Origin of the sequence: Streptomyces griseoruber (assembly GCF_001514205.1) — a bacterium.
GTDB classification, from domain to species: domain Bacteria; phylum Actinomycetota; class Actinomycetes; order Streptomycetales; family Streptomycetaceae; genus Streptomyces; species Streptomyces griseoruber.
The window spans coordinates 171,130-286,472 of sequence record NZ_KQ948763.1; the positions used below are offsets into that span (position 1 = coordinate 171,130).

Consider the following 115,343-nt stretch of genomic DNA (forward strand, 5'->3'; position numbering starts at 1 on the left):
CGGTTCCACCTTTGGCATGGTCATCATCCCGACGACCCGGCGTTCGCGGACGTCGGTGTTCATAGGGAGTCCGCCCGACCAGAGGCGTCGGCGAAAGGGGGAGGACGGTGCGAGACCACGAGTCGAAGGCGCAGTCTGACGCCCTACAGCGAACGGCCCGTCGCGCGCGCTCGACAGGCGAAGGCGCGGAAGTTGATCGAGCGGCTGGCTATCGAGGGGCGTGTCCGCCTTGCCGACCCCGATGACGACGAGGTTGCGGAGTGGCGGCGCGTGGTCAATTACGCGAAGCGACACGGTTTGGAGCCGCAGGGCAAGCGCATCGAGAAGGCGGGCTTCGGCGCACGGGGGTTGGAGATGCGCCTTGTCGAGGGCCCGCACCCCAATTCACGGAGCCAGCGGCCGAGAGACGACGCGTCGGTGGTCCCGGTCTCCGCGCGACTGAGTGGCCTGCATCCTGTTGTGGTTGCGCTCAGGGACGACGAGGGGCAGTTGGTGATTCCGTCTGTGCTCCGTCGCCGGTCGCTCCTGATGCTGCAGGCGCTGGCTGCCGAGGCGGTGCGGCGGGGCTACGAGGTCAGGCGCGGCCGGTTGTCCTACTCGCGGCGTGAAGGCGGGGTGGACGTGGTCGTCGACGGCTTCGCGCACGCGGTCACCGTCAGGCAGGAGTTCCCGCAGTCCACGAATCCCGAGCGCTCCGCGCGTCTCGTTGTCGAGCTTGACCACGGACGTTCCGGTCAGTCGGGCCGACCGGGCCGATGGCGGGATCGGAAGGACCGGGTGCTTGAGGACGCCCTGGGCTTGATTCTCGGGGAGATCGAGGCGCGAGTGCTGGAGGACGCACAGCGCAGAGAAGTCGAGGAGCGGGCCAAAGCGGAGCGTGCAGTTCGCTGGCGAGTGGCCGTGGAGGAGGCGAAGGAGCGAGCTATTCAGGATCAGCTCGCCAAGGTGCTTCGTGAAGAGGCCGAACGCTGGCGGGAGGCCGCTTTGCTCGGTGCGTACTGCACGGCACTGGAACGTCGTCTCGGCGAGCTGGGCGGTGCCATGGACGAGTCGGTTCTGGACTCGGCCCGGCGCTGGTTGGAGTGGGTGTACGGCTACGCGCGGGCGATCGACCCCTTGACCCGGCTTCCGGGAATGCCGAACACGCGTGAACCGACGCCGGAGGAGCTCGAACCGCATCTGAAGGGGTGGAGCCCCTACAAGCCGGAATGACGAGATGGACGGTGAGTTGGGAGCGAGCGGCCCGTTGAACGACCCCTGGGGGACGAAGGGTTCCAGATCACCTCGACCATTGCCTCAGGCTTCCCCGAAGGTGCCGTACTTCGAACGCGCGAGTGCCCGGAGCCCGCTCCAGGGTGTCAAGTGAGCTGACGGGCACGGCGGTTGGGCGCGGCAGACGGGTAGGCTGCCCGAATGTCAGGCCACTTCGCAGGTGAGAGCGAGTCCCGTCCCGTCATCGTCCTGTCGGGGGTGAGCATTCGCCGACGTACGACGGGCCAGGAGATCGTCCTGGACTCGGTCGACTGGACCGTCCAGGGGGGACAGCACTGGGCGCTGCTCGGGCCGAACGGGGCCGGCAAGACCACCATGCTGCGTCTTGCCGGAGCCCTGATCCATCCCACCACGGGAACCGTGGATGTGCTCGGGCACCGTCTCGGCCGGGTGGACGTGCGGGAGTTGCGAGCCCGCGTCGGTTTTGTCAACGCCGCGCAGAAGGTACCGCTGGACGCCGCCGCCCATACTGTGGTTCTTACCGGCGCGACGGGTACGGTGCAGCCGTTGTGGCGGATGTACGACGCCGCTGCCCGGGAGCGGGCACACCTGCTGCTGGCCGAGCTCGACTGCAAGGAATTCACCCAACGTGCCTTCGGTGACTGCTCGGGTGGGCAGCGCGCGAGGATTCTCATCGCCCGCGCCCTGATGTCCGACCCGTCCCTGCTGCTGCTCGACGAGCCGTTCAACGCGCTCGACCTTCCCTCCCGGGAGGACTTGGTGGACGCGTTGCACCGCCTCGCGGCCGGCCGACCGGGGTTGTCCACGGTGACCGTCACCCATCATCCGGAGGAACTGCCGCCCTCCACCTCGCATGCCTACCTGTTGCGGGAAGGCCGTGAGTTGGTCTCCGGTCCCGTGGAATCAGTGCTCACCTCCGAGAACTTCACCGCGTGCTACGGGCGGCCCATCCGCGTCGAGTCGCATGACGGCCGTTGGTACGCCCGGTCTACGGCCGTGCCGTCAGCGCGTCGCCGACGCGAGCCTCCGCCCTTTCCGGGCTCCCGCCCATGAACTGAACGAGACCGGCCAGGCCGCGGAGGAATCCTTCGCCGAGGTCGGCTGCCGGGTGGTCCTCCCGGTACTTCAGCCCCAGCCGCATGCGGGTGCGCCCCTCCACGGCCAGAAGCATCAGGTCGGGTCCGCGTCTGAGCCGGGCGTCCGGGGCGAACGCGTCGAGGGGCACCCAGTCGCCGACCAGCCCCGAGCCGGGCAGCCGTCCCGAGGACGGCACGGCTTCCAGGGCGGTCTCGTCCACGTAGTTGAAGAAGGCGCCCGCGAGTTCCGGTGCGATGCCGGGCGGCAACGCGGCCGACCACAGGGCGTCGGCCCTGTCCTTTCTGATGTGTGACAGCGTGCTCGTGCACATGAGCTGGAACGCGCAGTCCGCGACGAGGCGGCTGAGGACGGTGTTGTCGTCGGCGTGGACCACTACCGGGCCCTGCATGAACCTCTTGTCGGCCGAGAGACGGGCCTCCTTGGTCCGCCGGTTGGCAGACAGAGCCAGCGGGCTGCTGACGGGGCAGCCGCTCGCCCGGCTCAGTGCGAGTCCGAAGGCCGTGAGCAGCACGGCGGGGAGCGGGGCTCGTAGGGTCGCGGATGCCCGTGAGGCGCTGTCGAGGAGGTCGGGGGTGGAGAGCCACACGGTGCGGTAGGTGCTGCCGGTTCCGTGCAGGCCGCTGTCCGTGGCGGTGTCGGCTCCCGACCGTTCCAGCAGGTCGGTCAGCCGCTGTGACTGTCCCCGCCAGAAGCCCTCGGCCCGCTCCCGGTATCGAGTGGCTTCGGGCAGTTCCTCCCAGTCCACTACGTCGAGGGGCTGTTCGGGCACACCGGACAGCGCGGCCTTCGGGCTGGTCAGTAGCGCGTGGAGGTCCTGCCGGAGGACGTTCATACCCCCCACGTCCAGCGCCGCGTGGTCGGCCACCACACCGATGTCGCGCACCTTGCCGCCGTGGTGCGCGACGAGGAAGCCGATGGGCCACTCGCGGGCAAGGTCGAAACAGGTCCCGCGGAGTTCCCCGAAGGCGTCGGGCGCGGACGCGGCCTCCGCCGTGCGGACGATCGTGTGCAGTTCGGCCTGTGTCCGCGGCGCGGCGCAGACCCGTTGCCGTCCGTGGGGGCCGGTCGCGGGATCAATGAGGCTGCGCAGAGCCTCGTGACGGGTCAGCAAGACGCCGATCGCGTCCATGACCTCGGCAAGGGGCACGTCGTCGACGCTCACCGCCGCGACCGAGTTGTTGTCGCAGCTGGTGTCGGGCTGCTCGGGCTGCCCGGCAAACCAGTCCTCCTGGGCGTGATTCAGCCGGCCCTCCCGCTCGCTGCGTGAAGATGTGCCGCTCACGGTTCCTCCCTCAGGTTCTTGTCGGTCGCGAGTTCTCGGCGGCGGTAGTGGGCGAAGCCGGGCCAGACGACGGCGGTGATCACGACACCGGTGAGACAGAGAAGGCCGCCGCTGACGATGGAAAGCCTCAGGCCCCAATGGGCCACGGCACCTGCTTCGATGTCGCCCAGGCGCGGCCCGCCCACCACGAAGAGCAGGAACAGGGCGTTCACCCGCGAGCGGAGCAGGACGGGTGTGTGCCGTTGCATCATCGTCACCCGCAGGACCGCACTCACGGCATCGGCCGCGCCCGCGACCAGCAGGAGCAGCAGGACCGCCCAGAGGCTGTTCAGGACCAGCCCGGTGGCGGCGATTGCCAGCCCCCATACGCCGACGGAGACCATCACCCCGAGTCCTTGACGCCGCACCCGCCCGATCCAGCCGCCGGTGGCTCCCGCCAGGAGGGCGCCGAGGGCCGGAGCGGTGAACAGCAGGCCCAGTGAGCCGGACGGCCACGTGTCGTGGTCTGTGACCAGCTGCGGGAACAGGGCCCGGGGCATCCCGAAGACCATCGCGAACAGGTCGATGACGGCGATGGCCTGGATGAGCGGATGGCGCAGGAAGAACCGTACGCCGGACCACAGGCCCCGCAGTGCCGGCCCCGACGGGCCCGCGCCGGCGGGGTTTTTCTCCCGCCCGGTTCGGATCAGGTAGTAGCCGACCGCGGCCACGGCGAAGGTCAGCGCGTCGACGATGTACACGGCGCGTACGTTCCACAGCGAAAGCACCACACCGCCGACCAGGGGACCGGCCAGGGAAGTGATCTGGAAAAGGGTCTGGTTGAGTACCTGTCCCGCTTCCAGGTCCCGGTCTCGCAGCAGTGAGGGCACCAGGGCGTCGCGTACGGGCTCGTCCATGGCTGTGCACAGGGCCAGGGCCGTCGAGAGTCCGACCAGGAACGCCAGCCCCGTCGTCCCGCTCAGCCCGACTCCGAGGGCGAGGGCGACCATGCACAGCCCCTGCGCGATCTGAAGAGTGACCAGCATCGTCCGGCGGTTGACCCGGTCGCCGAGGTGGCCGCCGGCGAACGCGCCGAAGACGAGAGACACGAGTTGTGCCGCGCTGACGATGCCCACGTCCAGTGAGTTGTGCCGCAGCAGGAATGCCTGGGCGGCCAGCGCGACCACCGTCATCTGGCTCCCGGTGAGGGAGGCAACCTGGGCGATCCAGAAGACCCGGTAGTCCCGGCTGCTGCGGATCGGCGTCAGATCGAGTGTGACCTTGGACAGCAACCGGGCCGCCCGCCGGGCGGGCAGCGTGTCCGGCTGCCCGCCCGGCTGTGTCCGGTCGTCGGGTTCCGTCTCCTGACGGATGCTCATGGGTGGGCACCCGTCGGAAGGAGGCGGTCGCTCAGTGCGGAGACGGTCAACAGGTGGACCCCGATACCGCCGATCTCGGACAGCGCGTCGTCACTCACCCGGGAGACCGCGTCACTGAGCAGAGCGACCCGGTAGTCGCGTTCCGACGCCTCGAAAATGCTCGCCCTCGGGCAGTTGGGCAGGTTGCAGCCCGCGAACACCACGGTGTTCACGCCCAGTTCGCCCAGCAGTTCCTGCAACGGCGTGCGGTAGAAGGCTCCCCAGCGAGGCTTGAAGATCGCGTACTCGTCGGTGCCGAGTCGCTGCGGCCGGCCCGAGAGCAGCAGGTCGGCATCCAGGTCTGGCGCGTCGTCGGGGGCCAGCCCCGGCGCGAGGCCGCTTCCCTTACTGCCCGGCGCGACGATGCTCACCCCGGTGCTGATCAGTCCGCGCCGCACGAGGTCCACGTCACCGCTCGCGGCGTCGTAGAGGCGTACGACATGGATCACGGGGCGGCCGGCGGAGCGGAAGGCGGACACGGCGGCTTTGAGAGCCGGCAGGACCTCCGTCGTGCCGGGGATGCCGTAGGGGGAGTCGGACAGGAAGTCGTTCTGGACGTCGATGGTCACGAGGGCGGAGGACGCGAAGTCCGGTGCCGTGTGGGGGTCGTTGATTCCGGGCGCACTCATCGGGCCGCCTCCGCGCTCTGACCGGCCGGGGCCAGGAAGCGGGTCTCGATGGCGGCGAGACTGCGGAAGTTCTCGGCGGTGATGGTGCTGAGGTCGATGCTCGTCTCGGTGACCTCCTCCAGAAGGTAGACGAACTCCAGGAAGGCCAGGGAGTCGATGAGCCTGCCCTCGATGAGGTCGTCGTCCCTGGTCGGCGGCTGTGTGAGATGCGGATTTTTCTCCATGATCCACGAGACGATCCGGTCGTTCATGCTTCTCCTCCGTTGTGGCGATCTCTGTCTGTGCCCGGCGCGCCGGTGGCGCCTGCGGCGATGGCTACGGCCCAGGGGCCCTCATGGCTGATGCTGATCTCGATGGCATGCAGATGACGCTCGGACGCGAGCTGCGCGGCCCGGCCCGACAGGTGCGCACGCGGAGCCCGGCCCGCCGGGCCGAGAATCTCCACCTCTGCCCAGCGGATGATCTCGCCTTCGGGCGCGAGCACCTTGATCACAGCTTCCTTGGCGGCGATCCGGCCGCTCAGCGTCTCCAGCCTGCCGTTGGAGACCCGATCGAGTTCCTCCCGTTCCCGGTTGGTGAAATGGTCTGCCAGCAGTCGGCCCGACGAGGAGTCCAGCAGCCGCGAAATCCGCGCGACGCTCACCAGGTCGACGCCGACCCGTACCGGACTAGGCCCGCTCATGGCTCCCGTCCGCGCCGGGCGGGTTGCCGACGGTGCCTACGAGGAGCTTCGCGGACGCCTCCGGTGCCTGCACCACCTCGACGTCGGTCAGCCCGGCCCGCCGCATCAGCTCCGCCATCTCGGTCACCGTGTAGCTGCGCCCTCCGTCCCACAGAGCCAGAGCGGAGAGATTGTGCAGCGTGGTGAAGAGGGGAGCGGTGCGCGTCTCGTCGAGGAAGTGACCGTGCACCAGGACCCGCCCGGCCTCCGACAGCGCCTCGCGGGCCCTGCACAGGATGTCGAGAGCCGCCTCAGGGCTCTCCTGGTGCAGGACGTTGGAGAGCAGGACGACGTCGACGGCGGAGCCAAAGCGATCGGTGTAGTAGTCACCCGCCCGGACCCGGATCCGGTCGTCGAGGCCGGCCCGTGCGACCGTGCGTTCCGTCAGCGGGAGCACGGCCGGCAGGTCGAGAACCTCGCCGGTGAGGCCCGGCCACTGCCTGCAGAAGGCGATGCTGTACGTCCCCGCGCCACCGCCGACGTCGACCAACGTGCCGGCCCCCTGCTGGGGGACCAGCTGCGCCAGCGCCTCGGCGGTACGGGAGTTGTACTCGTGCATGCCGAGGATGAAGTCCGCGGCGTACTCCTCGTCGTCACCGAGCCGCAGTCGCCGTTCCTCCACCGGCTGCCCGTCCTGAAGGGCCTGCGTGATGCCGCCCCACGGTTCGTACCAGCGGGCCATCACCTTCACCCAACGCGTGACGGATTCCGCCGACTCCTCGACGAGGAGCCGCTGGGCATGAGGTGTGTTGGCGTACTCACCGTCACCGGAACGCGTGAGCAGACGAAGCGCCACGCAGGCGTCGAGCAGTCGCAGTGCCGAATCCTCGGGCAGGGCGCAGGCAGCGGCGGCCTTCTCCACGGTGAGGGAACCTTCGGCGAGCGCGTCGAACACTCCGGTGCGCACCGCTGCGAAGAGTGCCTGAGCCTGCCAGTATCCGAACGCCATCTGGCTGATCTGGGCCATTCCCAGGTCAAGTGCCATGAATTACCGACTCCTTCGGGGGGAGACTCGCCGCGAGGGCGTGGTCGTGGCTTTCACGGAGCGCAGCAACGATGTCGGCCGCGGGGAGCACCGCCCGCACAGCGCCGCAGCCATGCCCCGCGTACCTGGCCATCTCGTCGATCTGGCCGGTCGTCTCTGTCGTCGGTGCTGCTGCCGAGCCGCGCGGAACGGGGTAACGGCCGCCTGACACCGAGGTCCAGGCGATGAACTGCGAGGGAAGGGCGGAGGGGCTGTCGGTCACCGCGCTGCGCAGGACACGGTGCGGGCGGTGCGGCCAGCCGATCTCGAAGCGGTCGGTGACCACGGTGTCTCCTTCTCCCTGGGCATCGATCAGTGCGCTCTTGTACAGCTCGTGCGCACCGGATTCGCGGGCGGCGACGAAGGCGGTGCCCAACAGCCAGCCCTCGGCACCGAGTTCGCACAGCTCACGCATGCGCCTCCCATCCGCGATGCCGCCTGCCGCCAGCAGGTGCACCGGCGCGTTGAAGGCCACGGTGCGGGTGATCAACTGGTCGAGGGGCAGCTGACCCAGGAGATGCCCACCCGCCTCCGTCCCTTGGAGAACGACGGTTCGGGCGCCCAGGTCGGCGGCCCGGGCCGCGTCGTCCGGGGTGCCCACCTGCACCATCAGGGTGAAGCGGGAACCCTCCAGTTCGGACGAGAGCCACGCGGGCGGCAGACCGTAGCTGTTGAGCACCATCGGCCGGTCGTCGGTCATCGCCGACACCGCCGCGGTGACCTGCGCTCGGAGCAGTGTCTCGCCTGCGACCTCCGGGATCACGTTGACCCCGAAGGACCGTGCCGTGAGACCCGCCGTGTCCTCTACGGTCGCCCGGCAGCCGTCCGCCGCCAGCTTGTACAGAGCGATGGTGCCCAGGGCGCCGGCTTCGCTCACCGCGGCGGCCAGCCGCGGAGTCGCGATGCCACCCATACCGGCCTGGACGAGAGGGAAGGAGACCGGCAGCCCGGCGGGCAGAAGCCTGTCGGCCGGGTCAGAGCCGGTCATCGCCCAGCCTCTCCAGGGCCTTCTCCGCGGAGCCGTACTGAAGCTCCATTGCGTGGATCCACCGTTCCACCCCGAAGGCGGTGCAACTGGTGTAGGCCGATGTGTTGTTTAAGGTGATGTCGAGCCGGTCCCCGAAGAAGTTCCGGTGGCGGTTGATCGAGGCGATGGCCGTACCGTCAGGTATGACGAACTCGTGCTTGACCGGATCCAGGGCGGTGAGCTTCGCTCGGGAGCCGTCACGGTCGTAGAACGGGTCGTTGGCCGTGACGACCTTCAGCTCCAGGCCGAGTCCCTCAGCGAGCCGCTCGACGAACTCCCGGGAGAGCGCGAGGTGTTGCTCGGCACCGTCTCGGTGGCCGAGGTAGATCACTTCGCGCATGTGGAAGCCTCGGAGCCGACGCAGCCCGTCGAAGTAGTCCTCGTTCCGGAAGCAGCGGCCGACGGCTGTCAGTCGTACCTCGTCCGAGAGTTGCTGGCCGCGCAGCGACAGCAGCATTCCGTAGCAGGTGGCGGAGGGCAGGACGTACCCGGTGGGCTCGTGCGACTCGGAGGAGAGCGTGGTGACCGGTGTTCCCGCCGCCAGCAGTTCGGCGCCCTGATCGGAGAAGCGTCCTGTGGTGAGGCACAGGTGCGGGAAGTTCTTGAAGTAGTCCAGGTCGGCCAGCCACTCGGCGGGCAGGAGGGCCGGAGGGACGAGGGGTTGCGCGCCGACCTCGTCCGCGAGCTGCCGGAACCTCTCGTCGAGCTTGTCCAGCAGGAGCGCGCGAGGCGGGTCCAGCGTGACCACACCTGCGCCTGGATCGATCGTGGTCAGGGCGGGAGGGTTCGCACTCATGACGCCACCTCCGTGTCCAGGACGCCGATACGGCGGTAGAAGCTGCGTGTGCGCGCCGTGATGCGGTCGTGGGCCGGCTGCCGTGCGGGGTCGGCGAGGAGCCGGCGGCGCAGCCCGTAGGGGTCAGGCAGGCCCGCGTCCTTGTAGACGTCCACGCTGTAGAGCTGGGCCACCGACGCGTCGATGTACCGGCTGACGTATTCCCGGGCAGAAGCGATTTCCTCGGCTGTAGATTTCTCCAGTACGGCCTGATACAAGGTGCGCACCAACTGGCCACCGAATGCAATGTGACGGGATTCGTCCTGGTGGTGGATACGGTTGATTGCGCGGATGGTTTCCGGCAGGGACTCATCTGCGGCCATCGTGCTGTTGAAATAGTCAACAATCTGCTCGAAGATGAGGATCCTGCTGAAAACCAAGAAGTTGGCGACGAGCGGAGACGTGTCTTCCTGAGGGAACTGGAGCGAGCGGTCTTCATACAGCTTTTTGCCGTACCTCAGGCAGAATTCGGCGAAGAACCACATGTGCTCGTTCTCCTCGCCCAGGAAGTGATGGAAGAACGGCGTCGGTACCTCGAAGCCCGGCGTGTGGATGCGTTGCACCACTTCGAGAAGAAGTTCCCTGATGCCATGCACGTTCAGGCTGTAGAAGTGGATGCTCTCCCAACGGGACAACTCCCTGAGCTGCTCAGATGTCAGACCGTCGGCCTCGGTGGTCCCATGGACGGTGAGCAGGTGGGGGCTCATCCACATGGCGTCCTGTGGAATGGCATCAGGCCATTCGAATTTCTGGTACGGGTTGTAGTAGTCGTCGACCGAGGCGCGGGCGAGACGCTCGACCGCTGACGTCATTTCACTGTCCCAGATGGTGCTTACGGACATGACTGAAGTCCTTCGCGCTATAGGGCGGGGTGAACGGGTTAGAAAGCGCTCTCATGGTTAAGCGATGTGAGCACCCGGGGAAGCGTAAGGATCATTACTTGCTTCGTACAAGGGTTGTCTGAAGCATTGGCTGAAGTGGGTCGAGTATCCGGAAAATTTCTTAAAGATCTTCCGACGTTGGTTTTGGTGGAAGCGTGAAATTCCGGATAAAAGGGGTGGATCGTTTCAGTATGTGAGCACCCTGTGGCTGATTTTGCGCCAGCGGGGGCGTCTTTACTGGGTTGATCTCGGATGCCGAGACGTCGCGGCGGATTTCGTGCCTGGATCCGCCTGAGCGGATGGTCGCAGGAGCTTCCGGCCGTGATGTAGGGCCGTCGGAGGGGTCGCTCGGGGTGGTGCCGGCGGCGAGCGACGCCGTCCTGAGGTGTGGACGGCGGCTGTACTTGTCTGACGGGCGTCCGACTTTGGTGGCCCTCTTGTGTGGTCTCCCGGGAGTCGACCTTGCGTGCGCCTCGGCCGGAACGGGCCGGCTAGGCAAAGAAGAACTTATTACCTGCTATTGCGTGGCAGATACTGGATGGAAAGCTCGATGTATATGGTATCTGCGCACGTTGCTTCCGGTGAGGGGGAGGTGTCTTGCGGTGCCAGAAATGCGTATTGGGGCGAGTTGACTTTTCGTGCTTTCCTTGTGGCGTCGGCCCGCAGGGCGGCAAGGGTGGACTTCCGTTGCCTTGGCCGGGGTGGTGAGGGAGGAGCCCGCTGGCAGGTCACGTCGGTGGCCGTGCCTTTGGCGATCGCGGCCGTCAGTTCGCCTCTCGCGATCGAACCTTGACTGACGCCAGCGCGCCGCCTGTCGTGACCTCGCGCACTGTGGCGGACAGTTGACTGTGGGCTGACAAGTCCTCTGTGGATGGAGTGGCCAGCGCGACTTCTGCGGACTTCACCAGAGGGAGTAGGGCCGAGCCCGCAGTTAGGCCGTCACCCTTGGCTGCGTCGAGGGTGACGGCAATTGTGATGTCCCGGCCGACGTTGAGGCAGGTCCTTCCAGTGGAAGGGTGCGAAGCAGTCGCCCGGACGCACCCAGTTGGTGACCACGACCGGGAGTACGGGACGCCCGCGGCGGGAGGCGACCTCCAGGCGGTCCCCCTCGGCGACGCCCAGAGCCGCGGCGTCCGCGGGGTGAACCTCCATGAACGGGCCGGGGTTGAGCTTGGCGACCTTGCCGGTCTCGGTCAGTGTGCGCCACTGGTGCTGCAGGCGGCCCGTGTTGAGGGCGAACGGGTAGTCGTCGTCGGGGAGTTCGGCTGCGGGCAGCTGCGGGCGGCCGAAGAACGGCGCGCGCCCGCTCGCGGTGGGGAAAGCCAGTCGGAGGCGGGTGCCGTCCTTGCGTTCCAGGAGGGTCTGGCTGACGCCGTCGTTGAGGTAGCGGATCGGGTTGCGGTCCGAGCCGTCGGCGGCCGGTAGCGGCCACTGGGCGGGCGTGGTGCGCAGCCGCTCGTAGGTCCCGCCGCGCAGGTCCCAGCCGGTCTTCGACTACATCGGACTCCTCCGCCTCCTCCGCCTCGGCGGCCAAGCTGTCCGGGACGGTGACGGTCTTCGCCGCGGCCTTCCTCAAGGAGAGCTTCACGGCGCTGGGCGAGGAGTTCGAGCAGGCCCGCCCGAGGACGAAGGTGACCTTCAGCTTCGCCGGCCGATGTGTTCGCCTCGGCCAGCCCCAAGACGATGAGTTCGTCACCGACGCGGGGGACGCCACCGGCACGCCCGCGACCTTCGTCCGCAAATCAGCTGGAGATCGCCACGCTGCCCGGCAACCCGGACAAGATCGCCTCGCTCAAGGACCTCACCGACTCGGACCTGAAGGTCGTGCTGTGCGACCAGACGGTGCCGTGCGGCGCCGCCGCCCAGAAGGCCCTGGACGCCAGCAAGCTGAAGCTCACTCCCGTCTCCTATGAGGAGGACGTCAAGTCCGCCCTCAACAAGGTGGTGCTGAAGGAGGCCGACGCTGCCCTCGTCTACAAGACCGATGTGAAGGCCGCCGGTGACAAGGTCGAGGGCGTCGAGTTCCCCGAGTCCGCCGACGCCATCAACGGCTACCCGATCACCCTGCTCAAGGAGTCGAAGAACACCGAGGCCGCCAAGGCGTTCATCGCGCTCGTGCAGTCCGCCGAGGGATAGAAGGTCCTGACCGAGGCCGGATTCCTGAAGCCCTGACGGCCGGCCCGGCGCACGAAAGCGCCGGTGTCAGCGGCGCAGCCCCAGTGCTTCCCGGCCCGCGTAGCGGGCCGCAGTTCCCAGTTCCTCCTCGATGCGCAAGAGCTGGTTGTACTTGGCGGTGCGGTCGGCGCGGGAGAGGGAGCCGGTCTTGATCTGGCCGCAGCCGGTGGCGACGGCGAGGTCGGCGATGGTGGTGTCCTCGGTCTCGCCGGAGCGGTGGGACATGACGACGGTGTAGCCGGCGCGGTGGGCGGTGGCGACGGTGGCCAGGGTCTCGGTGAGGGTGCCGATCTGGTTGACCTTCACCAGGATCGAGTTGGCGATGCCGTCGCGGATGCCGGCGCTCAGCAGGGTCTCGTTCGTGCAGAAGACGTCGTCGCCGGTGAGCTGGCAGCGCTCGCCGAGCCGGGCGGTCAGGTCCCGCCAGCCGTCGTGGTCGTCCTCGGCCATCGGGTCCTCGATGGACGCGACGGGATAGCGGTCGACGAGCGTGGAGAGGTAGTCGGCGTGTTCGGCGGGGGTACGGCGGATGCCCTCGCCGGTGTAGTCGTAGACGCCGTCGCGGAAGAACTCCGAGGTGGCCGGGTCCATGACGAGGGTGATGTCGGTGCCGAGCTTGTAGAGACCGAGGGCCTGTTCGGCGACGAGCTGATCGCGAAGATGAAGCGCGGCGCTTATCTCATCAACACGGCCCGCGCGAAGATCGCCGACCGGGACGCCGTCGACCGGGCCCTGCGCAGCGGCCAGTTGGCCGGCTACGCCGGCGACGTCTGGTACCCGCAGCCGGCCCCCGCCGACCACCCCTGGCGCACCATGCCCCACCATGGCATGACCCCGCACATCTCCGGCTCCTCCCTCTCCGCCCAGGCCCGCTACGCGGCCGGCACCCGCGAGATCCTGGAATCCTGGCTCGCGGGACGCCCGATCCGCGACGAGTACCTGATCGTTGACGGCGGCGCCTTGGCGGGAACGGGCGCGCATTCGTACTCGGTCAACAAGTGATCCTGGGAGACCACCCTTTGTGAAGTGATGGCCTCACGCCATGTGTGACGGACAGTCTCTGGGATCTGCCGATCCCAGGGACCATGCCGCAGCCCACAGCAGAGGGAGCGGCGGCACCCGTCTCCCGGCTCTGAAATCCAGGGAAGCACGGGGCGGCGAGCACCATAATTGATCTATGGGGACTGTGACAGCGCTATACCGGTATCCGGTGAAGTCGATGCTGGGTGAGGCCGTGCTCGCCGTGGCGGTCACGGAGCGCGGGCTTTTCGGGGACCGCGTGTACGCCGTGCTCGATGAGACAGGCGCGGTGGGCAGCGCCAAGCACCCGCGGAAGTGGGGCGCGTTGCTGCGCTGCCGAAGTCGGCTGGACGACTCCGGCGTGGTGCGGGTGGTGCTGCCGGACGGGACCGCCCTGGCGGTTGAAAACTCCGATCTGGACGTGAAGTTGGCGAAGCTGCTGGGCCGTCAGGTGTTCGTCTCGGCCATCGTGCCGGAGCGCAGCAGGCTGGAGCGCGCCGTACCGGAGTACGAGGGCGGTGTTCCGGACGCTGTGCGGGAGTCGGCATCCGTCGATGCCACTGGGGAGAACATCACGTCGGGCAGCGTCGCTGCGGGGACGTTCTTCGACTTCGGGCAGGTCCATCTCATCACCACGGCGTCCCTGGCCCGAATGCGGACCGTTTATCCCGCCGGGGACTTCGACGCGCGCCGCTTCCGGCCGAACATGGTCGTGGACACTGACGGAGGGCCGGGGTTCCCGGAAGACGCCTGGCTGGGGTCACTCCTGCGGGTGGGGGAGGCCCTGTTCCGCGTTGTGGTGCCCACACCTCGCTGCGTGATACCCACCCTCGGCCATGACGAGCTGCCACCAGATCCCGGCATCATGCGTGCCGTTGCCCGGGAACACCGCATCCCGGTGTTCGACCTGGGCCGGCTTTCCTGCCTCGGCGTATACCTGGACGTTCTCGAAGCGGGGATGGTCCGAGTGGGCGACTTGATCACGTTGCAGGAGGCTGCGTGACCATACGAAGGAGCGGGCCCGTCAGCTCGCGATGAGGGGGCAAGGTGTCTGGTGTGCGATGGCCAGCCCTTACTCAGTTCGGGTTTCCTCGCCACCCCAGAAGGGATCTTCGTCTTCGACGGAGAGGGCGTTTGTGGCGCAGTCCTAGGATGTGGGCAGTGCGCGAATTCCACCGCATCGATGATTTGGCGAATTAGCCCTATAAAACCTCGAGATACTGACGAGCCCAGTGATTTGCTTCTTCCATCGCCCAGGATCAGCAACGCTTTGGTCGTCGCGACCTTGAACTGTCGTGATTTTTCCTGGGTAATGGATTCACTGACCGAGTCGAATATGAGATCTCATGGGTGTCGACGTGTTGTCGGGGAGCCATTGAGAGGTCACGGCGATCGTGACCAGAGGCCCCGACTGCGGGGATGTGAATCCTTCGATGAACTGGCTCGATGGACGCACAATAGAGCGGGTGCTTAGAAGACACCTGCTCTGGTCCTCGATCACGGAACCCAAATAGGCGCGCTTGCAGCGGTGCTCCTACCTGTTGCTGCGCTCGGGCTGATTCGCCGACAGCAGACACATTGGGTGCGCAACGGACTGGAACAATGCGGCGAAGCAAGCAAACCTAGAGCGGTCCGGAGAAGTGCGGTTGCGCCTTGCTGCTCCTGTGTGCAGTTGGATGCCGAGGTGCGGAGGCGGGGGCAACATAGCCGACGATCGCCGGTTAGCCAAACCGGCGGTTCCGCAGACCATTGAACCTGTCGCGCTGATCTCCGTGTGGCGCCTTCAAGTCGTTTTCCCTGAGGAGTTCGAAGCCGTGTATGTCGAAGTCGTGAACGAAGAGTGGCTGCTTTCCGAGGAGCAGGTTCGATCGCTGCTCAAGTCGATTCATGGGCACGTGGGTGCCAATCGCTCGGTGTACCCCTTCATGCGCACCGTGGCCGAGCAGGCTCTGCTTCCGCGTGAGGCTCAAGCCCTGTGTGTGAGCGATGTGGTGCTCTCAGGGGATGACGGCGCTAAGTTGACGGTCCGTCGAAATGGGAAGGCCAGGGAAATACCTCTCCACCCGCAGTTCGCCGAGTTCGTCCGTACGTGGATCAACGGCGCTGGTCTGCAGGAGGGCGACCTGCTCTTCCCTGGTACGCGAGGCAGGCCGCTCTCGGCGTCCGACTACAAGCAGATCTGGGAGCAGGCCCAAGAGGCCGTCCTGCCACGGGACGAGCTGTACTCGTGGCGCCTGGGGGAGCCCATCTCCATCCTCCGCGATTCCTGCCTGGTGAAGTGGTTGAGGGCGGGGATCTCACCCGTCACGGTTGCCGAGTGGGCGGACGTGACTCCGAGGTGGCTTGTGCTGCGTTACCCGCACTGCTTCCGCACCGAGGACGTTGAAATCGACTGGGACCACCTGGCCGAGGCCATGGCCCTTCCGGACTCGCTCAAGCCGTAATTCTCTGCCCCTCGTTCTGGATCACACTCTGGGTGCGGGCTCCATCAGCTCAATCGCCCCCGCCGGTGGTCCTCATCCCAACGCCACCCCGGGTGATCAGAGTCCCTCTCCTCGGAGCGCTTGCGGCACGTGGTCCCACGCGCTTGACGGGGCTGGTTGGCCCTGGCCCGCCCGGTGGTCCGCCAAGTGCCTCAGGAGCTCCCTCACGTTCACCGTCAAGGACACCCCCATGCCTGCACGCACGTCATCCGTTCGCTCCACGACACCGGACTCAGTCGGCACTACCCGTAGAGCGTTCCTGAACGTGAGCGATGCGGCCGAGTACCTCGGCCTCTCGCCCCACACCCTCTATGTCTGGCGCCATCGCCGTCAGGGACCGCCGAGCTTCCGCATGGGCCCCCGCGGTCGCGTCATGTACCGAGTGGAAGCCCTCGACGCCTGGGTCCGTGACCAAGAGCAGGCCGACTCTCGCTCCAACCTGCTCCTCAACCCTCTCGGTGCCAGTCCACAGGAGCGTTCCGCCCGTTTCACCACTGTCTGACGCCTAGCAGGCGCCGTATGACGCTGCCATTGCCCCGTTGCAAAGGAGTTCCACCTGGCCGGCTACATAGAAGACCGATGGCTGAAGAAGCGCCCGAACCCGAAAACCGGCAAATGCGACCGCACTGCCATGTACGGCAAGTGCACCCGCTACCGCGTCAAGGGCATCCCCGGCGTCAAGGACCGTTCCTTCGACGCCCTCCAGGACGCCAAGACCTGGCTAGCCCAGGCCCAGACCGACGCGCGCCGAGGCGAGTTCGTCGATCCGCGTGATGGGGCCATCTCCCTCAAGGACTACATCGCGACCCACTGGTGGCCCACCCAGAGCGGTGACCCATCCACGATCGAGCGGATCGAGCAGAGGGTACGGCGGCACATCGTTCCCCACCTGGGTGCTCAGCCGCTCAACGCCATCGGTACGGAAGTCCTGCGGCACTGGAAGAAGCGGCTGGAGAAGGACCTCGGTCCGACCTCCATCCGTCTGGTCTGGGCGACGCTCTCCAGCATCCTCCAGGCTGCCGTCGAGGATCGCCGCCTCGGACGTAACCCATGCCGGTCCAGCACGGTCGGCCCTCCGGCCGCCGGACCCGGCAGGGTCGAAGCGTGGCCGCCCGAACGGGTCCTGGCGGTACGGGAGGTCCTGCCGGACCGCTACCGGCTCCTCCTCGTGATCGGAGCGGGTCTCGGGCTCCGCCAAGGGGAGGCGCTCGGTCTCTCGACGGCCGACATCGACTTCGAGAAGGAAGTCGTGCACGTCCGGCGGCAGGTCAAGATGGTGCGGGCGAAACTGTGCTTCGCCCTTCCCAAGGGCCGCAAGGTCCGCGACGTGCCGCTGCCGGCCAGCGTCGCCCGGGCCATCCGGCAGCACATGGCGCAGTTCGCGCCGGTACCGGTCACGCTGCCGTGGGACGACCCGACTCCGGCCAAGACGCCGGTGGAAGCCAAACACCGGCGGCCGAGGACCTACAACCTCCTGGTGACAGGACGCGAGCGGAAGGCCATCAACCGGAACTACCTCAACTCCTACGTGTGGAAGCCCGCTCTGGCCACGGCGGGCGTGATCGCACCGCTGGACGAGGGCAGGGACGGTGCTCGCGTGTGGGAGCCGTCCCGGGAGCACGGCTTCCACGCCCTGCGCCACTTCTACGCCTCCGAGGAACTGGAGGCTGGCGAATCGGTCGTCTCCCTGGCACGCTGGCTGGGGCACTCCGACCCCGGGTTCACGCTGCGGAAGTACTCCCACTTCCTGCCCCGCGCTGGCGCACGAGGCAGCGCCGCCATCGACGCGATCTTCGCGTAGCTGCGGCCGTAGCCGGTAGCTAGAGCCCGTGCAGCGTGGCTCGTAGCCCGCCGCAGGCTCAAAGTCCCAGAGAAGTCCCAGAGATGCCGCCGCACCCCTCCCTGACCCGCTAAATAGCAGGTCAGAGGGGATGCGGCGGCATCGGCGTATCAAATGTCCCGGAAGATCTCGATCTGCGCGCCGATGGAGTTCAGGCGTTCGGCCAGGTCCTCGTACCCCCGGTTGATGACGTACACGTTCCGCAGGACGGACGTGCCCTCCGCCGCCATCATCGCCAGCAGGACGACCACGGCCGGGCGCAGGGCCGGTGGGCACATCATCTCGGCGGCGCGCCAGCGGGTGGGGCCCTCCACCAGGACCCGGTGCGGGTCGAGGAGCTGGAGGCGGCCGCCGAGGCGGTTGAGGTCGGTGAGGTAGATCGCGCGGTTGTCGTAGACCCAGTCGTGGATGAGGGTCTTGCCCGAGGCGACGGCCGCGATGGCCGCGAAGAACGGCACGTTGTCGATGTTCAGGCCGGGGAACGGCATCGGGTGGATCTTGTCGATCGGCGCCTCCAGCTTGGAGGGCCGCACGGTGAGGTCCACCAGCCGGGTGCGGCCGTTGTCGGCGACGTACTCGGGCGTGCGGTCGTGGTCGAGGCCCATCTCCTCCAGGACCGCCAGCTCGATCTCCAGGAACTCGATGGGGACCCGGCGCACCGTCAGCTCCGACTCGGTGACGACGGCGGCGGCCAGCAGGCTCATCGCCTCCACCGGGTCCTCGGAGGGCGAGTAGTCGACGTCGGTGTCGATGTCCGGCACACCGTGCACGGTGAGCGTGGTGGTGCCGATGCCCTCGACCCGTACGCCCAGCGCCTCCAGGAAGAAGCAGAGGTCCTGGACCATGTAGTTGGAGGAGGCGTTGCGGATGACGGTGACGCCGTTGTGCCGGGCGGCGGCCAGCAGCGCGTTCTCGGTGACCGTGTCCCCGCGCTCGGTCAGCACGATCGGCCGGTCGGGGCGTACGGCGCGGTCGACGACGGCGTGGTACTGCCCCTCCGTCGCCGCGATGTCCAGTCCGAACCGGCGCAGCGCGATCATGTGCGGCTCGATGGTCCGCGTGCCCAGGTCGCAGCCGCCGGCGTAGGGCAGCTTGAAGGAGTCCATGCGGTGCAGCAGCGGGCCGAAGAACATGATGATCGACCGGGTGCGTACGGCGGCGTCGGCGTCGATCGCCGCCATGTCCAGGTCGGCCGGCGGCACGATCTCCAGGTCGACGCCGCCGTTGATCCAGCGGGTGCGCACACCGATGGAGTTCAGCACCTCGAGCAGACGGTAGACCTCCTCGATCCGGGCCACCCGGCGCAGCACCGTGCGCCCCCGGTTGAGCAGGGAGGCGCAGAGCAGGGCGACGCAGGCGTTCTTGCTCGTCTTGACGTCGATGGCGCCGGACAGCCGGCGGCCGCCCACGACTCGCAGATGCATCGGGCCCGCGTAACCCAGCGAGACGATCTCACTGTCCAGCGCCTCACCGATTCGAGCGATCATCTCAAGGCTGATGTTCTGGTTGCCGCGCTCGATCCGATTGACGGCGCTCTGGCTGGTGTTGAGCGCCTCGGCCAGCTGTGCCTGTGTCCAGCCACGGTGCTGCCGGGCATCACGGATGAGCTTGCCGATGCGTACGAGGTAGTCGTCTGCCATGAGGCTGAGGTTATCTCAGATATGAGATGGCGCCTCTTGGGGGGTCCGTTCGGGTGACGTCCCATCAACGCCACCGTCAGCGCGCGGCCCGCGCCCTCCGCCACATCATGATCTCGGTCGGCGGGAGATGCTCGGCGAAGCGGCCGTCGGCCGCCTCCCCGAGCAGGGCGGCGCGCAGGTCCCGCTCGAAGTCCGGCAGCCGGTCGCCGAAGAGATGGGGGGCCGCGTAGGACCGGGAGAACGTCCAGGCCACGAGGTCGTCCGCGGTGCGGATCGCGACCTGTCCGGCCGGTACGACCTGGCGGCCGGCGTGCTCGAAGCCGGCCCCGGCGAAGACGAGGTCCTCCCGGCCCGGGGTGCCGTCGACGAGCAGCCCCTGCCCCGCGCGGCGGACCGGGCCCAGATACCGCCGCACCAGTTCGCCGATCAGCGCGTACGGGGGAGCGGGCAGCGGCAGCGGTTCCGTGGCCGGGGGCGGGTCGAGCTCGCTGATGTGGACGAGTGTGCCGTCCGGCTCCAGCATCCCCAGCACGGTCGCCGCGACCCGTTCGCGCTCCGTCCAGTGGAAGGACTGGGCGAACGCCACGACCCGGAACCCGCCCAGCCCGGCCGGCAGGTCCTCGGCCCGGGCGGTCACCCAGCGCGCGTTGTCCACCCCGTCCCGGGCGGCCCGGCGCGCGGCCTCGGCCAGCATGTCCTCGTCCGGGTCGAGTCCGACCGCCTCGGTGAAGAACCGCGCCAGGGGAAGGGTCACGATGCCGGGCCCGCACCCCACGTCGAGGAGCCGCCCCCGCCCGTCCAGGCCGAGGGTCGCGGCCAGCGCCTCCCCGAAGCCCGGCGCGTACGGCAGTCGCCCCCGTTCGTAGTGGACCGCGCTCCCCTGGAACAGCGTCCTGTCCCACTGCCACCCCTCGGGCATGCCGATTCCCCTCTCCGGTCTCCAGGGGGGAGCCTAGGGGTGTGACGAGCCCAGGGCATGACCATCCAGCCCCCATGTACTAGAGTTATCTCGACATCGAGATATCTGCCGAGGCGCACCGCAGCCGCATGCACCATCGGTCCGGTAGTAAGGGTTGCCTAACTTAGCCTGACCTCAGCGGATCGGCCAAGCCCGCGTGGCGGCAGGATGCGGTGGTACGCGCACATCAATGAAGGAGACCGTCGTGTCGGCGAACAGCTTCGACGCCCGCAGCACGCTGCAGGTGGGCGACGAGTCGTACGAGATCTTCCGCCTGGACAAGGTGGAGGGCTCGGCCCGACTCCCCTACAGCCTCAAGGTCCTGCTGGAGAACCTGCTCCGCACGGAGGACGGCGCGAACATCACCGCCGACCACATCCGCGCCCTCGGCGCCTGGGACTCGCAGGCCCAGCCCAGCCAGGAGATCCAGTTCACGCCGGCCCGCGTCATCATGCAGGACTTCACCGGTGTGCCCTGTGTCGTCGACCTCGCCACCATGCGTGAGGCCGTCGCGGCGCTCGGTGGCGACCCGGCGAAGATCAACCCGCTCTCCCCGGCCGAGATGGTCATCGACCACTCCGTCATCGCCGACAAGTTCGGCACCAACGACGCCTTCCAGCAGAACGTCGAGCTGGAGTACGGCCGCAACAAGGAGCGCTACCAGTTCCTGCGCTGGGGCCAGACCGCGTTCGACGACTTCAAGGTCGTCCCGCCGGGCACCGGCATCGTCCACCAGGTGAACATCGAGCACCTCGCGCGCACCGTCATGGTCCGCAACGGGCAGGCGTACCCCGACACCCTGGTCGGCACCGACTCGCACACCACCATGGTCAACGGCCTCGGTGTGCTGGGCTGGGGCGTCGGCGGCATCGAGGCCGAGGCCGCGATGCTCGGCCAGCCGGTCTCCATGCTCATCCCGCGCGTCGTCGGCTTCAAGCTCACCGGTGAGCTGCCCACCGGCACCACCGCCACCGACCTGGTGCTCACCATCACCGAGATGCTGCGCAAGCACGGCGTCGTCGGCAAGTTCGTCGAGTTCTACGGCGAGGGTGTGGCGGCCACGAGCCTCGCCAACCGCGCCACCATCGGCAACATGTCGCCCGAGTTCGGCTCCACCGCCGCGATCTTCCCGATCGACGACGAGACCCTGAACTACCTCAAGCTCACCGGCCGCTCCGCGCAGCAGGTCGCGCTCGTCGAGGCGTACGCCAAGGAGCAGGGCCTCTGGCTGGACCCGAAGGCCGAGCCGGACTTCTCCGAGAAGCTCGAGCTGGACCTGTCCACCGTCGTCCCCTCGATCGCCGGCCCGAAGCGCCCGCAGGACCGTATCGTCCTCGCGAACGCCGCCGAGCAGTTCAAGAGCGACGTCCGCAACTACGTCGCCGACGACGACGAGGCGGGCAAGGAGTCCTTCCCGGCCTCCGACTCCCCGGCCACCACCAACGGCGTCCCGACCAACCCGGTCACCGTCACCGCCCCCGACGGCTCGACGTACGAGATCGACCACGGTGCGGTGACGGTCGCGGCCATCACCTCCTGCACCAACACCTCCAACCCGTACGTCATGGTCGCCGCCGCGCTGGTGGCCAAGAAGGCCGTGGAGAAGGGCCTGACCCGCAAGCCGTGGGTCAAGACCACCCTCGCCCCGGGCTCGAAGGTCGTCACCGACTACTTCGACAAGGCCGGGCTGACCCCGTACCTCGACAAGGTCGGCTTCAACCTCGTCGGCTACGGCTGCACCACCTGCATCGGCAACTCCGGCCCGCTGCCGGAGGAGGTCTCCAAGGCCGTCAACGACCACGACCTCGCGGTCACCTCGGTCCTCTCCGGCAACCGCAACTTCGAGGGCCGGATCAACCCCGACGTCAAGATGAACTACCTGGCCTCCCCGCCGCTGGTCGTCGCGTACGCCCTCGCCGGCTCCATGAAGGTGGACATCACCCAGGACGCCCTGGGCACCGACCAGGACGGCAACCCGGTCTTCCTGAAGGACATCTGGCCCTCCGAGGCCGAGGTCAACGACGTCGTGGCCAACGCCATCGGCGAGGACATGTTCAGCAAGTCCTACTCCGACGTCTTCGCGGGCGACCTCCAGTGGCAGTCGCTGTCCGTCCCGACCGGCAACACCTTCGAGTGGGACCCCGAGTCGACGTACGTCCGCAAGCCCCCGTACTTCGAGGGCATGGGCATGGACCCGGAGCCGGTCTCCGACATCTCCGGCGCCCGCGTCCTCGCCAAGCTGGGCGACTCGGTCACCACCGACCACATCTCCCCGGCCGGCGCCATCAAGGCCGACACCCCGGCCGGCAAGTACCTCACCGAGCACGGTGTGGAGCGTCGTGACTTCAACTCCTACGGCTCGCGCCGAGGCAACCACGAGGTCATGATCCGCGGCACCTTCGCCAACATCCGCCTGCGCAACCAGATCGCGCCGGGCACCGAGGGCGGCTACACCCGCGACTTCACCCAGGCCGACGCGCCGGTCTCCTTCATCTACGACGCGTCGCAGAACTACCAGGCCGCCGGCACCCCGCTGGTCATCCTGGGCGGCAAGGAGTACGGCTCCGGCTCCTCCCGCGACTGGGCCGCCAAGGGCACCGCGCTGCTCGGCGTCAAGGCCGTCATCACCGAGTCGTACGAGCGCATCCACCGCTCGAACCTCATCGGCATGGGCGTCCTGCCGCTCCAGTTCCCGGCGGGCCAGTCCGCCGACTCGCTCGGCCTGACCGGCGAGGAGACCTTCTCCATCACCGGCGTGACCGAGCTGAACGACGGCACCACCCCGCGCACGGTGAAGGTCACCACCGACACCGGCGTCGAGTTCGACGCGGTCGTCCGCATCGACACCCCCGGCGAGGCGGACTACTACCGCAACGGCGGCATCATGCAGTACGTACTTCGCCAACTCGTCGGTTCTTGAGCTGATCGGCTCGGATACCAGAGGATCTGGTCGCTGACACGCTGCTACCGGCGGTCACACTAGAGTCTCGCACAAGCGCCCAGTCAGGCTTCGGCCTGGCGGGGCGCTTGCTGTTTCATGCTGATCGAGTAGTGGCCGGTACGTGTCCCGCCGACGCTGATCCGCCCTTTGCCCCGAGCTGCCTGGGGCAGGGCTCACCGTCACACCAGGGGCCGGAAGTTGACTGACTCCCACGGAGCGCAGAAGCTCTTGTAGTCGTCAAAGACCGAGCCTGGGCTCATCGCGTAGGTGCAGAACGGGTGGATCGTCTTCTTCGGCGAAGGTCGTCGCCCGGCGCTCTTTTCGTACGGCCCGTTGGTTTAGGGCGTATGTCAGGAAGGCGCCGAAGAGAGCGACGAACGGGACGATCAGTGCGGTCGTCTCGGCCCAGGTCCAGTCACTGTTCGCCGTTTGTGCCGCCGCGACGACCGCCACGCACCACTCTCCGGCATGCCGTGAGGAGTGTCCGCCATCAGCCACTGGCCGTCGGGCTCACCGCCGGTGAGCCGCCAGTGGTGTTCGAGGAACAAGTGTGTACGGACAATCTCGATGAGGTCCGGAAGCCCTCTGGAACTTGTCCAGCAATGCTCCTCCGGGTCCAGCGGATACCAGAGGCAGAGGGCGTCGTCGAACGAGTGGCGGTGCTTCGACGGGGCTCCGGGTTGGGCGTGGACGCGCGGAAAGTCCTCCGGCTCCTGGCCGTAGGCGGAGTAAGGCGGGTTCGCGCAGAAGCGGATATGAACGTCGATGGGGTCGGGTTCGCCTACGACGTCGAGCCCGGTGAGTTCGTACGTCAGTGAGCCGCGGTGGTACGTGTGACGGAGTGCGTCACCGAAGTGCCGTCGGGCGTCTCGTGCGAGTGGGGCCCACCAGGCGGGCTGTGCCCCGTACCAGGCCGGCATGGGGTCAGTCCCTCCAAGCCCGGGTCCGGGTCGGCGGGAACGCAGGTGCGCTTGCCTCGTTCGTCGAGTCCACGCCTGGGTGGGACTGGGTGCCCCCGGTCGGTGGGACCTGCGCCTACCCGTGGCTGACGGCGACGGAGGCGCGGGCGTTCTCCGAGTGGCTGGTCGACCAGCACGGTGTGCTGCTGGCTCCTGACGTGATGTTCGAGCACACCGGACAGCACCTGCGGTTCGGCATGGGCAGGACGCTGTTCCCCGAGGGGATGGCCACGCTCGCCCAAGCCTGGCCGGAGTGGCTGCGCGTAACCTCCTGAACGTGGTGCGCCTTGGGGCGTCTCAAGGCCCGGGCGGCCAGCCATTGAGCGGCGGACTGGCCAGCCATAAATCGCTACGACCGCCCATCCGCCCGCCGACCGGCGCCCCCGCGCCGGGTGGCGTCAGCGCGGCGGGATCAGCCGTCGCTGTGGTTCGGTGAGCGGCTGGGGCTGATGCCGGGAGACCTTGGCGAGCAGGCGCGCGAGGATGATCTCCTCGTCGGGGGTCAGGTGCTCCAGCCAGTTCTTCTCGCGGTTCGTGGTCCACCAGTGCAGAAACTCGTCGATGACGGTCTCGCCCTGCTCGGTGAGGGCGACGACGAGCATGCGTCCGTCGTCGGGCTGGGGGGTTCGGGTGAGGAGGCCGGCCCGTTCCAGGGTGTGCAGTGCCGACGTGACACTCGCGGTGGAGATGCTCAGCAGGTCGGCGAGTCTGCGCGGGGACATCGGACCGTCGTACTTGAGCGTGGTCATCAGCCGGAAGCCGGCGAAGGTCAGCCCGGCCGGGCGGGCGAAGTTTGTTTCGATGTCGCGTTCGATCTTCTTGGCGACCCGGACCAGGTTGTAGCCCACCGACGCGGACGCCAGGTGCGGGTCGGCGTCGGGCAGGTCGAAGCCGGAGGCGGCGGTCAGGCGTTCGTCATGGCGCCGCGCGGCCGGATCTTGTGTCACGAACACCACTCTGCCTTCGTCTCCGGCTCCTCACAAGTGACCCAGGATTCATCTCCTGCCCCCCACTGTCTTGACATATCGGTTTCGGGAGCCTTCTACTGCACCCAAGTCGCTAGAATTCTAGCTATCTCTGCGGAGGGTATCCATGACAACGCCGTCCACGTCCTCCCCGAGCCGCGAGGGTATGCGGTTCCCGGACCAGCTGATGTACTCGGGCTGGGAGACCCCCTCGCGCGTCGAGGCCGACCTGTTCGAGATCGAGGCCGACGGGGAGATCCCCCGCGACCTGCGCGGCCGCTACTACCAGATCGCTCCCGACCCCGCCTTTCCCAACCGCACCGGCAACGACATCCCCTTCAACGGCGACGGCATGCTGCGCATGTTCACCTTCGCCGACGGCCACGTCGACTACCGCAGCCGCTACGTGCAGACCGAGAAGCTGAAGCTGGAACGCGCCGCCCGCCGCTCGCTGTTCGGCGCCTACCGCAACCCCTACACCGACCACTACACCGTGGCCGGCTCCAGCCGCGGGGCGGCGAACACCAACGTCGTCTTCCATGCCGGGAAGCTCCTGGTCCTGAAGGAGGACGCCCGCGCCGTGCGGGTCGACACCGACTCCCTGGAGACCTACGGGGAATGGGACTTCGACGGGGCGGTCACCAGCCCGACCTTCACCGCCCATCCCCGCGTCGACCCCGCGACCGGTGAGATGTTCGCCTTCGGGTATGAGGCGAAGGGCCTGGCCAGCCGGGACATCGCGTACTACGTCCTCGACGCCCACGGCAGGGTCCTGCACGAGGTGTGGTTCCAGGCCCCGTACACCAGCCTGATCCACGACTTCGTGGTCACCCAGGACTACGTGGTCTTCCCGGTCCAGCCCACCACCACCGACCTCGACCGGCTCAAGGCGGGCGGACCGCACTGGCTGTGGGACCCGGCCAAGGAGACCTGCCTCGGCGTGATGCCCCGCTACGGCACCGCTGACCAGATCCGCTGGTACCGCGGCCCGGCCCGGTTCGCCTACCACTACTTCAACGCCTACAACGAAGGCACCACGATCCATGTCGACGGCTGTGTCGCAGAGGCTCAGCCGGCCCCGTTCCTGTACCCCGACACGCTCGGCAAACCCCAGGACATCACCAAGTCCGTGCCGAGGATCACCCGCTGGACGCTCGACTACGCGGCCGGCGACGGCAAGGGCTTCGAAGAACGCGTACTGCAGCCGGAACTCGCCGAATTCCCCCTCATCGACGACCGGGTCGAGACCGGCCGGCACCGCGTCGGGTTCACCGCCGCCCGCGTTCTCGGCACCGAGCACGACGGCGGCGACCCCATCCTGCGGGGGCTGAACTCGATTCTCCGTTACGACTTCGACAAGCAGCAGGCCACCGGACAGTACGTCCTGCCCGCCCACTTCACCTTCCAGGAGCCGGTGTTCGTGCCCCGCGGCGACGACGCCCCGGAGGGCGACGGCTATCTCCTGGCCCTGGCCAACAACTGGACCACGATGCTGAACGACCTGCTCATCCTCGACACCGCCGATCTGGCCGCCGGTCCTCTCGCCACCCTCCACCTCCCCCTCCGCCTGCGCAGCGGCATCCACGGGACCTGGGTCCCCGAGCACCTCGTCCAGGCCGGCTGACATCCAGGAAGGCACCACCATGAGCTGGTTGAACGAACCCGTCTGGCAGTCCCGGATCCACATCGGCGGCTGGACATCCGGCACCGGCGGCGACTACGCCGTCACCGAACCCGCCACCGGCAAGGAACTCACCCGCCTCGGACAGGCCACCCCCGCCGATGTGGCCGCCGCGACCACCCGGGCGACCAAGGCGCAGAAGGAATGGGCGGCCCTGCCCTACGACCAGCGCGCAGCCGTCCTGCGCAGGGCCGGAGACCTGTGGCAGGAACGCGCGGCGGAGATCCAGGACTGGATCATCCGCGAATCCGGCTCCATCCGGGCCAAGGCCGCCCTGGAGACCGCCACCGCGGCCCAGGAGTGCTACGAGGCCGCGGCCCTGGCCTCACACCCGCCCGGCGAGGTGCTGCGCAGCTCCCAGCCGCGCGTCAGCCTGACCCGCCGTGTCCCGGCCGGGATCGTGGGCGTGATCTCTCCCTTCAACTTCCCCCTCATCCTCTCGATCCGGTCGGTCGCCCCGGCGCTGGCCCTGGGCAACGCCGTCGTCCTCAAGCCGGACCCGAGGACAGCCGTGTGCGGGGGAGTGACACTGGCCCGCGTCTTCGAAGAGGCCGGGCTGCCCGAAGGGGTGCTGTCCGTGCTGCCGGGCGGCGCCGACGTCGGCGAGGCACTGGTGACGGACCCGCTGGTACGGGTGATCTCCTTCACGGGTTCCACCCGCGCCGGGCGCGTCGTCGGCCGGCTCGCCGGCGAGCACCTCAAGCGCGCCCACCTGGAGCTCGGCGGCAACTCGGCGCTCATCGTCACCGCCGACGTCGACCTGGACAGGGCCGTCTCCGCCGGGGCCTTCGGATCCTTCATGCACCAGGGCCAGATCTGTATGACCACCGGCCGTCACCTCGTCGACGCGGCCATCGCCGCCGACTACACCGCGGCCCTCGCCGAGCACGCCGCCCGTCTGCCCGTCGGCGACCCCGCCGGCGCCGAGGTCGCCCTCGGCCCGGTCATCGACGCCCGGCAGCGGGACGGCATCCATCGCATGGTCACCGAGTCCGTCAGCGCCGGTGCGCGGCTGGCCGCGGGCGGCACGTACGAGGAACTGTTCTACCGCCCCACCGTCCTCGCCGACACACCGCCGACCGCACCCGCCTACGCCGAGGAGGTCTTCGGCCCGGTCGCCCCCGTCACCGCGTACGAGGACTTCGACCAAGCCGTAGCCCTCGCGAGCGCCACCCCTTACGGACTCAAGCTCGGCATCCTCACCGGCGACGGGCTGAGGGCCCTGGAACTCGCCGAGAAACTCCCGGTCGGCGCCGTCCACATCAACGATCAGACCGTCTCCGACGAAGCCGTAGCACCCTTCGGCGGCCTGGGCGCCTCCGGAACCGGAGCCCGCTTCGGCGGCATCCAGGGCAACCTGGAGGCGTTCACCGAAGTCCAGTGGGTCACCGCCCAGAGCGAGATCCCTGCCTACCCCTTCTGATCCCCGCCTGGCGTGCTGCCTCCGGACAGGCGTTCCACTGCCACACGGTAGTGGCGGTCGGGCACTGGGTTCACCGTGGCATTGCAGACCCGCCATCTTGAAGGAGCTGGTCACGGGGCTGGCGTGAGTCGTTGATCGTGTGCTCGTGCGGGTCGCGGCAGTTGTCAAAGTTCAAGATCGTCTGCCAACTCGGTTGTCACTGAGCAACGTCCTTCTGATGAAGACAACGGTCATGTCCACGATCCGGCGCGCTCCGACTACGTCCTGACCAAGCGGTCGCGACCGGGCCCGGCATTGAGCAGTTGACAGCAGGCCGGTGCTGAAGCGGGCCGTCGTCATGGCCGACAGGCCGCCGAAGGGGGCCACGGTCTCGTCGGAGACGGTGGTCCTCGACCGGGATGTGGTTTTCCGCCGTGCTGGGCTTCGGGGCGGTCGGGGAGCACGCGCCCAGGCAGGGAGCGCGACAGAACGGGGCCGACGATGAGCTCACCGATCAGAGCAGGGTCCACGTCCGGGCGGATCTCGCCACGACGCTGGGCCGCGGCGGAATCCTGGAGCAGTTCTTGAGGGAACCCGTGCGCCGGTGAGGGACTGGTGGCCGTCCAGATGCCGGACGGGAGCGTGAACAGCGGCCTTGTCGATGCCACGCCGTTCGGAGTGCTCGCTGCCGTGCTGTGAGGAGGGAGGACGCCGTCTGCCGTCCTCCCTGCCATGGACAGTCCGGTGTTGGCTGTCAGTTGCCGAACAGCTGCAGGGCGCTGAGCCAGATTGCCCACGGGTTCACACGCTCGGGGTAGCGCTGCTTCATCGCGTTGAAGAATTCCGCGGGGTTCGTGGACTGCTCCAGGACGACGGCGCCGGCGTCGAGATAGCGCCGCGTTTCGTCGATGTCCGATGCGGGATTTCCGCGTTGGGTGTCCTTGTGACCGGCGACCACGAACCGTGGCTGCAGGGCGGCGACCTTGTCGAGGGCCTGGTGCCACGCGTCCAGGCCGCCGTCTCGGCCTTCTCCGAGGTACTGGTGGAAGTTGTTGTAGACGACATCACCGGCTATGACCAGGTCCAGTGAGGGCACGTGCAGCACGCTGGTGTCGTCGGTGTCGGAGTGGCCGACCTCGTGCGCGACGAGCTCGTGCCCGTCGAGGAGCAGCCCGCCGGCGGGGAACACGGAACCCTGGACGGTCAACGGAGGCTCCGGAAGGGCGTCGCCGAAGATGTCCCTGTACACGCCGGCCAGCACTCCGCCAGGTGTCTGGCGGGCGATGCCCGTGAGCACCGCGTCGCTCGCGACAACCGTGACGTCGGGGAACCGGCGGAGCAGGTAATTCGTGGTCGCGAAGTGGTCGAAGTGCGCGTGGGTCACATAGATGTAGCGCAGAGCCACATCGTGGCTCTCCACCCATTTGATGAGCCTGTCGGCCTGCCCGCGTGTGACCGGCGGGTCGGTCAGCAGCGCCTCGGTCTTCCCGTAGATGAGCGTGTGGGACATCGATGACCACAGCGACGGCCCGTCGTCCGGCCGTGGCGGAGCCGCGACCGTGACCGGCTCCATGTCCGAGACGAAGACCTCATAGTGAAGATCGGTGCTGCTCATCGGATTTCCGCCCGTCCGCCGGCCGCCGCGAGGCTCTCCCGCCGCGGGAAACGCTTGCCGAAATGCTTGCCGTACTCGGTGCCGGCGAAGTGCATCGCGGCCCAGTCCTCGACCACACCGCTCGCTGCGGATGCGGGCGCATCGACCGTCCGCCGTAGGCCGGGGTTCTCTCTGTCCGGATAGGTGATCACAATCGGTCCTTTCCAACGTCGTGACATAAGCGTATGGCTGACACTTATGTCAGCGCAAGGCTGGGATCACCCTGTCTCCGCAAAGACGGCGCCGGGGTGGCGCATGCAAAACGTGTACACTTCTGTCATGGAGAAGCGTGGACAGGGTGACCCTGACATCGGTGCCGCGCCGGTGGGCAGCGACGGCAACGACCGGTTCGGCGTCGCGGTGGCGCCTGGTGAGCTGCGGATCGTTCAGGATCTGCTGAACACGGCTTCCATCGGGAGGGCCGGTGGCGATGTTCCGGACCTCCTGGACGCGCCGGATAGCGCGGCGCGGTGGCTGGGCGCCTACGGGATCACGGGCGACAGCCCGGGCGTGAGCGATCTCCGGACGCTGCGTGACGCGATACGGCGGTCGTTGGTCGAGCGCGACCACGGACCGGATCGCGACGCCGGCGCCAGGCCGGCAGCCGTCGAATCAGTCGCCCGCGTTCGACTCGAAGCCGACGGGACCGTGAGATTCGTGCCGGGCTCGGTAGGTATTCCCGCGCTCGGCCAACGGGTACTCCTGGCGATCTACGACGCCCAGCTCGCTGGAACGTGGCGCCGCTTGAAGCTGTGCCGTAATCCGCTGTGCGCGGTGGCCTTCTGGGACAGCTCCCGCAACACCAGCGGTGTGTGGCACGACGTGCGCACCTGCGGCAACGTCGCCAACCTGCGGAAATCGCGTGCGCGGCGGGGGCGACCGGGCCAGAACCTCCCGACAAGTTGACCGGACCAAAGCGGGTGGGTGGGACAGGTTCCGGGCGGCGGGCGAGGGGATCGGGGTGCGTGGTCAGCCGGTTGTGCTCGGCGGGGGCCTCCGTACCGTGCCGCCGTCATCGCGGCGGTGACGTCCAGCGGGGGACGTCGGTGGGGGAGAGGTCGGGGCGGGCGTGCGCGGTGGAGCCACCGGCCCGAGGCATCGGCTGGTAGGACACCGGCGCCAACAGCACGTCGGCAGCGCCGGCGTTCCGCGCGTCCTCAGCCGCCTGGAACACCTGGCGGGAACGCAGCGCCCCGATACCGACGATGACGGGCACCCCGTCGGCGTGCTCGACTGCGATGCGGGCGACACGGGCGCTCGCAACGCGTACGCAGCCCCGGTGCATGAGCCGCCGGAGCGGGTCCGCCGTTGCTGTCGTGGCGGACCCGCTCGCGGGACTCGTATGTCGAGTGGGTCAGAAGGCGCCGGGGTAGCGGCCGAGGGTGCCCTGCGGGTCGCCGGGGTCCGCGCCCTTGACCTGGCCGACGTAGAGCTCGACCTGGGATCGGAAGCGTTCGACGGCGTCGCGGTCCGCCATGAACCTCGCAAAAGCCTTCGGATTGGTGTTCTTGTACGACGCCAGCGGCTCGAGTCCGGCCGGGGGCGCGACGTCCTTGCGGACGGACCAGGTCCACGTTGCGATGGCGTGCTCCTGGGTGGACTCGGAGTTCAGCCAGCTCAGGAACAACTTGGCGCCGGCCTTGTGCGGGGCGTTCTTGAAGATGGCGCCGCGCTGGACCCAGGAGTTGAAGCGCTCGGAGTCCGAGAAGACCTGGGTACCGTTCGGGCGGGCGTCGCCGCCGACGGCGATGGAGGCGAGGTAGTCGCCGCTCGCCACGCCGGCCGCGGAGCCGGGAACACCGCGTATCAGCTTGGGGTTCTGCTCGACCAGCTTGGCCAGGTAGTCCCAGCCGTACTCGTCGATGATCTGCTTGTAGCCGAACAGTACGGCGTCGTCGTCGTTCGGGTAGGTCAGGATCAGCTTGTTCTTGTATGCGGGCTTGAGCAGGTCGGTGCCCTTGAAGTTACCAGGCTTCGCCGGGAGTTGCCTGGTGTTGACGATGTAGGAGAAGGCGCCGTAGAAGACGCCGGTGTAATAGCCGTCCTTGTCCTTGGCGTTGGGGAAGACCTTGTCCCACCCGACCGGCTTGTACTTCAGCAGGTCGCCCTGCTTCTTCCAGCGGTCGAAGTCCTGGGTGGTCTGGAGGATGGCCGCGTCGGCGACGAGGTGGCCGGTGGCGAGCTGGTTGTCGATGCGGGCGTCGTGGTACTTGCTCAGGTCGGTGACCAGGTTGAGCTTCATGTCCGGGAACCGCTGCTGGAACGTGGCGGCCAGCGCATCCCACTGGCCGGGCATGTCGCCGCCCATGTAGACGGTGACCTTGCCGCCCTCAGCCTTGGCCTGCCGGTAGAGGGCGTTCAGCTGGTCTTGTTCACTCGTGAACGGGTGCCGGTGGGCGGCGGTGTCGGCCATGGCGGTCGTGGAAACGGTGGTGAGGGTCAGGGCGGTGGCGAGGGCCGCGCCGATCAGCTTGGTTTTTTGCTTCATGGCGATGTGGTGTCTCTCAAGAGGGAGCAACGTTTGAGATTTCAAACGTTGCGTTGCGACGCACGTTACGCCGGATCGTTTGAACATTCAAACGATGTCGGCCTGGAGTGTGACCATGCCCACGACGCCCCGCTGGCTCGCCCCCGAGGAACGACGAGCCTGGCTCGCCTATATCGATTTCTCCACCCTGCTGTCCGACCATCTGAACCGCCAACTACGCAGGGAAGCGGGCGTGACGCATGCCGACTACACCCTGCTCGCCCACTTGTCCTCCGTCCCGGACCAGACCCTGACCATGTCCGAACTGGCCGAGCGGGTGAGGATCACTCGCAGCCGGCTCACCCACGCCGTGACCCGCCTCCAGCAATCCGGTTACGTGGACCGTCGCGACGACCACATCAACCGACGCAACCAGCTCGCCCTGCTCACCCCACAGGGGCGCGAGCTACTGGAGCGTGCGGCTCCCGGCCATGTCGAGGCCGTACGCCGCGCCGTCTTCGATGCGCTGACCCCGGAGCAGGTACGCCAGTTCGCGGAGATCGGCGAGGTGATCAACACCGCACTGCAGGGTGCGGACGCCACCGAGGACGACCAGGAGCCGCCGCCCTGGCGCCGGCGGTAGGGCCGGCGCGAACGCCGCCTCCTCGTGAGGTGATCCGCCGTCCCGTGAAAACGAAGCCGAGCGGCAGGGCGGGGTTTCGCAGCGTGCCCAGGGCGTCTGCCGATGGTGAGAGCCAGGGCCAAGGTCTCCGACGGGTTCGGCCGCACGATCCGACAGGTGATCACGGACATCCCGTCCGGAATGCAGGCCGAACCCGAACAAGGCCGCGCCGAACAGCACCACGGGCCGCACTGCCCATGGCGGGAGCCGCCGCAGGCTGGTGGCGGGGCTGTTCGTCCGGGTAGTCCAGTCAGGCGTCGACGGCCTCGAGGAGCACGGACGACGACGACAACTGCCGTGCGCCCCCCCACGAGCGAAGGCGACGTTCGTACGGTCGTCCTGTTCGGGTGCGCCGAAGATCAGTCCGCCTCCGTGAATCCAGCGCAGCGCCGGAGCCGCTGGCATCTCAGCTGTGCCGTTCGGTATCCATCAGCGCGAGGGCGTTGCGGATGCCCTGTTCGAGGAGGTCGTCGGCGAGTTGCCGGTCGGTCAGGGCGCGGGAGAGTTGCAGGGTGCCGGCCATGATGCCGAGGAGGCTGAGTGCCTTCAGGCGTGCCGAGGGCGGGTCGTGGGGTGCCAGGCGGGCGGCGAAGCCGTCGATGAGGACCAGTGCGCCGTCGGTGTAGGCCTGCCTGGTGGTATCCGTGGAGCGTGCGATCTCTTCGAGCAGGGCGGCGTTGGGGCAGCCGGCCTCGATGTCGTCACGCTGCTCGGTCGAGAAGTACCAGCGAATGATCTGCTCGAGGCCGGCGCGGCCGGGTGCCGCCTGCGCGATGATGTTCTCGTGCTGGGCGCGCATCTGGTCGGCGACCGCGGTGGCGACCGTCCTTGGACATGAAGTAGGCGTAGAAGGCGCCGTTGGTCAGACCCACGTCCTTCATGAGGGTCGCGATGCCGGAGCCGTCAATGCCGTCCTGCTTGAGCCGGCGTCCCGCCGTCGTGATGATCCGCCGCCGTGTGTGGTGTTTGTGTTCTTTCGGGTACCGCACTGTGTTCCTCTGTTGCAGCCGGGGCGGGTGCCGCGGCTGCCATCCTGGTCGGGTCAGTGGGGCGCGTCGGCAAGGAGCGTGGGGTGTTGATCCTGGCGGTCTGCGGTAAGAACTGGCCGACCGGATCCCTGCTCGCGCCTATCAGCTGGGAGGGGAACTTCCTCTCGGGCACCTTGCACTTGCCCGCGCAGGTGGCCTTGCCTTTGACACCGCTGCCCCTGGCCGTGCCCGAGTGGACAGCTTCAGCAGCTTCACCTGGTACGCCCACGTCTTGATGTCGCGATTGCTGTAGGCGTAGGCGACGTGAGGCCAGACGGCTCACGACCGCCCCCGTGCGGGGATTGGTCACCGTCACATCAGCGGGGAAGACCCTGCAGGCCTTGAACCGGTTGACGTGTCACTTGCCGTCCGCGCCGTGGTCGTCGCACCAACTCGGGGTCGGCCAGGCGCTACCGGAGTCGGCACGTCTGAGTCGGGAGGCGTGCGTCGGTCGCTGCGGCGTGCGGTGGCGGGTCCCTGCCAGCGCACGGCGCGTTCGCTGTCCAGGCCGAGCTGGTCCATGACCCGGGCGACCAGGTGGTCCACGATGTCGTCCACGGACGCGGGCTTGTTGTAGAAGGCCGGCATGGGCGGCAGGATCGTCACCCCCATCCGGGAGAGAGCCAGCATGTTCTCCAGGTGGATGGTCGACAGCGGGGTCTCCCGTACGCCGAGCACCAAGGGACGCCGTTCTTTGAGGATGACGTCCGCGGCCCGCGAGACAAGGTCGCTGCCGTAGCCGGCCCGTATGGCGGCGAGCGTCTTGGCGCTGCACGGCAAGATCACCATGCCGTCGGTGCGGAACGAGCCGCTGGATATGGAGGCCGCCTGGTCATCCGGGCCGTGGACGACATCGGCCAGGTCGGCGACCTGCCGCGCCGACCAGCCGGTCTCCAGCTCAATGGTCGCCCGCGCCCAGCGGCTCGTCACCAGGTGTGTCTCCACGTCCGGTTGGCCGGCGAGCTCCTCCAGCAACCGAATGCCCAGGATGGCCCCCGTGGCACCCGTCATTCCCACGATCAATCGCATCGCAACTGCCCTTTCGTATGCGCAAGCCGGGCCGCGTCCTGTGCGGCCGGCACCGCCCGTTCAGGACGTGGCCCGGCGGATCCGGCGGTCTCAGTGCTGGTGCCTGGCCAGAACCTTGGCGCGCACCGTGGAGGGGTAGGCGTGCGCGAAGTCGCTCAGTGCCTCGCGTTCGTCCGGGGCGGGGAGCAGGGCATCGTGTACGACCTTGGTGGCGCGGCCTGCGCGGCGCTCTTCCTTGGTGTAGCAGGTGAGCAGCGAAAGAATGGGGCCGTCCTCGAAGCGCACCGTGCGGTCAACGGGGTGGACCCGGGTGCCCAGCGCCCACATCAGCTCGGCATCGTTCGCGGGATCGACGTCGTCGTCGAGCAGGAACACCTGCGGCAGGGCTGCCCCGTACTTGGTGGAGTGGATCGCCTCGCCGACCCGGCGGGCGAACTCCTCGGAGGTGACGCCGGGCAGGTGGTCGCGCCAGTCGCCGGGGACGGACACGACCAGCCAGTGGCTGGCGCTGCTCAGGGAGGACCAGGCGGTGGTGACGGGCAGTCCGGCCGCGCGGATCACGTCCAGGGTGCCGGCGGCCACGCCGAGCCCGGTGACGGTGTGGAAATCGTCGGTCGGCTTTCCTTCCGCGACCAGCGGCCAGATGGGGTCGTCGCGGTAGGTGATCGCCTCGACGCTGTAGACCGGCTGGAGGCTCGTCCCGGACGGGATATAGCCCGCGAACTCGCCGAAGGGTCCCTCGACGCCGGTGCGTTCGACGGAGAGGTGGCCCTCGATGACGATCTCGGCGCTCGCGGGGACCAGCAGGTCCGACAACTCGGCCTTGACGACGGCGAGCGGCTCGCCGATCAGCGCGCCGATGTAGTCCGCCTCGGCGACGCCGTCGCCGATCGGGATGCCGCCGACGTACGGGATGGCCGGGTCACCGCCCTGGACCAGCGCATACGGCATGGGCTGGCCGAGGTCGGCCCACTGCTGCCAGATCTGGGCGATGTGCTGCGGGTGAATCACCAGCCCGGTCATGTGCTTGCCGTCGACCATCATGATCCGGGCGATGGACCAGTTGGTCCAGGACCCGTCCGGAGTCTGGGCGATGATCACGCCGTACGTGTTGACGTAGCGATCGCCGTCGCCCTCGTGCACGAACGGCACCGGGAAGCGGTTGAGGTCCGCGTCATCGCCGAGCAGGACGTTCTGCTTGACCGCGGCGTCGCCTCGGCTGACCGTCTTCGGCGGGATGCCGGGGCGGTGCTGGGTGGCGGCCAGGTGGTCGATGATCTGCGGGCCGGTGGCCTCGGGCGGCAGTCCGATGCTCAGCGCGACGCGGGCGAAGGGCTTGCCGGGGGCGGCACTGAGCGCGGCGGGTGCGCCCAGGAGGCGGAAGCCGTCGGCAACGCCGGTCACCTTCTCGAACAGCGGGGCGGGCAGGCGGTGCTCGGTGCTGTAACGGGTGTGCGCGGCCGCCTCCAGATTCCAGTCGACCTCGGTTTCGATCCGGTCGAGGTCCCCCAGGGCTTCCAGTGCCTTGATGTGTTCACGCAGGTCCGAGGGATGGCTCATCCCGTCCTCCTCGAGAGAATGTCAGCACACGGAATATCTGTGTACTGATAATCCTCCCACAAGGCTCACCCGACGCTGGTGGCGGGGAGGTGTGAGCTGTGTGACAGGATCTTCATCCCGCGACCGAAGGGAGTCCGCAGGCCATGCGACCCGAACAGCTCATCGACCAGCCGATGCACCTGCTGCGTCGCGCGCTTCAGCGGGTCAACGCGGTCTGGCAGGCGGAGGTGCCCGAGCTGACCGCCCCCCAGTACGCGACTCTCGCCACGCTCGCGGAGCGTCCCGGGATCGACCAGTCCGCCCTCTGTCTGGCCACTGCCATCGACCGGTCCACCATGACCACCCTGCTGGACCGGCTCTCCTCGCGAGGCTGGGTCAACCGCGAACCCGACCCACTCAACCGCAGGCGTCACATCGTCCACATCACGGAGGAAGGGCACGCGCTGCTGCGCGAGGTGGAACCGGCAGTCGCGCGCGTGAACCAATGGACCGTCGATCAACTCGGCGAAGAGCGGACCGGCACGCTACTCCCGCTGCTGAGCGATCTGGCCGGCGTCGAGCTGGACGGTTGAGCGGTCTGACGGTGCGCGCTCCGGATCAACCCTCAGCCCGCTCTCGGCCCGCGCTGCCGTCGCCAGCGGCCTCAACCCTGTTCATCACCACAACGGCCGCACCGAGGGCGTCAACACGCGAACCAAGCGGATCATGAGGCAGATGCCCGGCCGAGCCGGGTTCCCACTGCTCCGCCACCGCCTCTGCTCCGGTGGGACCTGAATCCCGCCGGAATCCGCCAAGAGCCGCTGCTCGCAACCCAACGGCGGGACGCAGGACCGAAGAACTCCCCGAGACCGAGCGGCGGCCGCCCGCGTACTCCGGCCACCCGACGAGGCGCCGGAGCGAGCCGGCCGGGCTCAGCCGCCCGTCGACTCCCGGATCACCGCGGAGAAGTGGCTGATGAACTCCTGGTGGTAAGCCCCGGGCTCGGTCTGCTCGATCCGCCCGGCCGGCAGGTCGACCGCTCACCGCGCCACATGCCGTAGTCCGAATCGATGGCGGACAGCGAGGGGATGCGGACCTCGACGTTGTCGAAGCCGATCACTTCGACCTGCTCCGGCACCCGTACCCCGACGTCGGCCAGACCGGACCCCCTTCGCCATTACACCTCAGCCCTGCGTCAGCCCTGCCTCGCGGGTGCGAGGCTGTAGCGGGCCGCGCCGTGGCCGGGGAGGTCGGCCGGCACGCATTGGCCGTCGTGAGTCGTGTCGTTGCGGCTCCACAGTTCCCGGACGCGGCCGTCGCTCCGGGCACCGATGCCCCCTCGCCACCTGCAGAACCAGACAAAGTATCTCCAGCCTCCCCGTTTCACTCGGGGATGGCTGACTCTGGGGCGGAAATATGGACGCTGGTGATCATGCGGGAGCTGACGATGGGCAACCGCCGCTTCGACACGTTGCAGGTCCAGACCCTGGCTTCGCCGCAGATGCTGACCAACCGCCTCAAGCGGCTGGAGGCCGACGGCATGATCGAGCGCCGTGCCTACAGCGTGAAACCCCGCCGCTACGAGTACCACCTGGCCGCCAAGGGCGAGGCCTTCGCCTCGGTGCTGCTCGCCCTGCGAGCATGGGGCGAGACGTGGTGCAAGGAGCCCGGGGAAGGGATTGCCGTCCATCAGATCCACACAGCATGCGGTCGCGAGGTGGGCCTGAGCGGGACCGTGTGTGAAGGGTGCGGCGAGCCCTTCACCGTGGACGAAGTGAGAGGTGAACTCAGCGCGGCCTTCGCACGGGAACGCGAGGACAGGAGCACCGCCGCCAGACAGGATGCCGAGACCCGCCGAACCTAACCAGCATGTTTCACTTGCTGCCGTGTCCGGATCCTGATCGAAAACACGAAAGTGCCTTCTGAGCTGGGATTCGGTTCCTACGAGTTCTGCACCCGCCTCCTCGGGGAGACCGGCGTCATGTTCACCCCCGGCGCCGCCTTCGACATCGAGCACACCATCCGCATCGGCTTCGCCGACGACACCGAGACCCTGTGCACCGGCCTGGACCTGGTCGGCCAGTTTCTCCGACCGCTTCGCCCAGGACTGACTCACCGGCAAGAGCGCTGGGGGAACCCAGGTGCCCCGCCTTATGTGGGGTCGGAGCGGAGAGTGACCGTGCGAAGGAGAGCGTTCCGGCAGGCCTGGATGGCAGGGTGCTGGCTGCGGCCGCGGCGTACCACGGCGAAGATGCGGCGTGTGCGTTGCCCGCGGGGGAGCTGGCGCAGGGTGACGGTCGGGGGCTGTCCGCTCCAGACGAGGCCGGGCAGGAAAGCCGCGGCGTGTTTCTGCTCGACGAGGCGCTGATGGAGCAGGAGGTCGGTGGTCTCGAACCGTACGTCGGGTTCGAAGCCGGCGTTGCGGCACAGAGTCATGGCCCAGTGCCGGGCGGCTGTGCCTTCGGGTTCCATCACCCAGGGGTGGTCGGCGAGTGAGCGGAGCGCCGCCGTCGGGCCGTCGGCGTCCCTTGCGTCGGCCGGCTGCGGCATGGCGAGGTGCAGGGGGTCGTCGAGCAGGACTTGCTGTTCGAGTTCGGCGGGCCGCGAGTGGGGATTGCCCGGGTATTCCTCGGCGAGGACGAGGTCGAAGTCGCGTGCTTGCAGGGCAGGCAGGGACTGCTCCGGCTCCATGTGCGTGACGTGGACGCGCAGACGGGGGTGCTGGTCACGCAGCAGGCCGAGCGCGGTCGGGACGAGGGCCAGGGCGGCCGTCTGGAACGAGGCGACGCGCAGGGTGCCGGTCACGTCGGTCAGGGAGGCGGCGATGTCCGCTTCCGCGCGCTCCAGGCGTTCGAGGACCGCTTCGGTATGGGAGACGAGGATCTCGGCCTGCGCGGTCAGCCGCACCCGCCGTCCGACCGGCTCGAGGAGCGGGACGCCGACTTCGGCCTCTAGTTGGGAGAGCTGCTGAGAGACGGAGGAGGGGGCGTAGGAGAGGGCGGTGGCCACGGCTGCCAGGGTGCCGCGGTGCTTGAGTTCTCGGAGCAGACGCAGCCGATGCAGATCGAACATGGGCGGCTCGCTCTCCTCGCCCTCGTGGGCCGATGGCTGAATGGTCGGCCTGGCCGATGAGTATAGGTCGTAAACATTCGCTGGACCGATAGCAAGGGAGCGTCGGACCCTGATCGTATGTCCGACGACGCTTCCTCCTTCCATACGCTGCCGTGGTTCGTGCGTCCCGATGCCCGTGCCTGGCGGTGTGAACCCGCGCCCGCAGAAGTACGGGTCTTCCACTCTTCGCTACCCGACTACGCGCCCACCCCACTGACCGAACTCCCTTCGACTGCAACGGAATGGGGCGTCGGCCGGGTCTTCGTCAAGGACGAGTCGTGGCGTCTGGGGCTGCCCGCGTTCAAGGCGCTCGGTGCGTCCTGGGCGGTCCACCGCACCCTTGCCGAGCGGACCGCGAACGGCGCGGAACATGGCCCGATCACCCTGGTGACCGCCACCGACGGCAACCACGGCCGCGCGGTGGCCCGCATGGCAACCCGACTCGGTCAGAACGCCCACGTCTTCGTCCCCCAGGGCGTGCATCCGCAGGCCGTTGCGGCCATCGTCGCCGAACAGGCGAAGGTCACCGAGGTCTCAGGGCCGTACGACGAGGCCGTGCGCCTGGCGGCCGAGGCGGCTGCCGCGCCGGGCGCGGTCCTGGTCCAGGACACCGCCTGGCCGGGCTATGAGCAGATCCCGGGGTGGATCGTCGAGGGTTACTCCACCCTCTGCGCCGAGATCGACGAGCAGTTGGCGGCGAAGGGGGTCCCCGAGGGGCCCGACCTCGTCTCCGTACCGGTGGGCGTGGGGTCGCTCGCCCAGGCCGTCGTCACCCATTACCGCAGCCGCCCCTTTGGGCATGCCCCGGCTCTGCTGTCGGTGGAGCCGGAGGCCGCGCCCTGCGTCCTGGAAAGCCTCACCTGCGGCGCACCCGTCAGCGTCACCACGACGGAGACCACCATGGCCGGGCTGAACTGTGGCACCCCGTCCACCATCGCCTGGCCCCACCTGCGCGGCGGGCTGGACGCCGCGGTTGCCGTCTCGGACGCCGACAGTGCCCGCGCGGCCGGTGATCTGGCCGCTGCCGGTGTCTCTTCCGGTCCCTGCGGGGCCGCGGCGCTCGCCGGTCTGCGTGCGGCGCTCACCGGCGTGGGAGCCGAGGAACGCCGTGCGGCTCTGGGGCTGGGTCCGACCTCGGTGGTCGTGCTGCTGAGCACCGAGGGCACGGCCGCAAACCCGCACTCCAGCCACTGAACATGGGACCCACTTCGTGGCCGCCAACGTCGAGATCGGTGTGGTCACCGACGTGCAGGGCATGTCCTGGCGGGAGATCACCATCCACGGCCGTGCCACCCACGCCGGCACCCCCCACCCACCTGCGCGCCACCGTCGGCCACTGGATCGTCCACCCGGACCTCACCGACATCGTCTCGGCCCGCGCCGAGGAGGCCCTGACCGCGTTCCCATACGAACTGGAGGGGAGTCAGCCGGGCCTGTCACCGACCACCGGGCGGAAGGCCAGGACGGCCCACGTTCCCTTTGACGAGGGTCGCCGCGCTCTGCCCCACCGCCATGATCTTCCTACGAGGCGAGTACGACGGCATCAGCCACAACCCGCGAGTACTCCACCCTCCTACGCCTGGCAGACCAGCACTAACCCCTCACGCCCCGAACACCGCCACTTCCCCAGTGCCGTACTCCGAAAGGCCCCCATGCTTCCCGAGACTCCCGTCACCCCTGGATCCCCTGCCTCCGATCCCGCCCGTCTGCTGGCCCGGCTGATCTCCATCGACTCCGTCAACCCCGACCTCGTACCCGGCGGGGCCGGCGAGAGCGTCATCGCAGACTTCTGCGGCGCATGGCTGGCCGCTCGCGGCTTCGAAATTCACCGCCTCGAAAAGCGGCCCGGCCGGCCCTCGCTCGTCGCGATCGCCCGCGGCACCGGCGGCGGCCAGTCCCTCATGCTCAACGGTCACCTCGACACCGTCGGCCTCACCGACTACGACGGCGACCCGCTCGACCCACAGATCCGCGACGGCAGGATGTACGGCCGCGGCACCTTCGACATGAAAGCCGGCATCGCCGCCATGATGGTCGCCGCCGCCCGCACCACCGCCCACGGCCCCCTGCGCGGCGACGTCATCCTCGCCTGCGTCGCAGACGAGGAGTACAGCAGCTCGGGCACCGAGGAGGTGCTGGAGGCCTTCACGGCCGACGCGGCAATCGTCACCGAGCCGAGCCACCTCGATGTCACCCTCGCCCACAAGGGCTTCGCCTGGTTCGACGTGGACATCGAAGGCCGTGCCGCGCACGGTTCACGCCCCGACCTCGGCGTCGACGCCATCGCCAAAACCGGACACCTCCTCGTCGCCCTGGAGAACCTGGGCGCCCGCCTCGCTCAGGGCCCCGCACATCCCCTCCTGGGCACCGGCACCGTGCACGCCTCCGTCATCCACGGCGGCGAGGAACCCTCCACCTACCCGGCGCACTGCCGCACCACCCTGGAACGCCGCACCGTCCCCGGCGAGGACGCCGACAGCGTCGAGCGCGAACTGGCCGCCATGCTCGACCACCTCACCGCCACGGTCCCCGACTTCCGCTACCGGCTGACCCGCGGCCTGCACCGCGAACCCTTCGAAGCCGACCCCGACGCCGCGATCGTCCGCACCCTCACCCGCCACGCCGAGCAGGCCCTCGGCCACCCACCCGTGGTGCGCGCCGAGCCCTACTGGACCGACTGCGCCCTCCTGGACCGTGCCGGCATCCCCTGCCTGCTCTTCGGCGTCGACGGGGAAGGCGCCCACGCGGCAACCGAGTACGTCGACCTCGCCTCGCTGGACCGCCTCACCGACATCCTCACCGCCACCATCGCCGACTTCTGTTCCTGACCTGGACTCTGATGCTGAACGGAGAATCGATCTTCGGGAGGGCCGGCCACCGGTTCAAGCAGGACGGGACAGACGGATCCGGGATCTCCACGCTGATGTCGGACGCCGGACTCACCAACGGAGCCTTCTACGCCCACTTCGACTCCAAGGACGACCTCGTCGCCAACGTCGTCGCCGACCAGTTGCGCACGCAGATGAAGAAGTGCGGCACGCTGCGGCCCGGCCGCGAGGGACTCGAGGACTTCCTTCGCGACCATCTGTCGCCCGAGCACCGGGACAACCCCGGCGGCGGATGCCCGTCCGTTGCCCTGCTCGACGAGGTCGGCCGCTGCGGCGGCGGGACCAAGGACGCCTACACCGACGGTGCCAGGGCCATCGTGGAGGAACCGGCCGTCCGGCTGGCACCCGAGGATCCGCAATCCGCCCGCGGTAAGGCCATCGGGCTCCCTTGCAGTGGTCCCGCGCTCTCTCCGATTCTTCGTCGGGACCATCCTGTCGTCGTCACCGTTGGCGACGAGCACGGGCTGCTGGATGACGGAGAGATCCCGCGGCCGTGCCAGCCCCTCGGTTCTCGCTGTCGAAGTCGGTGGCCCCCTGTTCGCAACAGCAGGAAAGTCGGACCCGCGGCGTTTCGCGTGAAACCGGTTCATCAGCTAGTGCGGAGGCGTGGGAAGGGGGCGCATTTCGACGACCTTTTTCATCACGATGGTGGAGGTGATGCGCTGGAGGCCCGGCAACTTCGTGAGTCTGGATTCGTAGAGACGTTGATAGGCGTCGAGGTCGGCGGTCACCACCCGCAGTAGGTAGTCGGGGTCGCCGAACAGGCGCTGCGCCTGCACGACGTTGGGGATAGCGGCGACGGCCTCGTCGAAGGCGGCGAGTGTGTCCTGTGCCCCCTGCCGCAGGGTGACGAAACCCAGGACCTCGAAGCCGAAGCCCACCGCGGCGGCGTCCACCTCGGCGTAGTAGCCGCGGATGACACCAGTGCGCTCCAGTTCACGCAGGCGCCGCTGACAGCGGGAGATGCTCAGCTGCACCCGGTCGGCCAACTCGGTCAGGGTCAGCCGCCCGTCATGTTGCAGCTCAGCAAGAATCTTGCGGTCCACGATGTCCATGCGCGTAATCTTCCCAGAGAACGGCCACTGAGAGCAAAAGAGACAAAAATTTCGCAGGGCTTCTCATATAGCCTTTGCGCGTCTATGGCGATCTGTCGAGAGGGTCCCGGCAGGACGCCCGGAGGAAGAGCTGAGCGAGGAATCCTGTGAGTTTTTCCGGCATCCATTCTTCGTCTCTGCACGCCATCGGAGGAACACCGCTGGTGCGCCTGCGTCGCGTCGTTCCCGATGGTGCGGCGGAAGTCCTGGTCAAGGTGGAGGGAGGCAATCCCACCGGTAGCTACAAGGATCGGATGGCCCTGGCCGTCATCGAGGGCGCGGAGCGACGGGGTGCGTTGGCTCCTGGACAACGCGTCGTGGAGTTCACCGGGGGCAGTACGGGGTCCTCACTGGCCTTCGTCTGTGCGGTGAAGGGGTATCCCCTGTCGATCGTGACCTCGGACGCGTTCGCACAGGAGAAGCTGCGCACCATGCGCGCGTTCGGTGCCGATGTGACCGTGGTGCCCAGCGAGGGCGGCCGGATCACTCCCGAACTCTTCGTGCGGATGCGCTGGGAAGTCGACCGGATCGTCGAGCGCGAAGGTGCCTTCTGGACCGATCAGTTCCACAACACCGATGCGCTCACCGGCTATGCGGACCTCGGCCGTGAAATCGTCCAGCAGACCCAGGGCAGCGGTGTGACAGTGGACGTCTTCTGTGCGGCCGTCGGCACCGCCGGCATGTTCGCCGGCGTTTCTGCGGCGCTGGCGCAGGCCGGCCGGATACGCGCAGTCGCTCTCGAGCCGAACTCCTCGCCGATGATGACCGCGGGCACACCCGGCCCGCACCGCGTCGAGGGAATCGCCACCGGCATCGTTCCGCCTCTGCTCGCAGAAGGCCCGTTCGACGAAGCCCGCACCGTGGACGAAGAAGAGGCTCGCGAGATGGCATCTCCGCTGGCTCGGCAGGAGGGTGTCTTCACCGGTACCGCCGGCGCCCTCAATGTCGTCGGCGCGATTGACCTGGCTCGCGAAATGGGGAGGGGGCACACCGTTGTGACGGTCGCCCCGGACACAGGACTCAAGTACCTCACGGGCAATCTATTCGACTCCTGACGGGGCATCCCACCCCGGCAGCCGTCACCCCGGATGCGCCGACCGGGCCGCGTCCCGGAACGACTTCAACACATGCCGCACCATCTGCCCCGAAGTGTTGGCGCGGAGGAATCCCGGAATACCACCGCAGGTGAGTTCGAGCGCGATCCCGCCCTTGTCCAGTGGACCGCGCAGGTCACGACCGCCCGCACACGCTGGAGGTATGCCACGGCCGGTGCCGGCGGCCTGCAGCCGGGCGGTCTCCCGGGCGGTGGGGGTGGAGACGACCGGGCCGAACACCTCGTGCTGGTCGCGCAGAAGGGCCAGGTCGGTGATGCCGGCGCAGCAGGTACTCGCGCATCCGCCAGCCGGGGTGTCGTCCCCGCGTTCCTCGTCGACTGCCTTGGCTCCGGGCCAGGCCATCCCGACGACGATGTCTCCCAGCTGGTGAGGTCCTCGGCAGCTCACCTGCGGCGCTCGATCTCCGTGGGATCGGCCACTCCGGTGCGCTGCATGGAGGCGGGTGGTAGGCCAGGGGCCGGCGCGGACGGCGACCGGGGCGCCCAGGATGAAGCCCCGGGCCTCCAGGCCGACGGCCTTGGCTGCGTAGCCTCCTCGGAGCCGTCCAGGCCATCGGCGCCGACCGGCTGCTGTTCGCCGTCGACTCCGTTCGTCGGTTTCGTTTCCGTCATCGTCGAACCCGATGCGCAACCGGTCGTTCGGTGCCCTCGACCTGGCGCAGGATGCTCGGTCTGTCCGAGCTCCGTGGCACGGATTCCGACCGCCGCCTCCCCCCCGCCGGAAGTAGCACAGGTTGCAATCGGGAGCAGGCGGCCTTCGCCGGAGCGGCAGCCTGAGGGCTGGTCGGCCGCTGTTCCGGCAGCGCCGTCCATGTCCGGCGTCCGCTGCGGATGCCCCCGGCTGCGCCTCCCCGACCGGTCACTGGCTCGCCGGTCGTACTGGTGTCCGACTCGCCGCCACGCGCGCCAGACCGGCAGCCGCGCCGTGCAATCGGCCTGGCCCGCGAGGGGACGCACGGTTGTTTCTTCCTGCCTGCGACCTGCTCCCGCCCAGCAGGCATACGCGCCTTCTGGCTGCTGATAGTAAACTCAGCTATACGGTCAGGCTGCGGGGTGCACGTGGCCACCGGAGCGAGTACCCGGCGTCGATGTGGAGGTGAGTTCTGTGCGCTCAGGAAGGCACGTGTCCGGCCCTATGGATGACGAGCCGGCCTGCTCCATGGAGCGGAGCCTGCAAATACTCGGCGAGCGGTGGACCCTGCTGGTGCTGCGTGAGGTCCTCTACGGCAGGCACCGGTTCGCTGAAATTCAGTCGTCTCTCGGCATCGCGTCGAACCTGCTCAGTGACCGGCTCAAGGTTCTCGTCGACGCCGGAGTGCTGCGGACACTGGCCTACCAGGAGGCCGGCAGCAGGCCCCGGCAGAGCTACCACCTGACGCCGGCCGGGCTCGAACTGCAGCCCGTCCTGGGTGCGCTGCAGCAGTGGGGCGACCGTCACCGTCCGCGGCCCGCAGGTCCCTCCGCTTGCCAGCGGACCCGCTCCACGGGTCGGGCCGTCCATGTGGGGTTCCTCGATGAGGATGGCCGCGAGGTCCCCATGGAGGATGTGTCACTGATGGCATCACCTGAGCCTCAGAGCTCACCCCTCGGCCAGTCCGGCTGAACGCAGTCCCCGCCGGCCGCCCCGAGCGTCCTCCCGTCCTGTCACCGCACCCACGGCGTCAGGTACTTCCACGGCTGCTACTCGATCGGCGACGACACCTCGCCGCCCAGAGGACGGAGCGCGCTCGCATCCGCAGCGAGAAAGGCATCCGCTGGGGCGGACGATCAGCCCTCATCGCGTGATCGGATCGAGCCTTCGCTCGTTAGCGCCGCCCCGTGGCGGGTCCGAATCCTGCGTCGCCAGGCTGACCCCCGCCCGTCGTCTCAAGGCGCGCTGCAACTCTCGCACCTGGTCCTCGGTGCGCGCCCGACCTCGCACAGCCTGCTCCAACGCGCGCTCCGACTGTTCGAGGAAACGCCGGCGCCTTGCGGCTTCCTCCCGAATGCCAGCACTCCAGTCATTGCTGGGACCGCTGAATCTGACGAAGTCGGCTAGTGCCGCGGCAGGCAACGTTCGCCCCGTCGCGACGCCCGGCACGCACTCTCGCCGCACCGGCCGAAAGCCCAAGTACGTCCAGTACGAGGACTTCCGGCCGGCACGCCGAGAGCACGCACCGGACGCCGCTCCTTGACAGGCAAACGTTGCCTGCCGCGGCACTAGCCCACTCCGCTCCCGACAGACCGACAGCTGAAGACCCACGAGAGCATCCGGCACCTGCATCCCAACATCGTGGCAGTGAGGCACACCGGCAGACATGCCGTGACGTGCCTGCTCGGCACCGCTGCGGTGACACTCCGGCGCCCCCTGACTCGCCGCTTCTCTCGAAGTGGGGGCACGGTCACATCCAGACTGGATTGCATTTTTAAAGCCAGACCCTCTAGGGTCACTCCTATGAGCAATCCCTCGCAGTTTCAAGTACATGTGGTGTCGCCGTCCTACTGGAAGGTGACCTTCGAGAACGGCCCGATCAACCTCTACGATCCGGACACCATCGATCAGCTTGGCGATCTGGTGACCCGCATGGAGCAGGACCCCGATCTGACCGTCGTGGTGTTCCAGAGCGCCAACCCCGACTTCTTCATGGCGCACTTCGACCTCCTGTCCGACATCCAGCGCGTGTACACCACGGCGCCGGGCCCCACTGGGCTCCTCCCGCACTCGGACAGCCTTCTGCGCCTCAGCAAGGTCCCGGCCCTCACGATCTCGGCCATCAAGGGCCGCGTCCGAGGAGCGGGAAGTGAGTTCGTCCTGAACACGGACATCCGCTTCGCCGGCAGCAACGCCATCCTGGGACAGCCCGAGGTGGGCTTCGGCGCCGTACCCGGTGGCAACCCGATGGGGCGACTGGCCGAGCTGGTGGGCCGGGGCCGCGCGATGGAGATCGTGGTGGGAGGAGACGACTTCCCGGCCCAGCTCGCCGCCGAATACGGCTACGTCAACCGCGTTCTTCCCGAGGACGAGCTGGACGACTTCGTCGACACCTTCGCCCGCCGCGTCGCCGGCTTCAGCAAGGCCGGGGTCTCCGGCACGAAGGAGTTCGTCGACGCGGCCACCGCCATCCCGGCGGGGGAGTACGCGGCCGCTCTGGCCGCCTTCAAGCGCACGGCGGGGCGTCCGGAGAACGCGGATCACGTGCGCAGCCTCTTCGAACGCGGCTTGCAGCAGCCCCAGGGAATCGAACTCGATCTCGGCAAGCACGTCGCCGAGAGGTTCTGAGCCTCTCGGGCGTTTGCGCCGTCGCCTGCTCCGTGGGGGCATGCGTGGACGGACGCCCGCGAAGCGCAACGCAGCCCGGACCCCGGCGCCGCGTGCGAACGGCCGCCGCTGTCTGGCCATGCTCATCCGGAAGCCATCGACAGCGGTGCGCTGGGTGTCGAGATCACCTTTCCGGCACCCAGCGCTGCCCGTTGACATGCTGGGCGATCCACGGCCGCTAATGCTTCAAATTTGAATCATGATGTCCCCCGGGCATCACGCCCACCTCAGGGTGCACGCCGCGGCGTGCACCTCGGCCCAAACGACAAGGCCCTCTCCCATGTTCTCGATCCATCCCCGATACTCCGCGGTCCGCTTCGGCGTGATCGGAGTGTCCGCCGCGTCGCTCGTCGCCGCCATCGCGGTCTCCACCGGGGGCGCATCCGCTGCCACCGGCGGTGACCCGGGCTTCACCCGCCACACGATCACCCAGAAGGTCTCACTCACCGGCAGCGGACCGGCTGACCAGACACTGAGCGCCGTGCAGTACGAACCGACCGGAGCGCGCGTCAAGGGCATTCAGGTGATGGTCCCGGGCGTCACCTACGACCACCGGTACTTCGATCTCAAGACAAGCCGCGGCTGGGTCTCACAGGCGCGCGAAGCGGCCAAGGACGGCTGGATCTCCGTCGCCGTCGATCGCCTCGGAACCGGCGACTCCAGCAGCCCGGCCGCGGACCAGCTGAACGGCGCGACCCACTCCGCCACCATCCATCAACTGATCACCAAGCTGAAGGCCGCCCATAAGGGGCTGCCGGTCGCCTTGGTCGGCCACTCCATGGGAAGCGCGGTGGCCATCAGGGAGGCCGCGACCTACAAGGACGTCGACGCCGTGGTCGTCACCGGATTCATGCACCATTCCGGCTCCGGCCAGCTGGTGTTCAACGCCATGATGCACCCCGCAGCCGAGGACGCAGCCTTCAAGGGCCGCACGATACCGGATGGCTCCCTCACCAGCAGGGACGGCATGCGCCACCAGTTCTACTGGCCGTTCAATGCCGACCTGAGCACCGTCAAGGGCGACGACGCGGTCAAGCAGATCACCACCCAGGGAGAGTTCACCGCCTTCGGGGACGAGCTGATCAACGACACGTTCGGCAAGAACGTCGATGTCCCGGTCCTGTCGCTCGTGGGCGAGCACGACGGACTGTTCTTCGACCCCGCCGACCTGAAGAAGGCCCTCGCCGCGGAGCCGGCCTCCTACGGGTCCAGCCCTGACGTCGACGTGAAATCCGTTCTCAATGCCGGCCACGACCTTGCTCTCCAGCGCAACGCCGACAGCACCACGAACACCATCAACGAGTGGCTCTCCGACAAGCTCTAGGCTCGCGCCTTCCTGAAGCGCGCTGTCCGACAGCCGATCACGTCACCAGAAAGTGCCTCTGACCAGCGAGAATGAGGATTGCCGAGGTCCTTGTTCCCGCCCTGTCGGAGGCACTTTCCAGGTGAAGCGGCCTGTCGGGCCGTATCCCCATGCCCCTCTCCGGGATGACGGCCAGGCCGTGGTCTCGCACGCCGGTGGTCCTGCTGGTCGAAACGGTCCGCAAGGCCGGCCTTGACCAGGCCATATCCGCAGCAATCGCCCCCGGGTCGAAACCACGGGCCGTCCACGACCCGGGCAAGGTACTCGTGGATCTTGGAAGCGGCGCCCGGTCAGGGTCGTGATCCGCGACAGCGTCCAGGTCCGGTCCGGCCGGCCGTGCGCCGCAGTCCCTCCAGCAGTTCCTGCTCCAGTACCGCGAAGTGCGCCTCGTCAGAGCTTGGGCCTGGGCGCCGGCCCCTTCGATGTCAGGACATGTCCGCCGCCCTGTTCCCAGGCCTGGCGCCATCGCTGCACCGACCTCACGCCCAGACGTAAGCCCTTGGCGGTCATGGCGCGAGTGATCACTACACAGCGTTACCACCGATTGCGGGCCAGATCCAAATGTCTGATAGCGCCCCATGGCGCCCCGTACCTCGTGGTGCGGTGGCTGGGACGGGTGCGTTGACTGCGAGGAGGGAGATCGGCGCGGACAGGACGAGGAGCCGACCGCCCACCAATAGGCCGTGGGGCCCGTGCACCGGTGCGGCGGGGGAGTTGGCCTTGCCGTGTGCGTGGGAGAGTTGGTCAGATCATCCCGCGTCGGCCTGCGGTTCCTGATCGCTGGCCAGTTCGTTCAGATAGTTGTAGATCGTGTACCTGCTGACGTCGAGTCGCTGGGCGATCACGTCGACGGCTTCCCGGATCGCAAAGAATCCGCGCTGTTCGAGGTCGCGTACGACCGCCACTTTGTGCGCCTTCTTCATGAGGTGGGGCGGCACCCCGACGTCGCTGATGGCGGCCCTGATCAGGCCGTCCGCCAATTCGTCGACGGTGGAGGGGAAGGACTCGACCGGCGACGCGTCGCGCATCGCGGGCAAGGGCTCACCAAATGCCGTGAGCGACTGCAGGACCTCTTTGGCCCGCTCCAGATCGTTCACGTCCGAGTTGAGGCACAGGCAGGCGACAGGTTTTCCGCCCTGGCTGCGGAAGAACATGCTGGACGACTTGAGGACGAGTCCTTCCGCGGTCTCCGTGCGGTAGTTGACCATGTCCTGCGGGTCTTCGGTCCGGAACGTGCGCAAGCCGAGGTCGGTGGGAGGCCCTCCGATGCCCCGGCCGGTGACGGAGCCGGCGATAGCGGCGATCGTGTTGGGCATCCGGGTCAGGTCATGGAGGACGACCTCGGTGCGCGGGCCCAGGGCTGCCGCAAGCAGCGGCACGATCGGGCCGACGATCTCGACGACTCGGGAGGCATGAGCGCGCTGGCTCAAGGTGAACTTCAGCTCCCCGTCAGGTGTCGCACTGCCAGGAGCTGACCGCCGAGGTTGACGCGTGTTGGCTGCCATTCCACAGAGTGTGGCAGTCCGCCTGTGGGCCGGTCAACGCTGAGGGTCCCGGAAAAACTTGGCAGCCAGGGGCTTCCGTTGGCGAAATCTTCGTGCGACATTGCGCTGGCGACATCAACATCGCGTCGATGACATCAACTCGGCGTTGAGATTCGCGGAGACGTTCTGAGCCGCTCGAGATGAGGTGCCCCTGATGACCCTTTCATGCTTCGTGGGAGGTGATGTGCTGTGATCGCGGTCTTCGTGCTGAAGAGGATCGGAGCCGGTGTCGTCCTGCTGCTCGTGCTGAGCTTTCTGGTATTCAGCCTGCTCTCGCTGAGCCCGGGAACGCCGCTGCAGGCACTGCTGGGCACACGCACGGCTTCTCCCGAGCTCATTGATTCCCTGAACGTCCGCTACCACCTGAACGACCCGTTCGTTGTCCAGTACGGCCGCTGGCTCGGGGATGTCGTCAGACTGGATCTGGGTTCGTCGATCTCCGTGCAGGGCGGTACGGCGGTAGGGGACATTCTGGGCGAGCGGCTGGCCCTCACCGCCGAGCTGGCACTGTACGCGCTGCTGCTGGTGCTGACCGTCGGTCTGCCGCTGGGTATGGCTGCCGGCATCCGGCGCGGGCGGCGTCTGGACCGGGCGGTGTCGCTGGGAGCCACGATGGCCATCAGCGCGCCGGCGTTCGTGATGGCCATCGTGCTGCTCTACATCTTCGGTGTCGCATTGAAGTGGTTCCCCGTTTACGGCACCGGCACGGGCTTCACTGAGCGCGTAAGCCACCTGACCCTGCCCGCGGTCACGCTCGCTACCGTGCTCTCCGCCGTCCTGATCCGTCAGACGCGGGCCGCGATGATGAACGTGATGAGCCAGGACTACGTGGCGTTCGCTCGACTGCGTGGGCTCAGCCCGCGCCGGATCCTGGTGCGTTACGCGCTACGCAACGCGTCTCTACCCGTGATCACCAGTCTCGGCCTGATCCTCGTGTCACTGCTCTCGTCCACCCTGTTCATCGAGCAGGTGTTCTCGCTTCCGGGAATCGGGACCCTGCTGTTGCAGGCGGTGACGAACACCGATGTGCCGGTGGTGCAGGGGACCGTACTGATCCTGGGCGCTGCCGTGATCCTGATCAATCTGGCCGTCGATCTGCTCTCCCTCGTGGTCGACCCGCGCGTGCGCCTTGTGGCGAAGGAGGGTGCGTGATGTCCGAACTGACCGCGACGCCGCCCCAGAACGAGGCGGACCCGGCCGCGCCGGCCGGGAGCAGACGCCTGAGGCCGCCGGTGCTGGTGTGGATATCCGGTGCTGTCGCCGCAGCCATCCTGGTGCTTGTCACCGTCGGGGTGTGGATCGCTCCCTATGATCCGATGCACCAGGATCTGATGAACACCGCCGCGGGACCGGGCAACGGGCACCTGCTGGGCACCGACTCACTGGGCCGCGATGTGCTCGCCCTGCTGATGTCCGGAGCGCACAACGCGGTCATCGGGCCGCTCGTCATCGCACTCGGCGCCGTCCTGTTCGGGACGACGCTCGGCATGATGGCAGGCTGGTACGGCGGGCTGCTGGACACGCTGCTGTGCCGGTGGGCCGACCTGATGTACGCACTGCCCGGTCTGCTGGTCGTCGTGGTCGTGGTCGGCGTCATCGACGGCGGCTACTGGCTGGCCGTATGCGTCCTGCTGGTGCTGTCGTTGCCCACCGCGTTCCGTATGACCCGCAGCGTGGCGGCGGCCCAGGCGCGCCTTCCGTACGTCGAGGCGGCCCGCACCCTCGGGTTGCCCGCCGGCCGGATCATCTTCCGTCACATCCTTCCCAACATCATGCCCACGGTGCTGGCCACGTTCCTGCTGGACTTCGTCGGCGCCCTGATCGGCCTGTCCGGCCTGTCCTTCCTCGGGCTCGGAGCACCGGCCGGGACCCCGGACTGGGGCTCGCTGCTCCAGGACGGCCAGAGCATGCTCACCGTCAACCCGTGGGTGTCCCTTGCGCCCGGCCTGTTGCTCGTCCTCACCGCGACCAGCATCACCCTCCTTGGAGACTGGATGTACGACCGCTTCACCGAAGAGGGAGCACACCGGTGAGCCCCGCCGCAGCGACGGACGGCCCGCTGCTGTCGGTCCGTGACCTGGAGGTGCGCACCGCCGCCGGACGCACGCTGGTCCACAAAGCGAGCTTCGACCTGAAGGCCGGTGAGGTGCTCGGCATCGTCGGCGAGTCCGGAAGCGGCAAGACGCTGACCGCACGCGCCCTGGTCCAGGCCCTGCCCGAGGGCGTGGTCGCGGACGGGGACATCGACTTCGACGGCACCAAGATCCTCCAGAGCAGTGCTCGTGACCTGCGGCCGCTGCGCGGGTCCCGCTTCGCCATGGTTTTGCAGGACCCGTTCACCGCGCTCAACCCACTGCAGACTGTCCACGAGCACATCCGGGAATCGCTCGATCCGAAGTTCCGCGCGGGCCGCGTCACGGCCCGCGCGGAGGTCGAACGGCGTCTGGCGGAGGTCGGCCTCGCCAAGGAGGTCGCCGACCGCTACCCCTTCCAGCTCTCCGGAGGCATGCGGCAACGCGTGGTCATCGCGGCCGCGCTGGCTCGAGACCCCCAGCTGCTGATCGCGGACGAACCAACCACAGCACTGGACGCCAGCACGCAGGCCCAGGTTCTCGACCTGTTGCGCACGCTGCAGCGGGAGCGGGGCATGGCCCTGATCTTGATCACCCACGACCTGCGGGTGGCGTTCTCGGTCAGCGACAGCATCATGGTCATGTACTCCGGGACGGTACTGGAGCACGCTCCGGCGTCCTCCATGTCCGCCGCTCCTCGCCACCCCTACTCGCTGGGCCTGCTGCTCGCGGAGCCCTCCGTGACGCACTACCAGGACACCCTCAGCTTCATTCCCGGCCAGGTCCCGGCGGCGGACACCGTAACAAGCCGGTGCGCCTTTGCCGACCGGTGCCGGTGGAGCACGCCGTCGTGCACCGACAAGGCACCACCGCTGGCGGATATCACGCGAGTTGAAGATGCCGCGCGGCACACATCGGCCTGCGTTCGGATCGCGGAGATCGGCGCACAGATGGACGACGCCATGCGGTCCCACGCGGCGAGACCGGGAATCGCGCCCACCCCGACGACCGGCGCGCCGCTGCTGCAGGTCACCGACTTGGGCAAGACATACCGCAGCAACTCGCTGCTCGGGCGGCGCACGCAGACCACAGTGCTGAAGGGCGTGTCATTCACCCTCGCCCGAGGCGAGTCCCTGGGCCTGCTGGGGGAAACCGGTTCCGGTAAGACGACCACGGCCCGCTGCATCCTGGGCCTGACCGCGGCGACAGCCGGGTCGATCGAACTGGACGGCGTCGACATCACCGACTACCGACGCCTGAGGGGCGAGCAGCGGGCACAGGTCCGCGGCAAGGTCCAGGTCGTCTTCCAGGACCCCTACGCCTCCCTCAACCCCTCGCTGACCGTCGGCGCAGCACTGAGCGAGGCACTCTCTGCGGGTGCCGGCAACGAGCGCGCTCCCTCGTCCCTGGAAGAACTGCTGGGCCTGGTAGGCCTGAGCAGCAGCTACGCCGTCCGCAAGCCGAGCGCGCTGTCCGGCGGGGAACGTCAGCGGGTGGCCATCGCGCGTTCCTTGGCGGTCGGACCCGAGCTGCTGATCTGCGACGAACCGGTGGCCGCTCTCGACGTGTCGGTACAGGCACAGGTGTTGGAGCTGCTGCGGGACATCCGCTCCCGCTTCAAGACCAGCATGCTCTTCATCACCCACGACCTGTCGGTCGCACGCCAGATGACCGACCGAACGCTCGTCCTTCGAGGCGGTGAGGTCGTGGAAGCCGGCCCCACCGCGCAGCTGCTGGACGCCCCCGAGCACGCCTACACGCAGAGTCTGGTGGCCGCGGTCTCCGGACACGCGCCGGTCACAGCTCGCTCCGACCGCTGAGCGACGGGCCGCGGCGCCGGCGCTCGGTGAGCGACATCCCGCACAGGAACAGTGCACCCCCGCGCCTTCGAGAGGAACCCTCATGACAACTGACCGGGCTCGCCCGACTTTCAGCAGGAGAAGTGCCATCGCCACGGTTGCGCTGTTGGCGCTGTCCGCCACGGCATGTGCCGGTGCCGGAACCGACGGCGAGACGGGCAAGGCGAAGGTGACCGACACGGACATCGCGTCGTTCACCGTCGCAATGCCCTCGCAGATGCCGGGATTCGACCGCGCCCTCAGCGCCCAGCCCTACGTCACGGGATCCGTCATGTCCCTGGTGACGGAGCCGCTGGAGCGTGTCGGGGACGACGGGAACTACACCCCGGTCCTGGCCGAGAAGGTCACCCAACCGGACGCGGCGACCTTGGTGTACACCCTGCGCGAGGGAGTGAAGTTCTCCGACGGACAGGACCTGACCGCCGAGGACGTGGCCTGGAGCATCACGCACACGGCCGCGCCGCCCGCCCAGACCTCCGCGAGCGTGCGAGGCTTCAAGAGCGCCTCGGTCAGCGGCCCGCGGGAAGTGACCGTCAAGTTCTCCTACGGTGCGCCGGCCGCTCGGGAGACGATCGCCAACGCGACCCTGATCCAGGAGAAGGCGTTCGCCACCGCCCACAAGTCCGACCTTGGCACCACCAAGGCGATACCGGTGGGCACCGGCCCCTACCAGGTCCAGTCGCCTTCCGCTTCAGGTGTCGTCCTGGAGCGCCGGAAGTCCTACTGGGGCACCAAGCCCAAGGCGCGGACACTCAACTTCAAGACGATCCCCGACGACAACAGCGCGCAGCTTGCCATGAGATCCGGCGAGGTGAACATGCGTCGACTGACCAATGTGAAGACCGCTGGCCAATGGCGTGGGATCGACGGCACCACTGTGGTCTCAGCGCCCTCGGGATCCCTCAACTTCCTGGCCATGGATGTCACCAAGGCTCCGTTCGACGACATTCACGTGCGGCAGGCGATCTCGCACTCCGTCGACGTGCCAGGTGTGATCAAGGCGGCCTGGGGAGGGGAGGCCACCGCCCTGCGGGGGCTCCTGCCTCTGTCCAGCCTTTCCGACGTGGCCGGCGGCCGGAAGACCGCGCAGAGCTACCTCGACTCCCTGCCCGACCACACCTTCGACCTGGGGAAGGCCAAGGCCGAACTCGCCAAGTCCGCACACCCGGACGGGTTCAGCACCACCGTGCAGTACGTCAATGAGGTGCCCTCCACCAAAGTCCTCGCACTGTCCCTCCAAGAGAACCTGAAGCAGCTCAGGATCGACGTCAAGGTCAAGGCGACCACCTTGAACGCCTGGTCGGCGCAGTTCTACCAGCACAAGCTGACCGGTCTGACCCTCGGTTTCGGGTTCACTGCCGACACACATGATCCCTCCAACCCGCTCGGAGCCATGGTCGGCAAGGAGAACATCGGTCCGCAGAAGGCCAACCTGGCCAACTTCACCACCCCGCAGGTCGAGAAGGCGCTCCCGGTGCTGAGTGCGGCCGGTGCCGACGCCGCCCGGTGGAAAGCGACGACGACCATCCTGTCGCAGATCGCGGAGCAGGCAGCCTACGTCCCGCTGGCCTCCGAGGACGTGCTGGTGGCCTTCGGCAAGGGCTACGTATCCGTCACGGGCAAAGCCACCACCGCAGACATCGGCAACGGTGCCTGGCTGCTCAACATCCGAGCCACCCAGCAGTAACGGGAACAGGACGACCATGCCCTTCGCCACCTCACGCACTGCCCCATGGCCGGATGCCTTCCCGGGACGTGGCCGCGCCGCCTACCTGGACACCGCATCCATCGGACTGGTACCCACCCAGGCCGGTGCCGCCGCTGCGCGCTGCTACGAGGCCCTCGGCGCTGGCGTGAGGGGCATGGCCCGTACCCGTGCCGCTGTGGAACGCACCCGGACTCTGCTGGCAGAGGAGTTCGGGTGCACTGCGCAGGACATCGTTTTCGCCTCTTCCACCGGCGAGGCTGTCAATGCCGTTGCCCGTGCCATCTCGTGGCAGCAGGGCGATGAGGTCCTCACCCTGGACGACGAGTTCCCCACCGTCTCACAGCCCTGGAGCAAACTACCCGGCGTCCGACTCGTCACCGTCCCGGCGGGACCTGACGACGACCGCACCAGCGCCCTGATGAGGGCCATCGGCCCGCATACCAGGCTGGTCGCGGTCTCCCACGTCAGTTCCCACACCGGAACAGCCGTCGACCTGGCCGCGCTCGGAGCGGCGTGCACAGCGGCAGGTGCTCTGCTGCTGTGCGACGGAGCCCAGGCGGCTGGGGTCCTGCCCGTCGTCTCCGCCCAGGCGGACTTCTACGTGGCCACCGGCTACAAGTGGATGCTCGCAGGGTTCGGCATCGCCTTCCTGATCATCAAGGCGCCGGTGAGGGACACGCTGGAACCGACGCTGCTGGGCCATGCCAACATCTCCCCCTCGCGCAACCTGGCCGTCGGCACCCCGAATCTGGCCGGCATACACGCACTCGGCGCCGCAGCAGAGCTGCGCCGCACGGTAGGACACCAGGCCATCACCGAACGGGCGACCGCCCTGGCGGCACGCATCCGCGACGAGGCCCAGGCCCTCGGGTTCCGGCCGGTCGGCCACCCCGGTCACGTCAGCCAGATCGTCAGCTTGGTCCCCCTGGGGCTGCCGGCCGAGTCCTGGGTCACCCGCCTGGAAGGCACGGACGTGATCGTCGCGGAACGCGGCGGCAATCTGCGCATCTCTCCGCACTTCTACACCCCGGACAGCGACGTGGATGCGCTGCTTCTCGCTCTGTCCCACCCGCATGCCTGACACCCCCACGAAAGGAACGCCATGACCAAGAGAGTCATCCAGAACGGCTCATCGATCGGCCCCTACTCGCAGGCCGTCGTCGTCGGCGATACCTGCTACGTCGCCGGGACGGGAGGATTCCTCCCCGGCACGAGCCAGCTCGTGGAGGGCGGCACGGAAGCCGAGATCCACCAGACAATGAAGAACCTCCAGGGGGTGATCGACGAGGCCGGATACCAGATGTCCGACATCGTCACCGTCACCGCCTTCCTCCGCGACATCGACGACTGGCCACTGTTCAACACCATCTACTCCGACTACTTCTCTCCCGAGGCCGCGCCTGCCCGAGCCGTGGTCGGCGTCGCCGACCTGCCTGCGGGCGCGAATGTCGAGATCACCTGCGTCGCTCACCGGCAGGATGCCGTCCGTTGAACGCCGCACCCGGCTCCGACCACTACGCCTACTTCTCCGCAGGCGTGCGGTGCGGAGACCTCACCGTCACCGCCGCCACGGCCGACCGGCTCATAGTCGACTTCGCCGTGTCCAACAACGGACGCGGCGCCCGCCTTCACGAGGAGATCAACCTCGACGACCGTGCACTGCCCATCGCATGGAGCGTGGAGGGAACCTCACTGATGGGGGCGGCCGTGCACGAGCGGCTCAGCGCCGAAGGAACCACCCAGACCTGGTCGAGCCAGGCCGAAGAGGGCAGCCACACCGGTAATCGGCGCCTCTACCTGGCCGCCGACACCAGCCCCTACGCACATTGGATCACCCTTCAGGCTGCACTGACCGCCGGCGGCAGTGTCGATGCCTTGCCCTCCGGGCAGATCACGGTCGAGCTGCTGGACCAGACGACCCTGGACGGCGATCGCAACCCCGTGGACATCTATGTTCTGCGCGGAGTCGGCCTCACGCCCGACTACGTCCTGGCCGACCACGAGGGACGCTTCGTCGCGTGGCTCGGCAGCGGACAGACGCTTCTGAGAGAGGACCACAGCGACCGGCAGCGCGAACTGGACGCCCTCGAAACGCACCTGACCGACCTGCACCTCGAACAAGTCCAGAGCCGGATTCTGCACCGCTACTCCGCGCCGGTCCGCATCCGCAACGTCCGCGTCTTCGACCCCCGCACCCTGACCCTCACCGCATCGCAGTCGGTGACCTTCCACCGCGGCCGCATCACCACGGTCGAGGCGGACGCCACCGCCCACGCTGTCGCCGGGGAGGTCGTCATCGACGGCGGCGGCGGAACCGTGCTCGCCGGCCTGCACGACATGCACGCCCACGTCCGCCCCATCGACGGCCTGTTCTACCTTGCCGCAGGCGTCACCACGGTGCGCGACATGGGCAACGCCAACGACACCCTGATGCGCCTGCTCGAGCGCTGGGACGACAGCGTCACCGCGGGCCCCGCCGTGGTCCCCTCCGGCTTCATCGAAGGGCGCAGCGAGCACTCCGCGCTCCTGGGCATCATTCCCGAAACCCTGCCCCAGGCCCTGGATGCGGTGCGCTGGTACGCCGCCCGCGACTACCACCAGATCAAGATCTACAACTCGATGAACCCCGAGTGGGTGCCGGCGATGGCCGAGGAGGCACACCGCCTGGGCCTCCGCGTTGTCGGCCACATCCCGGCGTTCACCACGCCGGACCGCATGATCGAAGCCGGCTACGACGAAGTCACCCATGTCAACCAGCTGATGCTCGGCTGGATTCTCGACGACGGCGAGGACACCCGCACCCCGCTGCGTCTGACGGCCCTGGCCAGGGCCCGGGACCTGGACCTCGGTTCCGAGGCGGTGCAGCAGACCGTCAAGCGCATGCGGGACGGCGGCATTGGCCTGGACACCACCGCGGTCATCGTCGAACGCCTCATGCTCAGCAGGGCCCGCACGGTACTGCCCGCCGATGCACCGTTCCTGTCCCACATGCCGGCCGGATACCAGCGCCGGCGCAAGCGCACCTATGTCCCCAGCCGCACGGAAGAAGACCTGCTCAGGTACGACGAGTCGTTCCCCAAGGTCCTGGAGGTCATCAAGCTCCTCCACGACAACGGCATCCCGCTGTGGCCCGGAACCGACGACTCCACCGGCTTCACCGTCCACCGCGAACTGGAACTCTACGCAGAGGCGGGCCTCTCCCCGGCGGAGGTCCTGCGCATCGCCACCCTTGACTGCGCAGCCCACCTGGGTCTCGGGCACAACCACGGTGCCATCGAGCGCGGCAAGACCGCGTCTCTCCTGCTGATCGACGGCGACCCCCTCACCGACATCTCCGCGATCCGCAACATCCGCATGGTGGTGAAGGCCGGAGACATCTACTTCCCCGAAGAGATCTACACCGAGCTGGGAATCACCCCGTTCAGCACGGCACCGGCGATCGATCAGGAGCCCACGCGATGACTTTTGCCTCTGCTCACAGCACCACGGACCTCCCGGACGGCCTCGGGGACCGGCTGGCCGGCCTGCGGCACCGTCTCGCCGACCTCTACCGCGACCTGCACGAGCACCCCGAGCTGTCTCTCCAGGAGCACCGCACAGCGCGTCAGGTCGCCGAGTTCCTGCGCCCGTTGGGCTTTGAGGTCACCGAGAACGTGGGCGGCACCGGCGTGGTCGGCCTGCTCCGCAACGGCGACGGCCCCGTGGTCATGGTGCGCTCCGATCTCGACGCCCTCCCGGTGCGCGAGGACACCGGCCTTACGTACGCCAGCACCGTCCGCGCAACGGGCGCTGATGGGCAGGAGGTGCCCGTGATGCATGCCTGCGGTCACGATATGCACATAACCTGCCTGCTCGGAGCTGCCACCTTGCTCGCTGAATCGGCCGGCACCTGGTCGGGAACGCTGCTGGCGGTCTTCCAGCCGGCGGAGGAACTCGCACGCGGTGCTCAGGACATGGTCGACGACGGCCTCTTCGAACGCTTCCCGGTTCCTGACGTCGTCCTCGGCCAGCACGTCGCACCGCTGCCCGCCGGAACCATCGCCTACGGGTCGGGACCCATCATGGCGGCCACCGACACCGCCAACGTCGTCCTGCACGGCCGGGGCGGACACGGCTCACGCCCGGAAAGCACCATCGACCCGGTCCTGATGGCCGCACACGTGATCACCCGGCTGCAAGGAATCATCCCCCGCGAGATAGCGGCATCCGAAGCCGCCGTCCTCACCGTCGGACGGCTCCAGGCGGGAACCAAGGACAACATCATTCCCGACCGGGCCGAACTCGGCATCAACGTCCGCAGCTACACCGAGCAGACCCGCAGATTGATCCGCAGCGCCATCGAACGCGTCCTGCACGCAGAGGCCGAAGCGAGCGCAGCACCAGAACCCCCCGAGATCGAGTGGAGCAGCGCCGCGCCGCCGACCGTCAACGACCCCGAGGCCACCGCTCGGACCATCACCGCCCTCACCGCCCAGTTCGGCTCGCACCACGTGGTCGTGCAGCCGCCCGTCACTGCGAGCGAGGACGTCGGCGTGTTCGGACGGGAGTGCGGCGCCCCAACGGTCTTCTGGTTCCTGGGCGGCCTGGATCCCGACGAGTTCACAGCGGCCATGGCGCAGGGCCGGCCGGAATTGCTGCCGACCAACCATTCCCCCTACTTCGCGCCGGTCATCGAGCCGACCCTGACGACAGGGGTTCAAGCCCTGGTCGCGGCCGCCTTCGCCTGGCTGACACCGCAGAACCAGGCCGCCCGGCCCTGAACCCGAGGTCAGCGGTCCCTCCGGCCCGGCCGCTCACCGCCTGATTCCCGTCTTGCACCGAAAGGCACCCATTCCATGGCTTCACCCCGTATCGAGATCACCCTCACACCGGAAGTGGCGGACGGCGCGGCCACCGGCATCCGTGTCGGCTTCGAACTGCGAGGCCTGGTCCTGACCGAAGAAGACACCCTCTGCCGTCTTCCGCAGATTCTCGTCGGCGTCGCCGGAGCAGCGGTCACCGACGACGGCGTCACCGCCACCGACGACGCGGGAACCATACCCCTGGGCCATGCAGTCGACGACCCCACACCCACCTGGACCTTCCGTCGCTGGAAGCCCCGGAGGACCACCCAGGGCACGGTCCGCGTGGAATACTTCGCACCCGTGCGCGTGGTCACCGCGGCCACCACCAACGGCCCCCTGTACGACCTGCGCGCCGAGGGGCCAGGCGTCAGCGCCGCCGGGGTGTCCTTCCTCGCCCTGCCGGACCGCGAAGAGGAGCTCACCGCCCAGGTCGCCTGGGACCTCTCCCATCTGCCCACGGGCGCCCGCGGCATCAGCAGCCACGGCGAAGGCACCGTCCACCGCACGGCCACCGCAGAACAGCTGACCTGCACCTTCTTCATGGCAGGACCTGTGAGCTCCTACCCACAGGTCCCCGCAGACACCTTCGGCATGTACTGGCTGTCAGAAACCAAGTTCGACGCCAACGAGGTGGGACGCCACGTGGAACTGCTGTACCAGCAGATGTGCGCGTTCTTCCGGGACCCGGATCCGGGCTACCGGGTATTCGTGCGCAAGCACCCCTTCGTCGGCAACGGCGGCAGCGCGCTGCCCGGCTCCCGCGGGTTCATGTTCGGCTGGAGCGACGAGAAAACCCAGACGACGGCCGCACTGAAGCGACTGCTCGAGCACGAGACGGTCCACAATTGGACGTTGCTGGACGGCGATCCCGCCGAAGTCAGCTGGTACAACGAAGGCACCGCGGAGTACTACTCCCTGCTCCTCACCCTGCGGACCGGCGTCATCGACGAGGACACCTTCGTGTCCCTGCTCAATGAGAGGGCCCACGGCTACTACGGGAATCCGGTGCAGACCCTCAGCAGCGCGGAGGCTGCCCGGATCTACTGGACGGACTGGCGGGCTCAGCGTGTGCCCTACGGCCGCGGCCAGTTCTACCTGCTCGACGTCGACCACAAGATCCGACAAGCCAGTGAGGGCCGGCGAAGCCTGGACGACATCATCTGGGAACTTCTTGACCGCAAGCGGGCAGGACAGGAAACAGGCGTCGACGCCTGGATTGAGCTGATCACCGCCGAACTCGGCCAGGACGGCCGCAAGGAGTACGAGGCGATGATGGCCGGCCAGTGGGTGCTGCCCTCCGCCGACTGTCTGAGCCCGCGCTTCACGGGCCGCGAGGAGCAGATCCGCCAGTTGGACGTCGGCTTCAACTACAGCAGCTTCAGGACACAGACCGTCAGCGGCGTGGTGCAGGGAGGCAACGCGGACCGGGTCGGCATTCGTGACGGCGACCAGATCGTGCAGGCGCCGGCCCCCCACAGTCTGCCCTCGAAACCCGCCAAGGAGATCACCCTCACCCTCGCGCGGGACGGCCGGCAGTTCGAGGTCACCTACGAGCCCTTCGGCGACCTCGTGCCGGGCATGCTGTGGGAGAAGACTGGCTGACCCACTGCCCCGAGGTCGTCCGAGGCAGCGCGCCACTGGTGACGCGCTGCCTGCGCGATGAGGGGCCAAGCGGCATCTCATCACATGGGGAGATCGCCGTGTTCGGATCGACGGCACGATGCAGGTCATCGTCATGGAACCCGCCGACCTCGACGACCCAGCCTTCAGCGCCTTCAGCCACGTCGTCGAGCACTGGCGCTACGGCAACGACCCAGGTGTCGGTCCCCTTGCCCCCGGACGGCACTCCTGGCGGGAGGAGAGCCCGAGGCTGGGCATCTGGACATGACGAGGCCGTCACTCACTTCGCCCAAAGTGCAGGGCAGCGCGGGCCGGTGGCGTGATCACTGTTCTTCGGCCTTGGGCGAGGTGAGCGTGGTACCGGCGGATGCGCCGCTGCGGTTGGAGAGCGTCGGGGACGGCGTAGTTTGCGGGCTTCGCAGCGTCGCACATCGTCGGTGAGCGCGCATCCGATGGGGATGATCGCTGTGTGGCTGCCGCGACCGGGGACTTTGGCTTCACTCGAGGGCGGCGCGGCCTTGGGAAAGGGCGACTCGATCCCCCCGATCACTCCGCGGAGGGGAAGTCTCTGCGTGAAGCGGCTTCGTCAGCTTGGAGGGCTCGCGCCGCTAGTCCAAGAAATCGTGCAGTAGTCCGTCTCGGTCGCGATCAGGGAGGACCAGACTGATTGTCGGCGTGCTCTACGCTCACGGTCGTGCGTGCCGAGCGTCGAACTGACCGTGGTACATCGCTGCTGTTCTCGGCTGTGCCGCCTGCTGCAGCTGATGAACCCAACAGTTGCCTCCTTCCGGCCAGGTCCAGGATGCTGCCGTTCCTGGGCGCGGACCAGGCCTTTGCGGGACAGCACCCGGTGGACCGTGGCCCGCGACGGCGCCGACTCCAGCCCGCGGCGATCGGAGACCCGCCGAGCACTTCGCGGACAGCCCGGTAGCGGTACTCGGCCAACTGCTGTACATCCACGACTCCGACGGAAGCACCCCCTGCCGCACCGGCAGTTGGGGGATAGCGGACAGTCAGCCGAACGTGTCAACCATGTCCGGAGCACAAACGGTTAAGCATCTCCTGAGACCTCACACCGACAGCCTCCTTCCTCAAGTACGAGCCGCTCTCGGCTCGTCAGCCGAACGCGTCGGTTTCGCTCAGGACGACTGGTCTTCGCCTGCCCGCAGCAGCGCTGCCATGCCCACCCATGACTGACGAAGCCGGTGCCAAGCGCGGAAGCCCGGCTCGGATCCCGGGTCGATCGCAACGTCGGATCTCAGGGGAGGTGGCGATCTCAAGTACCGCAACCGAAGCTGATCGGACAGGGCCGTCGGGCCGCACTCCCGGTGACGGGGATGCGGCCCTTCCCGTCCCTACAGCCAGCCCTGCTGTGCCGCCCGCACCCCCAGCTGGAACCGGCTCGCCGCCCCCAGCCGGTCCTGCAACTCGCTCACCCGCCGCCGCAGGGTCCTCAGGCTCACCCCCAGATGACGGGCCACCGCCTCGTCCTTCATCCCGGCCGCCAGCAACCGCGTCAACGTCCGCTCCCCCTCCGAGAGCTCGCCGTCGGCGGCCGGCCGGCCGAGCGGCGTCGCCTGCTGCCACGCCAGGTCGAAGAGCTTCTGCAACGCCTCGGTCACCGCCGAGTGCCGGACGACCGCCGCGCAGTAGCCTCCCGTCCCGGACGCGGTCAGCGGCAGCATCGCCCGACGTCCGTCGACCAGCAGCAACTTGACCGGCACCGAGGGCAACACCCGTGCCTGCTCGCCGAGTTCGACCATCTTCCAGGCATGGAACAGGACGTCCGGGTCCTCCAGCGCGGATGCCGAGTAGATCGAGCGGTACACGATCCCACGGCTGAGCAGATCGGACTGGAGGTCCAACTGCGGGGTGCGCGGTGCCAGATACGGGGGAGTGTCGAAGAGACACACCTCGTGCTCGGCCCGGGCGTACAGCTCTTCCAGACGTGCGGCGTTGGCGCCCTCCCCGGAGACCACCTCGACCAGCCGGGACGGCTCCTCGCGCAACATCCCCGCCTCGTAGGCGGTCGCCATCTCCTCGGCGGTGGCGGCGAGCAGCTCGGACTCCGTCTCACGCCGCCGGATCAGCGCGCGGATCGCCACCCGGGGGTCGACCGCGCGTAACCCACCCATGGAGTCCGGCGGCTGCAGCAGGCCGAGCGAGAGCAGCCGGTTGCAGGACTTGCGGACCCGGGCCGGGGTGGCGCCGGTCAGCAGCGCCCAGCCTGCCGTGCCCGCGTCGGGTTGATGGAGGATCGACTGGTAGACCAGCTCGTCGAAGGCGGAGACCCCCACCGCGGCCCAAGGGCTCGCGGCAGGGGTCTGACGTGCCGGGTCGTATGCCGTGTTCACCATGTCCCGGCACGCTAGAGGATCTTTGTTAAGGCTGTGGACCGCGTGGACGGCGGAGTTCCGCGGCGCCGCCTACTTCAGGCCGAACGCCCGCAGCACGGTCTGCTCGATCCCGTTGCCGTCACGGTCGGCGGCCCGCACGCGCAGGGACACCGACTCGGCGCCCTTGACGGGCTTGAACCGCGCCGTGCCGTTCTTGACCTTCACCTCCTTCCAGGACGTGCCGTCGTCGTAGGAGACCCAGGCCTTCGGACCGCTCGCCCTCACGCTCCCCAGCTGGTCCGTGACCGGCAGCCCGATCTCCAGCTCCCGGCCGCTCCTGGCCCGGTTGAGCAGGTCGAGGCCCTTCGGGACGATGCCGACGGTGAGCAGCGGCAGCGGCGTCCCGGTGTCGGTGTGCGCCGAGGCGAAGGTCCATTCGGTGTGGGTGCTCGTGGAGTACTTCGCCCAGGCCGCCCGGCGCTGCACGTCCAGAGCGAAGCGGTACGAGGCGTTGTCCGCGGGCACGTCGAAGACGCCGTACCCGCCGAACGCCGAGTCGCCGACCGGTCGCCCGTCCGCGTACAGCTTGCCCTGCGCGGTGGTGTCGGTGCCGTCGATGTATCCGTAGTGGCCCGGCGTGGAGTCGGTCAGCTCCGCGACCGAGAGGGTGAGTGTGTCGCCGGTGCGCTCGGAGAGACCGTACTCCTCGCTGGTTCCGGGGCGGACGACCTGGCGCAGCCAGCTCTCGGTGGGGTCCGTGCCCGGCTCGGTGAAGGTCCGCAGCGGACTCCACTGGCCCCTGAACGTGTTCCAGTTCGGATAGACGACGTGCCAGGTACGGGTGTCGGGGTCGACGTAGTAGTACTCGTCGCGTTCCGTGCCCAGCTGCGTGTACACGCTGCTCTCGACGCCGTAGAGCTGCCAGGGGCGGAAGGTGTACAGGGTGTCCGCGCCCATCTCACCGGCCGTGGCTCCGTAGTAACGGGCCTTTCGCTTCACGGTGTTGGACCTGTCCAGGAGGTAGGTCTGGTGCGCGGTGATGGCGCCGCTCTGCGCCGCGAGCAGGTTGTAGACGTACGGACTGGTCGGCGTGCCCTTCAGCTTCAGCGTGACCTTCTTGCCGGTCTTCAGCAGGTCGGCGAGCTTGGCGCCCTCCTCGCCGGTGGCGATCATCAGCGGGACCGTGGTCGCGCGGTCCACGGCCTCGATCCAGAAACCGGCCTTCTTGCGGTACGCGATGAGGTAACCCGCGCCCGCCTTGGTCGCGTTGTCCAGAGCGCTCTGGGCCCGCTCCGTGGCGCCGAGCGCGACGACCGCCACCTTGCCCTTGACGTCGAGCCCCGCGAAGTCGGCCTCGGTGCCGCCGCCCGCGTCCACCGCCTGGACCCTGTGGTCACCGCTGATCTTCAACGGGAAGTCGTTGTACGTCTGGGAGTAGTAGAGCGACGACAGCGAGGTCTTCTCCGGGCTGGTGACGCTCGCCGTCAACTCCGGTGCGTACAGCCTGAACTTGGCGGAGAACTCCAGGGTGCCCTCGGTGACCGGCGGGGTCGGCGCCACATAGAGGTGGTCGGTCCAGAAGCCCTGGCTGTAGGTGAGTCCCCAGGCGTTGCCCGGCCCCTCGCGGTGCCAGTTGGAGCTGAATCCCCTGAACTCGGACTCCTGCTTCGTCCTGGGCTTGATCTCCACCGCCCGGCGGGCGTCGAGGACGACCTCGGTGTCCCCCTTCACCTTGATCTCGGGGTTGCCGACGACCGAGGTGCCGACCGCCAGCCCGCCCGCGTCCCGGTCCGGGATCCACGACGAGATGGAGTAGGTGCCGGCCGGAACCTGCCAGGTCCAGCCGGAGCCGATGAAGCCGTACTCGTCGGGGACGGCGCCGTTCAGCTCCATGAGCGTGTAGATCGACGCCGCGGTGGACGGCTTGCCGTCGCGGCCCAGGAGCGAGACCTTCAGGTCGTACGTCTTCGGCGCCTTCTCGAAGCCGAGGCCCGTGGTGACCCGGACGCCGTCGGCGGTCGCCGTGACGTGGCCCGTGTACCGGCCCTGCTCCTCCTGCGCGGGGTCGACGCCGACCGGGACCGTGGCGGTGCCCCGCGCGGGCACGGTCAGCGAGTCGTCGCCCAGCGTGATGTCGGGGAGCGACGACGAGATCTTCAACTCCACCGGTTCGTCCGTGGTGTTGGTGTACGTGATGTCCTTGGTGGCGACCGCGGTGTCACCGTCCTCGAACCTGCCGAAGCTCAGTGTCGCGGTCGCGAAGACGTTCTGCTCGACGGCCCGCACGGCGTCGACCCGCCCGTCGCCCTGCTCGAACACGGAGTTCTCGGCATTCGTCTTCGCCGTACTGGCCAGGGCCTCCTTGATCTGCTGCCCGGTCCAGTCCGGATGCGCCTGCGCCACCAGCGCCGCCGCACCCGCGACATGCGGGGTGGCCATCGAGGTACCGCTCGCCGTCGTGTAGTCGTCGTCGAGGGGCGTTCCCATGGCGGTGCCGGCGGCACGGGCCGCGGTGATGTTCACGCCCGGTGCGGTGATCTCCGGCTTGACCGCGCTGTCACCGGGGCGCGGGCCGCGGCTGGAGAACGAGGCCAGCTGGTCGGACTTGTCGACGGCGCCCACCGTCAGCGCCGAGTCGGCGATGCCCGGGGTGCCCACGGTCTGCTCGCCCGGACCCGCGTTGCCCGACGCGATCACGAAGAGGGTGCCGGTGGACGCGGACAGCTCGTCGACGGTCTCACTGAGCACGTCGGAGGGGCCGTACGCCGTACCGCCGAGGGACATGGAGACGATCTTCGCACCGGAGTGCGCGGCCCACTCCATGCCCGCGATGATCCAGGAGGACTGGCCGTCGCCCGCGTTGTTCAGCACCTTGCCGACCAGCAGCTCCGCGCCCGGCGCGACACCCTTGAACCTGCCGTCCGAGGCCGCGCCCGAGCCGACGATCGTGGACGCCACATGGGTGCCGTGGCCGAAGCCGTCCTGCACGGTCTCGTCCGGTACGAAGCTCTGCGATTCGGCGATCTTCCCGGCCAGGTCCGGGTGCCCGGTGTCCACGCCGGTGTCCAGGACCGCGACCTTCACGCCCGTGCCGTCGTACCCCGCCCGCCACACCTCGGGTGCGCCGATCTGCGGCACACTCACGTCGAGGGACGCCTTCACCTTGGCGTCCAGCCAGATCTTGTCGATCCCGTCGCCGAGTTGCCTCGCGGCCTTCGCGGTGGGCTCGGTGCCGAGCTCCGGGGCGATGTCCGCCCAGAACGCGGTGGACTTCCTCGCGCTCAGCGCCGCGCCGTCGATGCCGGGCAGCGCCAGCGTCCGGCGCGCACCCTCGGGGGTCTCGCCGCCCTTGCTGTACGTCGCGATGACCGGGGTGGTGCCGGTCCTCGCGTCGGTGTACCCCTGCGCGACCAGCCGGGTGACATTGAACAGGGCCGGGTCGAGGCGGCCCGCCCGGATCAGCGGGATGGCGTCGGCGGGCAGGACGCTGATCTCGCCGTCCTTCTCGCTGGACAGGAAGGTGGCGGCCTCGCGGCCCTTGCCGTGCCGGACGTCGACGGCGTACCTGCCGTCCGGTCCGGTGGTGAGCGACACGGTGTCGCCGGTGATGAGGGTGACGGTCTGCGGTGCGGCGGTGCCCGGCCCCGTGAGGGTGGTGGTGACCGAGGAACCGGACGTGGGTGTGACCGAGGATCCGGAGGCGGTTGTGGTGACCGGGGATCCGGGAGCGGATGTCGCGGGCGTGATCGCCCCCGCGAGCAGTCCGGCCGCTCCTGCCACAGCCCACAGGGCGTGGAGTCTTCGCATGGGTGGACGTCCTCCCCTGAACGCGGAAACGCTTCCGCCCGGTGAGCGGAAGCCGGAGATCAGAGTGAGCGCCGGGGCTCCGGCGACTCAAGGAGTTCCAGTGGCCGGAGCGTGCCAATGCCAGCTTCGGCCAAGGCAGTTGAGCGGTCCCGACAGTCCGGGGAGCCCGGTCGTCCGCGGTCGCCCGCCGGATCGCACGGCTGCGGCTCAGCCGGAACACAGCCTTCCCCCAGGCAACCGGGACAGGATCGGGACATGGCTGGCATCTCCGGTACCCGAAGCGGACAGGTCCGCGTCCTGATCGTCGACGACGAACCGGCGCTCACCGAAGTGCTGTCCGTGGCCGTCTCCGAGGCCGGCTGGCGCCCCTACCCGGTGCCCGACGGGCACAGCGCGCTGCGCGAGGCCCGCCGCTGCGCCCCGCACGCCGTCGTCCTCGACGGCATGCTGCCCGACCTGGACGGCATCCAGGTCCTGCGCCGGCTGCGGTACGAGAACCCCGAGCTGCCCGTCCTCATGCTCACCGCCCGCGACGCCGTCGAACACCGCCTCGACGGACTCGGCAACGGCGCCGACGACTACGTCACCAAGCCCTTCTCCCTCCAGGAGGTCGTGCTGCGGCTGCGCGGACTGCTGCGCCGCTCCGGTGCCGAACGCGTCCGCACCGACGACTCCGTGCGCGTCCTCGGCGATCTGCTGGTCGCCGCCGAGTCCAGAGAGGTGCACCGCGGCGGCGCCGCCGTCGCCCTCACCGCCAAGGAGTTCGACCTGCTCAGCCTGCTCATGGAGCACCCCCGGCAGGTGCTGAGCAAGGCCCAGATCCTCGACCGCGTCTGGAGCAGCTCCTTCGACGGCGGCGGCAACCTCGTCGAGGTGTACATCTCCAGCCTGCGCCGCAAGATCGACCGGGGCCGCGCCCCCATGATCCACACCGTGCGCGGGCTGGGATACGCCATCCGGCCGGTGGAGGACGGAAGATGAACGCCCACCGGTTCGGGGGCCGTTCCCTGCGCACCCGGCTGCTCCTCTTCATCACCGCCGTCCTGATCGTCGTCTGCGCCGCGATGGCCCTCACCACGGTCTTCGTCCAACGCGCCTACCTGCTGGGCAACCTGGACGACCGGGTCACCAACGCGGCCGAACGCAGCCTCGGCGGGGCCTCGCTCCACCCGGACCTCGCGAGCGATCTGACCTTCCTCAACGAGAGCGGCCACCCGGCCGGCATGCTCGCCGCCCGGCTGGACGCCGACGGAAACGTCCTCGCGGCGGCGACCGTCGGCCAGGACGCCCCGCCCCAGCGCCTCAGCGACGCCCAGACGGCGGTGCTGTCGGGTGTCAGGACCGACGGCAGGTTCCACACCCGGACCGTCCCCGGCCTCGGCACCTACCGCCTCACCGCCCTGGAGAACCACGGCGTCCGCGTCCTCACCGGCCTGCCGATGGACGACGTCCAGGACATGATCGGCGGCCTGGTCGTCATCGAGGCCGTCGTCGCCGCCGCGGGCCTGACCGCCGCCGGGGCCGGCTGCGCCGTCGTCATCCGGCGCCAGCTGCGCCCCCTCGGCCGGGTCGCCGCCACCGCCGTCGAGGTCTCCCACGCGCCGCTGTGCCGGGGCGAGGTCGCCGCACTCACCCGGGTACCCGAACGCGACACCGACCCCGGCAGCGAGGCCGGCCAGGTCGGCGCCGCCCTCAACCGCATGATCGACCACGTCGAGTCCTCGCTCGCCGAACGCCAGCGCAGCGAGGAACGGGTGCGTCGCAGCGAGGAACGCATGCGCCGCTTCCTCGCCGACGCCAGCCATGAACTGCGCACCCCGCTCGCCTCCATCGCCGGCTACGCGGAACTCATGAACCGCGGCACCGACCGCATCGAACCCGGCCTGGCCTGGCGCCGGGTGACCGCCGAGTCGGCCCGGATGACCGGCCTGGTCGAGGACCTCCTGCTGCTCGCCCGCCTCGACGAGGGCCGGCCGCTGCAGTCCGCCGAGGTCGACCTCGCCGCCCTGGTCGCCGAGGCGGTGTGGGACGCGCGGGCCGCGGGCGGCGGCCACGACTGGCAGCTCGAACTCTGCCTGGACGCCCCGCCCCTGGTCCTCGGCGACGAGGCCCGCCTCCACCAGGTGGTGGCCAACCTGCTGGCCAACGCCCGGGTGCACACCCCGGTCGGCACCCGGGTGCTGGCGACCGTGGAGGCCCGGGACGGCCTCGCCACGCTCCGCGTCCGCGACGACGGGCCCGGCATCCCTCCCGACCTGCTCCCCACCGTCTTCGAACGCTTCACCCGCGCCGACACCTCCCGCGCCCGCGCCACCGCGGGCACCGGCTCCGGCCTCGGTCTCGCCATCGTCGCCGCGATCACCGCGGCCCACGACGGCCGGATCGCCGTGCACAGCGAACCCGGCCGCACCGAGTTCACCGTCGAACTCCCGCTGACCGGCGACCTGGGCGCCGACACCCTCACCTGGAGCTCCCGGGCCTCGCTGCTGTGAGCCGTGAGGTCCTGACCGTGCCGCTCGGTATCCTGATCGGCCGACTTCCCGAACGGCGTCAGGAGAGGTGCTCAGATGCGGAACACGGGCGACTTAATCGCGGACATCTACGGGCTCGGCACCGGCCCCTGGACGATGACCCCCGTCACCCGTGGCGCGCTGGGCCAGATCTGGAAGCTGTCCGGGAACGGCTCCGACTGGGCGGTGAAGGAACTCATCTTCGCGCGCGAGGAACCCGTCGTCGAGGGGGAGGCCACCCTGCGCGACACCGCCGCGGGACTCGGTGTCCGCGCGCCCCGCCTGATGCCCGACCGCACCGGGTCCCATGTCTCACGCCTCCCCGCCGACCTGGGCGGCTCGTACCTGAAGCTGTACGACTGGGTCGACGGAACCCCGGCCGACCCCGCCGACCCGGCGCTGCTCGACTGGTGCGGCCGGACCCTCGCCCTGCTGCACCGGGCGGGGGAGGGCACGACGCAGACGCCCGTCGACTGGTACGAGAAGTGCTACCCGGAGGACGACTGGGCGGACCTGCACGACAGGGTCCGCCGGGCCGCCCCGCCCTGGGCCGAGGCGCTGAGCCGGTGCGTGGCCGGCCCGCTGCCGGAGCTGACCCGCTTCGTCTCCCCCTCCGACCCCGCCGACCTGGTCGTCTCCCACCGCGACGTACAACCCCAGAACGTCCTGCTCACCGGGGCCGGCCCGGTCCTCCTCGACTGGGACAACGCCGGCCCCGTCGCCGCCCGCCGTGAACTCGCCCATGCCGTGTTCGTGTGGTCGGGCGGCAACGCCTTCCGCCCCGAGGCGGCCCGCCGGCTGGTCCGCGCCTACCGGGACGCCGCGGGCCCCGCCGTCCTCGACGACCTGAACGCCTTCTCGATGCTCTTCGCGACGGCCCTGAACTACGTCCATGTCCAGGCCGAGTGCGCGATCGACCCCCACGCGACGCCCGCACAACGGCAGTTCGCCGCCGACCAGACCACCGCCACCCTGCGCACCCTCCCGTCCCCGTCCGCGGTGTCCCGCCTGCTGACGGTGCTGAAGCCCCAGTGGTGAGGGGCTCCTGAGCCGCTGCGCGGGCACCTGCGGACCTCGCCGCGCCACCACGGACGGCGCGGGGGACCGACGGCGCCGTACGAGACCGTTTACAAGTCGGCCGTACGGCGATACCGTCCGCCACAGGCGAGGTGGGAGCGCTCCCATAAATGAACCTCCGACGGACCGGAACCCGCCGGAGGCTCATCGGGACCCGCTCCCGCCTCGCGCATCCGCACCCGAAGCACCCGCACCCGAAGTGCCTGAAGCACCCGCACCCCGCGCCACCCACCCCCACCTGCACGGTCCGTACACGGAAGGACGGACTCCGCCATGTCTGTCATGATCACGACAAGCTCGCCGAAGAAGCCGGCCGGGTTACGCTCCCGGGCCCTCCTCCTCGTCCTCCTGGCCCTGCTGGCCACCGTCCCCGCCATCGGTCTGATCGTCACGACCGGCGGCCCGGCCGAGGCCCACGGCACCCCCATGAAACCCGGCAGCCGCACCTTCCTGTGCTGGCAGGACGCGCTGACCGACACCGGTGAGATCAAGCCGGTCAACCCGGCCTGCAAGAACGCCCAGCAGGTCAGCGGCACCACACCGTTCTACAACTGGTTCTCCGTGCTGCGCTCCGACGGTGCCGGCCGCACCCGCGGCTTCGTCCCGGACGGCCAGCTGTGCAGCGGCGGCAACACCAACTTCACCGGCTTCAACGCCGCCCGTGCCGACTGGCCGCTGACCCACCTGACCTCGGGCGCGACCGTCGACTTCTCCTACAACGCCTGGGCCGCGCACCCGGGCTGGTTCTACGTCTACGTCACCAAGAACGGCTTCGACCCGACGAAGACGCTCACCTGGAACGACATGGAGGACCAGCCCTTCCTCTCCGTCGACCACCCGCCGCTCAACGGCTCCCCGGGCACGGTCGAGGCCAACTACTCCTGGACCGGGCAGCTCCCGGCGAACAAGTCGGGCCGCCACATCATCTACATGGTCTGGCAGCGCTCCGACAGCCAGGAGACCTTCTACTCCTGCTCCGACGTCGTCTTCGACGGCGGCAACGGCGAGGTGACCGGCATCCACGAGCCGGGCAACCCCAACGAGCCCGTCCCCGGCACCTGCACCGCCACCCGCCGCACCACCAACAGCTGGAACGGCGGCTACCAGTCCGAGGTGACCGTCACCAACTCCGGTGACGTCCCCATGCTCGGCTGGATGGTCGACTGGACCCTGCCCGCCGGCCAGACCGTGGCCAGCCTCTGGAACGGCAACGCCACCTACAACGGCCAGGCGGTGATGGTCCACAACGCCGACTGGAACGGCTCCCTGAGTCCGGGCCAGAGCGCGACCTTCGGATACGTCGTCTCCGGCTCGGGAGGTGACAGCGCCACCAGCCTGCCCTGCCGGGTGGGCTGACCGGACCCCGCACCGGGCGGACCCGGTGGGCACCCCACGCCCACCGGGTCCGCCCGGCTATTCCTCCCACACCCGTGCCAGCCAGCGAAGTTGCCGTCCGACCTGTTCCGCCTCGCCCCCCTCGTGCCCGTTGAACGGGTACGCGTGGATCTCCCGGCGCGGATCCGCGCCGCCGCTCAGCTCGCCGTACCGGTTGAAGGCCGCGTACGTCCCGCTCGGCGGGCACACGGTGTCGCGCAACCCGGTGCCGAAGTGGGCCGGGGCCTGGGCGCGGCGGGCGAAGGAGACGCCCTCCAGGTAGGAGAGGGTGCGGTAGGCGGCCTGTTCGGCGCCGCGGTGCACCGCGAGATACGCGGCGATCTCGCCGTAGGGGCCCGCGTCGGTGAGGTCCAGGGCGCGGCGGATCCCGCACAGCAGCGGGGCCGTGACCAGGACGGCGGCGAGGTCCGGCAGCAGACCCGCCACGGCCAGGGCGAGACCGCCGCCCTGGCTGTTGCCGACGGCCGCGATCCGGCCGGCGTCCACACCGGGCAGCGCGCGCAGGGCCGTCACCGCCCGGACGGCGTCCGTGATCAGCCGTCGGTAGTGACAGTCCCGCGGGGCCCGCAGACCGCGCACGGCCGGGCCGGGGCCACCGGGTGCCTGGGCGTGCGGATCGGGGGTCGAGCCGCCGTTGCCGTACTGGTCGCCCTGGCCGCGGTTGTCCATCAGCAGATGCGCGTACCCGGCGTTCACCCAGGTCAGCCGTTCGTGGGGGAGGCCCCGGCCGCGGCCGTAGCCGGCGTACTCGACGACGGCGGGCAGCGGTTCACGGACCCCGGCCGGGCGGGAGTACCAGGCGCGGACCGGGTCGCCGGCGAAGCCGCGGAAGGTCACGTCCCAGGTCTCCGTCAGCCGCAGACCGGTCCCCACCGGGTCGGCCGACACCAACGCGTCGTACTGCGCGGCGTCCTTGAGGGTGTTCTGCCAGAACTCGTCGAAGTCGGAGGGTTCCTCGGGCAGGAAGCGGTAGGTCTCCAGCTCGCTCGGCGGCAGGTCGAACGCGGGCACGAGGGCACCTCGCAGGAATCGGTCCGGACAGGGAAAGTTGCGGAGGCGGTCGGGGCTGCGCTGGGAGGTTCTACCCCGTGCGGAGGTGTTCCCATGCCCGTCATCCGCCTCGGGCGTCTCGCGTCGCACCCATTGACAGCGCTTTCTGAGTGCCCCTAAGTTGCCGCGAAGTTACCGGTAAGAAGCTCGAAAGTTTCGGTATCGCGTTCCCGTCACGGGAGGCCCGAGCATGAGCACCTCCACCACACCGGCCCCGCCGCCCGGCACTCAGGACCCGCCCCGGGCGCCCACCCGTCCCGAGCCTCCGCCCCGGCCTCCCGGGTGGCGCAGAGCGCTGCGCCGGGACTGGCGGCTGTACTCGCTGGCCGTGCTGCCGCTGCTGTTCTTCCTGGTCTTCCGCTATCTGCCGATGATCGGCAACGTCATCGCGTTCCGCCGGTTCGAACCGGGCGGCTCCCTCCTCGGGGAGCAGTGGGTGGGGCTGCGCTATGTGCGGATGTTCCTGTCCGACCCCACCTTCTGGCAGGTCTTCCGCAACACCCTGTGGCTGGGCGCGCTGACGCTCCTGTTCTGCTTCCCGGTCCCGATCGTGCTGGCGCTGCTGCTCAACGAGGTGCGCCGGCGCTCGCTGAAACGGTTCGTGCAGTCGGTGTCGTATCTGCCGCACTTCCTGTCGATCGTGATCGTCGCCGGGATCACCCTCCAGATGCTCGCCGTGGACGGCCCGGTCAACCATGCCCTCGGCTGGTTCGGCCACGACCCGATCCGGTTCGTCCAGGAACCGGGCTGGTTCCGCACGATCTACGTCGGCTCGGAGATCTGGCAGACGGCCGGCTGGGGCACGATCCTCTACCTCGCCGCCCTCACCACGATCGACGAGGACCTCTACGAGGCCGCCCGCATCGACGGCGCGAACCGCTGGCAGCAGATCTGGCACGTCACCCTGCCCGGTATCCGCCCCACCATGATCACCCTGCTGATCCTCAACATCGGCACCTTCATGGCGGTCGGCTTCGAGAAGATCCTGCTGCTGTACAACGCGCTGACCTATCCGACGGCCGACGTCGTCTCCACCTACCTCTACCGCGCCGGCGTCGAGTCCAACAGCTTCAGCTACGCCGCCGCGATCGGCCTGTTCGAGGCGGTCATCGGGCTGGTGCTGGTGACCTCCGCGAACCAGCTGTCGCGCCGTACGGTGGGGACGAGCCTGTGGTGAGGGCCCGGCGGGAGAGCCGCTCCTACCGGGTCTTCCAGGGCGTCAACGGGGTGGTCCTGACCCTGGTCGTCCTGGTGACCCTGTACCCGTTCGTCAACATCGTCGCCCGCTCCTTCAGCGGGGAGCGCCAGATCCGCGCCGGTGAAGTGACCCTGTGGCCCAAGGGGTTCAACCTCACCACGTACGACATCGTCTTCCACGACTCGACGTTCTGGCGCAACTACGGCAACACCGTGCTCTACACGGTCGTGTCGACCGTCGTCGCCATGACTCTGACGACCTGTTACGCCTACGTCCTGTCGAAGAGGCACCTCAAGGGGCGGGGCGTCCTGGTCGGCGTGGCCGTGTTCACCATGTTCTTCAGCGGCGGACTGATCCCGAACTACGTCCTGGTCACCAGTCTCGGCCTGAAGAACTCCGTGTGGGCGATCGCCCTGCCCAACGCGATCAGCGTCTTCAACCTGCTGGTGATGAAGGCCTTCTTCGAGGGGCTGCCCACCGAACTGGAGGAGGCCGCCGAGATCGACGGGCTCACCACGTACGGCATCCTGCTGAGGATCGTGCTGCCGCTGTCCAAGGCGGTCATCGCGACGATGGTGCTCTTCTACTCGGTGTCCTTCTGGAACTCCTGGTTCTCGGCCTACCTCTACATGGACCGCACCGAGCTGATGCCGGTCACCGTCTATCTGCGCAACATGATCGCGGGCGCCACCACCGGCGGCAACGCGGGCGCCGCCACCGAGCAGCTCAGCCAGGTCGGCGCGAACATCCAGGCGGTCACGATCGTGCTCACCTCGCTGCCCATCCTCTGCGTGTACCCGTTCGTCCAGCGCTACTTCGTCTCCGGCGTGATGCTCGGCGCCGTCAAGGGCTGAGCGCCCAACTAGGGAGTATCCGTGAAGAACGCAGGTCAGCTGTCACGGCGTCAGATCCTGGCCGCCGCGGGGTTCGTCGGCCTCGCCGGTCTCACCGGCTGCGGCGGCGACGACGGAGGGGACTCCAAGGACCTCTCCAAGAAGCGGGACGGCGCGATGAAGGAGTACCGCGTCGGCGAGCAGTTCAAGGCGGCGAAACCGCTGTCGTTCCCGGTGCTGCACAACAACAACCCCACCTACCCGCTGAAGAACGACTGGTTGTTCTGGAAGGAACTCACCCGGCGCACCGGCGTCACCCTGAAGCCGATCGCGGTCCCGCTGGCCGACTACGAGAAGAAGCGCAGCGTCCTCATCGGCGCCGGCGACGCCCCGTTCCTGATCCCCAAGACGTACCACCCCTCCGAGGTCGCCTTCGTGTCCTCGGGCGCGATCCTCCCGGTCAGCGAGTACGTGCACCTGATGCCCAACTTCCAGGACAAGGTGCGGAAATGGAAGCTGGAGCCGGAACTCGACTCCATCCGCCAGGCCGACGGCAAGTACTACCTGCTGCCCGGACTGCACGAGAAGGTCAAGTCGGGCTACTCGCTGTCGCTGCGCACCGACGTCCTCCAGAAGCTGGGCCTGGCCCTGCCCACCACCTGGGACGAGGTGTACGAGGTCTTCGGGGCGATCCGCGCCGAGTACCCCGACCGCTATCCGCTCTCCGACCGCTGGAGCATCAACACCCCTTATCCGGCCGCCGCGTTGATGAGTTATCTCGGCCAGGCGTACGGCGTCAGGGCGGGCTGGACGTACGACAACATCAGCTGGGACGCGAAGAAGGACGCCTTCGTCTTCACCGGTGCCTCGGACGGCTACCGCCAGATGGTCGAGTATCTGGCGAAGCTGGTCGCCGAGAAGCTCATCGACCCCGAGAGCTTCACCCAGACCGACGACGACGCGGTGCAGAAACTGCTCGGCGAGAAGTCCTTCGCGATCAGCGCCAATCCGCAGGAGCTGGTCCAGAACTACCGCTACAACCTGGAGAAACAGGTCAAGGGCGCGACGATCGAGATGGTGCCGGTGCCGCTCGGCCCGGCCGGCCCGGTGGTGATGGGCGGGGCCCGGCTGGAGAACGGCGTCATGATCGCCGGCAAGGCCCTGAAGAGCGACACCTTCGTCGCGATGATCCAGTTCGTGGACTGGCTCTGGTACTCCGACGAGGGCCAGCGCTTCGCCAAGTGGGGTGTCGAGGGCACGACGTACACCGTCTCGGGCGACACCTACGAGCTGAAGCCCGGTATCAGCCTGATGGGCTCCGACCCGGACGCCCCGAAGGACCTCCAGAAGGACTACGGCTTCTTCAACGGCGTCTTCACCTACGGCGGCAGCTGGGCCCTGGTCTCCTCCTCCTTCGGCCCGGACGAGAAGAAGTTCCAGGACGCCATGGCCCAGCGCGCACAACTCCCCATCGGCCCCGCCCATCCGCTCCGGTCCGTGGAGCAGGAGCAGGCCACCCTCTGGGACACCCCGCTGCGCGACCACGTCGTCCAGAACACCCTGAAGTTCGCCCTCGGCAAGCGTCCGCTGTCCGAATGGGACGCCTACGTCGCCGAGTTGAAGGCCAAGAACATGGACCGGCTCGTCGACCTGCACAACAAGGCACGCGACCGCTTCACGAAGGAGAACGGGTGATCCGGGTCCCCGCCGCCCCGGCCGGCCGGCTCTCCGACGCCTGGCGGACCTGCGTCGGCACCGGCCGTATCGAACTCGCCCTGCGCCGCGACTACCAGGACTCCCTCGCCCTCCTCCAGCGCGACATCGGATTCCGGCACATCCGCGGCCACGGTCTGCTCAGCGACGGCATGGGCGTGTACCGCCCCTACGACCACGCGGGCGCCCGGCACGTCCACCACTCCTTCACCTATGTCGACCAGGTGATCGACGCGTATCTGGCGCTCGGCATCCGCCCCTTCCTCGAACTCGGCTTCATGCCGCAGGAGTTGGCGTCCGGAGACCAGACGGTCTTCTGGTGGCGGGGGCATGTCACCCCGCCCCGCTCGCACCGGGAATGGGCCGACCTGGTGCGTGCGACCCTGCGCCACCTCGTGGACCGCTACGGCGTCGACGAGGTGCGCAGCTGGCCGATCGAGGTGTGGAACGAGCCCAACCTCGCCGACTTCTGGCAGGGCGCGGACGAACAGGCGTACCACCGGCTGTACGAGGTCACCGCCCACACCGTGAAGGAGGTGGACACCGGGCTCCAGGTCGGCGGCCCCGCGATCTCCCCGGGCGCCGACGACTGGCTGGACCGGTTCGCCGAGTTCACCGCACACCGCGAGGTGCCCGTCGACTTCGTCTCCAAGCACGCCTACACCTCCGGTCCCGCCCGGCACGTGCCGTTCGGCGTCCACCAGACCCTGGCCCCGGCGACCGACCTGCTGGACCAGTTCGCCACGCCCCGGGACCGCCTCAAAGGCACCCGGCTGGCCGAACTACCGGTGCACATAACGGAGTTCAACTCCTCCTACCGCCCCGACAACCCCGTCCACGACACGGCCTTCCACGCCGCCTATCTGGCCCCCGTGCTGGCCCGCGGCGGAGACCTCGTCGACTCGTTCTCCTACTGGACGTTCAGCGACATGTTCGAGGAGGCCGGGGTCCCCACCGCCCTCTTCCACGGCGGCTTCGGGCTGCTCACCCACCGGCAGGTCCGCAAGCCCGTCTACCACCTGTACGCGTTCATGGCCCGGATGGGCCCCGACCTGCTCACCCGGGGCGACGACCATCTCGTCACCCGGCACGAGGACGGCCGGGTCACCGTCCTCGCCTGGGCGCCGGTCGACCCGACCGGTGCGACGCAGGGACCCGAGGGACACGGGCTGCGGCTGTCGCTGCCGGTGGGCGGGAACGGGAACGGGAACGGGGAAGGGGAAGGGGACGGGGGCGGGGGCGGGGGCGAAGGCGAGGTATTCGTTCGCCGGTCGACCGTCGACGATGAACGGGGCAACGCATACACGGCCTGGCGGCACCTGGGCAGCCCCCGCTCCCCGGGCCTCGCACAGCTCGACGTCCTGCACGAGGCCGCCGAGCCCGCCCGCAGCCATGGGCGGCTGCCCGTCCACGACGGCCGCACCGAACTGGACCTGACCCTCGCCCGCCATGAGATCACCCTCGTCGAACTGACCCCGGTCAGGGACGAGACCCCGCCGTGGTGGGACGAGCGACGGCTGCTGGGCCGGGAGCCCTCATGAGCGGTACGGCGACCGACTTCGGCACCGGCGTCCTCTCCCGCGCCGCCGCCCTGGTCCACACACTGCTCACCGTCGAGGCCCTCTTCCTCGCGGCGGCCGCCCCCGGCCTCGCCGGCCTGCTCTTCCTCGGCCCCGACCCCGCCAACCTGCCCCTCGCCGCCCTCTGTCTGCTGCCGCTCGGCCCCGCCGCCTCCGCCGCGCTGTACGCCCTCCACCACCGCAGCCGCGACCTCACCGACCTGCATCCGGCCCGTGTCTACGGCCGGGGCTGGCGCCTCAACGCCATCCCCGTCCTCAAGCTCTGGACCCCCCTGCTGACCTGGCTGACGGTGATCGCCTTCACCCTCACCCACTTCTCCGCCACCGGCCTGCCCCGCTGGTGGGCGGCCCTGCTCGCGCTCATCGGCGTGGCCGCGCTGCTCTGGGGCGCCCACGCCCTGCTCCTCACCTCGCTGTTCACGTTCCGCGCCCGTGACACCGCCCGCCTCGCCGCGTACTTCACGGTCCGGCACGGGAAGGTCACCCTGGCCGCCGCCTCCCTGCTCGTCCTCGCCGCCGGCCTGACCGCCCTGCTGACCGAGGCACTGCCCGCCCTGCTCGCCGCCCCGCTGCTGCTCTCCCTGCTGCACGCCGGCCGCCCGGTGACCGCCGAGACCGAGGAGGACTTCACCGTATGAGCCAGCCCGGCCAGAACCCCCCGCGCCCCGCGCACCTCCCGCGCACCCCCAAGATCCCCTACGGCGGCGACTACAACCCCGAGCAGTGGCCGGAGCAGGTCTGGGACGAGGACCACCGTCTCTTCACCCGGGCCGGCATCGACACCCTCACCGTCGGCGTCTTCATCTGGTCCCTCACCCAACCCGCCGAGGACCGCTACGACTTCACCGCCCTCGACCGCATCCTCGACCGCGCCGCCGCCGAGGGCCGCCAGATCTGCCTCGCCACCGGCACGGCCGCCCTCCCGCCCTGGCTCGCCAAGGCCTACCCCGAGGTCAACCGCACCGACTTCGAGGGCCGCCGGCACCGCTACGGCCAGCGCCACAACTTCTGCCCCAGCTCACCCGCCTACCGCAGGCTCGCCACCGCGCTGGCCGGCCGTCTCGCCGAACGCTACGCCCGGCACCCGGCGTTGCTGGCCTGGCACATCAACAACGAGTACGGCGGCGCCTGTTACTGCGAACGGTGTGCCGAGGCCTTCCGGGTCTGGCTGCGTGACCGGCACGGCACCCTGGACGCCCTCAACGACGCCTGGTGGACCACCTTCTGGTCGCACCGCTACAGCGACTGGGAGCAGATCGAGCCGCCCAGCGCCCTCACCGAGCACTGGCGGGGCCCCGACCACACCGCCTTCCAGGGCATCACCCTCGACTACCAGCGGTTCATGACCGACGCCCTGCTCGGCTGTTTCACCGCCGAGAAGGAGGCGATCCGCGCCCATGACCCGGACACACCCGTCACCACCAACTTCATGGGCGCCCACCGACCGCTGGACTACCACCGCTGGGCGCCCCAGCTGGACTTCGCCTCCTGGGACAACTACCCTCCGCTGGACGCCCCGCCCACCCGTGCGGCCCTCGCTCACGACCTGATGCGCGGCCTCAAGGACGGCACCCCGTTCTGGCTGATGGAGCAGACCCCGTCCACCACCGCCTGCCGCGACGTCAACCCCCTGCGCCGGCCGGGGGAGTTGCGGCTGGCGACCTTCCAGGCGATCGCCCACGGCGCCGACGCGGCCCTCTACTTCCAGATGCGCGCCTCACGCGGGGCCTGCGAGAAGTACCACGGCGCGGTCATCGGCCACGCGGGCCGCGACGACACCCGGGTCTTCCGTGAGGTCGCCTCCATCGGACGGGAGCTGGAGGCCATCGGCACCGCCACCCTGGGCGCCCGCACCCCCGCCCGCACCGCCCTCCTCTTCGACTGGGACAGCTGGTGGGCCCTGGAGATCTCCGACGGTCCCTCCCGTCTGGTCCGCTACCTGGACGTCGTGCACTCCTACTACCGGGCCGCCCGCGAGGCCGGCGCCGACGTGGACGTCGTGCCCGTCACCGCCGACCTCACCCCCTACGACGTCGTCCTCGCCCCCGTCCTGCACCTGATCAAGGGCGACCTGGCCGAGCGCCTGGAGGAGCTGGCCCGGCGCGGCGGCACCGTCCTCGCCACCTTTCTCACCGCCCGCTCCGACGCCCACGACCGGGCCTTCCTCACCGACGTCCCCGGCCCCCTGGCCCCGCTCCTGGGCATCCGCATCGACGAGTGGGACGCCCGCCCCGGGGACGTCGTCCAGCCCGTCGACCTGGAGGGCACGCTCTGCGAGGCACGGCTGGTCTTCGAACTGGTGCGGCTGCGCGGCGCCGAAGCCGTCGGCACCTACCGCGCGGACTTCTACGAGGGCACCCCGGCGGTGACCCGGCACGCCTTCGGCGCGGGCGAGGGCTGGTACGTGGCCACGGCCCTCGACCAGCCCAGCGTGGACCGGGTGGTCCGCTCCGTCCTCGACCGGCACGGCCTGATCGGACCGTATGCCGTACACAGCGGACTGGAGACCGCATACCGCACCGCGCCGGACGGCACCCGTCTGCTGTTCCTCCTCAACCACACCACCCGCCCCATCCGCCCGGCCGCCCACACCGCCGCCACCGACCTCCTCACCGGAAAGCCGGTGGCGCAGGGCGAACCGCTCCCGCTCGACCCGCTCGGCGTCGCCGTCCTGCGGCTTCAGTAGATGGTCCGCCCGTGCGCGTCCGGCACCCCGGACTTGCGCAGGAAGTAGCTGTTGAGCTGGTCCCGCCACTCGCGGGCACTGCGCACCTGCTCCTCGAACAGCTCCGCCACCCGCTCGTGCCGGGCCGGTGCCATCAGTCCGGCGAGGCCCGCCCACACCCGGCGGGCCTCCTCGGCTTCCTCGACGCCCTCGAAACGGGTGTCGTAGATGTGCTGGATCACGGTCTTCCCGCTCCTGAGCACATGCCCGTACGGCACATGGTGGAAGAACAGCAGCAGCTCGTCGGGACAGCTCGCCACGGACTCGTACACCTCGGCCCACGGCTTGGCGTACTGGGCCGCGTACCCCGTCCCGGTCGCCGCAGTGCGGTCGACGCCGACACCGTCGCGGTCGGCGAAGTGGTAGGTGCCCCACGGGCTGTACTCGTAGCCGTCGACGCTCGGCCCGTAGTGGTGCCCGGGCTGCACCATGAACCCCACCCCGAGCGGGGCCGTGTACTTCTCGTACGTCCGCCAGGAGCCGTCCAGCACCGCGTGCAGCCCGTCGGCCAGCCGCTCCGGCGCGGACGGGAACGTCAGGCCGATCCACTCGTCCAGGACCCGGTACGGATCGGCGTCCGGCCGCCAGGCCAGCCTGCCGAACGTGTACAGGTTCGCCTGGGCCAGCGGATGCCCCGTCCAGAACGGATCGTCGCCCACGTTCGACACGGCGACGAGATCGCGCGCCGACTCGCCGACGGTCGGCCCGGCCCCGCCCTCCGGCCGGAACCGCAGCACCTCGCTCCACATCGGCCCGAGCCAGCACACGTGCCGCTGCTGCCCGGTGTACTCCTGGGTGGCCTGCACCTCCACCGCCGACCGGGTACGCGACAGCGCCCCGAGCACCGGTGAGACCGGCTCGCGCACCTGGAAGTCCATCGGCCCGTGCTTGACCTGGAGCACCGCGTTGCCGGCGAACTCCCCGTCCAGCGGCGCGAAATGGTCGTACGCCGCCCGCGCCCGGTCCGTCGTGCGGTCCCGCCAGTCCTGCCGGTGGTCGTAGACGAAGGCCCGCCAGTGCACCGTGCCGCCGTACGGGGCGAGCGCGCCGGCCAGCAGGTTCGCGCCGTCCGCGTGACTGCGCCCGTAGGTGAACGGCCCCGGCCGGCCCTCCGAGTCGGCCTTCACCACGAACCCGCCGAAGTCGGGGATCGCCTCGTACACCCCGTGCACGGCCCGCGCCCACCACTGCCGTACCGCCTCCTGAAGCGGATCGGCGGTGGACAGTCCGCCGAGCACGACCGGCGCGGCGAAGGTCACCGACAGATGCGTCCGGATGCCGTACGGCCGCAACTCGGCGGCGATCGCCGCCACTTCGCCGATCCGGTCGGTCAGCAGCTCTGCCTCGACGGCGTGCACATTGACGTTGTTGACGCACACGGCGTTGATCCCGCAGGCGGCGAGCAGCCTCGCGTACGCCCGGATCCGCGCGAAGTCCTCCCGGGCCCGCCCGTCCCGCCAGAACAGCGAACCGCCCGCGTATCCGCGCTCCACCTGGCCCATGACCGGGTGCACGGCCACGTTGTCCCAGTGGTCGAGCATGCGCAGCGCCGTCGCGGGGCGGTGCACCTCACGGGGGAGGGCGCCCGAGAACGCCTCCTCGCCGAGCCGTACGACCTGGAACAGGCCGTACAGCAGTCCGCGCCCGCCCAAGGCGGTGACCGTCGTCGCACCGCCCTCCCGTGCGACCGTGAACTCCTCCTCGTCTCCCACGGGTTCGCCGTCGGGCAGCCGCAACAGGAGGTCGTACGGGCCGTCGCGGACGATCTCCCCGCCGAACCGTGCGCAGGCGTCGGACACTTCCCGGCGCACGGTGTCGACCAGGGGACCGGAGCCCGCGATCAGGACGCGCCGGGCCCCCAGCGGCCGAAAGGCCTCCGGGGGCAGCCAGCCGGGATCGATCCCGTTCAAGAGAGCAACTCCACCTCGGACAGACGGACTTCGCCGTCGAACACCAAGCGGTACCTCGCGTACCTACCCGGCGACCCCACATCGAACGCCCGGGTCTGCCGGTCCCAGGCGAAGGTCTGCCCGCTGCGGCGGTCCAGGGTCTTCCAGGTCGTCCCGTCGGCGGAGCCCTCCAGCCGCCAGCCCGTGGGCGCCTTCGCCCGCTCGGCGGAGGTCAGCGTGTACTGCACGGCCTTCGTGGCACCCCCGCTCGGCAGTGCGACGGCGCCGGACACGGTCGCGGCCGTCCCGGAGGTGTTGTCGGCCAGGGCGCCGGAGCCGGTGAGCGCATCGGGGGCGTCGGCACCCGGTCGTCACGGGTGATCGACACGGGCGCCGCGTTCTTCCCGCTGCCCCAGGCCGAGGGACGCGGACCCATGGCGAACTCCAGGGTGCCGCCCTCGGCGAGGAGCGAGTGGGGCAGCGAGGTCGACGTCCAGGTACGGCCGTCGACCTTCAGGCCCTGGACGTACACGTTGCCCGCGCTGTTCCTCGCCGCGCCCTGCCCGCGCGGCGACAGCGGGAAGCCGTACCTGTCCACCGCCGCCAGCCCGCTGAGGTAGGTGCCGTCGGTGAACGCCAGATCGACCGAGACGTTCGTCGCCGCGTAGTCCCGCTCGCCGTCGGCGAGCTGCGGGAAGATCCGGTACGCCAGACGGGTCCGGGCACCGACCCGGACGTTCACGTCGAAGACCTTGTTGTACGAGTACGCCCGGCCGGAGGCGGTGTGGCGCCCGGCGTAGCGCAGCGCCCGCACGCCCGTGAACCCGGCCCGTGCCTTGGCCGTCGGGGAGCCGCTCGGGCCCCGGTCGACGACGGTGAGCATGTCGGGCGGCACCGGCCCGTCGCTCCCGCCCGTCGCGAGCCGCAGATCGGCGAGCTGGAGGATGTCGGCGCCGTGGTTCTTCGTGACGTCGAGCCGGAAGTGCCGGTACTCGGCCGGGGCCGCGAGGGGGTACGTCTTCGTCTGGAAACGTTCGGTGAAGTCGTCGCCGGAGCGGCTGTCGAGGACCGTCCAGGTGCTGCCGTCCGCCGAACCGCTCAGGGTCCAGTCGGCCGGATCGCGTTCGGCGGCGTCGTTGGCGGAGGTGAGCGCGTACGTGGTCACCGCGGCCGGGGCGTCCAGGTCGAACTCGGCCCAGCCGGTGGCCGCGAACGTCAGCCACTTGGTGCTCGGCTCGCCGTCGGCCAGGTTCTCCTTCACCTCGCCGCCCGCGGTGTTCTCGGCGCTCGCCCGGACCCCGGTGACCCGGTCGGTCACCTCACCGGGCAGCCCGCCGGTCGCGTAGCCGCCGTCGACCCCCGACGCCCGCTCGGGCGTGCTGGTCCAGTCCGGAGCGGGCTGGCCGGCCTCGAACGAGGAGGCGAACGCCCGGGCGGGAGGCGGGAGGTGCGCCGGCCGGGCGACCGCCACCCCCGGAGCGCCGGCCGTCATGACGAGGATGGCCGTGATCGCCACCGTGCGTAACCGTCCGAACCACTGCATGCGTGAGCATCCTCCCCGCCCGGACCAGGGCCTCCGGACAACGTTGTCCAGTGTGGTGCGTAGCCCTCAGTAGGGGGCAAGTGACGGGTGATGTCAAGGATGTTGATTGCGCCGGACGGGGCACATGTCATGGATTTTTCCGGCAAGGCGGCCGGGGATGCTTCATATTTCCGGGAGGTCTCAACTCGGAAAAGACCCATGGCCGACCTTGCCCTCGATCTTGCTCCTTCGGAGGGGAGTGGACTATACCTGTCGGCGATTCACGCGACCCGCGACGACTCTGCTCGACCTGAGAAGGCGAGGACTTGAGGATGGGATCCAGCTCCGCGCACCACGGTGCCGTGAACGGCGCATCGGCGGATTTCGGCCGCCGCGATCTGATCAGGCGGTCCGCCGCACTCGGCCTGATCTCCGTCCCCGGGCTCGGCTTTCTGTCCGCGTGCGCCAGCAGCGGTGCCGGCGACGAGGACAAGGCCAAGGCCGGAAAGAAGACGGCGAAGAACCCCCTGGCGGTCAATGAGACCGCCCAGATGGAATTCGTGCTGTTCGACGGCGGTTTCGGCAAGGAGTACGCCGAGGACGCCGTGAAGATCTACGAGAAGGACTTCCCGAAGGCGAAGGTGACGTTCTCGGCCACCCAGAAGATCCAGTCCACGCTCCAGCCCCGCTTCAACCAGGGCACCCCGCCCGACCTCATCGACAACTCCGGCGCCGAGCAGATGGACATGGGCGTCCTGGTCGGCAAGAAGCAGCTCGCCGACCTCACCCCGCTGCTGGACGCCCCGTCGTACGACGATCCGGCCAGGAAGGTCCGCGACACCCTGCGCCCGGGCATCGTCGAGATGGGCCAGTTCGACGGCGACCCGGTCTGGATCATGTACTACGCCTACACCGTCTACGGCGTCTGGTACTCCCAGAAGGCCCTGGACTCGCTGGACGCCGCCTATCCCGAGACCTGGGACGAGATGCTCGCGGTCTGCGAGAAGGCCAAGAAGAAGGGCATGGCCGGCTGGACATACGCGGGCAAGTACCCGTATTACCTCCCGTTCTCGCTCTATCCGATGATCGGCAAGGTCGGCGGCCGCGAAGTCCTCGACGCCATCGACAACCTGGAGCCGAACGCCTGGAAGCACCCGGCGGTCAAGGCCTGTTTCGAGGCGTACTACGAGCTCTACAAGAAGGGTTACGTCCTCAAGGGCACCCCGGGCCTGGACCACATCCAGTCGCAGACCGCCTGGGCCGAGGGCAAAGCCCTGTTCATCCCCAACGGCTCCTGGGTGGAGAACGAGTCGGCCAAGGTGATCCCGGCCGACTTCGACCTCGCCGTCTCCGCGCCCACCGGCATCGACTCCTCCGACGCGATGCCCTTCGGCACCATCTGGGCCTCCGGCGGCGAGCCCTTCGTCGTCCCGGCCAAGGCCGAGAACGGCTCCGGCGGCATGGAACAGCTGCGCATCATGCTCAGCGAGGCCTCCTCCAGGAACTTCACCGCCAAGGTCAAGTCGCTCACCGCGTACAACGGCGGCACCGACGGCATCACCCTCACCCCCGGCCTGAAGTCCGGTGTCGCCGCGCTGGAGAAGGCCGGCGACAACGTGGTCAACCCGAGGCTCCAGGACTGGTACGTCCAGTTGCAGAAGGAGCAGATCGGCGTCGGCGGTCTCGGCGAGATGATGGCCGGACGGCTCACTCCCGTGGAGGCCATCAACAAGATCCAGGGATATGCCGACGCCGCCGCCAAGGACACCTCGATCAAGCACTACAAGCACCAGTAGCACGGGCATCCGTATTCACGACGGCACCGGAGTGGCGATGCAGCACGGCAAGTACCGGTTCATCGTGGGGTTCCTGGCGCTCCCCCTCGGACTGTACGCGCTCTTCGTGATCTGGCCGTTCATCCAGTCCATCTATTACTCGTTCACGGACTGGACCGGCCTGAGTCCCGAATTCAAGACGGTCGGCCTCGGCAATTACCGCAGGATGCTGGACGACCAGATCTTCTGGAAGTCCCTCTGGCACAGCCTGCTGTTCGCGCTCCTGGTCCCCCTGGTGACGATCGGCCTCGCGCTGTTCCTGTCCTTCATGATCAATGCCGGCGGGCGGCGAAGAAAAGGGGGCCCCGCCGTTTCCGGCGTCCGGGGCTCCTCCTTCTACAAGATCGTGTATTTCTTCCCGCAGGTGCTGTCCATCGCGATCGTCGCGCTGCTGTTCGCCTTCGCGTACAACCCGGACAGCGGGGCGATCAATTCGTTCCTGCGGGGGATCGGCCTGGGCGGAGTGCAGCCGCTCTGGCTCGGCGATCCGGATCTCGCGCTGTGGTGCGTGATGGCGGTCCTCGTCTGGTCCACGGTCGGCTTCTTCGTGGTCCTGTTCTCGGCGGGCATGGCCTCCATCCCCGCCGACCTGTACGAGGCCGCCCTGCTGGACGGCGCGGACCGGGCCGACACGTTCTTCCGGGTGACCCTGCCGCTGCTCTGGGACACCGTCCAGTCGGGCTGGGTCTACCTGGGCATCCTCGCCCTCGGCGCCGAGTCCTTCGCCGTCGTGCAGATCATGACGACCGGCCCCGGCGGCCCCGACTACTCGACCACCGTCATGGTCCTGTACGTGTACCAGAAGGCGTTCCGTGACGGTCAGGCCGCCTACGCCACCACCATCGGTGTCGCCCTGCTCGTCGTGACGCTGGCCTTCGCCGCCGTCGTGATGCGGCTCGGGCGGCGCGAGCGGCTGGAGTACTGACCATGAAGACGACCGAACCGACGACCGAACCCCCCGCTCCTGTCCCGGTGACCGTCACGAAGACGGACGGCACTCCCGGCCGGCCGGCCGCGGCACCGAAGTCCGAAGGCCGGGTCCTGAACGTCTTCTCGCACGGCCTGCTCGTCCTGTGGGCCGTGATGGTCGTGCTGCCGCTGCTGTGGGCGGTGATGACCTCCTTCAAGGACGACCGGTCCATCTTCTCCTCGCCCTGGGCGCTGCCCCGCACCCTGCACCTCGACAACTGGTCACGGGCCTGGACCGAGGCCAACATGAGCGACTACTTCCTGAACACCGTTCTGGTGGTGGGCGGTTCACTCATCGGCACCCTGGTCCTCGGCTCGATGGCGGCCTATGTCCTCGCCCGCTTCGACTTCCCCGGCAACCGGTTCATCTACTACCTGTTCATCGGGGGCATGAGCTTCCCCGTCATGCTGGCGCTGGTCCCGCTGTTCTACGTGGTGAACAACATGGGGCTGCTCAACACCCTGCACGGCCTGATCCTGGTGTACATCGCGTACTCGCTGCCGTTCACGGTGTTCTTCCTGACGGCGTTCTTCCGCACCCTGCCCGTCTCGGTGGCGGAGGCCGCGTTCGTCGACGGCGCCTCGCACACCCGGATCTTCTTCCAGATCATGCTGCCGATGGCGAAACCCGGCCTGATCAGCGTGGGCATCTTCAACTTCCTCGGCCAGTGGAACCAGTACATGCTGCCCACGGTCCTCAACACCGACCCCGACAAACGGGTCCTGACCCAGGGGCTCGTCCAACTGGCCGTCAGCCAGGGCTACAAGGGTGACTGGTCGGGACTCTTCGCCGGCCTGGTCATGGCCATGCTCCCGGTGCTCGCGGCGTACATCGTCTTCCAGCGGCAGGTCGTGCAGGGGTTGACAGCGGGCGCCCTGAAGTAAACCCGGCGTCTTCATGCGGCGTACACGGACCTCCGGTGCGCGGGTTGTCGTGTACGCCGCTTTTCCGCTGCTCCCACCCCTTTTGATCACCACGCTCCGAAGCCCTTCACACCCGGAATGCCACTTTCCGCAACGCCCCGCAGCCACCCCCGCACACCCCGCGACGCTCTCTCGGGTGAGCGCGGGCCCGCTTGTTCGAGCGTGCGGATACTGTTCAACCTCTTGACGGGAGTGGACCCGAACGGCTCAGCTTAGAGTTCACTAGTTGGACATAGACGGGATCTCATCGAAGCGATCCCGCGCGCAGGAGGTCGTCGTGGAGACTCCGGGGTCGCAGTCGTCGCTGCATCGGGCCAACCTGGAGCGGGTCGTACGCGCCGTGCGTCTGGCCGGGTCCCTGACGCAGGCCGAGATCGCCCGGACGACGGGGCTGTCCGCCGCGACCGTCTCCAACATCGTGCGCGAGCTCAAGGACGGCGGAACCGTCGAGGTCACGCCCACGTCCGCGGGCGGGCGCAGGGCGCGGAGTGTATCGCTCAGCGGGGACGCCGGCATTGTCATCGGGGTGGATTTCGGCCACACCCATCTACGGGTGGCTCTCGGCAATCTCGCCCATCAGGTGCTCGCCGAGGAGTCCGAGCCGCTGGATGTGGACGCCTCCTCGACGCAAGGGTTCGACCGGGCGGAACAGCTGGTCATGCGGCTGATCGAGGCGACCGGCGTGGACCACTCGAAGATCGCGGGCGTGGGGCTCGGCGTCCCCGGCCCGATCGAGCTGGAGTCCGGCACGCTCGGCTCCTCGGCGATCCTCCCCGGCTGGATCGGCACCAGACCCGCCGAGGAGCTCAGAGGCCGCCTCGGCGTGCCCGTGCACGTGGACAACGACGCCAACCTCGGCGCCCTCGGCGAGCTGGTCTGGGGCAGTGGCCGGGGCGTCCGTGATCTTGCTTACATCAAGGTCGCGAGCGGTGTCGGCGCCGGTCTGGTGATCGACGGGAAGATCTATCGCGGCCCGGGCGGCACCGCAGGAGAAATCGGACATATTACACTTGATGAATCCGGCCCGGTCTGCCGCTGCGGCAACCGGGGCTGCCTGGAGACCTTCGCGGCCGCGCGCTATGTGCTGCCGTTGCTCCAGTCCAGCCACGGCACGGACCTCACGATGGAGGCTGTCGTGCGGCTGGCCAGGGACGGAGATCCGGGCTGCCGTCGGGTGATCGCCGACGTCGGCCGCCACATCGGCAGTGGAGTCGCCAATCTCTGCAACCTGCTGAACCCGAGCCGGGTGGTCCTGGGCGGTGATCTCGCCGAGGCCGGTGAACTGGTGCTCGGTCCGATCAGAGAGTCCGTCGGCCGCTACGCGATCCCCAGTGCGGCGCGTCAACTCACCGTTCTCCCGGGGGCACTCGGCGGTCGTGCGGAAGTGCTCGGAGCACTCGCTCTCGCGCTCAGCGAGATGGGTGATTCAACCCTTTTGGACGGCACCCTGTCGGCCGCGACAGCTGCCTTCACTTAGAGAACGAATGACGCCGTTGCCATCTCGTTAAGTATTTACTTCTTGACGTCGAACTTGCGGCCGAGTTGACTTCGAGCCACCTCGGCCGCAGCGTTGCGGCCCTGTCAGGGAGGCACACCCCAAAATGAACGCAACGATGCGTAGAGTCGTGATCGGCGCCACCGCCGTGTCCATGGCGCTGTCGATTGCCGCGTGCGGCAAGGCCGGCGACGACAAGGGCAAGGACTCTGGCAGCAGCTCGGACAGCAAGTCCATCGGTCTGCTGCTCCCCGACAACGTCACCGCGCGCTACGAGAAGTTCGACAAGCCGTACTTCGAGGCCAAGGTCAAGGAGCTCTGCTCCGGCTGTGACGTCCAGTACGCGAACGCCGCCGCCGACCCGGCCAAGCAGGCCCAGCAGATGAGCTCCATGGTGACCAAGGGTGTGAAGGTCATCGTGATCTCCGCCCAGGACTCCGCCGCCATCAAGTCCTCCATCCAGTCCGCGGTGGACAAGGGCGTCAAGGTCGTCGCGTACGACCGCCTCGCCCAGGGCCCGGTCAGCGCGTACGTCTCCTTCGACAACGAGAAGGTCGGCCAGCTCCAGGGCGAGGCCCTGCTCGCCGCCCTCGGCTCCAAGGCGACCACGAAGTCCAAGATCGTCATGATCAACGGTGACGACGCCGACCCGAACGCCGCCCAGTTCAAGGCCGGCGCCCACAAGGCCCTCGACGGCAAGGTCACCATCGCCTACGAGCAGTCCGGCCTGTGGAAGGACACCGTCGCCGCCCAGAAGATGTCCGCGGCGATCACCCAGCTGGGCGCCAAGAACATCGCGGGCGTCTACTCCGCCAACGACGGCATGGCCGGTGGCATCGCCAACACCCTCAAGGGTGCGAAGATCAGCGGCATCCCGCTGACCGGCCAGGACGCCGAGCTCGCCGCCATCCAGCGGATCGTCGCCGGCACCCAGTCCTCCACGGTCTACAAGGCCTACAAGCCCGAGGCCGACACCGCCGCCGAGCTCGCGGTCAACCTGCTCCAGGGCAAGGACATCAAGTCCCTCGCCGACACCACGGTGACCAGCGGCTCCGGCGACAAGGTCCAGGCCAAGCTGCTGACCCCGGTGTCCGTCACGGTGGACAACATCAAGGACACGGTCGTCAAGGACGGTCTGTACACGGTCGCGGACATCTGCACCGCCGACTACGCCGCCGCCTGCAAGAAGGCCGGCCTGTCGTAATCACGCGCACCCCGCGTGACCCGGCCCGAGTCCCGCCGAGGGGCTCGGGCCCAGACCGCCGAGCGGTCCCGCGAGACCCCGCCGACGCCTGCCCCACCTTCACACCCCGCTGCCGGGGCGGGCGTCGGACGGAACCGTTGCCAAGCGCAGCGGATTCGCGCATGTTCATCTTGTAAACCTCGTGCGGACCGCGGCCTCCCGCCGCACCCCGCACGTCCCTCCGCGCACTACCCCAAGCGCGGCATCCCCGCCGGTCAGGCGGCGAAGGAGATGGTTCACGTGTCCGCTACGCCCGTGCTGGCGTTGCGCGGAGTCTCCAAGCGATTCGGTGCGGTCCAGGCCCTCACCGATGTCGATCTGGAGGTCCACGCCGGAGAAGTGGTCGCCCTGGTGGGCGACAACGGCGCAGGAAAGTCGACCCTGGTCAAGACGATCGCGGGTGTTCACCCCATCGATGAGGGCGTCATCGAGTGGGAGGGCAAGCCGGTCAGCATCACCAAGCCGCACGACGCCCAGGGTCTCGGCGTCGCGACGGTCTACCAGGACCTCGCGCTCTGCGACAACCTCGACGTCGTGGGCAACCTCTACCTCGGCCGCGAGCTGCTGCACCGGGGCGTCATCGACGAGGTGACGATGGAGAAGAACGCCCGCGAACTGCTGTCCACGCTCTCCATCCGGATCCCGAGCGTGCGCATCCCGATCGCGAGCCTCTCCGGCGGTCAGCGCCAGGTCGTCGCCATCGCCCGCGCCCTGATCGGCGAGCCCAAGGTCGTCATCCTCGACGAGCCCACCGCCGCCCTCGGCGTCGAGCAGACCGCGCAGGTCCTCGACCTGGTCGAGCGGCTGCGCGAGCGCAACCTCGGCGTCATCCTGATCAGCCACAACATGGCCGACGTCAAGGCGGTCGCCGACACCGTCGCCGTCCTGCGCCTGGGCAAGAACAACGGCTCCTTCCCCGTGAAGGACACCAGCCACGAAGAGATCATCGCCGCGATCACGGGTGCCACGGACAACGCCGTGACCCGTCGCGCGGAGCGGCGCACCGCGGAGGCGGCACAGTGAGCGACACGTCGAAGACCGTGAAGAGCGACTCCCCGGAGCCGGAGAAGGCCGGTACGGCCACCAAGCTCGGCAAGACCGAGGGTGTCGACGAGACGCAGGACACCGTCGCGCCCGCCGACGACCCCACGGCCGCGCCGGTCGCCGTCGTCGACCCGCGGCTGCTGGTCCGTGAAGAGGGCCTCAAGGGCTACCTCACCGAGTTCAAGCGCAAGGTCAAGGGCGGCGAGCTCGGCTCGCTGCCGGTCGTCGTCGGTCTGATCGTCATCTGGACGATCTTCCAGACGCAGAACGACCGCTTCCTCAGCGCCGACAACCTCTCGAACATCAGCTACTTCATGTCGGCCACCGGCATGCTCGCCATCGGCCTGGTGTTCGTCCTGCTGCTGGGCGAGATCGACCTGTCGGTCGGTTCGGTCAGCGGTCTGTCCTCCACCCTGTTCGCCGTGTTCGCGGTGAACCACGGAGTGAACCCCTGGCTGTCGCTGGTGCTGGCGGTGATCACCGGTGTCGCCATCGGCTCGCTCCAGGGCTGGTTCTTCGCCAAGGTCGGCGTGCCGGCGTTCGTCGTCACCCTGGCCGGCTTCCTCGGCTGGAACGGCCTGATGCTGTGGCTGCTGGGCGACAGCGGCACGATCAACATCCCGTCCGAGTCGGGTCCGGTCCACCTGCTCGGCCAGAGCTCCTTCTTCATGGACCAGGCCATCATCGGCGCCTACCTGCTGGCCGGCCTCGCCGTCGTGCTGTCCCTCGTCGGCAACCTCAACGAGCAGCGCCGCCGCAAGGCCGCGGGTGTGCCGTTCCGGCCGACCAGCGAGATCCTGCTCCGCGTGGGTGCCCTCGCCCTGGCGGCCTTCGTCTCCGCCGCCGTCCTGAACGACGCGGCCGGCGTCTCCAACGCCCTGGTGATCTTCCTCGCGGCGCTGGTGATCGTCGACTTCGTGCTCCGCCGTACCACCTACGGCCGTCAGGTCTTCGCGGTCGGCGGCGGCATCGAGGCCGCGCGCCGTGCCGGTATCAACGTGCCGATGGTCCGGATCAGCGTGTTCGCCATCTCCGGCGGCTTCGCGGCGATCGGCGGTATGTTCTTCGCCGGCCAGACCGCGAGCGCCACGCTCAGCGCCGGCGGCGGCAACACGCTGATGCTCGCCATCGCGGCGGCCGTCATCGGTGGCACCAGCCTCTTCGGCGGGCGCGGCAGCGTGTGGTCCGCGCTGCTGGGCATGCTGGTCATCCAGTCCATCCAGACCGGTCTGGACCTGCTGAACATGAACACCTCGATCCAGTACATGATCACCGGTGGTGTTCTGCTGGGTGCGGTGGTCATCGACTCGGTGTCCCGGAAGTCGCAGAAGGCGGCAGGGCGCGGTTAAGCGCCTCTCGCCGTACGGGGTGCGGTGGGACCGCGGCCGACTCGCCGCCATGGCGTGTCGCGCGGTTCCCCGCGCCCCTTTCGGTCGGACCAGATGCCCGGCGCCCACAAGGTGCCGGGCATAGTCGTGTCATGGGCCGGGTCGCGGAACATTAGACTCGACGAGCCCGGCAACAGCTCGAACAGCTTTTAGTGCAAGGAGGCACGGGTGCCGCTGCTGACCCGCATCAGGGGACCGCGCGATCTGGACCGGCTCAGCCCGGAGGAGCTGGACCAGCTGGCGGAGGAGATCCGGACCTTCCTGGTCGAGGCCGTGTCCAAGACCGGCGGCCACCTCGGCCCCAACCTCGGCGTGGTCGAGCTCACCATCGCGCTGCACCGGGTCTTCGAGTCCCCCAAGGACAAGATCCTCTGGGACACCGGCCACCAGTCCTACGTCCACAAGCTGCTCACCGGCCGGCAGGACTTCTCCCGGCTGAAGATGAAGGGCGGCCTGTCCGGCTACCCCTCGCAGGCCGAGTCCGAGCACGACGTCATCGAGAACAGCCACGCCTCCACGGTCCTGGGCTGGGCCGACGGCATCGCCAAGGGCAACGAGATCCTCGGCCGCGACAGCCATGTCGTGGCGGTCATCGGCGACGGCGCCCTCACCGGCGGCATGGCCTGGGAGGCACTCAACAACATCGCCGACGCCAAGGACCGCCCCCTGGTCATCGTCGTCAACGACAACGAGCGCTCCTACGCCCCGACCATCGGCGGCCTCGCCAACCACCTCGCGACCCTGCGCACCACCGACGGCTACGAGCGGTTCCTGGCCCGCGGCAAGGACCTCCTGGAGCGCACCCCCGTCGTCGGCAAGCCCCTGTTCGACACCCTGCACGGCGCCAAGAAGGGCCTGAAGGACTTCATCGCGCCCCAGGGCATGTTCGAGGACCTCGGCCTGAAGTACGTCGGTCCGATCGACGGCCACGACCTCGAGGCGCTGGAGTCCGCGCTGGCCAAGGCCAAGCGCTTCGGCGGCCCGGTGATCGTGCACTGCCTCACCGAGAAGGGCCGCGGCTACCAGCCCGCCCTCCAGGACGAGGCCGACCGCTTCCACGCCGTCGGCAAGATCCACCCCGACACCGGTCTGCCGATCGCCTCCTCCGGCGCCGACTGGACCTCCGTGTTCGGCGAGGAGATGGTCAGGCTCGGCGAGGAGCGCGAGGACATCGTCGCCATCACCGCGGCCATGCTCCAGCCCGTCGGGCTCGACAAGTTCGCCAAGCGCTTCCCGGAGCGGGTCTACGACGTCGGCATCGCGGAGCAGCACGGCGCCGTCTCCGCCGCGGGCCTCGCCCACGCCGGGGTGCACCCCGTCTTCGCCGTCTACGCCACCTTCCTCAACCGCGCCTTCGACCAGGTGCTGATGGACGTGGCCCTGCACAAGTGCGGTGTGACGTTCGTCCTGGACCGGGCGGGTGTCACCGGCACCGACGGCGCCTCCCACAACGGCATGTGGGACATGTCGATCCTCCAGGTCGTCCCCGGCCTCCGGCTCGCCGCCCCGCGCGACGCCGACCAGGTCCGCGCCCAGCTCCGCGAGGCCGTCGCCGTCGACGACGCGCCGACCGTCGTACGGTTCTCCAAGGGCGCCGTCGGCCCCGCCGTCCCCGCCGTGGGACGCGTCGGCGACATGGACGTGCTGCGCGAGCCGGGCACCGACACGCCCGACGTGCTGCTCGTCTCCGTGGGCGCCCTCGCCCCGATGTGCCTGGAGATCGCCGGTCTGCTCGACCGGCAGGGCATTTCCACCACCGTCGTCGACCCGCGCTGGGTCAAACCGGTCGACGAGGCCATGGCCCCGCTCGCCGAGCGGCACCGGGTGGTCGTCACCGTCGAGGACAACAGCCGCGTCGGCGGTGTCGGCTCGGCGGTCGCCCAGGCCCTGCGCGACGCGGGCGTCGACGTCCCGCTGCGCGACTTCGGCATCCCGCCCCGCTTCCTCGACCACGCCTCCCGCGCCGAGGTGATGGCCGAGATCGGGCTGACCGCCCCCGACATCGCCCGCCAGGTCACCGGACTCGTGGCCAAGCTGGACGGCAGGTACGGCACCCAGGCCGCCGAGGTGGACTCCGTGGAGCCCGCCCGCGACTGACGCCCGCCGACGGCAACCCGACACGCCCGGATGGGCCGGTTCGACCACTGCGAAGAGTGGTGAAACCGGCCCATTCGCGTTAACCCGCCCGCGCCGGGGCATACGACCTAGGGCCTGTCCGGCGGATCATGTCGGAGGAAGCCGCTGTGCCGAATCGACCCCGCGTCTCCGACAGGATCCGCCGGACAGGCCCCAGGCCCCTCTCGATCATGTCGAGGACGACACAGCGTGGGAGGTACCCGTGAGCAGCACCCTCTTCCGGACGAAGAGAGTCGAGCAGTCCATCCTCGACACCGAGGAACCAGAGCACGCGCTCAAGAAGTCCTTGTCCGCGCTGGATCTGACCGTCTTCGGCGTCGGCGTCATCATCGGCACCGGCATCTTCGTCCTGACCGGCACGGTCGCCAAGAACAACGCCGGACCCGCCGTCGCCCTGGCCTTCGTCGCGGCCGGGGTGGCCTGCGCGCTCGCCGCGCTCTGCTACGCCGAGTTCGCCTCCGCCGTCCCGGTGGCCGGCTCGGCGTACACCTTCTCGTACGCCTCCCTCGGTGAACTGCCCGCCTGGATCATCGGCTGGGACCTGGTCCTGGAGTTCGCGCTCGGTACGGCGGTGGTGGCCGTCGGCTGGTCCGGGTACATCGCCTCCCTGCTGGACAACGCCGGCTGGCATCTACCGGCGGCGCTCAGCGGACGTGAGGGGGCCAGCGGCTTCGGCTTCGACATCCTCGCCGCCGCCCTGGTCCTGCTGCTCACCGTGATCCTCGTGATCGGCACCAAACTCTCCGCGCGGCTGACCTCGATCGTCGTCGCCATCAAGGTGACCGTCGTCCTGACCGTGATCATCGCGGGCTCCTTCTTCATCCACGGCGAGAACTACGACCCGTTCATCCCCAAGGCGCAGGCCGTGGAGGCGGGCAACAACCTCCAGGCGCCGCTGATCCAGCTGATGTTCGGCTGGGCGCCCTCCGACTTCGGCGTGATGGGCATCTTCACCGCCGCCTCCGTCGTGTTCTTCGCGTTCATCGGCTTCGACGTCGTCGCGACGGCCGCCGAGGAGACCAAGAACCCGCAGCGCGACATGCCCCGCGGCATCCTCGGCTCCCTGATCATCTGCACCGTCCTGTACGTCGCCGTGTCGATCGTGGTCACCGGGATGGAGCACTACAGCAAGCTGTCCGTGAGCGCCCCGCTCGCCGACGCCTTCAAGCACACCGGGCACCCCTGGTTCGCGGGCTTCATCAGCTTCGGCGCCGCCGTCGGCCTGACCACCGTCTGCATGATCCTGCTCCTCGGCCAGACCCGGGTGTTCTTCGCGATGAGCCGCGACGGACTGCTGCCGCGCTTCTTCTCCCACGTCCACCCGCGCTTCAGGACCCCGCACCGGCCGACCATCCTGCTCGGTGTGCTCATCGCGATCCTGGCCGGCTTCACCAGCCTCAGCGAGCTGGCCGAACTGGTGAACATCGGCACGCTCTTCGCGTTCGTCGTCGTCGCGATCGGCGTGATCATCCTGCGCCGCACCCGCCCCGACCTGCCGCGCGCCTTCCGCACCCCCTGGGTGCCGGTCGTCCCGATCCTGTCGGTGTGCGCCTCGCTGTGGCTGATGCTCAACCTGCCCGCCGAGACCTGGCTCCGCTTCGGCATCTGGATGGTCGTCGGCTTCTTCGTCTACTTCTTCTACGGCCGCTCGCACAGCCGCCTCGGACGCCATGAGGAGACGACGGCCGACGAGGTGCGCGGAGGAGGAGAGCCTGCCTGAGCGTCCTTCAGGAGGCGTCCGCCGGGCCCCGTACCGCACGAGGGCCCGTCACCTCGGCGCCGAGGTCCGTCACCCGGCGGCGCAGTGCGCGGTCGGCGGTGACGACCAGGCGGGCGCGGCCGTCGGCCCGGGCGACCAGGCCGACGATGTGGTCGTCCCCGCTGCCGGCCGCCGACTCCACCCGTACCCCGGCCACCGGCTCCACCCCGCGCGCCGCGCCCTCCACGACGAGCACGATCTCCACGGGCCCGGCATGCCCCGGCAGTCCGTCGGCGGCCAGCCGGTCCCGCAGCCGCTCCGCGGCGCCCCGCCGATCCCGCCACCAGCCGTCGGGCACCGACCCGACCACGTTCGCGCCGTCGACGATCACGAGGAGGGCGGGGCTGTCGTCCACGGGGGCGTCCATGGGACCAGCGTCCCACGGACGCTCCGGCCCCGGGCCCGCCGGGAGTGGCCGGGAAGCCGCCGACATAAAGTGAACGGGTGAACGGCGACTGGCTCATACGCGGCCGCGACGGGCGGCTCAGTGTCTATCTGACGTCCGACGACGCCGTCCTGTGCCGCGCGGAACGCGCACCGGGCGGGCCCTGGGACGGCCCGCGCCGGGTCGGCGGCGACCAGAGGGTGCATCCGGTGCTCGCCGTCGGCCACGGCGCCGACGGCTACGCGCATCTGGTGTCCTGGCGGCCCACCGTGAAGGCCGAGGCGGGCCTGGTGCACTCCGTCCACTACCGGCCGCTGCTCGCCCCGCTGGACTGGGCGCCCGTCGGCCACCCGGACCGGCGGGGCGCCCGCACCGGGCCGCCGGCCGTCGCGGTGGACGCCGAGGGACGCGCCCATGTCTTCGTCCAGGACAAGGCCACCGGGCTCGGCATGCTCGTGCAGAAGGAGAAGGGCGGCTGGGAGCCCTGGCGGGACCTCGGGGGCAAGGGCATCGAGGGGCCGCCCGTCGCGGTGGCGGGGGAGTCGGGACGGATCGAGGTGTACGCGGCCGTGTCCGGCGGGATCCTGCACTGGCGGCAGGAGGAGGCCGGCGGCCCGCCGCGGCTGGAGGAGGCCCTGGAGGCGCCGGTCCGCCCCGGCACCCTGCGGGCGCTCGCCACCTCGGCCGAGCACACCACCCTCTTCTACACGGACGGCTCCGGCGAGGTGTGGGCCTGGCGCCCGGGCACCAAGCCGGCCCCGCTGCTCGCCGCCGCCGGAGCCGGTCCGGTCGCCGCGATCCGCTGCGCACTCGACGGCCATGACTGCACCCTGCTCGCCCAGCGCTCCGCGAGCGGCCGGGTCGCCTTCGCCGCCTACCCCACCGAACAGGAGTCGGCGGGGGCCTGGTGGGCCGAGTCCGGCCCCCAACTGGCCTCGGACGCCGAGGTGGCGCTGGCCGTGGACCACGAGGACCGGGTGGTCGCCGCCACCCTGTCCCCCTCGACCGGCCGCCTCCTGCTCAGCCGCCGCAAGGACGAGCCGGTGCTCGCGCTGACGGCGTGGCAGGAGGTCTGACCCGCCGTCACCTCCGACGGGGCGTCGGCGGTCAGGAACTCCCGCCGGTCGCCGGGGACTTCTTCGCCGACTCCGGGATCTCGGAGTCGGTGCGGACCGCCTTCCACAGGGTGGAGGCCTGGGGCTCGGCGGCCACGACCCGGTTCGGGTCGGCCTTGTCGTACGCCACCGGGAGCATGATCGTCTCCATGGTGGAGGGGTCGACGCCGTTGAGGCTGCGGCCGAACTCCGACAGCTTGGTGAGCGAGGCGAGGCCCGAGTCGGTGGTGAGGGCCGCGGTGAGCTGGTCGGCGATCCGGTAGGCCTTGGCGGGGCTGCCCAGCAGGTCCTGTTTCTTGATCTCGCTCAGCAGGGCGAGCATGAACTGCTGCTGGAGCCCGATGCGGCCCAGGTCGCTGCCGTCGCCGATGCCGTGCCGGGTCCGGACGAACTGGAGGGCCTGCGTCCCGTCCAGCCGGTGGGTGCCCGCGGTCAGGTCGAGGCCGCTGGAGGTGTCGTGGATGTCCCGGTCGACGGTGACCGTCACCCCGCCGATCGCGTCCACCAGCCCCTTGAAGCCGGCGAAGTCGACCTCGACGTAGTGGTCCATGCGGACCCCGGACATCTGCTCCACCGTCTTGACCACACAGGCCGGACCGACCTGCGAGTAGATGGAGTTGAACATCACGCGCCGGGCGGAGGCCACCGTCGAGCCGTCGGACCTGGCGCACTCGGGGCGGGTCACCAGGGTGTCGCGCGGGATGCTGATGGCGACGGCCTCGGTGCGGCCCTCGGGGATGTGCATCACCAGCGCGGTGTCGGAGCGGGCGCCCGCGACCTTGCCGGTGTTCAGCGCGGCGTTCGCCCCGGCGCGGGAGTCCGACCCCAGGATCAGGATGTTCTGGCCGGAGGTCGGCAGCTTCTCCGGCCGGTCGTCACCGATCGCCCGGTCGATGTCGATGTCCTTGATGTTGCCGTCGAGGTCCTGGTAGAGCCAGTACGCGGTGCCGGCGCCGACCACGAGGAGGAGGGTCAGCGTCAGCAGGATCCACCGGCCGGTCCGGCGTCGGCGGCGGGGTGCGTCGCCGCCCGGGGAGCGGGGCGACGTGCTCGGGCTCTCGACGGCTGGGGTCGTCATACGGGTCGGTGTCCTCGTCTTTCTCGGATCCGGGCAGGCGTGCACCCGGGCGTTCGGAAGACCGGCGACCCCCGTCGGCCGTTGTACGACAGTGATCCACATCACGTGAAAGCCCTGGTGGGCGGGGTAGGTGAGGGCGGTCTCCCGGCCGGTCTCCCCGCCGCCCGCCCCGCCGGTCTCTCCGCCGGGCCGTCCGCCCGTGGCTCGGAGCAGTGTAGAGACCATGCATATGATGTGAGAATTCCAGCCACCCGACGTCACGGGTCGGCCATGTCGTCAGGAGGCCGTGATGCCGGTGCGGGGTCGGTCCGCGCGCGCCGCGACCCGGCACGGTTCCGCCGTGCCGGTGGCCGCCGCCGCCGTCACCGTGCCGCCGTCGGTCGTGACCGGCACGGCCACGGGCACCTGGCTCACCCTCGGCAGGGACGGCCGGCTCACCGCTTACGCGCCCGCCGGTGGCGGACTGCTGCGCTGGACCGAGACGCGGCCCGGTGGCCCCGGCTGGTCGGGACCGGACCTCGTGGAGATCCGGAACCTCACCCATCTCGCGATCGTCCAAGGGGCGGACGCCTACGTCCACTTCCTGGGCCGGCGGGAGCGCCCGCGCGGCGACGGGGCCGTCGAGGTGGACGTCGTCCACGCGATCCAGTACCAGAGCGGACGGCCCGTCACGGAGTGGCGTTCCCTGGGCAATCCGCACCCCCAGCCGGACCGGGCACGGCGTTTCGGCGCTCCGGCGGGTGCCGTGGCCTCCGACGGAACCGTGCATGTGTTCGCGCCCAACGCGGGCGGCGGGCTGATGATGCGCCGGGAGGGCAGGGGCGGCCGCTGGGAGCCCTGGGCCGATCTGCGGGGCACGGACGTGCGGGACGGGCTCGCCGCGGCGGCGACGTCGGACGGCCGGGTCGAGGTGTTCGCCCCGGCCGGGGGCGCCGCCCTGCACTGGTTCCAGCCCGAGCCCGCCGCCGAGCCGCAGCGCTCGCACGACGTACGGCCCGGCCCGGCGGCCGGATCCGTCGCCGCGCTGGAGACCGCGCCCGGCCGGCTCACGTACTTCTGGACCGACCCGGCCGGCGGCGGACTGATCTGCCACCGGCGCGGCGGCTGGTCCGTCCCGCTGGGCGGCACCCCGGGCGACGGGGCCAACGCCGTGCTGCGCACCGTGCTCGACGGCTACGACTGCACGGTGATCGCCCATCGCGGCCGGTCCGGCACCGTCCTGGTCGGGGTCTGCGCGACGGAGGCCGAGTCCTCCGGCCTGTGGTGGACGGACACCGGCCTGGCCTGCGCGGGCGATCCGGCCCTGGCCCACGACGGCCGCGGCCGGGTGGTGGTCGCGGCCTTCGATCCCGGCGGGACGCTGCGTGTCGCCCGCCGGGTTCCCGGACCGGGGCTGGTCCTCGGGGAACCGGCGCCGGTGTGAGGCCGGGGGAAACCGATTACTGCTGGACAGCCCGTGGAGCGGATGGAAACATCATGATTGATCAGTAAATCTTCGGTAATCCTTTGCTGTTCAGCAGGTGAACGGGGGATGTCGGTCACCTGAGCGGCCGGCCTCGGATGTGGAAAGTGCGGAAGTACAGGTGAGCCTCAACAATCCCGAGGCGAGCGCGCTCGTGTCGACCTATCGGTCCCTGGTGCCGCTGGGGGCCCGGCGCCGGATCGTACGACGGGTTCCCCACCCGCTGCGTTCCTCGGTGAAGCGTTCCCTGGCCTCCGCCGACGCCGTCCGCTCCGCCGTCGTCGTCCGGGCGCTCGGCGGACAGGGCCGGGGCGGCCGGCGGCCCGACGGCGGGATCCGGGTCGTCCGGGTGGCCGGGAAGCACGTGCGGGCCGTGGAGGTCCCGGGGGCCACCGCGTGGGCCGCCCGGGCCCGCAATCTGCACATCCTCGTCTCCGTGCTGGAGGAGGCGGGCATCGACTACTTCTGTGTGCGCGGTCATGCCTCGCTCACCCCGAGTGTCGCCGTGCCCGCCGGGCGGAGGGCCGAACTGGAGGCGCTGCTGCGGGTCGTCGGCGAGGAGGGCGCCGGATACGCCGGTCCCGTCTCCGGCGGACCGATGCGCCCCGGCGGCGCCCTCGCCACCTGGCGTGCCCTGCGCGGCGAGAGCGTGGTGCGCGTGGCGTGGAACGTCTGCGACCCCACCGGCCATCTGGTCTTCGGCCGGGAGTCCGGCTGCGACATCGAGTTCTGGGCGGAGCAGGACGGCCGGCTGGTCGCGCCGCGCCCCAACCGGGTGATGACCGAGGTGCCGCTGGACGCGGGCCGCTGCTGGGCCGAGCAGAAACGTTTCAGTGCCGTACCGGCCGTCTACTCCACCGGACACGCCCGCACCCTGCCGGAGTTCGTCGCCGCCCTGCCCGAGGACCACCTCTTCCCCATCGACGTCGTCTACACCTGGGTCGACGACTCCGACCCGGTCTGGCGGGCGAACCGGGACGCGCTGCGCGGCCGGCACACCACCGCCGGCGGCGCACTGCACGAGCAGGCGGCCAACGACGCCCGCTACACCAGCCGCGACGAACTGCGCTACTCCCTGCGCTCGATCCACCAGTACGCCCCCTGGGTGCGCACCATCTTCCTCGTCACCGCCGGCCAGGTGCCGTCCTGGCTGAACACCGACTTCCCCGGCATCCGGGTGGTGGACCACCGGGAGATCTTCTCCGACCCCCACGCGCTGCCCACGTTCAACTCCCACGCCATCGAGAGCCAGTTGCACCACATCCGGGACCTCTCGGAGCACTTCCTCTACCTCAACGACGACGTCTTCTTCGGCCGCCCGGTCCAGCCCGGCCACTTCTTCCACGCCAACGGACTCACCAAGTTCTTCCAGTCCAAGGCACTGATCCCGTCCGGCCGGGCCGGTGCCGAGGACCTGCCCGTCAACGCGGCCGGCCGCAACAGCCGCGGCCTGATCGCCCAGCAGTTCGGCACCGTCATCTCGCAGAAGATGAAGCACACCCCGCACGCCCTGCGCCGCAGCGTCCTCACCGAGATAGAGCAGATCTACGCCAAGGCCCACCGGGTGACCCAGCACTCCCGCTTCCGCTCGCCCAGCGACGTGCCCATCGCCTCCTCGCTGCACCACTACTACGCCTACCACTCGGCCCGCGCCACGGTCGGCGACATCCGCTACGTGTACGTCGACCTCGCCGACGCCCTCGCCCAGCGGCGCCTGGACAACCTGCTCGCCCGCCGCAACTTCGACACCTTCTGCATGAACGACACGGTCACGGCGGCCGACCCCGACGCCCAGAGCCGGATGGTGAAGAACTTCCTGGAGGCCTACTTCCCCGTGCTCAGCCCCTTCGAGAAGGACTCCGGCATCCTGCTGCCGGATGACCCGCACCCCTCCCCGCAGCACCCCCGCGCCGACGAGCGCACGACCGGACCGGGGCGCCTCGGCCGATGACCTCCACAACCCCCACCCCCGCACCGGACCACGGCGGGGCGGCCCGGCCGCGCCGCCGGCTGCGCGCCCGCGCCGTCGCCCTGCGTGAACGCGTCATGCTCGGCCTGTTCGTCCCGCTGCGCGCACGACGCACCGCCCGGCTGCGCTACGCCGCCATCCTCGACGGCCAGACCGTGAACCTGCACGCCGCGCTGCCGCCGTCCGCCGGACGCCCCGACCGGGCCGAGATCGTGCTGCGCCGGCGCGGCAGCCGCCACCTCGCCGAAGCCCGCGTCCACACCGGCCCCGACGGCGAGGCCCTCGTCGACGCCGCGATCCTGCTGGGTGCCGAGGTCGGCGGCGTCCCCGTCGGCACCGGCCGCTGGCGGCTGCGGCTGCGCGTCCACTCCGGACGCAGACGGCGCACCCTGTCCCTGCTGCTCCTCCAGCCGCCGACGCCGTACGAGGGCCCCACCAAACCGATGGAGGCCTCCCCGGTGACGGGGGAGCGGCACCGGCTCGGCCGCTCCGTGCGCGGCAGCGCCCGCCTGGTCAGCACCGGCGCGCGGGCCGCCGTGGAGGTGTCCAAGGTGCACCTGGGCCACGCCGGGGTCACCGTCGACTTCCGGGTCCTCGGCACCCGCGCCGAGGAACCCCGGGCCGAGTTCGTCGCCTCCGGGCGCCGGATCGAACAGCCCGTCACCCCGCTCGGCGCCGGCGTCTACCGCGTCGACGTGCCCCTGGACCGGATGCCGCCGCGCGGCACCCGCCCCGAGCACTGGGACGTCGTCCTGACCGACCGCACCGGGCACGCCAGACGCCTCGGCCGCCGGCTGCACGACGTCCGCAACCCCCTGCGCGTCTTCGCGATGCGCGCCCTGGCCATCACCCCCCAGGGCCACCCGCCCCTGATCGTCCAACCGCGCTACACCCCCGCAGGAAACCTCCGTATCACCTGCACGCGCATGCCCGAGGCAGGCTGACCACAGATATGAAGATCACGTTCCTGCTGACCACGGCGGACGCCGTCGGCGGTACCGAACGCGCGGTGTACAACCAGGCCTCCGAACTCGCCGCCCGGCACGACGTACGGGTGCTCAGCGTCTTCAAGAGCAAGCGCGAGCAGTTCTTCACCCCGCACGCACGGGTCCGCGTCGACTACCTCGTCGACCTCACCGCCCCCGCCCCCCGCCCGCTGCGCCCCACCGCCGTCGACGACACGGTGTGGACGGGCCTCGCCGCCCAGCCCAGCCAGATCGTCGACCGCGACTGGGAGCCCGCCTTCAACCGGCTCTCCGACCTCGAACTCGGCCTCGCCCTCCAGGACACCGACACCGACGTCCTGGTCACCACCACCCCCGCCCTGATGGCCCTGGCCGTCCACCTGGCCCCGGCCCATGTGATCACCGTCCACCAGGAGCACCGGGTCTCCGAACTGCGCGGCGCCAGCGGAGAGCCGCTGCGCCGCTACGCCGCCCGCCTGGACTGCCTCGCCGTGCTCAGCGAACGCACCCGGGACTGGTTCGCCGAGACCCTCGGGGACGCCGCGCCCCGGCTGGAGGTCGTGCCCAACGCCCTGCCCGGCGGCTTCCGGCCGCGCTCCACCCTCCAGACCCGCACGGTGGTCATCGCCGGCCGACTCGTCGCCGAGAAGCAGATCGACCACGCCGTCACCGCCTGGGCCACGGTCGCCCGGTACCACCCGGACTGGCAGCTGCGGATCTTCGGCGACGGACCGCTCAGCGGCGCCCTGCGCCGGCAGATCGACATGCTCGGACTGCACGACTGCGTCCAGCTCAACGGCAACTCCAGGCATCTGGCCGAGGAGTGGGCCAAGGCCAGCATCGCCACCCTCACCTCCCGCAACGAGGCCTTCGGGCTGGTCCTCGCCGAGGCCCAGGCCGCCGGTGTCCCGGTGGTCTCCTACGACTCGCCCAACGGCCCGCGCGAGGTCGTCATCGACGGCGAGACCGGCATCCTCGTCCCGCCCGGCGACACCGACGCCCTCGCCTCGGCGCTGCTGCTGCTCATCCAGGACGCCGAACTGCGCGCGCGGATGGGCGCCGCGGCCCTGGCCTCGGTGAACCGCTTCTCGCCCACCGTGGTCACCGCCACCTGGGAGCGGATCCTGCACGAGCTGGCCGCCGAACGCGACAGCGGCCGGCGCGCCGTCGCCAAGGCCGAACGCCAGGCACTGCACGCCTACTTCGGCGGCACCGAGGGCATCGTGCCCGCCGCCACCCCCGCCCCCGCCACCACCGTCCGCAGCTCCGACCAGCGCGCCCTGGAACAACGCCTGCTCCAGCGGCCCAAGTTCGTCAGCGACGGCGGCCAGATCTGCCGGCTCCTGGACTGGGAGTCCCCCTGGGACGTCGTCCAGCAGAACCTGGCCCTGGTGGCCAACGTGCTCGAAGGGGCCGACATCCCCTATCTGGTCGTACGCGACCACCTGGTGCGGCACTCCGTCGCGGTGCACGCCGTGTACCGCGAGGCGGTCTTCAAGGCCCTCGCCGAGCGCCACCGCGACGACGCCGTGTACGCGGCCGTCCTCAACGAGAGCCAGAAGACCGTCGCGACGGTCCTCGCCGGCCTCGTCGCTCCCTACGCCGACACCCCCTCCTCGGGCGTCCGCGTGTACCAGAACGTCGTCGCCCCCTCCCGCCTGCTGCGCCTGGGCGCCGTCTACGGCACCACGATCTCCTTCTGGGAGAACGACCCCGAGGACCCCGCCCACCTGCACGCCCCCGCCCGCACCCTGATCGGCGACCGGGTCCCCAACGCGGCCATGCGCCGCTCCACCCTCACCCTGGCCGGCCGCCCCTATCCCACCATCGAGGCCTTCACCCAACGGCTGCACGGTGACGTCGACTTCCCCGTCGACGCCGTCTACACCTGGGTCGACGGCTCGGACGTGGCCTGGCTGGAGCGCAAGAACGCCGTGCTGGCCGCGCTGGGCCTGGACACCGAGGACGCGGCGACCAGCGCCGCCCGCTTCCGCGACCGGGACGAACTGCGCTACTCCCTGCGCTCGATCGACATGTACGCGCCCTGGATCCGGAACATCTACCTCGTCACCGACCGGCAGGTCCCGCACTGGCTGGACACCTCGCACCCGCGGGTCCGCGTGGTCGACCACAGCGAGATCTTCGGCGGCCGGGGCGTGCTGCCGACGTACAACTCCCATGCCATCGAGAGCCAGTTGCACCACATCGAGGGCCTCGCGGAGCACTTCCTGTACTTCAACGACGACGTGTTCCTCGGCCGGACCGTGCGGCCCGACCTGTTCTTCCTCGGCAACGGCCAGGCCCGGCACTTCATGTCGCCGACCTCCGTGCCCATGGCGCCGCCCGGCCCCGAGGACGAGTTCACCATCAGTGCCGCGAAGAACAACCGGGCCCTGATCCGGCAGGACTTCGGACAGACGCCCGTGCACTCCTTCCTGCACGCCCCGCACCCGCTGCGGCGCAGTGTCCTCGCCGACATCGAACAGCGCTACGGGCAGGCCGTGTCGGGCACCGCGGCCAGCCAGCTGCGCAGCCACGGCGATGTCTCCGTCGCCTCCTCGCTGCACCACTACGTCGGCTACCACACCCTGCGCAGCGTGCCCGGCAGCATCTCCTGCGGATTCGTCAACGTCGGCCTCGGCGAACACGCCGCCCGGCTGAACCGGATCCTCGGCGTGCGCCCGCACGACGTGTTCTGCCTGAACGACTACCACGACGGGGACGTCCCCGCGGACGAACAGGACGCCATCCTGGCCGCGTTCCTGCCCAGCTACTTCCCCGTCCCCAGCCAGTTCGAGACCGGGTCCGTGCGCAACCAGCGCGCACACGCCGGCTACCTGCCGGGATGGCCCCTGTGACCGCACCCGTATCCCCATCCCCCTCTGCGCTCACAAGGAGCGACAGCATGACCAGCCCCGCGTCCGTACTGCAGGTCGTGGCCCACCCCGACGACGACCTGTACTTCATGAATCCGGCCGTCTTCCAGGGCCTCAAGGCCGGGATCCGCACCACCACCGTCTACCTCACCGCCGGGGACGCGGGTGGGCTGAACCCCCGCCCCTGGCAGCAGGAGCCCGCCGTCGAGGACCGGGCCGCCTACGGCAAGGCACGGCAGAACGGCATCAAGGCCGCCTACGCCGCCATGCTGCTCGGCGACCGCACCGCGGCCTGGAAGCCGGCCACCCTGTCCACGGCGGGCGGCGCCGTCGCGGAGGCCTACTCGCTCGCCGACGCGCCCTGGGTGACCCTGGTCTTCCTCAACATCCGCCAGCACGGCACCCCGGAGGGCCCGCCGCGCAGCCTGCACGCGCTGTGGCACGAGGAGGCCGAACGGGTCCCCACCCTCGTCGTCGCCGGCGGTCTGGTGCACGAGCCCCACGCCTACACACCCGCGGGCCTGGTCGACACACTGGTCCAGCTCATGGACCTGGTCCGGCCCACCCTGGTGCGGACCATGGACCCGGACCCCGACCGGCTGGTCCACGACGAGAAGTACCCCCAGCGCCACGACTTCGGCGACCTCTCCGACCACTGCGACCACACCGCGGCCGCCCTGTTCACCTGGCTGGCGCTGGACCGCTACCAGGGCCCCGGCGAGAACCGCACCTTCACCGTGGAGTCCTACCGCGGCTACGCCAACGAACGCTGGCCGCACAACCTGAGCCCCCAGGCGGTCTCCCTCAAGGAGTACTTCCTCAACGTCTACGGCGCCGCCGACGGCTACGACAGCGGGGACCCGGCCGGCAGCGGCGACTACGCCGTCGCCCTGAACGCCCGTTCCACGGGCTGGGTGCAGAGCACCGCGCCGCGCCATCCGTCCGGCGCGAACTGGCTGCTCGCCGACCGGCGGGGCCGGCTCGCGGCGTTCGCCGTCGTCGGGCAGCAGGCGGCGGTGTGGCTGGAGGCCCGGCCGGGCACCGACGAATGGCGCGGCCCCTTCCTCCTCGGCGGCGGCCCCCTCGCCCCGGGCCTCGCCGTCAGCCTCACCCCGGACGGGCGCTGGCAGGTGTTCGCCGAGCGGCTCTCCCGGCTCGCCGCCGACGGCGACCACACCCGGGAGATCGTCCTGCTCGAACAGGCCGAACCCGACGGTGTGTTCCCCGGCTGGGTCACCCTCGGCAACCCCTCCGCGGGCGATCCGCAGCGCGACCGCCACCTCGGCACCCCCGCCGTCACCCGCGACGGCAGGGGCCGGCTGCACCTGTTCGTGCGCAACGCCGGCCAGGGCCTGCACACCCGGATCCAGGAGACCGACGGTTCCTGGGGCGGCTGGACCGACCTGCGCGGACACGAGCTCCAGGAGGGCATCGCCGCCCTCACCGCGCCCAACGGACACGTGGAGGTGTTCGCCGCCAGCAGGGAGGGCGTCTTCCACTGGGCGCAGGGCTCCCTCGACGCCCCGCTGAGCCGGGCGCCCCGGTTCCGGCTCACCGTGCCCGCCGGGCCCGCCGCGGCCGTGGTCCAGCCGACCGGGCAGGTCATGACGGTCTACCGGCAGCCCGGCACCGGACGGCTGCTCATGGCCCAGGAGGACGCCCCCGGCGGCCGCTGGGCCCAGCCCGCGGCGTCGATCGGGGGCCGCGGCGGCTTCGGCGCCGTCGCGCTGGCCGCCTCGCCGTCGCCCGCGACCGGCACCCTGGTCGTCACCCGCGGCGACCTCGGCGGTGTGGCCCACCGTTTCCTGCCGGGCGACGGGACCTGGCGGGAACTGCCCACGACCGAGCTGGGCGGGACGATCGCCGGCGCCCCCGCGGCCGCCTTCGACGCCCTCGGCCGCGCCGTGATCGCGGTCCTCGGCGCCGACGGCCGCCTCGCGGTGGCTCGTCAACTCGCGCCGGGGTCACCGGAGTTCGGACCGTGGGCGGTCACCGGCTGACAGCCGGGAGCACACAAGGGGAGAGGGCCCCCGCCGTCCGGCGGGGGCCCTCCTCACATCCGTACGACGCATCGGGCCGCCGTACGACGCTCACGTCACGCCGGGACCGACGCCGTCCCCGGGGCCAGGAACCGCTTCCCGTTCACCCGCTCGGAGACACCCTCGCGGTCCAGGTACGGCGTGATGCCGCCCAGGTGGAAGGGCCAGCCGGCGCCCGTGATCAGGCAGAGGTCGATGTCCTGCGCCTCGGCGACGACACCCTCGTCGAGCATGAGCCCGATCTCCTGCGCCACCGCGTCCAGCACCCGCGCCCGCACCTGCTCCTCGGTGAGGACGGTGTCGCCCTGCTTCAGCAGCGCGGCGACCTCGGGGTCCAGCTCGGGCTTGCCGCTGTCGTAGACGTAGAAGCCGCGCTTGCCGGCCTCGACGACCGCCTTGAGGTTCGGGGAGACCGTGAAGCGGTCCGGGAACGCCCGGTTGAGCGTCTCCGAGACGTGCAGACCGATCGCCGGGCCGACCAGCTCGAGGAGGACCAGCGGGGACATCGGCAGGCCGAGCGGCTCCACGCCCTTCTCCGCGACCTCGACCGGGGTGCCCTCGTCGATGACGTTCTGCACCTCGCCCATGAAACGGGTCAGGATGCGGTTCACGACGAACGCCGGGGCGTCCTTCGTCAGCACCGCCGTCTTCTTCAGCTTCTTGGCGACGGCGAACGCCGTGGCCAGCGAGGCGTCGTCGGTCTGCTCACCGCGGACGATCTCCAGCAGCGGAAGGACCGCGACCGGGTTGAAGAAGTGGAAGCCCACGACCCGCTCGGGGTGCTGGAGCTTCGACGCCATCTCCGACACGGAGAGGGACGAGGTGTTGGTGGCGAGGATCGCGTGCGCCGGGGCGACCGCCTCGACCTCCGCGAACACCTGCTGCTTGACCCCGATCTCCTCGAACACGGCCTCGATGACGAAGTCCGCGTCCGCGAAGCCCTCGGCCTTGTCCAGGACACCGGTCACCAGGGCCTTGAGGCGGTTGGCCTTGTCCTGGTTGATCCGGCCCTTGCCGAGCAGCTTCTCGATCTCGGCGTGGACATAGCCCACACCCTTGTCGACGCGCTCCTGGTCGATGTCCGTGAGGACGACCGGGACCTCCAGGCGGCGCAGGAAGAGCAGGGCCAGCTGGGAGGCCATCAGGCCCGCGCCGACCACGCCGACCTTGGTGACCGGGCGGGCCAGGTTCTTGTCCGGGGCGCCGGCCGGGCGCTTGCCGCGCTTCTGCACCAGGTTGAACGCGTAGATGCCGGCGCGCAGCTCACCGCCCATGATCAGGTCGGCGAGCGCGGTGTCCTCCGCGTCGTAGCCCTGCTGGAGGTCGCCGTTCTTGGCGGCGGCGATGATGTCGAGGGCGCGGTAGGCGGCCGGGGCCGCGCCGTGCACCTTGGAGTCGGCGACGAACCGGCCGCGCGCGACGGCCTGGTCCCAGGCCTCACCGCGGTCGACGACCGGGCGCTCCACCGTGACGTCGCCCTTGAGGACGTTCGCCGTCCAGATCAGCGACTGCTCCAGGAAGTCCGCGCCTTCGAAGAGCGCGTCGGCGATCCCGAGGTCGAAGACCTGCTGCCCCTTGAGCTGCTTGTTCTGGTTGAGGCTGTTCTCGACGATCACCGAGACGGCCTTGTCGGCGCCGATCAGGTTCGGCAGCAGCGTGCAGCCGCCCCAGCCGGGGACCAGGCCGAGGAAGACCTCGGGCAGGGAGAACGCCGGGAGCGCCTTGGAGACGGTGCGGTAGGTGCAGTGCAGACCGACCTCGACACCGCCGCCCATCGCCGCGCCGTTGTAGTACGCGAAGGTCGGGACCGCGAGGCCCGCGAGGCGCTTGAAGACCTCGTGGCCGCCCTTGCCGATGGCGAGCGCGTGGTCGTACTCCTTGAGGAGTTCGACGCCCTTGAGGTCCGCGCCGACGGCGAAGACGAACGGCTTGCCGGTGATGCCGACACCGACGATCTCGCCGGCCGCGGCCTCCTTCTCCACCTGGTCGATCGCGAGGCCCAGGTTCGCGAGCGAGGCGGGGCCGAAGGTGGTCGGCTTGGTGTGGTCGAAGCCGTTGTCGAGGGTGATCAGGGCGAAGCGCCCGGCACCCGACGGCAGGTCGAGGTGGCGTACGTGCGCGCTCGTGACGACCTCGTCCGGGAACAGCTCGGCCGCACCCTTCAACAGCTCAGCGGTGGTGCTCACTTGTCCCCCTCGAAGTGCGGGTTCTCCCAGATGACCGTCGCGCCCATGCCGAAGCCGACGCACATGGTGGTCAGGCCGTAGCGGACGTGCGGCTGCTCCTCGAACTGGCGGGCCAGCTGCGTCATCAGGCGGACGCCGGAGGAGGCCAGCGGGTGGCCGAAGGCGATGGCGCCGCCGTACTGGTTGACGCGCTCGTCGTCGTCGGCGATGCCGTAGTGGTCGAGGAAGGCCAGCACCTGGACGGCGAAGGCCTCGTTGATCTCGAACAGACCGATGTCGGAGATGGACAGACCCGCCTGCGCGAGCGCCTTCTCGGTGGCCGGGATCGGGCCGTAGCCCATGACCTCCGGCTCGACGCCCGCGAAGGAGTACGCCACGAGGCGCATCTTCACCGGCAGGTTGTTCTCGCGGGCGAAGTCCTCGGACGCGATCAGCGAGGCGGTCGCACCGTCGTTCAGACCGGCCGCGTTGCCGGCGGTGACCCGGCCGTGGACGCGGAACGGGGTCTTCAGGCCGGAGAGGTTCTCCAGGGTGGTGCCCGGACGCATCGGCTCGTCGGCGGTGACCAGGCCCCAGCCCGTCTCACCGGCGTCCGCGTTGGTGCGGCGCACCGAGATCGGCACCAGGTCGGCCTGGATCTTGCCGTCGGCGTACGCCTTGGCGGCCTTCTCCTGGGAGCGCACCGCGTACTCGTCCGCGCGCAGCTTGGTGATCTGCGGGTAGCGGTCGTGCAGGTTCTCCGCGGTCATGCCCATGAACAGGGCGGACTCGTCGACCAGCTTCTCGGAGACGAACCGCGGGTTCGGGTCGACGCCCTCGCCCATCGGGTGGCGGCCCATGTGCTCGACACCACCGGCGATCGCGATGTCGTACGCGCCGAAGGCGACCGAGCCCGCGACCGTGGTGACGGCGGTCAGGGCGCCGGCGCACATCCGGTCGATGGAGTAGCCGGGGACCGACTGGGGGAGACCGGCCAGGATGCCGGCGGTGCGGCCGATGGTCAGGCCCTGGTCGCCGATCTGCGTGGTCGCGGCGATGGCGACCTCGTCGATCTTCTTGGGGTCGAGACCGGGGTTGCGGCGCAGCAGCTCCCGGATCGCCTTCACGACGAGGTCGTCGGCGCGGGTCTCGTGGTAGATGCCCTTCGGGCCCGCCTTGCCGAACGGGGTACGGACGCCGTCGACGAAGACGACGTCCCTGACGGTACGAGGCACGATGGCTCTCCTCCAGAGGGTGCGGGATGGCACTGCTGCGACACGCAAGCGCTGAGCGCGCGCTCAGAGCCCATGCTACTTATCAGTAACGTAGCTGCCCAGTCCCGGAGGCCCAAGCGGCGAAGGTCACACCTTCGGGGGAGCGGTCGACCCCCGCGGCGTCAGCACCGGAGTGGGCACGGGGTGCGATCCCGGCCCCCGTCCGGTGATCGCCCCGAACAGCGTCCGGGCCGCCTCCGCGCCGAATCCGTGCACGTCATGGCTCATCGCGGAGAGCGTCGGATGGGTCAGCCGGCACAGCTGGGAGTCGTCCCAGGCCAGCAGGGAGACGTCCCGCGGCACGCTCAGTCCCATCTCGGCCGCCACCGCCAGCCCCGCCACCGCCATGATGTCGTTGTCGTAGACGATGGCCGTCGGCCGGTCCGGCGGGGCGGCGGTCAGCATCGAGCGGGTCGCCCGCGCCCCCGCCTCCCCCGAGTAGTCCGTGGCCACCTGCCAGGCCCCGGTCAGCCCCAGACCGC

Annotated in this window: 88 protein-coding genes and 10 pseudogenes (1 of these 98 running past the window's edge); 59 read left to right on the forward strand and 39 right to left on the reverse strand. The window is 69.4% G+C overall.

Annotation, left to right across the window (positions count from 1 at the left end):
- The first annotated feature begins 192 nt into the window (after window positions 1-192).
- On the forward strand, window positions 193-1,212 hold the full coding sequence (locus AQJ64_RS00740; protein ID WP_240512450.1) for a hypothetical protein: 1,020 nt from the start codon (window positions 193-195) through the stop codon (window positions 1,210-1,212).
- Between the two features lie 201 nt (window positions 1,213-1,413).
- Window positions 1,414-2,286 carry an ABC transporter ATP-binding protein gene (locus tag AQJ64_RS00745; protein WP_055631714.1) on the forward strand — a complete coding sequence of 291 codons (873 nt, stop codon included), beginning with the start codon at window positions 1,414-1,416 and terminating at the stop codon, window positions 2,284-2,286.
- On the opposite strand, the gene AQJ64_RS00750 is transcribed toward AQJ64_RS00745, so the two are convergent.
- The 10 genes and pseudogenes from AQJ64_RS00750 to AQJ64_RS45095 form a co-directional block, all read right to left on the reverse strand.
- Window positions 2,222-3,613, reverse strand: a complete 1,392-nt coding sequence (locus AQJ64_RS00750) for a condensation domain-containing protein (RefSeq protein ID WP_055631715.1) — start codon at window positions 3,611-3,613, stop codon at window positions 2,222-2,224. The two genes, AQJ64_RS00745 and AQJ64_RS00750, sit on opposite strands and share 65 nt — an antisense overlap.
- Window positions 3,610-4,971, reverse strand: coding sequence for an MFS transporter (locus tag AQJ64_RS00755; protein WP_055631716.1), 1,362 nt, complete (start codon window positions 4,969-4,971; stop codon window positions 3,610-3,612). Before AQJ64_RS00755 ends, AQJ64_RS00750 begins: the two co-directional genes overlap by 4 nt.
- On the reverse strand, window positions 4,968-5,639 hold the full coding sequence (locus AQJ64_RS00760; protein ID WP_055631717.1) for a cysteine hydrolase family protein: 672 nt from the start codon (window positions 5,637-5,639) through the stop codon (window positions 4,968-4,970). Before AQJ64_RS00760 ends, AQJ64_RS00755 begins: the two co-directional genes overlap by 4 nt.
- Window positions 5,636-5,890, reverse strand: coding sequence for an acyl carrier protein (locus AQJ64_RS00765; RefSeq protein ID WP_055631718.1), 255 nt, complete (start codon window positions 5,888-5,890; stop codon window positions 5,636-5,638). The genes AQJ64_RS00760 and AQJ64_RS00765 overlap by 4 nt, the downstream gene beginning before the upstream one ends.
- On the reverse strand, window positions 5,887-6,321 hold the full coding sequence (locus AQJ64_RS00770; RefSeq protein WP_063788640.1) for a holo-ACP synthase: 435 nt from the start codon (window positions 6,319-6,321) through the stop codon (window positions 5,887-5,889). Before AQJ64_RS00770 ends, AQJ64_RS00765 begins: the two co-directional genes overlap by 4 nt.
- Window positions 6,308-7,345 (reverse strand): methyltransferase, encoded by a 1,038-nt coding sequence (locus tag AQJ64_RS00775; RefSeq protein WP_079061391.1) that lies wholly within the window; start codon window positions 7,343-7,345, stop codon window positions 6,308-6,310. The genes AQJ64_RS00770 and AQJ64_RS00775 overlap by 14 nt, the downstream gene beginning before the upstream one ends.
- Window positions 7,335-8,372 (reverse strand): NAD(P)H-dependent flavin oxidoreductase, encoded by a 1,038-nt coding sequence (locus tag AQJ64_RS00780; RefSeq protein ID WP_055631720.1) that lies wholly within the window; start codon window positions 8,370-8,372, stop codon window positions 7,335-7,337. The genes AQJ64_RS00775 and AQJ64_RS00780 overlap by 11 nt, the downstream gene beginning before the upstream one ends.
- Window positions 8,359-9,207, reverse strand: coding sequence for an aminoacyl--tRNA ligase-related protein (locus AQJ64_RS00785; RefSeq protein WP_055631721.1), 849 nt, complete (start codon window positions 9,205-9,207; stop codon window positions 8,359-8,361). The genes AQJ64_RS00780 and AQJ64_RS00785 overlap by 14 nt, the downstream gene beginning before the upstream one ends.
- Window positions 9,204-10,088 carry a diiron oxygenase gene (locus AQJ64_RS00790; RefSeq protein ID WP_055631722.1) on the reverse strand — a complete coding sequence of 295 codons (885 nt, stop codon included), beginning with the start codon at window positions 10,086-10,088 and terminating at the stop codon, window positions 9,204-9,206. Before AQJ64_RS00790 ends, AQJ64_RS00785 begins: the two co-directional genes overlap by 4 nt.
- Before the next feature lie 1,035 nt (window positions 10,089-11,123).
- A pseudogene (locus tag AQJ64_RS45095) lies at window positions 11,124-11,618 on the reverse strand (molybdopterin oxidoreductase family protein); the annotation flags it as partial.
- A 192-nt stretch (window positions 11,619-11,810) separates the two neighbouring features.
- Here AQJ64_RS45095 and AQJ64_RS00800 point away from each other — a divergent pair.
- Complete coding sequence (locus AQJ64_RS00800; protein WP_240512451.1) at window positions 11,811-12,263, forward strand: extracellular solute-binding protein; 453 nt, start codon at window positions 11,811-11,813, stop codon at window positions 12,261-12,263.
- A 66-nt stretch (window positions 12,264-12,329) separates the two neighbouring features.
- Here the strand turns inward: AQJ64_RS00800 and AQJ64_RS00805 are convergent.
- A pseudogene (locus AQJ64_RS00805) lies at window positions 12,330-12,923 on the reverse strand (enolase C-terminal domain-like protein); the annotation flags it as partial.
- On the opposite strand from AQJ64_RS00805, the pseudogene AQJ64_RS00810 reads away from it, so the two are divergent.
- From AQJ64_RS00810 to AQJ64_RS00825, 5 genes and pseudogenes are all read left to right on the forward strand, one after another.
- Window positions 12,924-13,304 (forward strand): annotated as a pseudogene (locus AQJ64_RS00810) (NAD(P)-dependent oxidoreductase); the annotation flags it as partial.
- 175 nt (window positions 13,305-13,479) lie between these two features.
- Window positions 13,480-14,325, forward strand: coding sequence for an MOSC domain-containing protein (locus AQJ64_RS00815; protein WP_055631725.1), 846 nt, complete (start codon window positions 13,480-13,482; stop codon window positions 14,323-14,325).
- Window positions 14,326-15,136: 811 nt separating this feature from the next.
- Window positions 15,137-15,766 (forward strand): tyrosine-type recombinase/integrase, encoded by a 630-nt coding sequence (locus tag AQJ64_RS00820; protein ID WP_055631726.1) that lies wholly within the window; start codon window positions 15,137-15,139, stop codon window positions 15,764-15,766.
- Window positions 15,767-15,995: 229 nt separating this feature from the next.
- Entirely contained in the window at window positions 15,996-16,307 is a 312-nt protein-coding gene (locus AQJ64_RS45100; protein WP_079061393.1) for a helix-turn-helix transcriptional regulator, read from the forward strand.
- An 81-nt stretch (window positions 16,308-16,388) separates the two neighbouring features.
- Window positions 16,389-17,606: a tyrosine-type recombinase/integrase gene (locus tag AQJ64_RS00825; protein ID WP_055631727.1), complete on the forward strand. Its 1,218-nt coding sequence runs from the start codon at window positions 16,389-16,391 to the stop codon at window positions 17,604-17,606.
- A gap of 149 nt (window positions 17,607-17,755) precedes the next feature.
- Here the strand turns inward: AQJ64_RS00825 and AQJ64_RS00830 are convergent, their stop codons facing one another.
- Both AQJ64_RS00830 and AQJ64_RS00835 read right to left on the reverse strand, forming a co-directional pair.
- Window positions 17,756-19,285, reverse strand: a complete 1,530-nt coding sequence (locus tag AQJ64_RS00830) for a UDP-N-acetylglucosamine 1-carboxyvinyltransferase (RefSeq protein WP_055631728.1) — start codon at window positions 19,283-19,285, stop codon at window positions 17,756-17,758.
- Window positions 19,286-19,361: 76 nt separating this feature from the next.
- A complete protein-coding gene (locus AQJ64_RS00835) occupies window positions 19,362-20,204 on the reverse strand; it encodes a class I SAM-dependent methyltransferase (RefSeq protein ID WP_055631729.1) in 843 nt (280 codons plus the stop codon).
- 244 nt (window positions 20,205-20,448) lie between these two features.
- Here AQJ64_RS00835 and acnA point away from each other — a divergent pair, with 244 nt between their 5' ends.
- Window positions 20,449-23,163, forward strand: a complete 2,715-nt coding sequence (acnA, locus tag AQJ64_RS00840) for an aconitate hydratase AcnA (protein WP_055631739.1) — start codon at window positions 20,449-20,451, stop codon at window positions 23,161-23,163.
- Window positions 23,164-23,421: 258 nt separating this feature from the next.
- Here acnA and AQJ64_RS45105 read toward each other — a convergent pair whose 3' ends face one another.
- A complete protein-coding gene (locus AQJ64_RS45105; RefSeq protein ID WP_079061394.1) occupies window positions 23,422-23,637 on the reverse strand; it encodes a hypothetical protein in 216 nt (71 codons plus the stop codon).
- A gap of 556 nt (window positions 23,638-24,193) precedes the next feature.
- Between AQJ64_RS45105 and AQJ64_RS45115 the strand changes: the two genes are divergently transcribed.
- Window positions 24,194-24,418 carry a hypothetical protein gene (locus AQJ64_RS45115; protein WP_055631731.1) on the forward strand — a complete coding sequence of 75 codons (225 nt, stop codon included), beginning with the start codon at window positions 24,194-24,196 and terminating at the stop codon, window positions 24,416-24,418.
- 123 nt (window positions 24,419-24,541) lie between these two features.
- Here AQJ64_RS45115 and AQJ64_RS00855 read toward each other — a convergent pair whose 3' ends face one another.
- On the reverse strand, window positions 24,542-25,090 hold the full coding sequence (locus AQJ64_RS00855; RefSeq protein WP_240512452.1) for a MarR family winged helix-turn-helix transcriptional regulator: 549 nt from the start codon (window positions 25,088-25,090) through the stop codon (window positions 24,542-24,544).
- A 145-nt stretch (window positions 25,091-25,235) separates the two neighbouring features.
- On the opposite strand from AQJ64_RS00855, the gene AQJ64_RS00860 reads away from it, so the two are divergent.
- Together AQJ64_RS00860 and AQJ64_RS00865 are read left to right on the forward strand one after the other, a co-directional pair.
- Complete coding sequence (locus AQJ64_RS00860; RefSeq protein ID WP_055631733.1) at window positions 25,236-26,732, forward strand: carotenoid oxygenase family protein; 1,497 nt, start codon at window positions 25,236-25,238, stop codon at window positions 26,730-26,732.
- A gap of 19 nt (window positions 26,733-26,751) precedes the next feature.
- On the forward strand, window positions 26,752-28,212 hold the full coding sequence (locus AQJ64_RS00865) for a benzaldehyde dehydrogenase (RefSeq protein WP_055631734.1): 1,461 nt from the start codon (window positions 26,752-26,754) through the stop codon (window positions 28,210-28,212).
- 733 nt (window positions 28,213-28,945) lie between these two features.
- Here the strand turns inward: AQJ64_RS00865 and AQJ64_RS00875 are convergent.
- Window positions 28,946-29,806 carry an MBL fold metallo-hydrolase gene (locus AQJ64_RS00875; protein WP_055631736.1) on the reverse strand — a complete coding sequence of 287 codons (861 nt, stop codon included), beginning with the start codon at window positions 29,804-29,806 and terminating at the stop codon, window positions 28,946-28,948.
- On the reverse strand, window positions 29,803-29,997 hold the full coding sequence (locus AQJ64_RS48845) for a hypothetical protein (RefSeq protein ID WP_055631737.1): 195 nt from the start codon (window positions 29,995-29,997) through the stop codon (window positions 29,803-29,805). Before AQJ64_RS48845 ends, AQJ64_RS00875 begins: the two co-directional genes overlap by 4 nt.
- Before the next feature lie 127 nt (window positions 29,998-30,124).
- Here AQJ64_RS48845 and AQJ64_RS00880 point away from each other — a divergent pair, with 127 nt between their 5' ends.
- A complete protein-coding gene (locus AQJ64_RS00880) occupies window positions 30,125-30,751 on the forward strand; it encodes a CGNR zinc finger domain-containing protein (RefSeq protein ID WP_079061447.1) in 627 nt (208 codons plus the stop codon).
- Between the two features lie 106 nt (window positions 30,752-30,857).
- Here the strand turns inward: AQJ64_RS00880 and AQJ64_RS50420 are convergent, their stop codons facing one another.
- A complete protein-coding gene (locus AQJ64_RS50420) occupies window positions 30,858-31,061 on the reverse strand; it encodes a hypothetical protein (RefSeq protein WP_244902630.1) in 204 nt (67 codons plus the stop codon).
- Between the two features lie 138 nt (window positions 31,062-31,199).
- A complete protein-coding gene (locus tag AQJ64_RS00890) occupies window positions 31,200-32,333 on the reverse strand; it encodes an ABC transporter substrate-binding protein (protein ID WP_055633632.1) in 1,134 nt (377 codons plus the stop codon).
- 115 nt (window positions 32,334-32,448) lie between these two features.
- On the opposite strand from AQJ64_RS00890, the gene AQJ64_RS00895 reads away from it, so the two are divergent.
- Window positions 32,449-32,955 (forward strand): MarR family winged helix-turn-helix transcriptional regulator, encoded by a 507-nt coding sequence (locus AQJ64_RS00895; RefSeq protein WP_055633631.1) that lies wholly within the window; start codon window positions 32,449-32,451, stop codon window positions 32,953-32,955.
- Between the two features lie 445 nt (window positions 32,956-33,400).
- Here AQJ64_RS00895 and AQJ64_RS00900 read toward each other — a convergent pair.
- From AQJ64_RS00900 to AQJ64_RS00910, 3 genes and pseudogenes are all read right to left on the reverse strand, one after another.
- Window positions 33,401-33,875: pseudogene (locus AQJ64_RS00900) on the reverse strand (TetR/AcrR family transcriptional regulator).
- A 603-nt stretch (window positions 33,876-34,478) separates the two neighbouring features.
- Window positions 34,479-35,051, reverse strand: a pseudogene (locus tag AQJ64_RS00905) (UbiX family flavin prenyltransferase); the annotation flags it as partial.
- 90 nt (window positions 35,052-35,141) lie between these two features.
- Window positions 35,142-36,611: a UbiD family decarboxylase gene (locus tag AQJ64_RS00910; RefSeq protein WP_055633630.1), complete on the reverse strand. Its 1,470-nt coding sequence runs from the start codon at window positions 36,609-36,611 to the stop codon at window positions 35,142-35,144.
- 143 nt (window positions 36,612-36,754) lie between these two features.
- Between AQJ64_RS00910 and AQJ64_RS00915 the strand changes: the two genes are divergently transcribed.
- Window positions 36,755-37,183, forward strand: a complete 429-nt coding sequence (locus AQJ64_RS00915; RefSeq protein ID WP_055633629.1) for a MarR family winged helix-turn-helix transcriptional regulator — start codon at window positions 36,755-36,757, stop codon at window positions 37,181-37,183.
- Window positions 37,184-37,983: 800 nt separating this feature from the next.
- Entirely contained in the window at window positions 37,984-38,454 is a 471-nt protein-coding gene (locus AQJ64_RS00920) for a winged helix-turn-helix transcriptional regulator (RefSeq protein WP_079061396.1), read from the forward strand.
- Window positions 38,455-38,741: 287 nt separating this feature from the next.
- On the opposite strand, the gene AQJ64_RS00925 is transcribed toward AQJ64_RS00920, so the two are convergent.
- On the reverse strand, window positions 38,742-39,662 hold the full coding sequence (locus tag AQJ64_RS00925) for a LysR family transcriptional regulator (RefSeq protein WP_055633627.1): 921 nt from the start codon (window positions 39,660-39,662) through the stop codon (window positions 38,742-38,744).
- Window positions 39,663-39,779: 117 nt separating this feature from the next.
- Here AQJ64_RS00925 and AQJ64_RS00930 point away from each other — a divergent pair, with 117 nt between their 5' ends.
- From AQJ64_RS00930 to AQJ64_RS45130, 3 genes and pseudogenes are all read left to right on the forward strand, one after another.
- Window positions 39,780-40,895 carry a diaminopropionate ammonia-lyase gene (locus AQJ64_RS00930; protein ID WP_055633626.1) on the forward strand — a complete coding sequence of 372 codons (1,116 nt, stop codon included), beginning with the start codon at window positions 39,780-39,782 and terminating at the stop codon, window positions 40,893-40,895.
- A 458-nt stretch (window positions 40,896-41,353) separates the two neighbouring features.
- Complete coding sequence (locus AQJ64_RS00935; RefSeq protein WP_055633625.1) at window positions 41,354-42,529, forward strand: ArgE/DapE family deacylase; 1,176 nt, start codon at window positions 41,354-41,356, stop codon at window positions 42,527-42,529.
- Window positions 42,530-42,540: 11 nt separating this feature from the next.
- A pseudogene (locus AQJ64_RS45130) lies at window positions 42,541-42,975 on the forward strand (TetR/AcrR family transcriptional regulator); the annotation flags it as partial.
- A gap of 207 nt (window positions 42,976-43,182) precedes the next feature.
- Here the strand turns inward: AQJ64_RS45130 and AQJ64_RS00940 are convergent.
- Window positions 43,183-43,644, reverse strand: a complete 462-nt coding sequence (locus AQJ64_RS00940) for an Lrp/AsnC family transcriptional regulator (RefSeq protein WP_055633624.1) — start codon at window positions 43,642-43,644, stop codon at window positions 43,183-43,185.
- Window positions 43,645-43,790: 146 nt separating this feature from the next.
- On the opposite strand from AQJ64_RS00940, the gene AQJ64_RS00945 reads away from it, so the two are divergent.
- Window positions 43,791-44,738 carry a PLP-dependent cysteine synthase family protein gene (locus tag AQJ64_RS00945; RefSeq protein ID WP_063788706.1) on the forward strand — a complete coding sequence of 316 codons (948 nt, stop codon included), beginning with the start codon at window positions 43,791-43,793 and terminating at the stop codon, window positions 44,736-44,738.
- 24 nt (window positions 44,739-44,762) lie between these two features.
- On the opposite strand, the gene AQJ64_RS49510 is transcribed toward AQJ64_RS00945, so the two are convergent.
- Window positions 44,763-45,140, reverse strand: a complete 378-nt coding sequence (locus AQJ64_RS49510; RefSeq protein ID WP_055633623.1) for a hypothetical protein — start codon at window positions 45,138-45,140, stop codon at window positions 44,763-44,765.
- Between the two features lie 114 nt (window positions 45,141-45,254).
- Window positions 45,255-45,323: pseudogene (locus AQJ64_RS47615) on the reverse strand (adenine phosphoribosyltransferase); the annotation flags it as partial.
- Between the two features lie 609 nt (window positions 45,324-45,932).
- Here AQJ64_RS47615 and AQJ64_RS00955 point away from each other — a divergent pair.
- From AQJ64_RS00955 to AQJ64_RS50425, 4 genes and pseudogenes are all read left to right on the forward strand, one after another.
- The gene (locus AQJ64_RS00955) at window positions 45,933-46,400 is read left to right on the forward strand and encodes a winged helix-turn-helix transcriptional regulator (protein ID WP_055633622.1); all 468 of its coding nucleotides are present in this window, start codon (window positions 45,933-45,935) and stop codon (window positions 46,398-46,400) included.
- Window positions 46,401-47,231: 831 nt separating this feature from the next.
- Window positions 47,232-48,056: an enoyl-CoA hydratase/isomerase family protein gene (locus AQJ64_RS00960; protein ID WP_055633099.1), complete on the forward strand. Its 825-nt coding sequence runs from the start codon at window positions 47,232-47,234 to the stop codon at window positions 48,054-48,056.
- Window positions 48,057-48,327: 271 nt separating this feature from the next.
- Window positions 48,328-49,419, forward strand: a complete 1,092-nt coding sequence (locus AQJ64_RS00965) for an alpha/beta hydrolase (protein ID WP_159060269.1) — start codon at window positions 48,328-48,330, stop codon at window positions 49,417-49,419.
- A 121-nt stretch (window positions 49,420-49,540) separates the two neighbouring features.
- A pseudogene (locus AQJ64_RS50425) lies at window positions 49,541-49,754 on the forward strand (IS1380 family transposase); the annotation flags it as partial.
- On the opposite strand, the pseudogene AQJ64_RS52180 reads toward AQJ64_RS50425, so the two are convergent.
- Together AQJ64_RS52180 and AQJ64_RS00970 are read right to left on the reverse strand one after the other, a co-directional pair.
- Window positions 49,738-49,971, reverse strand: a pseudogene (locus AQJ64_RS52180) (IS630 family transposase); the annotation flags it as partial. The pseudogenes AQJ64_RS50425 and AQJ64_RS52180 sit on opposite strands and share 17 nt — an antisense overlap.
- A 236-nt stretch (window positions 49,972-50,207) precedes the next feature.
- Window positions 50,208-50,963, reverse strand: a complete 756-nt coding sequence (locus AQJ64_RS00970; RefSeq protein ID WP_079061399.1) for a helix-turn-helix transcriptional regulator — start codon at window positions 50,961-50,963, stop codon at window positions 50,208-50,210.
- Between the two features lie 228 nt (window positions 50,964-51,191).
- On the opposite strand from AQJ64_RS00970, the gene AQJ64_RS00975 reads away from it, so the two are divergent.
- From AQJ64_RS00975 to AQJ64_RS48850, 10 genes are all read left to right on the forward strand, one after another.
- Window positions 51,192-52,154 carry an ABC transporter permease gene (locus AQJ64_RS00975; protein WP_206189666.1) on the forward strand — a complete coding sequence of 321 codons (963 nt, stop codon included), beginning with the start codon at window positions 51,192-51,194 and terminating at the stop codon, window positions 52,152-52,154.
- Window positions 52,154-53,035: an ABC transporter permease gene (locus AQJ64_RS00980; protein WP_063788692.1), complete on the forward strand. Its 882-nt coding sequence runs from the start codon at window positions 52,154-52,156 to the stop codon at window positions 53,033-53,035. The genes AQJ64_RS00975 and AQJ64_RS00980 overlap by 1 nt, the downstream gene beginning before the upstream one ends.
- Window positions 53,032-54,894, forward strand: coding sequence for a dipeptide ABC transporter ATP-binding protein (locus tag AQJ64_RS00985; RefSeq protein WP_099053916.1), 1,863 nt, complete (start codon window positions 53,032-53,034; stop codon window positions 54,892-54,894). Before AQJ64_RS00980 ends, AQJ64_RS00985 begins: the two co-directional genes overlap by 4 nt.
- 145 nt (window positions 54,895-55,039) lie before the next feature.
- Window positions 55,040-56,620, forward strand: a complete 1,581-nt coding sequence (locus AQJ64_RS00990) for an ABC transporter substrate-binding protein (RefSeq protein WP_055633102.1) — start codon at window positions 55,040-55,042, stop codon at window positions 56,618-56,620.
- A gap of 16 nt (window positions 56,621-56,636) precedes the next feature.
- On the forward strand, window positions 56,637-57,722 hold the full coding sequence (locus AQJ64_RS00995; RefSeq protein ID WP_055633103.1) for an aminotransferase class V-fold PLP-dependent enzyme: 1,086 nt from the start codon (window positions 56,637-56,639) through the stop codon (window positions 57,720-57,722).
- Between the two features lie 21 nt (window positions 57,723-57,743).
- Entirely contained in the window at window positions 57,744-58,133 is a 390-nt protein-coding gene (locus AQJ64_RS01000; RefSeq protein ID WP_055633104.1) for a RidA family protein, read from the forward strand.
- The gene (locus AQJ64_RS01005; protein ID WP_055633105.1) at window positions 58,130-60,103 is read left to right on the forward strand and encodes an amidohydrolase family protein; all 1,974 of its coding nucleotides are present in this window, start codon (window positions 58,130-58,132) and stop codon (window positions 60,101-60,103) included. The genes AQJ64_RS01000 and AQJ64_RS01005 overlap by 4 nt, the downstream gene beginning before the upstream one ends.
- A complete protein-coding gene (locus AQJ64_RS01010) occupies window positions 60,100-61,401 on the forward strand; it encodes an amidohydrolase (protein WP_099053917.1) in 1,302 nt (433 codons plus the stop codon). Before AQJ64_RS01005 ends, AQJ64_RS01010 begins: the two co-directional genes overlap by 4 nt.
- Window positions 61,402-61,476: 75 nt before the next feature.
- Window positions 61,477-63,087: a M61 family metallopeptidase gene (locus tag AQJ64_RS01015; RefSeq protein ID WP_055633106.1), complete on the forward strand. Its 1,611-nt coding sequence runs from the start codon at window positions 61,477-61,479 to the stop codon at window positions 63,085-63,087.
- Window positions 63,088-63,205: 118 nt separating this feature from the next.
- Window positions 63,206-63,373, forward strand: coding sequence for a hypothetical protein (locus tag AQJ64_RS48850; protein ID WP_157880888.1), 168 nt, complete (start codon window positions 63,206-63,208; stop codon window positions 63,371-63,373).
- A 1,087-nt stretch (window positions 63,374-64,460) separates the two neighbouring features.
- Here the strand turns inward: AQJ64_RS48850 and AQJ64_RS01020 are convergent.
- Together AQJ64_RS01020 and AQJ64_RS01025 are read right to left on the reverse strand one after the other, a co-directional pair.
- Entirely contained in the window at window positions 64,461-65,462 is a 1,002-nt protein-coding gene (locus tag AQJ64_RS01020) for a helix-turn-helix transcriptional regulator (RefSeq protein WP_055633107.1), read from the reverse strand.
- A 69-nt stretch (window positions 65,463-65,531) separates the two neighbouring features.
- Window positions 65,532-69,248 (reverse strand): S8 family serine peptidase, encoded by a 3,717-nt coding sequence (locus AQJ64_RS01025; RefSeq protein WP_055633108.1) that lies wholly within the window; start codon window positions 69,246-69,248, stop codon window positions 65,532-65,534.
- Between the two features lie 255 nt (window positions 69,249-69,503).
- On the opposite strand from AQJ64_RS01025, the gene AQJ64_RS01030 reads away from it, so the two are divergent.
- The 4 genes from AQJ64_RS01030 (at window position 69,504) to AQJ64_RS01045 (ending at window position 74,191) form a co-directional block, all read left to right on the forward strand.
- Window positions 69,504-70,229, forward strand: a complete 726-nt coding sequence (locus tag AQJ64_RS01030; RefSeq protein WP_055633109.1) for a response regulator transcription factor — start codon at window positions 69,504-69,506, stop codon at window positions 70,227-70,229.
- Window positions 70,226-71,740, forward strand: a complete 1,515-nt coding sequence (locus tag AQJ64_RS01035) for a sensor histidine kinase (protein ID WP_055633110.1) — start codon at window positions 70,226-70,228, stop codon at window positions 71,738-71,740. The genes AQJ64_RS01030 and AQJ64_RS01035 overlap by 4 nt, the downstream gene beginning before the upstream one ends.
- A 75-nt stretch (window positions 71,741-71,815) precedes the next feature.
- Window positions 71,816-72,796, forward strand: a complete 981-nt coding sequence (locus tag AQJ64_RS01040) for a phosphotransferase enzyme family protein (protein ID WP_055633111.1) — start codon at window positions 71,816-71,818, stop codon at window positions 72,794-72,796.
- Window positions 72,797-73,108: 312 nt separating this feature from the next.
- Window positions 73,109-74,191, forward strand: coding sequence for a lytic polysaccharide monooxygenase (locus AQJ64_RS01045; protein ID WP_240512561.1), 1,083 nt, complete (start codon window positions 73,109-73,111; stop codon window positions 74,189-74,191).
- Between the two features lie 57 nt (window positions 74,192-74,248).
- Here AQJ64_RS01045 and AQJ64_RS01050 read toward each other — a convergent pair whose 3' ends face one another.
- Window positions 74,249-75,241, reverse strand: a complete 993-nt coding sequence (locus AQJ64_RS01050) for an acetylxylan esterase (protein WP_059202311.1) — start codon at window positions 75,239-75,241, stop codon at window positions 74,249-74,251.
- A 229-nt stretch (window positions 75,242-75,470) separates the two neighbouring features.
- On the opposite strand from AQJ64_RS01050, the gene AQJ64_RS01055 reads away from it, so the two are divergent.
- The 6 genes from AQJ64_RS01055 to AQJ64_RS01080 are packed head-to-tail and all read left to right on the forward strand — an operon-like array spanning window position 75,471 to window position 83,290.
- The gene (locus AQJ64_RS01055; RefSeq protein ID WP_059202312.1) at window positions 75,471-76,457 is read left to right on the forward strand and encodes an ABC transporter permease; all 987 of its coding nucleotides are present in this window, start codon (window positions 75,471-75,473) and stop codon (window positions 76,455-76,457) included.
- Entirely contained in the window at window positions 76,454-77,332 is an 879-nt protein-coding gene (locus tag AQJ64_RS01060; protein WP_099054097.1) for a carbohydrate ABC transporter permease, read from the forward strand. The genes AQJ64_RS01055 and AQJ64_RS01060 overlap by 4 nt, the downstream gene beginning before the upstream one ends.
- 21 nt (window positions 77,333-77,353) lie before the next feature.
- Window positions 77,354-79,006: an ABC transporter substrate-binding protein gene (locus tag AQJ64_RS01065; protein ID WP_055637520.1), complete on the forward strand. Its 1,653-nt coding sequence runs from the start codon at window positions 77,354-77,356 to the stop codon at window positions 79,004-79,006.
- Window positions 79,003-80,565 (forward strand): GH39 family glycosyl hydrolase, encoded by a 1,563-nt coding sequence (locus tag AQJ64_RS01070; protein ID WP_079061401.1) that lies wholly within the window; start codon window positions 79,003-79,005, stop codon window positions 80,563-80,565. Before AQJ64_RS01065 ends, AQJ64_RS01070 begins: the two co-directional genes overlap by 4 nt.
- Complete coding sequence (locus tag AQJ64_RS01075) at window positions 80,562-81,242, forward strand: hypothetical protein (RefSeq protein ID WP_059202313.1); 681 nt, start codon at window positions 80,562-80,564, stop codon at window positions 81,240-81,242. The genes AQJ64_RS01070 and AQJ64_RS01075 overlap by 4 nt, the downstream gene beginning before the upstream one ends.
- Window positions 81,239-83,290, forward strand: a complete 2,052-nt coding sequence (locus AQJ64_RS01080; RefSeq protein ID WP_059202314.1) for a beta-galactosidase — start codon at window positions 81,239-81,241, stop codon at window positions 83,288-83,290. Before AQJ64_RS01075 ends, AQJ64_RS01080 begins: the two co-directional genes overlap by 4 nt.
- On the opposite strand, the gene AQJ64_RS01085 is transcribed toward AQJ64_RS01080, so the two are convergent.
- From AQJ64_RS01085 to AQJ64_RS52185, 3 genes and pseudogenes are all read right to left on the reverse strand, one after another.
- A complete protein-coding gene (locus AQJ64_RS01085) occupies window positions 83,284-85,239 on the reverse strand; it encodes an alpha-glucuronidase (RefSeq protein ID WP_055634522.1) in 1,956 nt (651 codons plus the stop codon). The genes AQJ64_RS01080 and AQJ64_RS01085 overlap by 7 nt on opposite strands.
- Complete coding sequence (locus tag AQJ64_RS52570) at window positions 85,236-85,466, reverse strand: hypothetical protein (protein WP_055634523.1); 231 nt, start codon at window positions 85,464-85,466, stop codon at window positions 85,236-85,238. The genes AQJ64_RS01085 and AQJ64_RS52570 overlap by 4 nt, the downstream gene beginning before the upstream one ends.
- 194 nt (window positions 85,467-85,660) lie before the next feature.
- A pseudogene (locus AQJ64_RS52185) lies at window positions 85,661-86,710 on the reverse strand (discoidin domain-containing protein); the annotation flags it as partial.
- Between the two features lie 362 nt (window positions 86,711-87,072).
- On the opposite strand from AQJ64_RS52185, the gene ngcE reads away from it, so the two are divergent.
- The 9 genes from ngcE (at window position 87,073) to AQJ64_RS01140 (ending at window position 99,494) form a co-directional block, all read left to right on the forward strand.
- Window positions 87,073-88,536: an N-acetylglucosamine/diacetylchitobiose ABC transporter substrate-binding protein gene (gene ngcE / locus AQJ64_RS01100; RefSeq protein ID WP_055634525.1), complete on the forward strand. Its 1,464-nt coding sequence runs from the start codon at window positions 87,073-87,075 to the stop codon at window positions 88,534-88,536.
- Window positions 88,537-88,573: 37 nt separating this feature from the next.
- Window positions 88,574-89,500, forward strand: coding sequence for a carbohydrate ABC transporter permease (locus AQJ64_RS01105; RefSeq protein ID WP_055634526.1), 927 nt, complete (start codon window positions 88,574-88,576; stop codon window positions 89,498-89,500).
- 2 nt (window positions 89,501-89,502) lie between these two features.
- On the forward strand, window positions 89,503-90,429 hold the full coding sequence (locus AQJ64_RS01110) for a carbohydrate ABC transporter permease (RefSeq protein ID WP_055634527.1): 927 nt from the start codon (window positions 89,503-89,505) through the stop codon (window positions 90,427-90,429).
- A 316-nt stretch (window positions 90,430-90,745) separates the two neighbouring features.
- Window positions 90,746-91,945 carry an ROK family transcriptional regulator gene (locus tag AQJ64_RS01115; RefSeq protein ID WP_055634528.1) on the forward strand — a complete coding sequence of 400 codons (1,200 nt, stop codon included), beginning with the start codon at window positions 90,746-90,748 and terminating at the stop codon, window positions 91,943-91,945.
- Between the two features lie 136 nt (window positions 91,946-92,081).
- Window positions 92,082-93,167, forward strand: a complete 1,086-nt coding sequence (locus AQJ64_RS01120; RefSeq protein ID WP_055634529.1) for a sugar ABC transporter substrate-binding protein — start codon at window positions 92,082-92,084, stop codon at window positions 93,165-93,167.
- A 270-nt stretch (window positions 93,168-93,437) separates the two neighbouring features.
- Window positions 93,438-94,229, forward strand: coding sequence for an ATP-binding cassette domain-containing protein (locus AQJ64_RS01125; RefSeq protein ID WP_055634530.1), 792 nt, complete (start codon window positions 93,438-93,440; stop codon window positions 94,227-94,229).
- Window positions 94,226-95,599 (forward strand): sugar ABC transporter permease, encoded by a 1,374-nt coding sequence (locus AQJ64_RS01130; RefSeq protein WP_055634531.1) that lies wholly within the window; start codon window positions 94,226-94,228, stop codon window positions 95,597-95,599. Before AQJ64_RS01125 ends, AQJ64_RS01130 begins: the two co-directional genes overlap by 4 nt.
- A 207-nt stretch (window positions 95,600-95,806) precedes the next feature.
- The gene (gene dxs, locus AQJ64_RS01135) at window positions 95,807-97,735 is read left to right on the forward strand and encodes a 1-deoxy-D-xylulose-5-phosphate synthase (RefSeq protein WP_055634532.1); all 1,929 of its coding nucleotides are present in this window, start codon (window positions 95,807-95,809) and stop codon (window positions 97,733-97,735) included.
- A gap of 241 nt (window positions 97,736-97,976) precedes the next feature.
- On the forward strand, window positions 97,977-99,494 hold the full coding sequence (locus AQJ64_RS01140) for an amino acid permease (protein ID WP_055634533.1): 1,518 nt from the start codon (window positions 97,977-97,979) through the stop codon (window positions 99,492-99,494).
- A 7-nt stretch (window positions 99,495-99,501) separates the two neighbouring features.
- Here AQJ64_RS01140 and AQJ64_RS01145 read toward each other — a convergent pair whose 3' ends face one another.
- Window positions 99,502-99,900, reverse strand: a complete 399-nt coding sequence (locus AQJ64_RS01145; protein WP_420876535.1) for a PIN domain-containing protein — start codon at window positions 99,898-99,900, stop codon at window positions 99,502-99,504.
- 77 nt (window positions 99,901-99,977) lie between these two features.
- Here AQJ64_RS01145 and AQJ64_RS01150 point away from each other — a divergent pair, with 77 nt between their 5' ends.
- Window positions 99,978-100,994: a DUF8189 domain-containing protein gene (locus AQJ64_RS01150; RefSeq protein WP_055634534.1), complete on the forward strand. Its 1,017-nt coding sequence runs from the start codon at window positions 99,978-99,980 to the stop codon at window positions 100,992-100,994.
- A 31-nt stretch (window positions 100,995-101,025) separates the two neighbouring features.
- Here AQJ64_RS01150 and AQJ64_RS01155 read toward each other — a convergent pair whose 3' ends face one another.
- Window positions 101,026-102,111 carry an LCP family protein gene (locus tag AQJ64_RS01155; RefSeq protein ID WP_055634535.1) on the reverse strand — a complete coding sequence of 362 codons (1,086 nt, stop codon included), beginning with the start codon at window positions 102,109-102,111 and terminating at the stop codon, window positions 101,026-101,028.
- A gap of 289 nt (window positions 102,112-102,400) precedes the next feature.
- On the opposite strand from AQJ64_RS01155, the gene AQJ64_RS01160 reads away from it, so the two are divergent.
- From AQJ64_RS01160 to AQJ64_RS01180, 5 genes are all read left to right on the forward strand, one after another.
- A complete protein-coding gene (locus tag AQJ64_RS01160) occupies window positions 102,401-103,534 on the forward strand; it encodes a PLL family lectin (RefSeq protein WP_240512658.1) in 1,134 nt (377 codons plus the stop codon).
- A gap of 160 nt (window positions 103,535-103,694) precedes the next feature.
- Entirely contained in the window at window positions 103,695-105,524 is a 1,830-nt protein-coding gene (locus AQJ64_RS01165; protein WP_240512659.1) for a stealth family protein, read from the forward strand.
- Entirely contained in the window at window positions 105,521-106,486 is a 966-nt protein-coding gene (locus AQJ64_RS01170; RefSeq protein WP_059202315.1) for a hypothetical protein, read from the forward strand. The genes AQJ64_RS01165 and AQJ64_RS01170 overlap by 4 nt, the downstream gene beginning before the upstream one ends.
- Window positions 106,487-106,494: 8 nt before the next feature.
- On the forward strand, window positions 106,495-109,365 hold the full coding sequence (locus AQJ64_RS01175) for a stealth conserved region 3 domain-containing protein (protein WP_059202316.1): 2,871 nt from the start codon (window positions 106,495-106,497) through the stop codon (window positions 109,363-109,365).
- A gap of 47 nt (window positions 109,366-109,412) precedes the next feature.
- The gene (locus AQJ64_RS01180; RefSeq protein ID WP_055637462.1) at window positions 109,413-111,383 is read left to right on the forward strand and encodes a PIG-L family deacetylase; all 1,971 of its coding nucleotides are present in this window, start codon (window positions 109,413-109,415) and stop codon (window positions 111,381-111,383) included.
- A 95-nt stretch (window positions 111,384-111,478) separates the two neighbouring features.
- Here AQJ64_RS01180 and AQJ64_RS01185 read toward each other — a convergent pair whose 3' ends face one another.
- The 3 genes from AQJ64_RS01185 to AQJ64_RS01195 all read right to left on the reverse strand — a co-directional run.
- Window positions 111,479-113,608, reverse strand: coding sequence for a 3-hydroxyacyl-CoA dehydrogenase NAD-binding domain-containing protein (locus tag AQJ64_RS01185; RefSeq protein ID WP_055637463.1), 2,130 nt, complete (start codon window positions 113,606-113,608; stop codon window positions 111,479-111,481).
- Window positions 113,605-114,822, reverse strand: coding sequence for a thiolase family protein (locus AQJ64_RS01190; RefSeq protein ID WP_055637464.1), 1,218 nt, complete (start codon window positions 114,820-114,822; stop codon window positions 113,605-113,607). The genes AQJ64_RS01185 and AQJ64_RS01190 overlap by 4 nt, the downstream gene beginning before the upstream one ends.
- Before the next feature lie 126 nt (window positions 114,823-114,948).
- Window positions 114,949-115,343: the end of a LacI family DNA-binding transcriptional regulator gene (locus tag AQJ64_RS01195; protein WP_059202317.1), read on the reverse strand. Its footprint extends 634 nt past the window's final position; only the last 395 of its 1,029 coding nucleotides appear in the window; its start codon lies off the right edge, out of view; the stop codon is at window positions 114,949-114,951.

What these genes read in the sequence shown, in the direction of transcription:
- AQJ64_RS00745 (WP_055631714.1), top strand. Translation starts at nt 1,414, where the DNA reads ATGTCAGGCCACTTCGCAGGTGAGAGCGAGTCCCGTCCCGTCATCGTC.
- AQJ64_RS00755 (WP_055631716.1), bottom strand. Translation starts at nt 4,971, where the DNA reads ATGAGCATCCGTCAGGAGACGGAACCCGACGACCGGACACAGCCGGGC.
- AQJ64_RS00760 (WP_055631717.1), bottom strand. Translation starts at nt 5,639, where the DNA reads ATGAGTGCGCCCGGAATCAACGACCCCCACACGGCACCGGACTTCGCG.
- AQJ64_RS00765 (WP_055631718.1), bottom strand. Translation starts at nt 5,890, where the DNA reads ATGAACGACCGGATCGTCTCGTGGATCATGGAGAAAAATCCGCATCTC.
- AQJ64_RS00770 (WP_063788640.1), bottom strand. Translation starts at nt 6,321, where the DNA reads ATGAGCGGGCCTAGTCCGGTACGGGTCGGCGTCGACCTGGTGAGCGTC.
- AQJ64_RS00775 (WP_079061391.1), bottom strand. Translation starts at nt 7,345, where the DNA reads ATGGCACTTGACCTGGGAATGGCCCAGATCAGCCAGATGGCGTTCGGA.
- AQJ64_RS00780 (WP_055631720.1), bottom strand. Translation starts at nt 8,372, where the DNA reads ATGACCGGCTCTGACCCGGCCGACAGGCTTCTGCCCGCCGGGCTGCCG.
- AQJ64_RS00785 (WP_055631721.1), bottom strand. Translation starts at nt 9,207, where the DNA reads ATGAGTGCGAACCCTCCCGCCCTGACCACGATCGATCCAGGCGCAGGT.
- AQJ64_RS00790 (WP_055631722.1), bottom strand. Translation starts at nt 10,088, where the DNA reads ATGTCCGTAAGCACCATCTGGGACAGTGAAATGACGTCAGCGGTCGAG.
- AQJ64_RS00800 (WP_240512451.1), top strand. Translation starts at nt 11,811, where the DNA reads ATGAGTTCGTCACCGACGCGGGGGACGCCACCGGCACGCCCGCGACCT.
- AQJ64_RS00815 (WP_055631725.1), top strand. Translation starts at nt 13,480, where the DNA reads ATGGGGACTGTGACAGCGCTATACCGGTATCCGGTGAAGTCGATGCTG.
- AQJ64_RS45100 (WP_079061393.1), top strand. Translation starts at nt 15,996, where the DNA reads ATGCCTGCACGCACGTCATCCGTTCGCTCCACGACACCGGACTCAGTC.
- AQJ64_RS00830 (WP_055631728.1), bottom strand. Translation starts at nt 19,285, where the DNA reads ATGGCAGACGACTACCTCGTACGCATCGGCAAGCTCATCCGTGATGCC.
- AQJ64_RS00835 (WP_055631729.1), bottom strand. Translation starts at nt 20,204, where the DNA reads ATGCCCGAGGGGTGGCAGTGGGACAGGACGCTGTTCCAGGGGAGCGCG.
- AQJ64_RS00860 (WP_055631733.1), top strand. Translation starts at nt 25,236, where the DNA reads ATGACAACGCCGTCCACGTCCTCCCCGAGCCGCGAGGGTATGCGGTTC.
- AQJ64_RS00865 (WP_055631734.1), top strand. Translation starts at nt 26,752, where the DNA reads ATGAGCTGGTTGAACGAACCCGTCTGGCAGTCCCGGATCCACATCGGC.
- AQJ64_RS00875 (WP_055631736.1), bottom strand. Translation starts at nt 29,806, where the DNA reads ATGAGCAGCACCGATCTTCACTATGAGGTCTTCGTCTCGGACATGGAG.
- AQJ64_RS00880 (WP_079061447.1), top strand. Translation starts at nt 30,125, where the DNA reads ATGGAGAAGCGTGGACAGGGTGACCCTGACATCGGTGCCGCGCCGGTG.
- AQJ64_RS00890 (WP_055633632.1), bottom strand. Translation starts at nt 32,333, where the DNA reads ATGAAGCAAAAAACCAAGCTGATCGGCGCGGCCCTCGCCACCGCCCTG.
- AQJ64_RS00895 (WP_055633631.1), top strand. Translation starts at nt 32,449, where the DNA reads ATGCCCACGACGCCCCGCTGGCTCGCCCCCGAGGAACGACGAGCCTGG.
- AQJ64_RS00910 (WP_055633630.1), bottom strand. Translation starts at nt 36,611, where the DNA reads ATGAGCCATCCCTCGGACCTGCGTGAACACATCAAGGCACTGGAAGCC.
- AQJ64_RS00915 (WP_055633629.1), top strand. Translation starts at nt 36,755, where the DNA reads ATGCGACCCGAACAGCTCATCGACCAGCCGATGCACCTGCTGCGTCGC.
- AQJ64_RS00920 (WP_079061396.1), top strand. Translation starts at nt 37,984, where the DNA reads ATGGCTGACTCTGGGGCGGAAATATGGACGCTGGTGATCATGCGGGAG.
- AQJ64_RS00925 (WP_055633627.1), bottom strand. Translation starts at nt 39,662, where the DNA reads ATGTTCGATCTGCATCGGCTGCGTCTGCTCCGAGAACTCAAGCACCGC.
- AQJ64_RS00930 (WP_055633626.1), top strand. Translation starts at nt 39,780, where the DNA reads ATGTCCGACGACGCTTCCTCCTTCCATACGCTGCCGTGGTTCGTGCGT.
- AQJ64_RS00935 (WP_055633625.1), top strand. Translation starts at nt 41,354, where the DNA reads ATGCTTCCCGAGACTCCCGTCACCCCTGGATCCCCTGCCTCCGATCCC.
- AQJ64_RS00940 (WP_055633624.1), bottom strand. Translation starts at nt 43,644, where the DNA reads ATGGACATCGTGGACCGCAAGATTCTTGCTGAGCTGCAACATGACGGG.
- AQJ64_RS49510 (WP_055633623.1), bottom strand. Translation starts at nt 45,140, where the DNA reads ATGGCCTGGCCCGGAGCCAAGGCAGTCGACGAGGAACGCGGGGACGAC.
- AQJ64_RS00955 (WP_055633622.1), top strand. Translation starts at nt 45,933, where the DNA reads ATGGATGACGAGCCGGCCTGCTCCATGGAGCGGAGCCTGCAAATACTC.
- AQJ64_RS00960 (WP_055633099.1), top strand. Translation starts at nt 47,232, where the DNA reads ATGAGCAATCCCTCGCAGTTTCAAGTACATGTGGTGTCGCCGTCCTAC.
- AQJ64_RS00970 (WP_079061399.1), bottom strand. Translation starts at nt 50,963, where the DNA reads ATGGCAGCCAACACGCGTCAACCTCGGCGGTCAGCTCCTGGCAGTGCG.
- AQJ64_RS00980 (WP_063788692.1), top strand. Translation starts at nt 52,154, where the DNA reads ATGTCCGAACTGACCGCGACGCCGCCCCAGAACGAGGCGGACCCGGCC.
- AQJ64_RS00995 (WP_055633103.1), top strand. Translation starts at nt 56,637, where the DNA reads ATGCCCTTCGCCACCTCACGCACTGCCCCATGGCCGGATGCCTTCCCG.
- AQJ64_RS01000 (WP_055633104.1), top strand. Translation starts at nt 57,744, where the DNA reads ATGACCAAGAGAGTCATCCAGAACGGCTCATCGATCGGCCCCTACTCG.
- AQJ64_RS01010 (WP_099053917.1), top strand. Translation starts at nt 60,100, where the DNA reads ATGACTTTTGCCTCTGCTCACAGCACCACGGACCTCCCGGACGGCCTC.
- AQJ64_RS01015 (WP_055633106.1), top strand. Translation starts at nt 61,477, where the DNA reads ATGGCTTCACCCCGTATCGAGATCACCCTCACACCGGAAGTGGCGGAC.
- AQJ64_RS48850 (WP_157880888.1), top strand. Translation starts at nt 63,206, where the DNA reads ATGCAGGTCATCGTCATGGAACCCGCCGACCTCGACGACCCAGCCTTC.
- AQJ64_RS01020 (WP_055633107.1), bottom strand. Translation starts at nt 65,462, where the DNA reads ATGGTGAACACGGCATACGACCCGGCACGTCAGACCCCTGCCGCGAGC.
- AQJ64_RS01025 (WP_055633108.1), bottom strand. Translation starts at nt 69,248, where the DNA reads ATGCGAAGACTCCACGCCCTGTGGGCTGTGGCAGGAGCGGCCGGACTG.
- AQJ64_RS01030 (WP_055633109.1), top strand. Translation starts at nt 69,504, where the DNA reads ATGGCTGGCATCTCCGGTACCCGAAGCGGACAGGTCCGCGTCCTGATC.
- AQJ64_RS01035 (WP_055633110.1), top strand. Translation starts at nt 70,226, where the DNA reads ATGAACGCCCACCGGTTCGGGGGCCGTTCCCTGCGCACCCGGCTGCTC.
- AQJ64_RS01040 (WP_055633111.1), top strand. Translation starts at nt 71,816, where the DNA reads ATGCGGAACACGGGCGACTTAATCGCGGACATCTACGGGCTCGGCACC.
- AQJ64_RS01045 (WP_240512561.1), top strand. Translation starts at nt 73,109, where the DNA reads ATGTCTGTCATGATCACGACAAGCTCGCCGAAGAAGCCGGCCGGGTTA.
- AQJ64_RS01055 (WP_059202312.1), top strand. Translation starts at nt 75,471, where the DNA reads ATGAGCACCTCCACCACACCGGCCCCGCCGCCCGGCACTCAGGACCCG.
- AQJ64_RS01075 (WP_059202313.1), top strand. Translation starts at nt 80,562, where the DNA reads ATGAGCGGTACGGCGACCGACTTCGGCACCGGCGTCCTCTCCCGCGCC.
- AQJ64_RS01080 (WP_059202314.1), top strand. Translation starts at nt 81,239, where the DNA reads ATGAGCCAGCCCGGCCAGAACCCCCCGCGCCCCGCGCACCTCCCGCGC.
- ngcE (WP_055634525.1), top strand. Translation starts at nt 87,073, where the DNA reads ATGGGATCCAGCTCCGCGCACCACGGTGCCGTGAACGGCGCATCGGCG.
- AQJ64_RS01105 (WP_055634526.1), top strand. Translation starts at nt 88,574, where the DNA reads ATGCAGCACGGCAAGTACCGGTTCATCGTGGGGTTCCTGGCGCTCCCC.
- AQJ64_RS01110 (WP_055634527.1), top strand. Translation starts at nt 89,503, where the DNA reads ATGAAGACGACCGAACCGACGACCGAACCCCCCGCTCCTGTCCCGGTG.
- AQJ64_RS01120 (WP_055634529.1), top strand. Translation starts at nt 92,082, where the DNA reads ATGCGTAGAGTCGTGATCGGCGCCACCGCCGTGTCCATGGCGCTGTCG.
- AQJ64_RS01125 (WP_055634530.1), top strand. Translation starts at nt 93,438, where the DNA reads ATGGTTCACGTGTCCGCTACGCCCGTGCTGGCGTTGCGCGGAGTCTCC.
- AQJ64_RS01145 (WP_420876535.1), bottom strand. Translation starts at nt 99,900, where the DNA reads ATGGACGCCCCCGTGGACGACAGCCCCGCCCTCCTCGTGATCGTCGAC.
- AQJ64_RS01155 (WP_055634535.1), bottom strand. Translation starts at nt 102,111, where the DNA reads ATGACGACCCCAGCCGTCGAGAGCCCGAGCACGTCGCCCCGCTCCCCG.
- AQJ64_RS01160 (WP_240512658.1), top strand. Translation starts at nt 102,401, where the DNA reads ATGCCGGTGCGGGGTCGGTCCGCGCGCGCCGCGACCCGGCACGGTTCC.
- AQJ64_RS01170 (WP_059202315.1), top strand. Translation starts at nt 105,521, where the DNA reads ATGACCTCCACAACCCCCACCCCCGCACCGGACCACGGCGGGGCGGCC.
- AQJ64_RS01175 (WP_059202316.1), top strand. Translation starts at nt 106,495, where the DNA reads ATGAAGATCACGTTCCTGCTGACCACGGCGGACGCCGTCGGCGGTACC.
- AQJ64_RS01180 (WP_055637462.1), top strand. Translation starts at nt 109,413, where the DNA reads ATGACCAGCCCCGCGTCCGTACTGCAGGTCGTGGCCCACCCCGACGAC.